The organism is Rhizobium sp. FY34 (genome assembly GCF_005222845.1).
In the GTDB taxonomy this organism is placed as follows: Bacteria; Pseudomonadota; Alphaproteobacteria; order Rhizobiales; family Rhizobiaceae; genus Neorhizobium.
This window is the reverse complement of the sequence record NZ_STFZ01000012.1, coordinates 1-115,343: the sequence shown is the minus strand read 5'-3', so window position 1 is coordinate 115,343 and position 115,343 is coordinate 1. Positions and strand designations below refer to the sequence as shown.

99 protein-coding genes and 1 tRNA gene (1 of these 100 running past the window's edge) are annotated in these 115,343 nt (G+C 59.5%); 51 read left to right on the top strand and 49 right to left on the bottom strand.

All coding sequences use genetic code 11. The features are described 5' to 3' along the window. Positions 1-1,692 carry the 3' portion of a type I restriction endonuclease subunit R gene (locus tag E8M77_RS10450; protein WP_137130574.1) on the top strand. It extends 1,512 nt beyond the left edge of the window, so only the last 1,692 of its 3,204 coding nucleotides appear in the window; its start codon lies off the left edge, out of view; it ends in the stop codon at positions 1,690-1,692. A gap of 25 nt (positions 1,693-1,717) precedes the next feature. Here the strand turns inward: E8M77_RS10450 and E8M77_RS10445 are convergent, their stop codons facing one another. Further along, positions 1,718-2,653, bottom strand: coding sequence for an HNH endonuclease (locus tag E8M77_RS10445; RefSeq protein ID WP_137130573.1), 936 nt, complete (start codon positions 2,651-2,653; stop codon positions 1,718-1,720). Between the two features lie 355 nt (positions 2,654-3,008). Between E8M77_RS10445 and E8M77_RS10440 the strand changes: the two genes are divergently transcribed. From E8M77_RS10440 to E8M77_RS10415, 6 genes are all read left to right on the top strand, one after another. Then, positions 3,009-4,253 (top strand): hypothetical protein, encoded by a 1,245-nt coding sequence (locus tag E8M77_RS10440; protein WP_137130572.1) that lies wholly within the window; start codon positions 3,009-3,011, stop codon positions 4,251-4,253. Between the two features lie 329 nt (positions 4,254-4,582). Further along, positions 4,583-5,650, top strand: coding sequence for a hypothetical protein (locus E8M77_RS10435; protein ID WP_137130571.1), 1,068 nt, complete (start codon positions 4,583-4,585; stop codon positions 5,648-5,650). 115 nt (positions 5,651-5,765) lie between these two features. Beyond that, on the top strand, positions 5,766-6,323 hold the full coding sequence (locus E8M77_RS10430) for a hypothetical protein (protein ID WP_170975818.1): 558 nt from the start codon (positions 5,766-5,768) through the stop codon (positions 6,321-6,323). After that, positions 6,316-8,295: an ATP-binding protein gene (locus E8M77_RS10425; RefSeq protein WP_137130569.1), complete on the top strand. Its 1,980-nt coding sequence runs from the start codon at positions 6,316-6,318 to the stop codon at positions 8,293-8,295. The genes E8M77_RS10430 and E8M77_RS10425 overlap by 8 nt, the downstream gene beginning before the upstream one ends. Then, positions 8,292-9,062, top strand: coding sequence for an ATP-dependent Zn protease (locus tag E8M77_RS10420; RefSeq protein ID WP_137130568.1), 771 nt, complete (start codon positions 8,292-8,294; stop codon positions 9,060-9,062). The genes E8M77_RS10425 and E8M77_RS10420 overlap by 4 nt, the downstream gene beginning before the upstream one ends. Before the next feature lie 431 nt (positions 9,063-9,493). Continuing rightward, complete coding sequence (locus E8M77_RS10415) at positions 9,494-9,808, top strand: hypothetical protein (protein ID WP_137130567.1); 315 nt, start codon at positions 9,494-9,496, stop codon at positions 9,806-9,808. A gap of 218 nt (positions 9,809-10,026) precedes the next feature. Here E8M77_RS10415 and E8M77_RS10410 read toward each other — a convergent pair whose 3' ends face one another. The 3 genes from E8M77_RS10410 to E8M77_RS10400 all read right to left on the bottom strand — a co-directional run bounded on the left by E8M77_RS10410 (position 10,027) and on the right by E8M77_RS10400 (position 13,234). Continuing rightward, complete coding sequence (locus tag E8M77_RS10410; RefSeq protein WP_137130566.1) at positions 10,027-11,052, bottom strand: hydroxyacid dehydrogenase; 1,026 nt, start codon at positions 11,050-11,052, stop codon at positions 10,027-10,029. Between the two features lie 118 nt (positions 11,053-11,170). Next, positions 11,171-12,760, bottom strand: a complete 1,590-nt coding sequence (locus tag E8M77_RS10405; RefSeq protein WP_137130565.1) for a hypothetical protein — start codon at positions 12,758-12,760, stop codon at positions 11,171-11,173. A gap of 384 nt (positions 12,761-13,144) precedes the next feature. Beyond that, a tRNA-Ser gene (locus E8M77_RS10400) sits at positions 13,145-13,234 on the bottom strand. A 310-nt stretch (positions 13,235-13,544) separates the two neighbouring features. Between E8M77_RS10400 and rplU the strand changes: the two genes are divergently transcribed. The 14 genes from rplU (at position 13,545) to E8M77_RS10330 (ending at position 25,609) form a co-directional block, all read left to right on the top strand. Continuing rightward, positions 13,545-13,856, top strand: coding sequence for a 50S ribosomal protein L21 (gene rplU / locus E8M77_RS10395; RefSeq protein WP_137130564.1), 312 nt, complete (start codon positions 13,545-13,547; stop codon positions 13,854-13,856). A 42-nt stretch (positions 13,857-13,898) separates the two neighbouring features. Further along, complete coding sequence (gene rpmA, locus E8M77_RS10390; RefSeq protein WP_137130563.1) at positions 13,899-14,168, top strand: 50S ribosomal protein L27; 270 nt, start codon at positions 13,899-13,901, stop codon at positions 14,166-14,168. Positions 14,169-14,305: 137 nt separating this feature from the next. Continuing rightward, positions 14,306-14,941: a GNAT family protein gene (locus E8M77_RS10385; RefSeq protein WP_137130562.1), complete on the top strand. Its 636-nt coding sequence runs from the start codon at positions 14,306-14,308 to the stop codon at positions 14,939-14,941. Beyond that, on the top strand, positions 14,938-15,525 hold the full coding sequence (locus E8M77_RS10380; protein WP_137130561.1) for a GNAT family N-acetyltransferase: 588 nt from the start codon (positions 14,938-14,940) through the stop codon (positions 15,523-15,525). Before E8M77_RS10385 ends, E8M77_RS10380 begins: the two co-directional genes overlap by 4 nt. 209 nt (positions 15,526-15,734) lie before the next feature. Next, positions 15,735-16,790 (top strand): GTPase ObgE, encoded by a 1,056-nt coding sequence (gene obgE, locus E8M77_RS10375; RefSeq protein ID WP_137130560.1) that lies wholly within the window; start codon positions 15,735-15,737, stop codon positions 16,788-16,790. Between the two features lies 1 nt (position 16,791). Next, on the top strand, positions 16,792-17,967 hold the full coding sequence (gene proB, locus E8M77_RS10370) for a glutamate 5-kinase (protein WP_137130559.1): 1,176 nt from the start codon (positions 16,792-16,794) through the stop codon (positions 17,965-17,967). Next, a complete protein-coding gene (locus E8M77_RS10365) occupies positions 17,957-19,237 on the top strand; it encodes a glutamate-5-semialdehyde dehydrogenase (RefSeq protein WP_170975817.1) in 1,281 nt (426 codons plus the stop codon). The genes proB and E8M77_RS10365 overlap by 11 nt, the downstream gene beginning before the upstream one ends. Continuing rightward, positions 19,212-19,895, top strand: a complete 684-nt coding sequence (locus E8M77_RS10360) for a nicotinate-nucleotide adenylyltransferase (RefSeq protein ID WP_137130558.1) — start codon at positions 19,212-19,214, stop codon at positions 19,893-19,895. The genes E8M77_RS10365 and E8M77_RS10360 overlap by 26 nt, the downstream gene beginning before the upstream one ends. Positions 19,896-19,913: 18 nt before the next feature. Continuing rightward, complete coding sequence (gene rsfS / locus E8M77_RS10355) at positions 19,914-20,390, top strand: ribosome silencing factor (RefSeq protein WP_170975816.1); 477 nt, start codon at positions 19,914-19,916, stop codon at positions 20,388-20,390. A gap of 105 nt (positions 20,391-20,495) precedes the next feature. Then, the gene (gene rlmH, locus E8M77_RS10350; protein WP_137130557.1) at positions 20,496-20,978 is read left to right on the top strand and encodes a 23S rRNA (pseudouridine(1915)-N(3))-methyltransferase RlmH; all 483 of its coding nucleotides are present in this window, start codon (positions 20,496-20,498) and stop codon (positions 20,976-20,978) included. Positions 20,979-21,153: 175 nt separating this feature from the next. Beyond that, positions 21,154-22,494: a murein hydrolase activator EnvC gene (locus E8M77_RS10345; RefSeq protein WP_246659214.1), complete on the top strand. Its 1,341-nt coding sequence runs from the start codon at positions 21,154-21,156 to the stop codon at positions 22,492-22,494. Further along, positions 22,484-23,812, top strand: coding sequence for a S41 family peptidase (locus E8M77_RS10340; protein ID WP_137130556.1), 1,329 nt, complete (start codon positions 22,484-22,486; stop codon positions 23,810-23,812). Before E8M77_RS10345 ends, E8M77_RS10340 begins: the two co-directional genes overlap by 11 nt. A gap of 75 nt (positions 23,813-23,887) precedes the next feature. Next, complete coding sequence (locus E8M77_RS10335) at positions 23,888-25,063, top strand: divergent polysaccharide deacetylase family protein (protein WP_137130555.1); 1,176 nt, start codon at positions 23,888-23,890, stop codon at positions 25,061-25,063. A 9-nt stretch (positions 25,064-25,072) separates the two neighbouring features. After that, a complete protein-coding gene (locus tag E8M77_RS10330; protein ID WP_137130554.1) occupies positions 25,073-25,609 on the top strand; it encodes an RNA pyrophosphohydrolase in 537 nt (178 codons plus the stop codon). Here the strand turns inward: E8M77_RS10330 and E8M77_RS10325 are convergent. Continuing rightward, positions 25,590-26,456 (bottom strand): LysR family transcriptional regulator, encoded by an 867-nt coding sequence (locus E8M77_RS10325; protein WP_137130553.1) that lies wholly within the window; start codon positions 26,454-26,456, stop codon positions 25,590-25,592. The genes E8M77_RS10330 and E8M77_RS10325 overlap by 20 nt on opposite strands. A gap of 87 nt (positions 26,457-26,543) precedes the next feature. Here E8M77_RS10325 and E8M77_RS10320 point away from each other — a divergent pair, with 87 nt between their 5' ends. Beyond that, positions 26,544-27,506 (top strand): quinone oxidoreductase, encoded by a 963-nt coding sequence (locus E8M77_RS10320; RefSeq protein WP_137130552.1) that lies wholly within the window; start codon positions 26,544-26,546, stop codon positions 27,504-27,506. 61 nt (positions 27,507-27,567) lie between these two features. On the opposite strand, the gene E8M77_RS10315 is transcribed toward E8M77_RS10320, so the two are convergent. The 3 genes from E8M77_RS10315 to E8M77_RS10305 form a co-directional block, all read right to left on the bottom strand. Continuing rightward, on the bottom strand, positions 27,568-29,001 hold the full coding sequence (locus tag E8M77_RS10315; RefSeq protein WP_137130551.1) for a mannose-1-phosphate guanylyltransferase/mannose-6-phosphate isomerase: 1,434 nt from the start codon (positions 28,999-29,001) through the stop codon (positions 27,568-27,570). A 60-nt stretch (positions 29,002-29,061) separates the two neighbouring features. Further along, a complete protein-coding gene (locus tag E8M77_RS10310; protein ID WP_137130550.1) occupies positions 29,062-30,483 on the bottom strand; it encodes a phosphomannomutase in 1,422 nt (473 codons plus the stop codon). A gap of 101 nt (positions 30,484-30,584) precedes the next feature. Then, positions 30,585-31,763 carry an AGE family epimerase/isomerase gene (locus E8M77_RS10305; protein WP_137130549.1) on the bottom strand — a complete coding sequence of 393 codons (1,179 nt, stop codon included), beginning with the start codon at positions 31,761-31,763 and terminating at the stop codon, positions 30,585-30,587. A 491-nt stretch (positions 31,764-32,254) separates the two neighbouring features. Between E8M77_RS10305 and E8M77_RS10300 the strand changes: the two genes are divergently transcribed. From E8M77_RS10300 to E8M77_RS10255, 10 genes are all read left to right on the top strand, one after another. Then, the gene (locus E8M77_RS10300) at positions 32,255-33,016 is read left to right on the top strand and encodes an ABC transporter permease (RefSeq protein WP_137130548.1); all 762 of its coding nucleotides are present in this window, start codon (positions 32,255-32,257) and stop codon (positions 33,014-33,016) included. Between the two features lie 29 nt (positions 33,017-33,045). Next, complete coding sequence (locus E8M77_RS10295; protein ID WP_170975815.1) at positions 33,046-33,882, top strand: FkbM family methyltransferase; 837 nt, start codon at positions 33,046-33,048, stop codon at positions 33,880-33,882. After that, complete coding sequence (locus E8M77_RS10290) at positions 33,879-35,300, top strand: ABC transporter ATP-binding protein (protein WP_137130546.1); 1,422 nt, start codon at positions 33,879-33,881, stop codon at positions 35,298-35,300. The genes E8M77_RS10295 and E8M77_RS10290 overlap by 4 nt, the downstream gene beginning before the upstream one ends. After that, positions 35,297-36,235, top strand: a complete 939-nt coding sequence (locus E8M77_RS10285; RefSeq protein WP_137130545.1) for an FkbM family methyltransferase — start codon at positions 35,297-35,299, stop codon at positions 36,233-36,235. The genes E8M77_RS10290 and E8M77_RS10285 overlap by 4 nt, the downstream gene beginning before the upstream one ends. Positions 36,236-36,241: 6 nt before the next feature. Beyond that, positions 36,242-37,195: a glycosyltransferase family 2 protein gene (locus E8M77_RS10280; RefSeq protein ID WP_137130544.1), complete on the top strand. Its 954-nt coding sequence runs from the start codon at positions 36,242-36,244 to the stop codon at positions 37,193-37,195. A 125-nt stretch (positions 37,196-37,320) separates the two neighbouring features. After that, positions 37,321-39,264, top strand: a complete 1,944-nt coding sequence (locus E8M77_RS10275) for a glycosyltransferase (protein ID WP_170975814.1) — start codon at positions 37,321-37,323, stop codon at positions 39,262-39,264. Positions 39,265-39,306: 42 nt separating this feature from the next. Beyond that, a complete protein-coding gene (locus E8M77_RS10270; protein WP_137130542.1) occupies positions 39,307-40,323 on the top strand; it encodes a GDP-mannose 4,6-dehydratase in 1,017 nt (338 codons plus the stop codon). 8 nt (positions 40,324-40,331) lie between these two features. Then, entirely contained in the window at positions 40,332-41,414 is a 1,083-nt protein-coding gene (gene gmd, locus E8M77_RS10265) for a GDP-mannose 4,6-dehydratase (RefSeq protein ID WP_137130541.1), read from the top strand. A gap of 3 nt (positions 41,415-41,417) precedes the next feature. Then, the gene (locus E8M77_RS10260) at positions 41,418-42,353 is read left to right on the top strand and encodes a GDP-L-fucose synthase (RefSeq protein ID WP_137130540.1); all 936 of its coding nucleotides are present in this window, start codon (positions 41,418-41,420) and stop codon (positions 42,351-42,353) included. Beyond that, positions 42,350-43,114, top strand: coding sequence for a glycosyltransferase family 2 protein (locus E8M77_RS10255; RefSeq protein WP_348639902.1), 765 nt, complete (start codon positions 42,350-42,352; stop codon positions 43,112-43,114). Before E8M77_RS10260 ends, E8M77_RS10255 begins: the two co-directional genes overlap by 4 nt. A gap of 63 nt (positions 43,115-43,177) precedes the next feature. On the opposite strand, the gene E8M77_RS10250 is transcribed toward E8M77_RS10255, so the two are convergent. The 11 genes from E8M77_RS10250 to E8M77_RS10200 form a co-directional block, all read right to left on the bottom strand. Then, a complete protein-coding gene (locus tag E8M77_RS10250) occupies positions 43,178-44,296 on the bottom strand; it encodes a glycosyltransferase (RefSeq protein ID WP_137130538.1) in 1,119 nt (372 codons plus the stop codon). Positions 44,297-44,378: 82 nt separating this feature from the next. Continuing rightward, complete coding sequence (locus E8M77_RS10245; RefSeq protein ID WP_246659209.1) at positions 44,379-45,317, bottom strand: NAD-dependent epimerase/dehydratase family protein; 939 nt, start codon at positions 45,315-45,317, stop codon at positions 44,379-44,381. Continuing rightward, positions 45,314-47,275, bottom strand: a complete 1,962-nt coding sequence (locus E8M77_RS10240; protein ID WP_246659208.1) for a nucleoside-diphosphate sugar epimerase/dehydratase — start codon at positions 47,273-47,275, stop codon at positions 45,314-45,316. Before E8M77_RS10240 ends, E8M77_RS10245 begins: the two co-directional genes overlap by 4 nt. Positions 47,276-47,452: 177 nt before the next feature. Then, positions 47,453-48,019: a sugar transferase gene (locus E8M77_RS10235; protein WP_137130537.1), complete on the bottom strand. Its 567-nt coding sequence runs from the start codon at positions 48,017-48,019 to the stop codon at positions 47,453-47,455. A gap of 64 nt (positions 48,020-48,083) precedes the next feature. Further along, the gene (locus tag E8M77_RS10230) at positions 48,084-49,373 is read right to left on the bottom strand and encodes an O-antigen ligase family protein (RefSeq protein ID WP_170975813.1); all 1,290 of its coding nucleotides are present in this window, start codon (positions 49,371-49,373) and stop codon (positions 48,084-48,086) included. A gap of 34 nt (positions 49,374-49,407) precedes the next feature. Beyond that, positions 49,408-50,295 (bottom strand): glycosyltransferase family 25 protein, encoded by an 888-nt coding sequence (locus E8M77_RS10225; protein ID WP_246659207.1) that lies wholly within the window; start codon positions 50,293-50,295, stop codon positions 49,408-49,410. A 77-nt stretch (positions 50,296-50,372) separates the two neighbouring features. After that, positions 50,373-50,858, bottom strand: coding sequence for a bacterioferritin (gene bfr / locus E8M77_RS10220; protein WP_137130589.1), 486 nt, complete (start codon positions 50,856-50,858; stop codon positions 50,373-50,375). Then, a complete protein-coding gene (locus tag E8M77_RS24170; protein WP_137130535.1) occupies positions 50,824-51,135 on the bottom strand; it encodes a (2Fe-2S)-binding protein in 312 nt (103 codons plus the stop codon). The genes bfr and E8M77_RS24170 overlap by 35 nt, the downstream gene beginning before the upstream one ends. A gap of 128 nt (positions 51,136-51,263) precedes the next feature. Continuing rightward, the gene (locus E8M77_RS10210) at positions 51,264-54,614 is read right to left on the bottom strand and encodes an error-prone DNA polymerase (RefSeq protein WP_137130534.1); all 3,351 of its coding nucleotides are present in this window, start codon (positions 54,612-54,614) and stop codon (positions 51,264-51,266) included. After that, entirely contained in the window at positions 54,611-56,215 is a 1,605-nt protein-coding gene (locus E8M77_RS10205; protein WP_281408186.1) for a DNA polymerase Y family protein, read from the bottom strand. The genes E8M77_RS10210 and E8M77_RS10205 overlap by 4 nt, the downstream gene beginning before the upstream one ends. Further along, positions 56,097-57,035: a hypothetical protein gene (locus tag E8M77_RS10200; protein WP_246659206.1), complete on the bottom strand. Its 939-nt coding sequence runs from the start codon at positions 57,033-57,035 to the stop codon at positions 56,097-56,099. Before E8M77_RS10200 ends, E8M77_RS10205 begins: the two co-directional genes overlap by 119 nt. Positions 57,036-57,238: 203 nt before the next feature. Here E8M77_RS10200 and E8M77_RS10195 point away from each other — a divergent pair, with 203 nt between their 5' ends. Beyond that, positions 57,239-57,682 carry a metallopeptidase family protein gene (locus E8M77_RS10195; RefSeq protein ID WP_137130532.1) on the top strand — a complete coding sequence of 148 codons (444 nt, stop codon included), beginning with the start codon at positions 57,239-57,241 and terminating at the stop codon, positions 57,680-57,682. 77 nt (positions 57,683-57,759) lie between these two features. On the opposite strand, the gene E8M77_RS10190 is transcribed toward E8M77_RS10195, so the two are convergent. Then, complete coding sequence (locus tag E8M77_RS10190; RefSeq protein WP_137130531.1) at positions 57,760-57,966, bottom strand: DUF1737 domain-containing protein; 207 nt, start codon at positions 57,964-57,966, stop codon at positions 57,760-57,762. Further along, a complete protein-coding gene (locus E8M77_RS10185; RefSeq protein ID WP_137130530.1) occupies positions 57,963-58,844 on the bottom strand; it encodes a CoA ester lyase in 882 nt (293 codons plus the stop codon). Before E8M77_RS10185 ends, E8M77_RS10190 begins: the two co-directional genes overlap by 4 nt. Before the next feature lie 135 nt (positions 58,845-58,979). On the opposite strand from E8M77_RS10185, the gene E8M77_RS10180 reads away from it, so the two are divergent. The 5 genes from E8M77_RS10180 to E8M77_RS10160 all read left to right on the top strand — a co-directional run bounded on the left by E8M77_RS10180 (position 58,980) and on the right by E8M77_RS10160 (position 63,643). Further along, positions 58,980-59,207: a hypothetical protein gene (locus E8M77_RS10180; RefSeq protein WP_137130529.1), complete on the top strand. Its 228-nt coding sequence runs from the start codon at positions 58,980-58,982 to the stop codon at positions 59,205-59,207. Positions 59,208-59,343: 136 nt separating this feature from the next. Beyond that, the gene (gene leuD / locus E8M77_RS10175) at positions 59,344-59,949 is read left to right on the top strand and encodes a 3-isopropylmalate dehydratase small subunit (RefSeq protein WP_137130528.1); all 606 of its coding nucleotides are present in this window, start codon (positions 59,344-59,346) and stop codon (positions 59,947-59,949) included. A gap of 162 nt (positions 59,950-60,111) precedes the next feature. Next, complete coding sequence (gene leuB / locus E8M77_RS10170) at positions 60,112-61,221, top strand: 3-isopropylmalate dehydrogenase (protein ID WP_137130527.1); 1,110 nt, start codon at positions 60,112-60,114, stop codon at positions 61,219-61,221. A gap of 389 nt (positions 61,222-61,610) precedes the next feature. After that, positions 61,611-62,645, top strand: coding sequence for an aspartate-semialdehyde dehydrogenase (locus E8M77_RS10165; protein WP_137130588.1), 1,035 nt, complete (start codon positions 61,611-61,613; stop codon positions 62,643-62,645). A gap of 221 nt (positions 62,646-62,866) precedes the next feature. Further along, entirely contained in the window at positions 62,867-63,643 is a 777-nt protein-coding gene (locus E8M77_RS10160) for a lytic transglycosylase domain-containing protein (RefSeq protein ID WP_246659212.1), read from the top strand. Between the two features lie 22 nt (positions 63,644-63,665). Here E8M77_RS10160 and E8M77_RS10155 read toward each other — a convergent pair whose 3' ends face one another. Together E8M77_RS10155 and pdxY are read right to left on the bottom strand one after the other, a co-directional pair. Beyond that, a complete protein-coding gene (locus E8M77_RS10155; protein WP_137130525.1) occupies positions 63,666-64,307 on the bottom strand; it encodes a carbonic anhydrase in 642 nt (213 codons plus the stop codon). 69 nt (positions 64,308-64,376) lie between these two features. Continuing rightward, positions 64,377-65,249 carry a pyridoxal kinase PdxY gene (gene pdxY / locus E8M77_RS10150; protein WP_137130524.1) on the bottom strand — a complete coding sequence of 291 codons (873 nt, stop codon included), beginning with the start codon at positions 65,247-65,249 and terminating at the stop codon, positions 64,377-64,379. Positions 65,250-65,422: 173 nt separating this feature from the next. Here pdxY and E8M77_RS10145 point away from each other — a divergent pair, with 173 nt between their 5' ends. Both E8M77_RS10145 and E8M77_RS10140 read left to right on the top strand, forming a co-directional pair. Then, complete coding sequence (locus E8M77_RS10145) at positions 65,423-70,171, top strand: NAD-glutamate dehydrogenase (protein ID WP_137130523.1); 4,749 nt, start codon at positions 65,423-65,425, stop codon at positions 70,169-70,171. Positions 70,172-70,203: 32 nt separating this feature from the next. Next, on the top strand, positions 70,204-71,592 hold the full coding sequence (locus tag E8M77_RS10140; protein WP_246659205.1) for an MFS transporter: 1,389 nt from the start codon (positions 70,204-70,206) through the stop codon (positions 71,590-71,592). Between the two features lie 230 nt (positions 71,593-71,822). Here E8M77_RS10140 and purH read toward each other — a convergent pair whose 3' ends face one another. The 4 genes from purH to htpX all read right to left on the bottom strand — a co-directional run bounded on the left by purH (position 71,823) and on the right by htpX (position 77,714). After that, the gene (purH, locus tag E8M77_RS10135) at positions 71,823-73,439 is read right to left on the bottom strand and encodes a bifunctional phosphoribosylaminoimidazolecarboxamide formyltransferase/IMP cyclohydrolase (RefSeq protein WP_137130522.1); all 1,617 of its coding nucleotides are present in this window, start codon (positions 73,437-73,439) and stop codon (positions 71,823-71,825) included. 112 nt (positions 73,440-73,551) lie between these two features. After that, positions 73,552-75,240, bottom strand: a complete 1,689-nt coding sequence (locus E8M77_RS10130; RefSeq protein WP_137130521.1) for a heparinase II/III family protein — start codon at positions 75,238-75,240, stop codon at positions 73,552-73,554. A gap of 105 nt (positions 75,241-75,345) precedes the next feature. Then, positions 75,346-76,764: an RsmB/NOP family class I SAM-dependent RNA methyltransferase gene (locus E8M77_RS10125; RefSeq protein WP_137130520.1), complete on the bottom strand. Its 1,419-nt coding sequence runs from the start codon at positions 76,762-76,764 to the stop codon at positions 75,346-75,348. Beyond that, the gene (gene htpX, locus E8M77_RS10120; protein ID WP_137130519.1) at positions 76,755-77,714 is read right to left on the bottom strand and encodes a zinc metalloprotease HtpX; all 960 of its coding nucleotides are present in this window, start codon (positions 77,712-77,714) and stop codon (positions 76,755-76,757) included. The genes E8M77_RS10125 and htpX overlap by 10 nt, the downstream gene beginning before the upstream one ends. A 117-nt stretch (positions 77,715-77,831) precedes the next feature. Between htpX and E8M77_RS10115 the strand changes: the two genes are divergently transcribed. Beyond that, positions 77,832-78,050 carry a DUF1674 domain-containing protein gene (locus E8M77_RS10115; RefSeq protein WP_137130518.1) on the top strand — a complete coding sequence of 73 codons (219 nt, stop codon included), beginning with the start codon at positions 77,832-77,834 and terminating at the stop codon, positions 78,048-78,050. A gap of 25 nt (positions 78,051-78,075) precedes the next feature. On the opposite strand, the gene E8M77_RS10110 is transcribed toward E8M77_RS10115, so the two are convergent. Together E8M77_RS10110 and E8M77_RS10105 are read right to left on the bottom strand one after the other, a co-directional pair. Beyond that, positions 78,076-78,465, bottom strand: a complete 390-nt coding sequence (locus E8M77_RS10110) for a hypothetical protein (RefSeq protein WP_137130517.1) — start codon at positions 78,463-78,465, stop codon at positions 78,076-78,078. Positions 78,466-78,545: 80 nt separating this feature from the next. Further along, complete coding sequence (locus E8M77_RS10105) at positions 78,546-78,761, bottom strand: hypothetical protein (RefSeq protein ID WP_137130516.1); 216 nt, start codon at positions 78,759-78,761, stop codon at positions 78,546-78,548. 297 nt (positions 78,762-79,058) lie between these two features. Here E8M77_RS10105 and E8M77_RS10100 point away from each other — a divergent pair, with 297 nt between their 5' ends. Further along, positions 79,059-81,209 carry an EAL domain-containing protein gene (locus E8M77_RS10100; protein ID WP_137130515.1) on the top strand — a complete coding sequence of 717 codons (2,151 nt, stop codon included), beginning with the start codon at positions 79,059-79,061 and terminating at the stop codon, positions 81,207-81,209. Further along, positions 81,206-83,710 carry an ATP-binding protein gene (locus tag E8M77_RS10095; RefSeq protein ID WP_137130514.1) on the top strand — a complete coding sequence of 835 codons (2,505 nt, stop codon included), beginning with the start codon at positions 81,206-81,208 and terminating at the stop codon, positions 83,708-83,710. The genes E8M77_RS10100 and E8M77_RS10095 overlap by 4 nt, the downstream gene beginning before the upstream one ends. A gap of 9 nt (positions 83,711-83,719) precedes the next feature. Here E8M77_RS10095 and E8M77_RS10090 read toward each other — a convergent pair whose 3' ends face one another. Beyond that, positions 83,720-84,724 (bottom strand): crotonase/enoyl-CoA hydratase family protein, encoded by a 1,005-nt coding sequence (locus tag E8M77_RS10090; RefSeq protein WP_170975812.1) that lies wholly within the window; start codon positions 84,722-84,724, stop codon positions 83,720-83,722. Between the two features lie 187 nt (positions 84,725-84,911). On the opposite strand from E8M77_RS10090, the gene E8M77_RS10085 reads away from it, so the two are divergent. From E8M77_RS10085 to arsK, 5 genes are all read left to right on the top strand, one after another. Next, positions 84,912-85,271, top strand: a complete 360-nt coding sequence (locus tag E8M77_RS10085; protein WP_137130512.1) for a helix-turn-helix transcriptional regulator — start codon at positions 84,912-84,914, stop codon at positions 85,269-85,271. 80 nt (positions 85,272-85,351) lie between these two features. Beyond that, entirely contained in the window at positions 85,352-86,407 is a 1,056-nt protein-coding gene (arsB, locus tag E8M77_RS10080; RefSeq protein WP_137130511.1) for an ACR3 family arsenite efflux transporter, read from the top strand. Between the two features lie 4 nt (positions 86,408-86,411). Further along, entirely contained in the window at positions 86,412-86,834 is a 423-nt protein-coding gene (gene arsC / locus E8M77_RS10075; protein ID WP_137130510.1) for an arsenate reductase (glutaredoxin), read from the top strand. Beyond that, positions 86,809-87,546 (top strand): arsenical resistance protein ArsH, encoded by a 738-nt coding sequence (gene arsH, locus E8M77_RS10070; RefSeq protein WP_170975819.1) that lies wholly within the window; start codon positions 86,809-86,811, stop codon positions 87,544-87,546. The genes arsC and arsH overlap by 26 nt, the downstream gene beginning before the upstream one ends. Further along, positions 87,543-88,745: an arsenite efflux MFS transporter ArsK gene (gene arsK, locus E8M77_RS10065; protein ID WP_137130509.1), complete on the top strand. Its 1,203-nt coding sequence runs from the start codon at positions 87,543-87,545 to the stop codon at positions 88,743-88,745. Before arsH ends, arsK begins: the two co-directional genes overlap by 4 nt. Before the next feature lie 25 nt (positions 88,746-88,770). Here the strand turns inward: arsK and E8M77_RS10060 are convergent, their stop codons facing one another. The 5 genes from E8M77_RS10060 to E8M77_RS10040 all read right to left on the bottom strand — a co-directional run bounded on the left by E8M77_RS10060 (position 88,771) and on the right by E8M77_RS10040 (position 93,469). Next, positions 88,771-89,766, bottom strand: a complete 996-nt coding sequence (locus E8M77_RS10060; protein WP_137130508.1) for a P1 family peptidase — start codon at positions 89,764-89,766, stop codon at positions 88,771-88,773. Between the two features lie 95 nt (positions 89,767-89,861). Continuing rightward, positions 89,862-90,197 (bottom strand): type II toxin-antitoxin system RelE/ParE family toxin, encoded by a 336-nt coding sequence (locus tag E8M77_RS10055; protein ID WP_137130507.1) that lies wholly within the window; start codon positions 90,195-90,197, stop codon positions 89,862-89,864. Next, positions 90,197-90,472, bottom strand: coding sequence for a ribbon-helix-helix domain-containing protein (locus E8M77_RS10050; RefSeq protein ID WP_246659204.1), 276 nt, complete (start codon positions 90,470-90,472; stop codon positions 90,197-90,199). The genes E8M77_RS10055 and E8M77_RS10050 overlap by 1 nt, the downstream gene beginning before the upstream one ends. Positions 90,473-90,598: 126 nt before the next feature. Beyond that, complete coding sequence (locus E8M77_RS10045) at positions 90,599-92,140, bottom strand: aldehyde dehydrogenase family protein (protein ID WP_137130506.1); 1,542 nt, start codon at positions 92,138-92,140, stop codon at positions 90,599-90,601. Positions 92,141-92,185: 45 nt separating this feature from the next. Further along, positions 92,186-93,469: an FAD-binding oxidoreductase gene (locus E8M77_RS10040; RefSeq protein ID WP_137130505.1), complete on the bottom strand. Its 1,284-nt coding sequence runs from the start codon at positions 93,467-93,469 to the stop codon at positions 92,186-92,188. A gap of 100 nt (positions 93,470-93,569) precedes the next feature. On the opposite strand from E8M77_RS10040, the gene E8M77_RS10035 reads away from it, so the two are divergent. Together E8M77_RS10035 and E8M77_RS10030 are read left to right on the top strand one after the other, a co-directional pair. Then, positions 93,570-94,493 (top strand): LysR family transcriptional regulator, encoded by a 924-nt coding sequence (locus tag E8M77_RS10035; protein WP_137130504.1) that lies wholly within the window; start codon positions 93,570-93,572, stop codon positions 94,491-94,493. A gap of 52 nt (positions 94,494-94,545) precedes the next feature. After that, positions 94,546-94,782 (top strand): Lrp/AsnC ligand binding domain-containing protein, encoded by a 237-nt coding sequence (locus E8M77_RS10030; protein ID WP_137130503.1) that lies wholly within the window; start codon positions 94,546-94,548, stop codon positions 94,780-94,782. A gap of 84 nt (positions 94,783-94,866) precedes the next feature. On the opposite strand, the gene E8M77_RS10025 is transcribed toward E8M77_RS10030, so the two are convergent. From E8M77_RS10025 to epmA, 9 genes are all read right to left on the bottom strand, one after another. Further along, on the bottom strand, positions 94,867-95,088 hold the full coding sequence (locus tag E8M77_RS10025; protein WP_137130502.1) for a hypothetical protein: 222 nt from the start codon (positions 95,086-95,088) through the stop codon (positions 94,867-94,869). 362 nt (positions 95,089-95,450) lie between these two features. Beyond that, entirely contained in the window at positions 95,451-98,063 is a 2,613-nt protein-coding gene (locus E8M77_RS10020) for an aminotransferase class III-fold pyridoxal phosphate-dependent enzyme (protein ID WP_170975811.1), read from the bottom strand. Positions 98,064-98,190: 127 nt separating this feature from the next. Then, positions 98,191-100,629: a glycoside hydrolase family 2 protein gene (locus tag E8M77_RS10015; protein ID WP_246659211.1), complete on the bottom strand. Its 2,439-nt coding sequence runs from the start codon at positions 100,627-100,629 to the stop codon at positions 98,191-98,193. A gap of 32 nt (positions 100,630-100,661) precedes the next feature. After that, positions 100,662-101,648, bottom strand: a complete 987-nt coding sequence (locus E8M77_RS10010) for a DUF1839 family protein (protein WP_137130499.1) — start codon at positions 101,646-101,648, stop codon at positions 100,662-100,664. 5 nt (positions 101,649-101,653) lie between these two features. Next, positions 101,654-102,562 (bottom strand): amino acid--[acyl-carrier-protein] ligase, encoded by a 909-nt coding sequence (locus E8M77_RS10005; protein ID WP_137130498.1) that lies wholly within the window; start codon positions 102,560-102,562, stop codon positions 101,654-101,656. Between the two features lie 3 nt (positions 102,563-102,565). Then, positions 102,566-103,753, bottom strand: coding sequence for an acyl-CoA dehydrogenase family protein (locus E8M77_RS10000; protein WP_137130497.1), 1,188 nt, complete (start codon positions 103,751-103,753; stop codon positions 102,566-102,568). Then, positions 103,753-104,004: an acyl carrier protein gene (locus E8M77_RS09995; protein WP_137130496.1), complete on the bottom strand. Its 252-nt coding sequence runs from the start codon at positions 104,002-104,004 to the stop codon at positions 103,753-103,755. Before E8M77_RS09995 ends, E8M77_RS10000 begins: the two co-directional genes overlap by 1 nt. A gap of 297 nt (positions 104,005-104,301) precedes the next feature. Next, positions 104,302-105,360, bottom strand: a complete 1,059-nt coding sequence (locus tag E8M77_RS09990; protein WP_137130495.1) for a lysine-2,3-aminomutase-like protein — start codon at positions 105,358-105,360, stop codon at positions 104,302-104,304. Beyond that, positions 105,357-106,403, bottom strand: a complete 1,047-nt coding sequence (gene epmA / locus E8M77_RS09985; protein WP_137130584.1) for an EF-P lysine aminoacylase EpmA — start codon at positions 106,401-106,403, stop codon at positions 105,357-105,359. Before epmA ends, E8M77_RS09990 begins: the two co-directional genes overlap by 4 nt. A gap of 231 nt (positions 106,404-106,634) precedes the next feature. Here epmA and efp point away from each other — a divergent pair, with 231 nt between their 5' ends. Continuing rightward, on the top strand, positions 106,635-107,204 hold the full coding sequence (gene efp, locus E8M77_RS09980; RefSeq protein ID WP_137130494.1) for an elongation factor P: 570 nt from the start codon (positions 106,635-106,637) through the stop codon (positions 107,202-107,204). 117 nt (positions 107,205-107,321) lie between these two features. On the opposite strand, the gene E8M77_RS09975 is transcribed toward efp, so the two are convergent. The 5 genes from E8M77_RS09975 to E8M77_RS09955 form a co-directional block, all read right to left on the bottom strand. Further along, positions 107,322-108,755, bottom strand: a complete 1,434-nt coding sequence (locus tag E8M77_RS09975) for an efflux transporter outer membrane subunit (RefSeq protein ID WP_137130493.1) — start codon at positions 108,753-108,755, stop codon at positions 107,322-107,324. A 117-nt stretch (positions 108,756-108,872) separates the two neighbouring features. Then, the gene (locus E8M77_RS09970; protein WP_137130492.1) at positions 108,873-111,977 is read right to left on the bottom strand and encodes an efflux RND transporter permease subunit; all 3,105 of its coding nucleotides are present in this window, start codon (positions 111,975-111,977) and stop codon (positions 108,873-108,875) included. A 41-nt stretch (positions 111,978-112,018) separates the two neighbouring features. Then, positions 112,019-113,230 carry an efflux RND transporter periplasmic adaptor subunit gene (locus E8M77_RS09965; RefSeq protein WP_137130491.1) on the bottom strand — a complete coding sequence of 404 codons (1,212 nt, stop codon included), beginning with the start codon at positions 113,228-113,230 and terminating at the stop codon, positions 112,019-112,021. A gap of 139 nt (positions 113,231-113,369) precedes the next feature. Next, positions 113,370-114,110, bottom strand: coding sequence for a TetR family transcriptional regulator (locus E8M77_RS24380; RefSeq protein WP_137130490.1), 741 nt, complete (start codon positions 114,108-114,110; stop codon positions 113,370-113,372). Then, complete coding sequence (locus tag E8M77_RS09955) at positions 114,010-114,954, bottom strand: phosphoribosylaminoimidazolesuccinocarboxamide synthase (protein WP_137130489.1); 945 nt, start codon at positions 114,952-114,954, stop codon at positions 114,010-114,012. Before E8M77_RS09955 ends, E8M77_RS24380 begins: the two co-directional genes overlap by 101 nt. Positions 114,955-115,343 lie beyond the last annotated feature (389 nt).

Genomic DNA, 115,343 nt, shown 5'->3' with positions numbered 1-115,343 from the left:
CGTCTTGCCCGGATCGAATTGAACGAAGATGAAAAGCCGAAGATCGATGCCGAAATCGAGGCCATGCTCGAAGACGAAACGCTGACCGAGCAGGAGAAACAGAAGGCGCAGTGGGCGACTGTTGAGCGGCTGGTCGGCTCCAAGAAGCGTTTGACTCAGATTGCCGCCGACCTGGTCGAGCATCTGGAAAAACGTATCGAAGGTCTGCCGGGCAAGACCATGGCGGTTTGCATGAGTCGCCGCATCTGCGTTGACCTCTACAAAGAAATCGTCGCACTCAGACCCGGTTGGCATTCCCTCGATGACGACAAGGGAGCAATCAAGATCGTCATGACCGGCTCGGCGTCCGATCCGCTCGAATGGCAGCCGCATATCGGAAACAAGAAGCGCCGCGACGATCTCGCCAAGCGAGCGCGAAAGGTCGATGATCCGCTGAAACTGGTCATCGTCCGCGACATGTGGCTGACGGGGTTCGATGCGCCCTGCATGCACACGATGTATATCGACAAGCCGATGCGCGGTCATGGGTTGATGCAGGCGATCGCCCGCGTCAACCGTGTCTTCAAGGAGAAGCCAGGCGGCCTCGTGGTCGATTACATCGGCATCGCCACCAACCTGAAGAAGGCACTCGCGCAGTATTCTCAATCCGACCGCGACAAGACGGGTATTGATGAGGAGGAAGCCGTCGCCGTCCTCCTGGAGAAATACGAGATCGTCCGGGGCATGTTCACCGGGCATGACTACAGCCCGGGTGTCACGGGCAAGCCGGTTGAACGGCTGAAGGCGCTGGCAGACGGCATCGACTGGATCTTGAAGTGGCAGCAGGCGGAAGCAGCAAAGGTCGAAAGCCCGGAGGCCAAGAAGCAGGCGCATCGCCGATACCAGGATGCGGTTCTGGAGTTGAGCAAGGCCTATGCACTTGCTTCCGCTAGCGATGCGGCAACCGAAATCCGCGATGAGGTCGGCTTTTTCCAGGCCGTTCGCGCCGCCCTTGTGAAGACGACGGCCACCGGCAAAATGTCTGACAAGGCGAAATCGCTGGCGGTAGAACAGCTCCTTAATCAGGCAGTCGCCAATGCCGAGATCGTGGACATCCTGAAGGCTGCGGGGCTGCAGTCACCCGACATCTCCATTCTCTCTGACCAGTTCCTGATGGACGTCCAGAAGATGGAAAAGAAGAACCTCGTGTTGGAAGCTCTGAAGAAGCTTCTGAACGGGGAGATCAAGAGCCGGTCCAAAACCAACGTCGTTCAGTCCAAGACCTTCTCACGCCGTCTGGAGGAAGCTGTCGCTCGGTATCACGCCAATGCGATTTCGACGGTCGAAATGATCCAGGAATTGATCGCGCTGGCCAAAGAGATGCAGGCGGCGGCGGCACGTGGTGATGAGCTCGGCCTCTCTCCGGAGGAGATCGCCTTCTATGACGCGCTGGCTGGCAATGAGACGGCTGTCGAGGTCATGGGCAGCGAACAGTTGCGTGTGATCGCCCACGAATTGGTCGAGAACATGCGGGGTTCAGTCACCGTTGATTGGCAGCATAAGGCAAGTGCCCGCGCCAGGATGCGCATCTTGGTGAAGCGCATCCTCAAGAAATTCGGATATCCGCCGGACCTGGAGCAGGAGGCCGTGCAGATGGTGCTCGCCCAGGCGGAGCTTCTGTTGAAGGAAATATCCTCCAGCCATAGCAGGTGAGGTTGCGGAAATGATTTCCGCCTCGTCACCCCTTGAACACCATCTCGCGGTGATATCGCAGAAACTGTGAATGGGGCCGCTCGTCCGGGCGTGAGGGCACAAGCAGGCGCCGCTCCGGATTGATGAGGCGCGTGATGGTATCAGGAACGCCGCCACTCGCGATCAGCAGGCTGTAATCGTCATCGACCGAGATCAGGCCGCGGTCGAACATCCAGTGGACCGTGCCGGAGAGTGCGAGGCCGTTGCGGACACTATCGGGGCCGCGGTCGGCTACCGGGCGGATGTGTGCGGCCTGGACCTCCGGGCGGCCGCCGCCATTGATCAGCTTCAGGCCGGTCACGGCGCAGGTGTCGTGATAGGCCGCCTTGATCGCTGCGGAAAACGCCCTATCCCGGAAAGGACGCTGCACGACCTGGGCGACGATCCGGCGGTCGATGCTGTCGATCTCGTATGGCATCTGCGGATTGTCACCAAAGCCGAGGCGCGCTTCTTCGGCTGGATCGGGCGCCGGGCGTTCGCGATTCCGTCGCCCGAGCACATGCGCGAAGCCGGCAGCGAGGATCAGATCATATTCCTCATCCGGGATGTTGCGCACGGCGCGCCCAAAGGCCCCCTTGTTCGTTGAGCCGTCCTCCTTGCGCAGACCGCTCTCGTAATAGTGGTCGGCCTCCTTGAACGGCACTGGATGATCGAAGTGCAGAAAGTCATCAATCAGCGCATAGAAATGGTCGGCCTTTGACGGATCCTTGATGATGTCGGTGATCCGGGCTGTCGCGAAATAAGCCTGCTTGCCACCCGTCTTCATCAGGTCGCCGCTTGGCCGCCGGGGCTCATAGTAGACGATCCAGTCTCCCCGCGCGGCCTCGACCTGACGCAGGTAGGTGCGCGGGAAATGGTACCGCTGTTCCGGGAGATCGTCGTAGGTCGGATCGATCTTCGTGGTGAGTATGGCCTTCGCCATGGGAGGGACCTGCTCTCACTCTGCAAATCAGGCTGCGGGACCCTGTTACCAGGTGGTAGGCCGACTTGAAAAGACCAGAACGTTCCAGCCGTTTCAGTCCTGCTGCAGAAGGGGAGTGCCCGTATTAAGTGTACTTACTACTTGCGTTGCCGGAAGTGGAAAATTTTTATTTTGAATCTTATGGTAAGTAAATTTGTGTATGCGTAGGTATTTTTGAGCGCACATATCGAATATTTGCTTGGTGACAATTTATTGCAAAACTTTGGATTGCTTTCATGTTTTTCGTCAATCGGAGATAATAGAGGGGTAAAGGCGGTTTCGCTTCTACGAATATCCCTCTTACATGGAGATGACCATGAACAAGACTTCCAAAGCTTCCGCTCTCTCGTCCGCCGCCTACACCTTCTACGAAACCAACGCTGTCGCAGAAGACATCAAGAACCAGCTCGAAGAGACGGCCATGTTCCTCATCGGCGTTTCTCGCCGTACGACGGAGGAGACCTTCAAGCTCGGCGAGCATCTTGAACGCGCCGCCGAACTGCTCCCGGAAGGAACGTTGGAAAAGTGGGCCGTCGAGCGCTGCGGCTATACTGCCCGCCACGTCCGGACACAGCGCGCAGTGTTTCGTAATCTCGATCGCTACAGGGAGATCCTGGTGGAGCTGGCCGTCGGCCCGACGGTTCTCGGAAAGCTTAGCGCTGCTGAGCCAGAGCATATCGAGCAGGCTATCGGCTTCGCTGCCCAGAACGGCAAACTCAGGGTGCAGGACGTCGCAGCGATTATGGCCGGCTCGAAAAACGAGACAGAGGCAGGACCTCAGATCGATCCATACGATGTAGGCGGCCTTGATGGGCTCAAGGCGATCATCGCGATGAAGATCCGGGATGGCATCAAATCCTTCATTGGGCACTTGGAGGAGATCCGCACGCATGTCAGTGAGGCGCTTCTGGAGAAGCGGTTGATCAAAAAGACGCTTGCGGCTCAAATCCATTTAACTGCCCGCCTTGCCCGCAAGGAGCTTGAAAGCCTTGCTCAGTTTGTCATGCCCAATCCGAACTATGACTACGTCATCTGGGAGACCAAGCTTCCGGCGAAAACCCGATGGAATGACGTCGGAAATCTGCTTCACAAGATCGGTGGCACGGACACCTGGCCGGAAAAGGGAGAACTCCGGACATGGCTTGAAAACGAAGTCCTGCCACTGTTGGAGTGGGCTTCGGCGAAAACCAAGGACCCTGTCTGGCCAAAGGCCGACAAGGCGTCAATCTCGCCAGCAGCCACACCGTTGGTCGACACAAGCTTGCTGGCTGCCAATCAGCGGCGGCGGCAAGATGACGAGGTCTCGGTCGTTGCCGGCTCCGAAAGGGACTCCGTCGAAGCGGAAGCTGTAAAGCGACTCGAAGCCATGCTTGCGCCATTTGGGGCCAAAGTCACGATGGAGCCGTCGGCTGCATCTAGGCAGGTTCCTCCAGAAGACTCGGTTCCGTCTCTGGCAGAAGCTTTGGCCGAGCCTCCGAAGGCCTTCAAACGTCCAGCCTTCCTTAACCGCGTGAAGCCGGACGTAAACAAAGCCGACGATGTAACTGCATCTGCCGCCTAGCGCTAGCGCGCACTTAGAGGCCGGAGTTAGCTTCGCCACCAAACTCGAAGGGGTCGCACGTCGGCCCTTTTCCTTTTGCCTGATGAGGTCGATCAGAATCACGCAGGCCGCCGTTGCGATCACCGGACGCGTTCCTCGGCCCGGACTTTGTGAGCCCGGCGTTAACCTTGTACCGGCTTTGTTCTTTTTTGCTCTCCCGGGTCCTTGAGCCCGGCTCCCGGTCCTGCCAGGGTAAGGCTGTTCGGAAGACCGGACACAAAACGGCCCAAGGCAGCGCGCCAACGCTACCAAGGGCCTGACCCTCAGCCTTCGTACAAAGGAATCGGGCTATGACCACGCATACTCTCTCTACCCCTGCCGGGGAAGTTCTTCGTTCGACTGTCGCCGCGGCATCGATGTTCTCCCACCGCTCATTCGGTATCGGTGCCTACAGCATCAGCGAACCGGTCGCTTTGCGCCGCCATCCGCATATCGTTCGCTTCGCCGAAGTCGAGGCCGATCTCGATCTGCTGATCGATCGCGCCATCGCTGCCATTGCCGACGGTGAACCGGTCCAAGACGACATCCTTGGACACTATGTTCACATCGCTTCGCTCGTTCGCGCCGTCTCGTTCCGGGAGGGCAAGCTTCTGGAGCAGGCGGTCGAGCGTCTGGCGAAGGCCAATCCCAACATTCTTGTCTTGACCCAGTCGCTGAAGTTGCCGCTCGTCAAGGCGGCGCTTGAAGCCGTCTCCGGAAACGACTGGTCAAGCCTCGACGGCGTGAAGCTTGACTGCGAGGCACCTGCGAAGGGCAGCTATACGCCGGACCTGATCCTTGTGAATCGCGCAAAGCACCTGGCCTACATCCTCGACTTGAAGCGTTCGCTGGCGTCGTATGGCGACACCAGCCGTCTGGAAGAATTGAAGCTGAAAATGATGGCCTCGGCGATGGTGCTGCCGGACTGGCTCTATAAAAACCACAAGCGCTTGATGGTCGATACGGTCGAAGTTGCCAACGTCGATGGCGCCAGCCGCCCGAGCGATCATGCCAACGGCATCTGGGCCTTGTCGGAGATCGACGACCTGCTGGAAATCGACGGTGTTGCGGCCTGTATGGCCGAATTGCGCCTGCGCTTCGGTCGACGCGTGCAGCAGCTTCTGGAAGTTGAAGCCCGTAAGGCTCTCGGTGTCGTGGCGGTGGCCGTGTCGGACGCGGCCACTACCTCGGCCGTATTTGCCAAGCCTCTGATCGCGCTGAACGGTCCCGCCCGCACTTACGAAGAAGAGCGGGTGATGGCCGCGCAGGACGAGGACAATGGTCACGACCATCTCGACTGCTTCGACGAGGATCATGACGACGAGCCGGAGCCCGTCCGTATCCGGGTCGGCTTTGCCCGCCGTCCGCGCCGGCACTGACGCCCCGCCAGCCTAACGACGCTGATCGTGGCCGCGCCTGAAGCGCGTTGCCGGCTTCCTTCATCTTCCATTCCATGAACGCCGGATGCCGATGCGCTCCGGCGAGGAGACAGTCATGTCCATCGATACCCACAGCCCGTCTGTGACCGGCTTCATCTGCGAAGCGGTCACGACCGATACCCTCGCGTTGCCCTGCCTTCACGGCACATTTGCGAAACTCTCTCATATGCAGTCCGCGGGCCTTAGCCATGGTCAGAGCGATCGCGACGACGCCGCCGTTCTGATCGGCCTGGCTCTCGCCTGCGTCCGGCAAGGTCCTCTGCTGGATGGCCATGTTCCTGAGCCTCTGATGCTGCGGTTGAGTGCGACTGCCGACGGCGGCAATGCGGCATGCCGCCTGCTGCTCGACTGGCTGCAGAACCGCAATCGGGATCTCGGTCGGTCCAGGAATGAACACCTGAGCCTGACTCTGGCGACTGGTTCGGCTTCGGTCTTTCCTCCGAGCGGCTCTCCGCCGCCACGCCGTTCGCCGCGCGAGCGTGTGTTGGCGCGTATCCCGAAGCCCGGTGGCATTGACGTGCGGCGGCGCGGTCGGACGCGTCGGCGCGATCCGGTACGAGAGGCCCACACGGCAATTAATGCCGCGCAGACGGGAGAGCGCACAGATGGATAAGCTCGCCCGACTGCTTGTTCGCCGTCTTCGGCATCTTGCGCGCCGCGAGGCACGCCGAATGGCACTCCGCCGTGGTTTGCTGGAAAGCAAGATCGTCGATGTCGATGGTCATCGCACCTGCCGTTACAGCCCGACGTTCGACACGACGCGGCTGAGCGGCGATCCGATCCGTGACGATATCTGGTTCCGGCGCAATTTTGGTGACTGGCTTGTCCCACCGAAGGAAACCGGCAATCCGACAACCGGCTCTGGTGGCGATAGTGTTGTGACCGCCGGGATCGTTCATCCGCCGCTCGCCGCGCAACTCGTGGTCCTGCCGCGGGCGCGCCGTGGCACAATCGCGAAAGACGCAGTGCTGGATGACGGAATCGATCGGCGCGCTTACGCCGTCGGCCTGGTGGATCGCGCAGCCGCTCAGCCACTGGTCAGTCACATCGTTGCAACCCTGGTTCTGGCGCGTGCGGTACGCAGCAGCGGCCGCTCGCTGCGGGAGATCGTTTATACGCTGACCCGCATGACACCGGTGATCACCCTCCATGCGCCGCTCGATGGCTTCGAGGGGCAAGTGCTGCGGCTGCTGGAGAAAACCCGGCTGGTGCCGGGCGGCCCGTTTGCAGTCATCGAGTCTGATCACATGTTCAACGACAATCAGTTCGACGTCGTGGAAGGCGAGACACGCAGGCGCTTGATGACTTTCTCGGGTGCCGGTGTGCATCGTGTCACAGGCAAGGCCCTGCGCCGGCGGATGCTCAGCGCTCTGTCCCACAACTTGGCCGTTCTCGCCATCGCGGAGAAGCGATCGGACATTCCCTCGCTGCTGCAAATCGCCGCCGACCTGCCTCTGGAAACGGGAAAGCTTGATCGCAGCTTCGTCGCCGATCTGGTCGAGGTGCTTTATCCGGACGTGGCAGTCGAGACGCTGGGCCTGCCGTCGGATTCCGATGCGCGCTGGTTGTCGCTCGAGGATCTGGTCCTTGCCTTCCGTCCAGGGCGGCATATCAGGGACGTACTGCATGTCCTTGCCATGCTCATCGAACGCTATCGCCGCGATTTTGACGAGGAAGACCGGGAGCGCGACGAAGGTGACGGCGACGCATCTGGGTCGGGATCGTCGAAGACCGCTACCGAGAAGGAAAAAGGGTCAGACGCCAAGCCGAAGCCGTCCAATACCGAAAACAGCGGCCGCTGGAAGAAGGACAAGCCTTCGGGCGCCGAGGTGATCCAGCCGGAGCCAATGCCGACGATGGGCGCGATCGGTCACAAGCCGCTAATGACCGTTGAGGCCCTCTCAGGTTATGGCAAGGCGAAAGACTGGGCGCTTGATCTCAAGGCGGACCTCGATGATTACCTGGCGAGTATCCTCGCTTGGTCGGAGATGAGCACCAAGCTCCTTCTGTCTGGCCCGCCCGGAACCGGCAAGACTACCTTTGCCCGTGCGCTGTGCAACAGCCTGCAAATCCCCCTGGTCGTCACATCCGTATCGACCTGGCTGCAGGGCGGACATCTGAACGACGTGATCGACAAGATGGCGAAGACGTTTGTCGAGGCGCGGGCCATGGCGCCGGCGATCCTGTTCATCGACGAGATCGACGGCATCGGCAAAAGGCAGCCCGCAGAGCGTGAACACGCCGACTACTGGAATACCATCGTCAACAAGGCACTGGAGCTGCTCGATGGCGCGGTCAAAAACGAAGGGTTGATCGTCGTTGGTGCCACCAACCGCCCCGATCATATCGACGAGGCGATCAAGCGCTCAGGGCGGCTGGAGACTCATATCGAAATTCCCAGGCCCGATATCCCGACGCTGGCCGAAATCCTGGCTCATCATCTCGGCGACGATGTGATGGCGCTGATCCGGGAGCCAGTACCAGAAACTCGGTCGGAAGCCGAGGACGGATTCTCGCTGAGGAAGATCGTTGCCGACTATCTGGAGGAAGACGCAGAAAGTGAATGGAAGGGAGCCCGCCGATGACTGAACCACAAAATAGCGTCCCGGCGGTAGCCACCGCACAGCCGGACCACTCCGTCGACGAAATCCTGAGGCGACTCGCCACGCGGGCGATGGGGCTAACGGGTGCGGATATCGAGCGCATCGTCCGGGAGGCGCGATTGAAGGCGCGCCGCGGTAAGCGGGCGATCCGCTATGAGGACATCGAAGACGGCATCCGCGGCCATCGTCCGCCGGTACCTTATAATCTGCGCTGGCGCTTCGCCTTCCACGAGGCAGGTCATGCCGTTGTCCATCATGCTCTCGATCTCGGACCTGTTCGCGGTCTCAACATCGATACGGCAGAGGGCGGCTATAATCTCGTCGGCTTCCACGCCTGGGCGACCGATACCCGTGATTGGTACGAAAACATGCTGACCATGCTGATGGCCGGAAGGGCTGCCGAGCAACTGGTGCTCAAACGTGTCTCGAGTGGTTCCGGAGGCAGTGACGACAGCGATCTGGCGCGGGCCACGCGCCTCGCCTTCGACATGGAGCGCACCCTTGGCTTCGGACCTGAGTATCCGCTGATCTATCGCCCGCATCGCTATCCGGGCACAGTGTTCGACCGTGATCCCGAACTGGCGGATAGGGTTCATGCCAGGCTGGAGGCGGCACTTGATCGGGCAGCGACGATCCTCAGGAGGCGCAGGCCGACCTTCCACGCCCTCGCAAAGGCGCTATTCGATGCCCAGGCGATGGATGAGATGGCGGTGCTGCGCATCCTGACGGACGGTGATCCACCGCCCTAAAGGTGATAGTCATGCGGCCGAGGAGCGGCGTGGTGAAGGCATCCCAGCACTTGATGCCCTTCGCAAATGGGAAGGCTGGAACCTCGGACACCATGGGGATGATGTGAGGTGATTTGAGATGGCGTGTGGCACGTTGTCGGCAACTCACATCAAGTCTCCGGCAACGTGAAACAAATTGCGCTCATTTGATTCCGAACACAGGATTTTTGATTCGGAATTCGAATACTTTGATTCATCAACGCCGTTCGCGGCCGAACAGGTCGTTTTGACGTGAGATAACGTGCCCGCAACTCGAAACAAATTGCGCTCATTTGATTCATTGTTCCGCGCTGTCGATTCAAAATTCGAAATTTCCGATTCAGCCGAACAAGGCTTGCGCCGGCAGGCCGGTCCCGTGACCATTGAAAAGGTCAAGGATCGGAAGGAACATCATGAACCAGAAGGCAGCAAGGCAGCGACAGAAGGCACTTCGTGATGCCAACAGAAGGGCGAAGCGGCCTGACAGAGATGACGTCGCGAGAGTTGCGCTGTTCTGGCTGATCCGGCGGGCGATCGACAAGGATCAGCAGATGGAACTCGAGAAGTTCCAGAATAAGATCGTCTCGATGCTGACGGATCAGGGGTTCGATGAGCGCGAATGCGATGCGGTGTTCGACGATCTTGTCGCCAAGTATCGGACAGGCGGCTCGCCGTTCCGTAGGAAAATCCACCTGATCTATCCCGACGGCGCCGACGATGAGGTTTGAGCGTCCGTTCTCCACTGGTCATTTGTTGCCGGAGCTGCTTGCTCGACGAGGCCGACCCAACGCCTAACGGGGTTTCATGGGATAACGACTTCTCCCCCCATTACTTCGTAAAACGCCGTTTGATTCTGAATCGGATTTGCAGAGTGCGACGCCCGGCTTGTCCGGTCAGCGGCGGGCGCATGTTTCCTTGGTCGTGCTTAGGCGGGCATCTCAAGCCCTCAGGACACAGTCACCGGCTTCGACCGCAGCATGCTGGCCGTCGCCGGATCGGCACGCCGACACAGTTGCGGCGGCAATCCCTTCATGATCAGCTCTGCATCGGCAACGGCCATGGATCCCAAGGCATAGAATGCGTCCCGCGTGCCGCCCGTTCTGTGGGCAGAAAGAAGAATGCCCGGGACTCTTCGAACAGGATCGTCTGCAGCGACAGGTTCCTCTGGGAAAACGTCCGTTGCGACCTTGATGTGCCCCGATTCGGCGGCCTCTATCATAGTCGGGAAGTCGACGAGAGCAGCACGGCTCATGAGGAGGAAAGCGGCCCCGGGTTTCATCATGGCGAACTCATTCTTTCCGATGAACCCTTGGTTCTGGAGAGTAACGCTCGCAAAGACAAACACCACCTGGCTTTCCCGCAGGACCTGTTCAAGCGTCGAGGGCTGACAATCCAGTCGTTTTACGATCTCATTGGGAAGCCATGGATCGAATACGCGGACCTTATTCTTGAACGGACGAATGAGTTCGCGCAGCTCTCGTCCGAGATCGCCAAAGCCGATGATCCCCACGGGCGCTCCGGCAAAGCGAAAGGTGTTCGCATTCCCCTCCAGGCCGTACCGCTCGGTGCCCCGACGAAAGTCCCGATCCGCTGCGGTAATACCGCGCGCGAGGTCAAGCGCCATCGCCAGAGACGCTTCCGCCACCGGGGACGCAAATGCCGAGGCAGGCGTAATCACCCATATCCCCCGCTCGACACACGCCTGATAGTCGATGTTCGGCAGAAAATTCGACTCGACATTGATGATGGCCTTCAGCTTGGGAGCCTTGTCGAGCCGTTTCTTTGGCATATCGGTCTGGCCGAGTATCAGCACCGTATCGGGAAGATACCGCTCCACCTCGTCTGCGGACATTGGACGATCTTCTGATACGATCACCTCTCCCAGCGCTTCGAGGCGAGCCCTCACGGAGGATTCCATAATCAGTTCAAGTGTCCTGGGGAGCGGATCGACCAGAATGATGCTACGGCTCATTGTTTCCTCCCTTGAGAATCGCAGTTTGCCAGAAGACTAGCCGGAAAAGGCCTTCGCGGGACCCTGGCCCGCGGGGTACCCGACACGATCATCGCTTTACCGTTCATTGAGGGGGAAATTATTTCCGCTTCGGCGGTCCCGCCACACGCTTCCGTTTGGCAATGTCATCGAAATCCAGTCCTCTGAAGATCGAGTAGTCGATCTCCGGATCGAGCGGCAAGGTCTTCAGCTTGCGCGCTTCCTTTTCTGTTGCGACGTCGAAGCCGTAGAGATCATGCTCGTCGGTACCGGCACTGTGTCCCGCTTGGACACGGCGTTCGCGCGGATCGACGCCCGAGTCACGCATATCCTGGATATTCCCGCCTCGAAGGGAGTGGAACACCTCGCGTCGGCCTACGCTTTCTTCGCCAGTCTTGGGCTTGATGCCCGCCTTCTTGAATAGCCGCTGCATATAGGATGAGCCGCTCTTGCTAGGGTCCACAAGCTTCATGATGTTGGGAAACAGAAAATTCGAACCCTGACGGCTCGCCCAGTCGATGAAGCCTATTTCCTTCAGGAAATCGTGCAGCACGAAGTAACGTTCGCTGTCCCGCGTCTTGACCGGGACTGTGGTCCAGACACCATTAATCTGCGAAAGGCGCGTCACCTGCCCCACCCAGACATCTGGGAACTGTTCACGGATGTCATTTCCACGCAAGTGAATTAGCAGCCCCAGGCGTCGAGACGTGAGATGACCGAGGAGCGGCAGCATGATGTCCTCCATCAGCCCGGACTCGGTACCTGTCCTGAACAGGGTATTCATCTTTGAGGTGCCGATTGGTGTTGCCTTGCGTGGGCTAGCCGCCGTCTTTGGAATTCTGATCTTTGCCCCCGCGAAAGGGTCCGTGAACCCGCCAGCGGTGATATGCGACCGGATCGCCGCCTTGATCACCGCAAGATAGCCTTCCTGCAGCGTTTTCTCAGCCAAGGGCTTCAGGTGCAGATCCTTGTTGTCCTCGATGACCTGCCAGGGCGTGAGCTCCGGATCCCGTTGATTATTGTCACCCGGCCAGTACTGCATGTAATTGACGAAGGCCTGAAGATCCGCTGGCACATACGTGTCGACAGGGTGGTCGCCAATCAGTTCGATAAATAGCGCGAGGCGACTCTGTGCTGTCGAAAGATCGCGTTCAATGTTAGCTCCGCCTCCGAGGCGTCGCGCGGCGATATATGTCGGGATCACATCGGTCAGTCTCGGCTGAGACGACCTCGGACGTTTAACTGTCCTGCGATCCAGCTCGAAGGCCGGAATGAGCCTCCCCTGAGCATCGCGACGGGTGCCGTCGTCATCCGGCAGGGGTTGAGGGGGTGCGTGTCCTCTATCCGTCTCCCGTTGTGACAACGACGATGCCGTAGACGGGGGAATGGTCGGAACCTGTTTCGACACACCGTCCGAGAGCGCGGACGAAGCCGAGAGTTTTGCGAGGGCGGACTGCTTCAGCATGTCCGCGTGGCCCACCACAAGTTCATTAAAGGGTTCGCCGCGGGCCTGCAGTTCCAGTTCCCGGTTCAGGCTGACGAGGTCACGGATGCCTGCGGTCTTCTGCAGTTCGGCAACCGGGATCGGAGCGTCCGAGCGGTCGATCATCCGGAGATAGGCCTTCAGTTCGCCCTTCATCTCGATGACGGTTTCAAGTGCCCCCATCTCGCTGTCGTCGTCGTCCTGCATGCCTCTGCCGTGCCTCATCTCATCGAACATTAATCTGGCCTTCGCCGCCAGAAGGTCGGCTAGGAGTCTCGCGCGCCGGTGAGAGCAGGCGCCGAGACTGAGCCGCAAGGGAGGGATGGCACGCGTGCCGCCGCTCGTCTTCGGCATCTTAATCTGGAAGATGTAAACGGACCCTGATTTGGCGAGGTAGGGACCAGGCCCCCTGCCCTTGGGCTTTGCAGACGGCGTCTGATTCGACGGCTCGGGCGATACCCCGACGTGTACCGGAAGGTGTACCGGGCGCGATACCTGCATGATCTTCACTCCTCAAGGGCCGCTGGCGAGCAGAGGTTTTGCGAGGAAATCCAAGGTCTTGCAGGTAATTGGCGGAGAGTGAACACAACCTGGCGGAGAGGGTGGGATTCGAACCCACGATACGGTTGCCCGTATGCCGCATTTCGAGTGCGGTGCTTTCGACCACTCAGCCACCTCTCCGGTCAATCTGGTCGGCGCTCTAGGCGCGGGCTGTCTCATAGCGATGAACGGGGCGGGTGGCAAGGGCGAAATCGTAGCAATTCCAGTCTTTTTCCTTGACACATGACAGGGGCTGAATTATCCCCCACGCGTTCCGGTATGGGGTAATCCGTCCGGACATGGAATTGCTAGGCCCTCATGGCCTGGTTTCACCGGCAGATCACCGGAAAGACACGTCTTTTGTGATCCTGCTCAAATGTGGACTGATAAAAAGACGGCCTCTTGCCCTGATTAGGCAGGAAGAGCCGGATCGAACATGAAAGGATAAAAGATGTTCGCAGTCATCAAGACCGGCGGTAAGCAGTACCGCGTAGCGGCAAACGACGTTCTCACCATCGAGAAGCTCGATGTTGCAGCTGGCGATGTGGTCGAGTTCAACGAAGTTCTCGTCATTGGCGAAGGCGCCGATGCCAAGTTCGGCGCGCCCTTCGTGGCTGGCGCCACCGTCAAGGCCGAAGTGGTCGAGCATAACCGTGGCAAGAAGGTTCTCTCCTTCAAGAAGCGTCGTCGTCAGAATTCCAAGCGGATTCGCGGCCATCGCCAGCACCACACGGTCGTTCGCATCACCGACATCGTCGCCTGATCCGGTTTCACTAGGTTTTCGAAGGTTTAAAGGAGAACTCCAATGGCACATAAAAAAGCTGGCGGTTCCTCGCGCAACGGTCGCGATTCTGAATCCAAGCGCCTTGGCGTGAAGAAGTTCGGTGGCGAGACCGTCATCGCCGGCAACATCATTCTGCGCCAGCGTGGCACGCAGTGGCATCCGGGCGCCAATGTCGGCCTCGGCAAGGACCACACCATTTTCGCACTCACCGCCGGCAATGTGAACTACCGTACGAAGGCTAACGGCCGCGTATTCGTGTCCGTCATGCCGAAAGCGGAAGCCGCGGAATAATCTTGCCGGAGCGCGTAAAACAGCCGGCGTCACATCGACCCGGCTGACGACCCGCACAAGGTTCAGTCTGAAAAAAGGGGAGATGGGGCGCCACCCAACTCCCCTTTTTTCTTACCCCCCGATCAGGAGGACTGAACATGCAAGGCGAATTATTACGGAGTGACCGGAGCCGGTCGCCCGAAGAGCGGCTGAGGCCGCAGCGGTTACGGAGCGATTGCCCTGTCTTATTGTCGCAGAGACTGGTTCTGCGCGCCCCCCATGAAGAAGACATCGACGCCCTTTCCCATCTCGCCAACAATGCCAATATTGCGACCATGGTGTCGCGTATGCCGCATCCCTATACGGTGACGGATGCAGCCGATTTTGTGCGACGCACAAAAGCCGGCGAGATTGGCAAGTGCGTCTATGCCATTACGCGAGGTGATAACGGCGCCTTTCTCGGTTGCTGCGCGCTCGAGCCGCATCACGAAGATCATCAGACGCTGGAACTCGGTTACTGGCTGGGCGAACCCCACTGGAACCAGGGCTTTGCCACGGAAGCGGCACATGCGCTGATCGACATGGCGTTTCGCACGCGTGACATTGACCAGATCGACGCCCGCTGCCGGGTCACCAACATTGCCTCGCGGCGCGTCATCCAGAAGTGCGGCTTCCAGTTTCAGGGGTCGGGCATGGTCGCCTCGCTGGCGCTGGGCGGCATGGTGGCGGTCGAGTGGTTCCGTCTGGATCGCAAGACCTGGATGTCGCTGAAGAGCTGGGGGGAAATGCGATGAGTGCTGCCGTTCTTAACCGCTTGACGGATACCGTGCGCCGGCTCGGCCCCTGCCCTGTGGTCAGGACCGCTCGCTTGTTGCTGCGGCCCCACACAATGGACGATGCGGATGCCATTGCCCAGTCGCTCAACGATTGGCAGGTGACGCGCATGCTCTCACGCGTGCCGCTTCCCTATAGTCGTGATGATGCGCGCGACTGGTTGAACAGTCAGATATCCGGCGTCATGCCGGATTGGAACCTGGCCATCACGCAAGGCGACGGGGTGCATATCGGCTGCGTCGGCCTGGAATTGCGCAATGGTCACTGGCATCTCGGCTATTGGTTGAACCGCTTCTATTGGGGGCAGGGGCTGATGAGCGAAGCAGCCTTTGCCGCAATCGAACGCTTTGTGCGGCGCATGCCGGATGTGGATCTGTATTCCGGTGCCTTTGCCGATAATGCGGCATCTTTATGCATTCAGGCAAAGCTGGGTTTTCAGGTGGTCGGTAGCGGTGAGGTGTTTTCGCTGGCGCGCAACCGCATGGGGGCGCATATCGAAACACGCTTGAAGCCGGGTGGTTTGTGCAACCCGGTGTCCGGGTGAAAAACCGGCGGAAGAATAGGCAGGCCGGGGCGATCCGGCTTGCCGCTTCGCCTCCAATGCGTCCGGATGACGCGTTCTGGATACGTCAAAGGGTCGGGACGAAGGAAAATGTCGATAATCTTTGACCTTGACGGCAAGCGGCGATATCGAAAAACCCGGTCACCATCCGGGTATCGGCCCGATTACACTCACGACGAACGGCAAAACCCATGAAATTCCTCGACGAGGCAAAAGTCTATATCCGATCCGGTGACGGTGGCGCAGGTGCGGTCTCCTTCCGCCGCGAAAAATTCATCGAATTCGGCGGACCGGATGGCGGCGATGGTGGGCGCGGCGGCGATGTCTGGGTCGAGGCCGTGAACGGTCTCAACACGCTGATCGATTTCCGCTTCCAGCAGCATTTCAAGGGTGCGACGGGCGTGCATGGCATGGGCCGCAACCGCACCGGCGCCAATGGCGCGGGCGTGACGCTGAAAGTGCCGGTCGGCACGCAGATCTTCGAGGAAGACAATGAGTCGCTCATCTGCGACCTGACGAAGGAAGGCCAGCGCTTTCGGCTGGCGGCCGGCGGCAATGGCGGCTTCGGCAATGCCTATTTCAAATCGTCCACCAATCAGGCGCCGGATTGGGCCAATCCCGGTCTCGAGGGCGAGGAAAAGACCATCTGGCTGCGGTTGAAGCTGATCGCCGATGCCGGTCTCGTCGGCCTGCCGAATGCCGGAAAATCCACGTTTCTGGCAACCGTCACGCGTGCGCGGCCGAAAATCGCCAATTATCCGTTCACCACGCTGCATCCCAATCTGGGCGTCGCTACCATCGATGGCCGCGAATTCGTGCTTGCCGATATTCCCGGCCTGATCGAGGGCGCGCATGAAGGTGTAGGCATCGGCGACCGCTTCCTCGGCCATGTGGAGCGCACCCGCGTGCTGCTGCATCTGGTTTCTGCCCAGGAAGAGCATGTGGGTAAGGCCTACAAGACGGTGAAGCACGAGCTGGAAGCCTATGGCGGCGGTCTTATCGACAAGCCGGAGATCGTTGCCTTGTCTCAGATCGATGTGCTGGACGAGAAAGAACTCAAGAAGAAGGCCAAGGAACTGGAAAAGGCCTGCGGGCGCCCACCCATGCTGATTTCGGCAGCCATCAACAAGGGCATGCTGGAGGTGCAGCGGGCCCTGCGGGACATTATCGTTGCGTCCAAGGGCGATACGGCGCTGCCGGATCGCAGCGCCGGCGAGGTGCAAGACGACGCGCAAGACGAGGACTGACATGCCGCGCAAATCGCTTGCAAAACACCGCCGTATTGTCATCAAGATCGGCTCGGCGCTTCTGGTGGATCGCAAGACAGGCCTCAAATCGGCCTGGCTCGATTCCGTCTGTGCTGATATCGCAGACCTTCGCGCTCAGAAGATCGATGTGCTGGTCGTATCGTCCGGTGCTATTGCCCTTGGCCGAACGGTGCTTGGTCTGCCGGCCGGTGCCTTGAAGCTCGAGGAAAGCCAGGCGGCGGCAGCCGTTGGCCAGATTGCACTGGCACGTGCCTGGTCGGAAAGCCTGTCGCGCGACGAGATCGTCGCTGGCCAGATCCTGCTGACGCTTGGCGATACGGAAGAGCGACGCCGCTATCTCAATGCGCGCGCCACCATCAACCAGTTGCTGAAGCTGGGTGCGGTGCCGATCATCAATGAGAATGATACGGTGGCGACCTCCGAGATCCGCTATGGCGACAATGACCGGCTGGCGGCGCGCGTCGCCACCATGACCGGCGCCGATCTTCTGGTTCTGCTCTCGGATATCGACGGGCTTTACACGGCACCGCCGCATCTTGATCCTGATGCAAACTTCCTCGACACAATCCACTCCATCACGCCGGAAATTGAGGCGATGGCTGGAGGTGCTGCGTCTGAGCTGTCACGCGGCGGCATGCGCACCAAGATCGATGCGGGCAAGATCGCAACCGGTGCCGGTTGTGCCATGATCATCGCCTCCGGCAAGCCGGATCATCCGCTGAAGGCCATCGAGGAGGGGGCGCGGTCTTCCTGGTTTGCGCCGTCCGGCACGCCTGTCACGGCCCGCAAGACCTGGATTGCCGGCCAATTGCAGCCGGCTGGCGAACTCATGGTGGATGAAGGCGCCGAACAGGCGCTTTCCGGCGGCAAGAGCCTGCTGCCGGCCGGAGTGCGCACGGTATCGGGACAGTTCAGCCGCGGCGATACGGTGGCGATCATCGGCGGGCAGGGGCGCGAGATTGCCCGTGGACTGGTCAGCTATGATGCGGAGGAGGCGCGCCAGATCACCGGGCGCAAATCGAGCGAGATCGAGGCGATCCTTGGTTATCCGGGGCGTGCGGCGATGGTGCATCGCGATGATCTGGTGATGACCGGGCCGAACCTCACGAAGACGACGAAGAGCAAGATTGAAAAGGGGGCGGCCCATGCTGGATAAAGTCACCGTATCGGATGTCGAAACGCTGATGCTGGAGATCGGTGTCCAGGCAAAGCAGGCTGCCCGCCATCTGGCGATTGCGACATCAGAAGCGAAGAATCGTGCGCTGCTGGCCGCCGCCGATGCCATTATTTCTGCAAAGGACGAGATCCTTGCCGCCAATGCGCGGGATCTTCAATCCGTTTCCGACAAGGGCCTGCAGCCGTCCTTCATCGACCGCCTGACGCTCAACGAAACGCGGGTTGACGACATGGCCGAGGGCCTGCGCGCCATTGCCGCTTTGCCCGATCCGGTCGGTGGCGTGATTGCCGCCTGGGAGCGCCCCAACGGCTTGAAGATCGAGCGCGTGCGCACACCGCTTGGCGTGATCGGCGTCATCTACGAGAGCCGCCCCAATGTGACGGCCGATGCTGGCGCACTTTGCCTGAAGGCCGGCAATGCCGTCATCCTGCGCGGCGGTTCGGATTCGCTCCATTCATCGCAGGCGATCCATCGCTGCCTGGTGGAAGGCCTGACATTGGCCGGCCTGCCGGAACACGCCATACAGATCGTGCCTATTGCCGATCGCGCGGCTGTCGGCGCCATGCTGTCTGGCCTGCAGGGGGCAATCGACGTGATCGTTCCGCGTGGGGGCAAAAGCCTGGTGGCGCGCGTGCAATCGGAAGCGCGCGTTCCCGTCTTTGCGCATCTGGAAGGGCTTTGCCATATCTATGTCGATGGTTCCGCAGATCTTGATATGGCCGTTTCGGTGGTCGTGAATGCCAAGATGCGCCGCACCGGCATTTGCGGTGCAGCCGAAACCCTGCTGATCGATCGCAAGGTGGCATCGACGCATCTTGCCCCCATCCTTCAGGCGCTGATCGCCAAGGGGTGCGAAATCCGTGCCTCGCAGGATGTGCAGGCCCTGGTGCCTGGCCTCAAGGCTGCGACGGAAGAGGATTGGCGCACCGAATATCTGGAGGCCATTCTCTCGGTCACGCTGGTGGACGGTATTGACGGGGCGATTGCCCATATCAACACCTATTCTTCCAACCATACCGAAGCGGTGCTGGCGGAAGATCCGCAGGTTGTTGCGCGCTTCTTCAACGAGATTGATTCGGCAATCCTCTTGCACAATGCCTCGACCCAGTTTGCCGATGGCGGCGAGTTCGGCATGGGGGGCGAAATCGGCATTGCCACCGGCAAGATGCATGCGCGTGGCCCGGTCGGCGTCGAGCAGCTGACCTCGTTCAAATACCGCGTGCATGGCACCGGCCAGACGCGGCCCTGACGGCGTGGGGGCAGGGGGGGCTCACGATCGCTATCTTGCCATGCCGCATGTGGAAAAGGGCATGGCGGTCGGCCTGTTCGGCGGTTCCTTCAACCCGCCGCATCCGGGGCATCTTTTGGTGGCGGAAATCGCCCTGAAGCGGCTGGGCCTTGACCAGTTGTGGTGGATGGTGACGCCCGGCAATCCCTTGAAAAGCCGCTCTATGCTGCTGCCGCTTGGCGAAAGGATCGCGCTCAGCGAAAATCTGGCGCGTGATCCGCGCATCAAGGTGACTGCCTTCGAAGAACGCCTGCAGACAAGCTTTACCGCCTCGACGCTTGCGCATGTGGTGGCCGCCAATCCGGGTATCCGTTTCGTGTGGATCATGGGGGCCGATAGCCTGCAGACCTTTCACCGCTGGCAGAAGTGGCGCGATATTGCCGATACGGTGCCGATTGCCGTCATCGACCGGCCGGGTGCAACGCTGTCCTTCCTGTCATCGCCGGCGGCACGGGCGCTGTCCTTTGCTCGTGTCGATGAGAACGCCGCCCGAGCGCTTGTCCGGCGCAAGGCGCCGGCATGGACCTTCATTCACGGGCCGCGCTCGCCACTCAGTTCGACCGCCATCCGATTGGCGGGGATGCGGCTTCCGGCAAGAGCTGATGCCTTGAAAGATTAACCATTCAGTGCCACCTTGATGATGTGGATTCGCCGAGCGGATTCGCGATCGTGCCTGTTCTGTTCTTGGAAGAAAGGAACAACCCTGACAACAGTTCACGCCAAGGGAAGAGCGCATGTCGTTCTCCCAAAGAGCCTGGAACGTGGCGTCGATGCCGCTGCCCGCGCTCTCGACCTGGTCCTTGCAAGTCTCGAGGACTCGAAAGCAGAAGATATCGTCACCATCAACATTGCGGGCAAGTCCGCGCTGGGAGACTACATGCTTGTGGTCTCCGGGCGATCGACCCGGCATGTGTCGGCAATCGCCGATCACCTTCTTTCCGACCTGAAGGACGAGGGGCTTGGCAGCGCTCGCGTCGAGGGGCTGGAAACCGGTGATTGGGTGCTGATTGACACGGGTGACATCATCATCCATGTGTTCCGGCCTGAAATCCGGGAGTTCTACAACCTTGAAAGGATGTGGGCGGCTCCCGACGAAGAAGGAACGCTGCACTAGCGGATCAGGCAATCCTGATGGCCGCCCGTGCCATGGCCGCAGTGGACTGCTGAGCCTGTCTCAGCCGCCTGAACCCTATGCGGTCCGAACCTGGCGGTGATGGATATGCGGATTGGCCTCTTTGCTGTCGGACGGTTGAAAACCGGACCGGAAAAGGAACTTGCGTCGCGTTACATGGACCGCTTCGCCAAGGCGGGTCCGGCAATCGGGCTTGAATTTTCACGCGTGTCCGAAGTCAACGAAAGCCGGGCCTCCAGTTCCGATACCCGCAAGCGCGAGGAAGCCGGACAGCTGGAAAAGGTGCTGGGCGAGGGCACGGTGCTCATTCTTCTCGATGAGCGCGGCAAGGCGCTGGATAGCCCCGGCTTCGCCCACCTGCTCGGTCGTTACCGAGACCAGGGCAAACGCGAGATGATGCTGGCCATCGGCGGCGCCGACGGGCTTGATCCGCAGCTTTATGAGCGCGCCGATGCTGTCGTCAATCTCGGCTCCATGACATGGCCGCACCAGCTTGTGCGCATCCTGATTGCCGAACAGCTCTACCGCGCCGTCACCATCCTCTCCGGTCACCCCTATCATCGGGTTTGATCGTCGCGGTTTGTCGATCGGCAACACGATCTTGTTTCTGGTGCTTTTGGGTAAATCAGCTTAGACTTTATCCTTTGGCGGGTGACGTGGTTTAAGAATGCGCAAGCGCAACAAAAGCATGCAGTATGCGGGGTCCTTGCTGACCGTGCTTCTGCTTGCTGGCGTGCCTGCCGCCATGGCGCAGGCGCAGACCGCGCCGACAGAAATGCCGCCTCCGGCCAATCCTTCTCAGCCCGCCGCGCCGTCCCAACCTGCCAGTGCCGTCGATGCGCTGGAAAGCAAGCGCGACCAGAGCCGCGTCGAGCTTGAAGAACTGTCCAAGACCCTCAGCCTTTCGTCCGAAAAGGCGAAATCGATCGAAGCCGCAATTGCAGACCTCGACAAAAGCAGCACCAGCCTACGCCAGGCCTTGATCGAATCGGCTGCCCGTCGCCGGACGCTGGAAGCGGCAATCAAGGGCAGCGAAGAGCGTTTGGCAGGATTGCGCCTGAAGGAGGATGGCATCCGCGCCTCCCTTCGCGAGCGGCGCGGCGTGCTGGCCGAAGTTCTGGCCGCCTTGCAGCGCATGGGCCGCAACCCGCCGCCGGCGCTTCTGGTCACACCGGATGATGCGCTGGCTTCGGTGCGCAGTGCCATTCTTCTCGGTGCCGTCGTGCCCGGTATGCGTGCGGAAGCGGTCCGCCTGATGGGAGACCTCACATCGCTTGCCGACCTTCAGACGCAGGTGCTGGCGGAAAAGACCAAAGCCTCCGAGGCCATGACGTCGAGCCTTGAAGAAGACCGGCGCATGGATTTGCTGCTGGCCGAGAATGACAAGCAGAGCCGCATGAGTGCCAGCCAACTTGCGGCTGAGCGCCGACGCTCCGAGGAATTGGCGGGTCGCGCGACTAGCCTTGAAGGGCTGATCCAGTCTCTGCAAAGTGATATTTCCTCCGTGCGCGAGGCGATGGAGCGTGCGCGCCGCGAAGAAGATCGGCGCCAGCAGCTAACGGTCGAGGAGCGCGAGAAGGCCCGCGAACTGGCCGAGAGCGGCGTGCCCGACAAAAACCGTATTGCCCCGGCATATGCATTTTCCAGTCTGCGGCAGAAACTGGGCTATCCGGTGGAAGGTGACGTATTGCGCGCCTTTGGAGAACCTGATGGTACGGACCATCCTGCCCGAGGGCTGACGCTGGCGGCAAGTGCCGGTGCCGTGGTCACTGCCCCTGCCGATGGGCTGGTGGTTTTTGCTGGCGCCTTCCGCAGTTATGGGCAAATGATTATTCTCAATGTTGGCGACGGCTATCATGTTGTGCTGACGGGCATGGACAAGGTAAGCGTGCGGCAGGGCAAATTCGTCTTTTCAGGCGAACCGATTGCTGCCATGGGCGAGAAAAGAGTGGCGAGCGCGACAGCCTTGGCGCTGGAAACCGATCGTCCAACGCTTTACATTGAATTCAGGAAGGACGGCACTCCGGTCGATTCGAAACCGTGGTGGGTCACAAAGGAAACTGGAAGGGCACGAAATGATTCGTAGGGCTTCACTTGTTATTGTTGGGGCGCTGCTCGGGGCTACGGCCATGAGCGTCGTCTATTCCGCTGGTGTGCCTGCCCAGGCAGCCGGATCCTCCACCTATCGTGAACTGTCCATCTTTGGTGACGTGTTTGAACGGGTGCGCGCGCAATATGTGACGCCGCCGGACGAAGACAAGCTGGTCGAAAATGCGATCAACGGCATGCTCACCTCACTCGATCCGCATTCTAGCTACATGAATGCCAAGGATGCGCAGGATATGCGCACCCAGACCAAGGGTGAATTCGGCGGTCTCGGCATCGAAGTGACGATGGAAAACGAACTGGTCAAGGTGATCACACCGATCGATGACACGCCTGCTGCCCGCGCCGGCGTTCTTTCCGGTGACTTCATTTCCGAAATCGACGGCACGCCGGTGCGCGGATTGAAGCTGCAGGATGCGGTCGAAAAGATGCGCGGCGCCGTCAACACGCCGATCAAGCTGACCATCCTGCGCCAAGGCGCGGACAAGCCGATCGAGCTGACCGTCGTTCGTGATGTCATTGCCGTTCGCGCCGTGAAGTCGCGTGTCGAAGGCGATGTCGGTTACCTGCGCGTGATTTCCTTCACGGAAAAGACCTATACCGACCTCGAAGCCGCCATCAAGAAGATCAAGGCCGAAGTGCCGGCCGATAAGCTGAAGGGCTATGTGCTCGATCTGCGCCTCAATCCAGGCGGCCTGCTCGACCAGGCGATCAACGTGTCCGATGCCTTCCTGCAGCGCGGCGAAGTGGTCTCCACCCGTGGCCGCAATCCGGAAGAAACCCGCCGCTTCAATGCCGGTCCGGGCGATCTGACGGATGGCAAGCCGGTCATTGTTCTGGTGAATGGCGGTTCGGCTTCCGCATCGGAAATCGTTGCCGGTGCGCTGCAGGATCTGAAGCGCGCCACCGTTGTGGGAACGCGCTCCTTCGGTAAGGGCTCGGTACAGACCATCATCCCCATGGGTGATGCCGGTGCGTTGCGCCTTACCACGGCGCTCTATTACACGCCGTCGGGCAAGTCGATCCAGGGCACGGGTATCCAGCCCGATATCAAGGTCGAACAGCCGCTCCCGCCGGAACTTCAGGGCAAGGTGCGCGCCGAAGGCGAATCCAGCCTGCCTGGCCATATCCAGGGGCAGAGCGAGACCGAAGAGGGTTCTGGTTCCACAGCCTATGTGCCGCCGGAAGCCAAGGACGATGTGCAGTTGAACTACGCGCTCGACCTGTTGCGCGGCAACAAGACTGATCCGTCTTTCCCGCCGACTCCGGAAAAGGCAGAGGCTGCCGTCAAGCCATAAGCGATTTCGAAACCCGCAGCCACCTGTTGGCGGGCGGGTTTCGTCCGTTGAACTTTTCGAAGGCGGACCGATCCATTGGGGACAGATCTTCGCGCTCCGCTCGGACAGAACAGAAAATCGAAGAACCGGACATCGCGCCGGCCTTCCTTTGCCGTGCTTGCGGGTGTTCTGGCCGGGGGAGGGCTGCTTGGCCTATCCTTTTACGCTATGCGATCGGAAAAGCTTGAGCAGGCGGAGCCTGTTGCCGTCACGCTCGCCGTTCCACCTGTCCCAACCGAAGCTCCCGCTAAGCCGCAACAGCCCCCTCCGCCCGTAGCCGGTGCTGGCAGCGCCAATGTCGAGCGCACGCTGCTCGATGATGGCAGCGTCATCACCAAGTATTCGCCGCGTACGGGCAATGGTCAGGGCCCTTTAATGATTGATGTCCAGCGCGTCGGGCAGGATCCGCGCATGGCAACCACCCCCAATGAGGCACTGTTGGAAGACACTGCTTTCGGCCGGCTGCCGGTGCGTGGTCCGGATGGTCTGCGGCCGATGGACCAGTATGCGCGGCCCTGGTCTGGGGCGCGGGGAAACCGCATCGCCATCGTGCTCGGCGGGCTGGGCCTCAGCCAGACCGGTACCCAGAAGGCCTTGAAGATCCTGCCCCCCAGTATCACGCTGGCCTTTGCTGCCAGTGGCAATAGCCTGCAGCGCTGGATGCAGGAGGCGCGGCGCAACGGCCATGAAATCCTCATGCAGATCCCCATGGAGCCATTTGATTACCCGGATAATGATCCTGGCCCGCTGACGCTGACGACTGCCCAGTCGAAGGCGGAAAACCTCAAGCGCCTGCACGAGGCCATGGGCCGCATCACCAATTACACGGGCATCGTCAACTATCTCGGCGGCCGTTACCTATCGGATGCGCAGGCTCTGGAGCCTGTGCTGCGCGATATCTCGGATCGTGGACTTCTTTTTCTCGATGATGGATCATCCGCCCAGACCCTGACTGGCACGGTGGCAAAGGCGCTCGATGCGCCGCATGGCTTTGCTGATCTGACGCTCGATGCCCAGGTGCAGCGCGAGGCTATCCTTAAGAAGCTGGATGATCTGGAGCGTATCGCCCAACGCAAGGGCACGGCGATCGGTGTCGGGTCAGTCTTTGATGAAACCGTGGATGCGGTTGCAGAATGGGTCCGCGAGGCGCAAGGACGGGGCGTGGAAATCGTCGGCGTCTCAGCCCTTGTATCGCAACCGGCCGAACCTTGAGGATACCGCATGAGCAAGAAAACCAAACTTTCCGCACAGGACCTGCCCTATCGCCCTTGCGTCGGTGTCATGGTGCTGAACCGCGACGGCCTTGTCTGGGTCGGGCGCCGGATGTCGGAAGGCAATAGCGAATCGGATGGCTCGCCCCAGCTTTGGCAAATGCCACAGGGCGGCATCGACAAGGGCGAGGATCCGCGCGTAGCGGCCTATCGCGAACTGTTTGAGGAGACGGGCATGAAGTCCGTATCTCTGCTCGCCGAAGCGCCGGATTGGATCAATTACGACCTGCCGGAACATCTGATCGGCATCGGCCTCAAGGGCAAGTATCGTGGCCAGACGCAGCGCTGGTTTGCCTTCCGCTTCGAAGGCGATGAAAGCGAAATCAATATCACCCACCCGCCGGCCGGCCAGCACCAGGAATTCGATACCTGGGAATGGAAGTCGATGGAATTGTTGCCCTCGCTGATCGTGGACTTCAAACGCCCGGCCTATGAACAGGTGGTCGCAGCCTTTGCTCACCTGTCGCTCAAGAAGGCTGGTGGTTGATGCCCGATCCATTGGCGTTTCGAATATGGTCGATGACTGCACGTACTTTTGGGGCCTGTCGCATGTCATCGTGCATTACCAGCCAGACACCGCGGATCAGCGGCGTATAGTCCGGCAAAGCCACCACGAGCCTTTCCTCTCCTGCTGCCAGAAAATCGGGCAGCATGGCAATGCCGGCGCCTTGGACAGCCAGCGCAGCCTGGATCGTGACATCGCCCGATCGATAGGCGATACGGTTGGCACCGGCAAGATCCTGCAAAGCCTGTTGCTGGGGTGAATTGCGGATCTCTCCATCCGAACCGATGAAGCACCAGTTCTCGCGTGAATGGTGCTCCAGATAGTGGGCACTGGCATAGGCGCGAAAACTGATTTCCATCAGTTTCAGCTGTACGAGGCTGTCATCTGTGGGGCGGCTCAGCCTGACCGCGATATCGGCCTCGCGCCGATCGAGAGAGGCTTGCCTGGCCTCGCCCAACAGCCTTACCGCAAGGTCAGGGTATCTGTCTGCGAAACCCGCAAGTCTGGGTGCGATGATGTGCGCGGCAAAGGCTGGCGGTGCCGTGATGGTGACCTCGCCGACAAGATCACCGCGTGATCCCTCGGCGATCCGCAGGGCAGCGTTCGCCTGGGCCTGCATGGTCTGGGCAATGACGAGGATGCGTTCACCCTCGAGCGTGAGGGTCAATCGTCGCCCGCGTCGGTCCAGCAGTTTCAGGCCCAGTTCCGCTTCCAGTTGTTCGAGATGCCGCCCGACCGTTGCGTGTTCGGTGCCCAATGCGCGTGCTGCACCCAGCAGGCTGCCATATTCGGCAAAGGCCGCCAGATAGCGCAGATTGTCCCATTGCATTGGGTATTCCTTCACATCGAATGGGCGTTGATGGGGAGTTTTTCACAATGTCGGGCCGGCGTATAGATCTGTGCGAAGGAGAAAACCATGTCCCTTGCGATGCAGTTTGAACGCCCTGGCCTGCCTGATTGTCTTCAACCCGTCGAGATGGAAATCGGGCCACCTGGTCCCGGAGAGATAAGGATTCGCCAGCACGCCATCGGGCTCAATTTCATCGATATCTATCATCGGACCGGTCTTTATCCGCTGCCGCTGCCAGCTGTTCCCGGTGTCGAAGCCGCCGGTATCGTTGAGGCAATCGGTGATGGTGTCGACGATCTGGCAGTCGGCCAGCGCGTTGTCTACGCCTGCGTTCCGGGTGCCTATGCGCAAACCCGTTTGCTGCCGGCCTGGCGTGCGATATCGCTGCCCGATCACATTTCCTTTGAAAGGGCAGGCGCCAATCTCTTGCGCGGTCTTACCGCGCATATGCTGTTGACGCGGGTTTATCCCGTGGCGCCTGGCACGATCATGCTTGTGCATGCGGCCGCCGGCGGCCTTGGGTCGATCGTCACGCGCTGGGCAAAGCGGCTCGGCGCGACGGTGATCGGCACAGTCAGCGCAGAGGAGAAGGTTGAGGCGGTCCTTGGCCATGGTGCCGATCATGTCATTGTCGGTCGTGATGCCGATTATGCGACGCAGGTGGCAGCGTTGACGAGCGGCAAAGGGGTCCATTTTGCGGTGGACGGAATTGGCGGCACGACGCTTGGCAGGACGCTTGCCTGCATTCGCCCTTTCGGCCTCTTGGCCAGCGTCGGGCAGGCATCCGGACCTCCGCCACCGGTCAGCGTTGATCAGTTGCGCTCGATTGCCTTGGCGCGCCCAAGCGTCATGGCCTATGGCAGCGATCCGGCCGCCTATCGCCAGGCTGCGACCGATGTTCTGGCAGTGGCAGATGAAAAGTTGTTCGGGGCGCCGGAAACGCGCTATGCGCTTGCGGATGCCGCGACTGCGCATACCGATCTTGAAGCTGGCCGCATCATCGGGCATGCGGTGCTCATCCCCGGATGAGGCCTATCGGTTGAAGGGTCGGCCGCAGATGCAGCCGACCTTTTCACCGTGCGGTTCTTTGTCAGCTCTTCTCGCGGCCGAATTCGTCGGAGATGCGCACGATATCATCCTCGCCCAGATAGGAACCGGTCTGCACCTCGATCATTTCCAGCATGATCCTGCCGGGGTTGAACAGGCGATGCAGTTCACCCTGGGGGATATAGAGAGATTCGTTTTCCCGCAGATAGGTGACGGTGTCGCCGATGGTGACTTCTGCCGTTCCCTTGACGCAGACCCAGTGTTCCGAGCGATGAAAGTGCTTTTGCAGCGAAAGTTTCTTGCCAGGGAGCACGAACAGCCGCTTGACCTGGAAACGGTCGCCCTGCAGCAGCGATGTATAGCCGCCCCAGGGACGATAGGCCGTCTTGTGGGTCTCGGTCAGGCTTAAGGTCGCTTTCGATGCCGCCAGCTGCTTGACGAGCCGGCCAACTTGCTGTGCCTCGTCCAATCGCCCGACATAGACGGCATCCTCGCTGGCAATTACCGCCACATCCTTCAGTCCCTGGACGGCGAGATGCGTGGAGCGTGACAGGATGAGCGAGTTTTCAGTGTTGACCACGGTGGCATTGCCGAGCACGACATTGCCGCCTTCATCCTTTTCGCCAAGCTTCCACACGGCATCCCAGCTGCCGAGATCCGACCAGGGGAAGGTGGAGGGAACGACCGCAGCATTGGCCGTCTTTTCCATCACGGCATAGTCGATGGAAATATCCGGGCTGCGGGCAAAGCTATCATAATCGAGGCGGGCGAAATCCAGATCCGTTTTTGCCTTTGCCACTGCCTCCTTCGCCGCCTGATAGACGTCCGGCGCAAATTCCAGCAATTCGCTCAAAAGCAGGCTGGCGCTGCACATGAAAATGCCGGAATTCCAATAGAAGCCGCCTGCCGCCAGCATTTGTTCGGCTTTATCCTGCGGCGGCTTTTCCACGAAACGCTTGACCCGGAAAGCGCCGCTGGGCAAAGCGTCGCCCTGTTCAATATAACCGTAGCCTGTGGCCGGTTCCGTGGGCGTGATGCCAAAGGTGACGATCTTGCCAGTCTCGGCCGTCTTGCGGGCAAGTTCAATCGCCTGGCGATAGCTCTCTCCTGCATCGATCTCATGATCGGAAGCCAGAAGCTGCAGAATGGCATCTTCACCGAAGCGCTCTGTCAGGAAGAAGGCGGCGGCTGCAATCGCGGCAGCGGTGTTGCGGGCGACCGGTTCCAGCAGGATGCCGGACAGGGATAGGCCTACTTCTCGAGCCTGCTCCGCCACCAGAAAGCGGAAATCCTGATTGGTGATGACGATCGGGGCTTCATACAGTGCCGGATCGGCAACGCGCTCCAGCGTTTCCTGAAACAGCGTCCGGTCTCCCATCATGTGAATGAACTGTTTTGGGGCGCTGGAGCGCGACAGCGGCCAAAGGCGGGTACCCTTGCCGCCGGCCATGATGACGGGAATGATCTTGAGGCTCACAATGGTCTCCCATGACGTTGGCGAAGGCGGTAGCGAAGCGCCGCCGCATGATCTTGATTTTCAGGTTCGGTCAGCCGCCCATTGGCGGATGAGATCCAGACCCTGAGCGAGAAGCAGGTGAGATGCCGCCTCATCGGCAGCCTCCACATAGCAGCGCATTTCCGGCGCATTGCCCGACGGGCGCAAATGAATGATGCGTCCATCGGTCAGCGTCACGCGCAAGCCGTCGATATCGCTGAACTTGGCGACAGATCCGATGGGCGCCAGAAAACCGGCGAGGTTTTCCTCAGAAGCGCGCAAATGCGCCATCAATGCCGCGCTGGTTTCGACGGGAAAGTTTTCCAGCCGATCAGCACCGGCAAACGGCAGTGCGAATGCCGAAGCGATGACGGAAAGTGGCTTGCCTTCCTGACGAGCAAGCGACAGCGTTGCGAGCACCGGCAGGAAACTGTCGCGGGTGGGCAGTGGCACAAGCCGGGTGCCGGAAAGGTCAAAGCCAGTCGCAGTTAAGACGCCGCCATTGGCCTCAAAGCCCATGACCGCCGTTTCGCCGTTCTCGACCGCGCCATTCATGCCGTCGATGACAAAGGGCGAACCAACGCGGGTGCGCAGCACGCGGAAATCGCCAGCCGCCTCGATGCCGGAATTGGAGGTGATCGGTGTGACCACCACCTCGGCATCCAGCATGCGGGCGACGATCAGGCCGAGCAGGTCGCCGCGCAGCGGCATGCCGGTCTCATCCGTCACCAGCGGCCGGTCACCATCGCCATCGGCAGAGACGATCGCATCCAGATGGTATTCTGTCGCCCAGGTCTGCGTCAGGTGGATGGTTTCTTGCGAAACCGCTTCCGTATCGACGGGAATGAAATCGTCAGACCAGCCCAGCGCAATCACCGTGGCGCCGTAACCGGACAGCGTATCGACGAGGCCTTGGCGTGCAACAGTGCTGTGCTGGTAAACGCCGATCTTCAGGCCAGACAGGGCACCTTCGGGCAGAAGCGCTGTATTGCGGGCCATGAACAGAGCTGTTGCTTCTTTCTCCTCGTGCGGCACGTCGACGGTCGAGAGATCAAAATCCTGTCCCTCAAGGTCTCCAGCGATTGCTGTGATGCGCAGTTCATCTCCCTTGTCGATTTCGCCGTCGGGCCGATAGAACTTGATACCGTTGCGGTCGGCTGGAATATGCGAGCCGGTCACCATCAGCGAGGCGCAGCCCTTGGACATGGCATAAAGCGCCAGTGCAGGCGTGGGGATTGCGCCGCAATTGATGGGCGACAGTCCGGCGCGGGAAAGTGCGGCAATACAGGTGGCAGCAATTCCAGGGCTTGAGGGGCGAAAATCGCCGGCCACATACACCGGGTCGCCGGCCTTGGCCTGACCCGATTGCAAAAGGTGATGGGCAAAGGCCGTGGCATAGAGTGCAGAAGCCCGACCCTCCAGTTCCGTGACAAGTCCGCGCAGGCCGCTGGTTCCGAATTTCATTGAAGGTTCCTCAGTCTTTCACCGGAGCCGCCACAGACACTTGGCCTGCAGCGCCACTCGCACCTTTGAACGTTTCTGGGTTATGCGCTTGGCCGCGTATGTCAGGAAAGACGGGCCAGGCAATCTTCCACTTCATAAATTGCGCACAGAATATGATAAAAAGAGCTAGCCGGTGCTGGTTCTTCGACAAACCGCCCATCGGCCGAAAGCTTGTCGCGCCAGAGGCCTGCAACCGTCACATTCATGAACTGACCCAACGCGTCCGCCGCCACGAGCGCTGAGGCAAGGTAGTGATTCCGTTCCTCACCGGTTGAAAGAGCAGCGAGCCGCACGGCACTTTTCAGCCATTCTGTTTGCGGCCAGAGCCGCGCAAGCGGATCGTGGACAGAAAAATCGTCGAGAAGTGCCATCACAGCCACCCGGCGCTGCGGGCAGATGCCATGATCCTCGCCGATCGCAAACAAGCGGCGGGCTTTCTCAAGGGCCTGAGGATTTGCGCGGCGCTCTGCCCAGCGCGCCAGAAGCCAGGCCCATTCGAACTGGTGACCGGGCTCCATAATCCTTCCCTTGATCCCCCCATAGGGTGTCCAGTCGGCTGCGAAAAACTCGCGTAGTCCGCCTGTGTCGGCGTCGATGAACCGACGCATGCACAATTGCGCGATTTCATCGCTCAAACTCGCCCATGCCTTTTCGTCAAAGCCGGACTGCGCCTCGCAGGCCAATGCTGCTTCGAAGAGATGCATATGCGGGTTGGAACAGAGCGGCAGGCGCGATGGTATCGCTTCCTCGAAGCCCGCCTCGGCGTGGGCGTAACCGGCCTTCAAGGCCGATAGCATATCGCTGGCATTCTTCGCCATCTCTTGTGCCCGCTCAGGCATGGCGCGAGCGGTGTGAGCATAGGCCAGAAGCGCAAAGGCTTGATTGTAAAGGTCAAAGCTGTCGTCCAGAAGGACGCCGTCAACGCTTGCTAGCGCTCCATAAAAGCCGTTTGGCAGCCTGTAGACCCGCTCGTAATAGGTAAATCCCTGCGAAACCGCCGTCTGCCAGTCACCAGCCCAGCCGCGCGCGCCGGCTTCGGCAAAGCAGAAGATCTGGCGTGGGGGAACGCGCGATCGCCGAGGCGCAAGGCTTGGCTCGCCGCTCAACTCCATCGTCTCGCAGAAGCCTCCAGTTTCCCCTAGAAAGCCACGTGTGCGCCACAGCGGTAGCGCCTCTTCGTTCAGCCATGTGGAGAGCCTTGCACTTACATCGATAAGTTTGTTCTGCAACTCTTGGGTCATCTGGCTTCAATGGTTATGCGCAAGGCACAGGCTACGACAAAGGTCTTGTCGCGGCACCCGTTGAGATGCAAATGCCTCGACATCATGAGGCTTTGGGCGGGGTCGCTTCTCACTTGCGTCCGTTAGGCTTAAAACACACCTGATCTCTACAGGCCGAATATGGTATTGGGAAGTGCATTGAATGTCATTAAATCTCTTCTTTTCAATAGAAGTTAATGCGCTTGGGCGATCTTCTTCCAGGACACATGGGATCACGCTTCAGCTCGGCACTGATGAAACGGCCCGTATGGGGCCAGGTTGCACAGCGGCTGCCCTGATGGTGCCTCATTAGCCTTGCACGTAATATGGCCATTTGTTAAGAGGCACGCGTCCAGCTTTACGCTTGGCGGCATCATTTGTAGTCAGCTATCACTTGCTCGCTAATTCAGAAGCTATCTCCACGCCTAGCTTCCAGTGAGTTTTCAGATGTTCGAGCATAGAATCCAATATCGATGAAAAAAAACATTTGGTTGATATCTCAGCTGACCAAGCGGGATTTTATGCAGCGTTACAAGGGAACCTTTTTGGGTATCCTTTGGCCAGTGCTCTATTCATTGCTGTTTCTGGCCATTTTCTCGTATGTGTTCACAGTTGTACTCAGTGTCCGGTGGGGAGCTGACACTGGCAGTGGCGCGCTGATGATCTTTTGCGGTCTTGTGCCGCATCTCTTCATTTCGGAGGTGATGGGCAGAAGTCCTGTTGTCATTCTCGGCGCAGCCAACTTCGTCAAAAAGGTGCGATTTCCAATCGCTCTTCTGCCGGTCGTTGCTGTGAATTCAGCATTTATCATATGCCTGATCAATATCGTACTTTTGCTGGTGTTTGGCTTTCTGTCGCAGCAAGCCAGCGTTTCGACAATTGCTATCTTGGCGCTGATCGTCATTCCGCTTTACCTGTTTGCGATGAGCGTTGGTTGGGTCCTATCGGCAGTGGGGGTGTATTTTCGGGATATTTCCCAAATCTCTCCGGTTGTCGTGCAGTTGATGATGTTCATGGCTCCGGTATTCTATCCAATTCAGAACATACCAGAAAACATGAGGGCCGTTTTCTACCTCAATCCTCTGACCTATTTCGTTGAGGCATTTCGCGCGGCTCTTGCCGGCAATTTCGATGTTCAGGCCTGGGCTCTGGTGACGGCGATGTATGCAGCCTTTGCCGTGGTTGCCGCAATCGTGTTTCGCCGTCTGCGTCCGGCATTCGGAGATCTGCTATGACGAGTGCCTTGTTTTCGGCTGGTCAGACAATGATGGATGCGGTTTCACACCTGGTCGGTCCGGTGCGTATCATCGACATTGGTGCCACCGAATATGATGGCGGAGCGCCACCGTCCTATGCTCCCATTGAAGCCTCTTCCGCCTCGACGGTTGTGGCCTTCGATCCATCTCTCGATCTGGAAGAGACGTCCAGTCGGCGCACTGTCCTGCCCTTCGCCCTTGGTGATGGTGAGGACCATGTTCTGCACGAATGCGCGGCGCCGATGACGTCATCGCTCTTGTTGCCCAATGATGACGTCATATCTCGCTTCGAGAACCTCGCTGAATTGTGCCGCGTCGTGACACGTTCCACGATCGCGACCGTCCGGCTGGATGCGTTACCAGAGGTGGAGAATGCCGATTTCCTTAAGATCGACGTTCAGGGTGCAACGCTGCTTGTGCTGGGTCATGGAGTGAGGACGTTGGAAAGCGTTCTTGTGGTGCACACGGAGGTCGAGTTCGTGCCCATCTACAAGGGTCAGCCCCTGTTCGGCGAGGTATCGGCCTTTCTTTCCCAGTGCGGCTTTGAATTCCACCATTTCCGGGATTTCGGTGCTGCCCGTCAGCTTGCCGTTTCGCGGGAATTTGCGTTCGGGCACAGCACGTCGCGTCATCTGTGGGCCGATGCTGTCTTCGTTCCCAGCGAAGAGCGTTTGAAAATGATGAGTGACCGGCAATTGCTGCTGACGGCTGCCATTATGCATGATTGTTACGGTGCGCAGGATTTTGCTCATGCATGCTTGACCCGTGTTGACCAAAAGTCCGAAACGGGTTTTGCCGAAGCCTATCGCAGTGCGGTTCTCGCAATAGAAGCAAGAGTTCAATGACGGCAGAAAAACCAGCAGTTCTCTCTGTCCGCAATGTGTCTAAGGACTACGAGATCCACAGTTCAAATGGGGCTCGTTTCCTGCGCCAATTGCTTGGCCGTTTTTCTCCGGCAAAGCCTAAGGTTTTCCCTGCAGTGCGCAATGTGTCCTTCGATCTCTATCCGGGAGAAGCGATCGCCATTCTGGGACGCAATGGCGCTGGAAAGAGCACGCTGCTCCAGCTTGTCTCCAATCTCCTGCGGCCCTCGAGCGGTGAAATCAACGGGCCTTCGAAGATCATCAGCCTGCTTGAACTGGGAAGCGGGTTCAGCCCCGATTTCACCGGCCGTGAAAACATCATGATCAATGGTGCCATTCTGGGGCTTGATCGCAATACGATCAGCAGCAAGATTGATGAGATCGTCGAATTTGCCGATATCGGCGACTATATCGATCAGCCGGTCCGTACCTATTCGAGCGGGATGTTCCTGCGGCTTGCATTTGCAATTGCAACGACAGCTGCGCCGGAACTGTTGATGGTCGATGAGGTTCTGGCTGTCGGAGACATTTTCTTTCGCCAGAAATGCTATGATCGGCTCAACGCCATGCGCAAGCAGGGAACGGCGATTGTGCTTGTGACGCATTCCCTGTCCGATGCATCGGAATTCTGCGACAGGGGGCTTGTTCTATCCGAGGGGCGTGTTGCCTATTATGGTCATGCCGTCGGTGCCGTTCAGCATTTCATTCATCACGAACATGGCGCGCGAACCGGCCAGCGCTCGGTCGAGGCGGGACCGGTCTTTGGCGAAACCTCAGTGCTTGCACTGGAAATGGCCAAGCCTGGCGCTTGGCTCGACAGTTCGCATGCGCTGGACATGTCTCACATCACCCAGATTGCGGACCGAGACCATGTTTACCTTGAAAAGATCCTGTTGACCGATCTTTCGGACAATCCGCAGACGTCCTTTCATCAGGGGGGCTGGCTGCGGATCAGGGCTGCCTTTCGCTTCAATGCTGGCGCCGAGCGCGTCATTGCAGGGATCGGTCTGCGCAACGAGAAGAATATTCTCGTTCATGGCAAGCACGGTATCAACGTGTCGGACGAATACAGCCCCAAGCAGGTGGCCGCTGGCACACGGCTGGAGCTGACCTACGACGTCAAGCTTGATCTCGATTTTGGCCAGTACACTTTTGATTTTGGTGTGGCCGAAGTCGATGAGGCCGCGTTTCTGGGGCGCAATGAACTCAGCGCAGGCCAGATCGCGGCACAGGTGGGAATGCTCTGTTCTGTGCACGGCGCCGGTGCAATATCCATCGTCAGCGCTCCGATCGGACAGTTTGCCACCTATTCTCATCTTGGGGTCGCAGATCTGCCCAATGATTTCACAACGGTATTGACGCAAATGGCTGCCGTCGAGAACAGGACGACCGTCCCATGATTACCTATGCTCAGAACTATGAAGATGTCATGCTGGAGCGCCTGTTCGGCGAGGTCGAGCGTGGATTCTATATCGATGTCGGCGCCTGGGATCCGAAGATCCACTCGGTGACCCAGCATTTCTACGACAAGGGCTGGCGCGGCGTGAATGTCGAGCCGATACCCTATCGCCACAAGCTGTTCGTGGATGCGCGCCCTGAAGATGTCAATCTGAACAACGCGGTCGGCCTTGAGGAAGGTCTCCTGCGTTTCTTCGAATGTCCCGCCGATTCAGCGCTGTCCACATTGGACGAGCACACCGCGGCCAGTATGCGCGAGCGAGGCCTGACGATCGAAGAGTATGATGTTCATACGTTGACACTGGCCAGCATCTTTGATCGGTTCGCACCATCTGGTGTCGAGTTTCTCAAGATCGATATCGAAGGATTTGAAGACCGTATCCTGAACAACTTTGATCTGAGAACCTATAGGCCAAGGGCGCTTGTGGTCGAATCAACCATACCTGCCGCGCAACCCGCCGGATTCGACCGGTTTGACGAGCTTGATGCCTGGAGCTCCTGGGAGCCCAACGTTTTGTCTCAAGGATATGTGTTTGCGCATTTCGATGGATTGAATCGCTTCTACGTACGGGAAGAGGATCGGCATCTTGCGGACCGCCTGAAGCTTCCTCCTGGTATCTTTGATCACTTCACACCCTATACAGAACTTCAGAAGCTGGCAGAGCGCGATGCTGACCGAAAGGCAAAAGATGAAGTCATCGAACGACTTCAGTTGGAAATTCTTGCGATTGATGGTGATCGCCGAGCAAAGGATGAGGTTATTGCCCGGCTTGCGTCCGAGATTGAACTTATCAACCACAATCGTGGCGAACTTCTCTCGCAGATCACGACGCTGACCGGAATGATCCACAGCTTGCAGCGCTCAGGTAAGGTTTGAAACTCTATGACGTCCAATCCTCTACCCAAGATTTCGATCGTCACGCCGTCCTTGAACCAGGGGCGCTTCCTGCAGGATTGCATTGATTCGATCCGTTCGCAGAACTGGCCGAATGTCGAGCATTTCATCATCGACGGCGGCTCATCCGACAAGACGATGGACGTCATCCGTCAAAACCAGGATTGGTTGTCTGGCTACGTCAGCGAACCCGACAAGGGTGCTGCGGATGCCATCAACAAAGGTCTTGAGAAATGCACGGGCGATATCATCGCCTGGCTCAATGCGGATGATTTTTACCTGCCGGGTGCGCTTGCCGAAGTGGCAAAGGCCTATGGCGAAGATCCAGATGCCAGTTTTTGGTTCGGCAACGGCATCAGAGCACATGAGGATGGCAGCGAAATCTCAATCTTCAACAGGAACGGGATCGTCTACAATCATGACGCGCTTGTGCGCGGTTTGGACTATATTCTGCAGCCCTCTACCTTCATGAACCCAAAGGTCCTGCACCAGGTGGGCGGGCTCAACATGGAACTCAAGTGGAGTTTTGACTGGGATCTCTGGATTAGAATGGCGCAATTGGCCGCGCCGTTTCCCATCGATGCGCGGCTTTCAGCTTCACGCGAGTGGGGATCAACGCTGACGGCGAGCGGCGGTTTCAAGCGGGTGGAGGAGCTTCGCAAACTTGCGGAAAGCCATTGCGGCGATGCCATGACGCCTGGTGCCTTGTGCTATTGGCTCGATACTTTGAGCAAGCATGTGGCGCAATCGGAAGATGCAGGCAAGGCAGCGAAGTCGAACGCCGTCACGCATTTGTGGTTGGCGGCTCAGGAAAGCCTGCGGGCGCTGGGGGTTAGTGACGAGGGTTTCCCGTTGAAGGCCAACACGGTCAATACGGCTGCCACTCTTGCCGGCCAGATAAAAAAAAAATTAAAGAGGGCAGTATGCAGCCTCAAGAGTTAGAACAGACGACAGTTATTGCGATCGATCTGTTTCCTTTGACAGCAGGTGTCTCGGGTGGGATCGTGCCTTGGGTGCACGGTGTTGTGCGCGAAATGGTGCGACTTTACCCTGCAGACCGTCTTGTCATGTTCCATCGTCCGGGCAAGCCACCGATCATGATCGAGGGTGACAATGTCGAGTATGTTGAACTCGATGAGCATCCGGTCGTTTTCTATGAGGCCATGGGGCGACATTGCGAAACGATAGGTGCTGATGCCATCATCCGTACCTACCCGCAGGAACAGCACCCGGCTTTTCCGATGACGCGGCAAATTTTCGTCATCCCTGACATTCAACATGAGTTCTATCCGAATTTCTTCTCGGATCGTGTGCTGAGTGCGCGCCGGCGTGCGTTTGCCTATGCGCTCTCCTGTGGCGGAGCCATTGCGACCATGACCGGCCATTCGCGTGCGACCATGGTCGAAAACGGCTGGACCCGCACTGATGATGTCTTCCTCATGCCGGCGGCCTTGCCGGAAGAGCTGCGTGAGACGCCGGAGCCAGGTGATCTTCCAGCCGAAGCGGCGAAATTCGACCGCTTCTTCTACATGCCGGCCAATATGTGGGCGCATAAGAATCATCGCCGGCTGTTTGAGGCCTTCAAGCGTGCCTATCCCGATCTTCCGCCGAATACCGGCCTGATCCTGTCCGGCAATCCCGAAGGATTTGCGGATTTTATCAAGGGTTATGAGGACCTGCCGATCCTGCATCTCGGCTTTGTTCCCCATCGGCAGGTTGCAGCACTTTTTGCAAATGCCACTGCGCTTGTCTATTTCTCGTTGTTCGAGGGCTTTGGGATGCCTCTGCTGGAGGCCTTCCATCACGGTACGCCCGTCCTATGCAGCAATACCACGTCCTTGCCTGAAGTTGGTGGGGATGCTGTTCTGGCCTGTGACCCAACCGATGAAGCGGCGATGGCAGCGCTGATGAAACGGATCACGACCGAGGCCGGCCTGCGGGACATGCTGTCCGAAAAGGCAAAGCTTCGGGTGCTTGCCTATGACTGGGAAGGTCCGGCTAGAGCGTTGCGGGCGGCTGTGACGCGGGTTGCGGGCAATCCTGCGGAATATCCGCAGCGTCAGCCGCTGGTGAGCATCGTGATGCCGACGCGCAACCATGCCCGCTTCATTCGTGAAGCGATCGACAGTGTTCTCAATCAAAGCTACCCGAATATAGAACTCCTGGTGATGGATGGCGTTTCGACCGACAATACGGTCGAGATTCTCAAGAGCTATGGCGATCGGATTCGCTGGATCTCCGAGCCGGACAAGGGACAGACAGACGCGATCAACAAAGGTACGGCCCTTCTGAAAGGTGACGTTCTCGCCTACCTCAATTCTGATGACGTGCTTCTGCCCGGCGCCATCGAAACGGTGGTGCGCTATTTCAACGATCATCCTGAATGCGACATGATGTATGGCAATGCCGATTACATCGATGTCGATGGCCATGTGACGGGCACCTATAACACTGCCGAATACAGCTTTGATCGATTGATGGCGGATTGTTGCATTTGCCAGCCGGCGGCCTTCTGGCAGCGTCGTATCGTAGACAGGATCGGTCCGTTTGACGTTTCGATGCAGACGGCCATGGATTATGAATACTGGCTGAGAATGGCCAGGTCCGGCGCTATCATTCATCATGTCGGCGACAAGCTGGCCCAGTCTCGTCTTCACGAAGATGCAAAGACGCTGGCTATGCGCGGTAAGATCTATGAGGAAGTCTTCGAGATCTGCGAGCGTCACGGTGGCTATGTCAGCTTCAGCTACTATCTGGGAATGTGGTCCTACCGTCTCTACGAAAGCTGGAGCGGCGGGGATCGGTTGCGTCGGATAGCGCCTGGCATATACACACTTCCTGCGCTCGTTCATTTCGCCAGTCAGTTGTCCAAGATCGGCGCTGACCCGGAAAAGGCCAACTATGTCGCTCACACCGTTTTTGGTGTTGTCGACCGAAAATCTCCTTTTCTCGGTCGCGCTGTTCGCAAAGCATGGACCCTGTCTCCAGCCTTGCGCAGGCGCTTCAGGTAATTCTAGTTTCGGTTGCATATATTGACCCAGAAGGACGCTCATATGAAGCGGGCGCTTATCACAGGGATTACGGGCCAGGATGGATCCTACCTGGCAGAGCTTTTGCTTGAGAAGGGGTATGAAGTTTTCGGCTTTGCCCGGCAGGAAAGCTGGTACAAGCCCAATTGTGGCAGCCATCTGAAAGGTAAGGTCAAGATTCTGCTGGGTGATCTGACGGAAGGCGTCGATATTGCCAATGCGGTTCAGGATTCGCAGGCCGATGAAATCTATCATCTGGCATCGCAATCGCGACCGGGTGAATCCTGGGCGCGGGCGGCAGAGACATTGACCGTTAACGGCATGGCTGCCGTGCGGCTTTTCGAGGCTGTCCGGCATCACCGGCCCGACGCCAGGGTCTACAATGCCTCATCCTCTGAAATGTTTGGGCAGTCGAGGGAAAATCGGCAAAACGAAAGCACTTTGTTTCACCCGGTCAATCCTTATGCCGCCGCAAAGGCCTATGCTCATCAGATGGCTCTGATCTATCGCAACAGCTACGGCCTCTATATTGCCAATGGTATCTTGTTCAATCACGAGAGCGAACGCCGGCCATTGCATTTCCTCACGCAGAAAGTGGCCTATGGTGCTGCCTGCGCGTCCCTTGGCATTATGAACTCCCCGGATCTGAATGAACGTGGTCGTCCGATTGTCGAAAATGGGCAACTGGCGCTTGGAAATCTCGCAATTGCCCGCGATTGGGGCTATGCACCAGATTTCGTTCGCGCAATGTGGATGATCTTGCAGCAAGATGCGCCGGGTGACTTTGTCATCGGCACGGGTGAACAGCATACGTTGAGCGAATTATGCGAGGTCGCATACCAAAGTGTTGGATGCGATTGGAAAAAGTGTGTATTCAGCGATCCGGTGTTGGTACGTCCGCTTGAGCCAGGCTGCATTCTTGCTGATCCAACAAAAGCCAAGAAAATGCTGGACTGGCAACCAACAGTAAATTTTGAAAACATGGTGACGCTCATGGTTCAGTCACAGATTGAGCGTTTGAAGCCCCTTGTAGATAGCTGAGAGGTAGCGTGAAAAAAGCTCTTATTACCGGTGTAACAGGCCAAGACGGATCATATCTGGCAGAACTTCTGCTGGATAAGGGATATGAAGTGCATGGCATCAAGCGTCGTACTTCGCTGTTCAATACGGATCGTATCGATCATCTCTACGTCGATCCCCATGAGGGCGACCGCAAGTTTGTATTGCATCATGGTGACTTGACCGATTCCACGAGCCTTATCCGGATCATCCAGCAGGTGCAGCCGGACGAGATCTACAATCTTGCTGCTCAGTCACACGTTGCTGTGTCTTTCGAAGAGCCGGAATATACGGCCAATTCGGATGGACTTGGCGCTTTGCGTATTCTGGAAGCCATGCGTATTCTCGGTCTTGAGAAGAAAACGCGCTTCTATCAGGCATCGACGTCGGAACTTTACGGTCTCGTGCAGGAAATCCCGCAGCGCGAAACAACGCCGTTTTATCCCCGTTCGCCTTACGCCGTTGCCAAGCTCTATGCCTACTGGATTACGGTCAACTACCGCGAAGCTTACGGCATGTATGCCTGCAACGGCATCCTGTTCAACCATGAGAGCCCCGTTCGCGGTGAAACCTTCGTCACCCGCAAGATCACGCGTGCGCTCGCTCGTATCAAGCTTGGCCTGCAGGATTGCCTCTATCTTGGTAATCTCGACGCCAAGCGCGACTGGGGTCATGCCAAGGACTATGTTGAAATGCAGTGGATGATGCTGCAGCAGGAACAGCCCGAAGATTTCGTGATTGCCACGGGCGTTCAGTTCAGCGTTCGTGATTTCGTCAACGCTGCCGCGGACGAAGCAAAGATGACCATCACCTGGTCCGGCACCGGTGTCGATGAAAAGGGCTATGACGAAAACGGCAAGTGCATCGTTGCAGTTGATCCCCGCTATTTCCGTCCGGCTGAAGTCGAAACCCTGTTGGGCGATGCATCGAAGGCTCGGGAAAAGCTGGGCTGGACCCCGAAGATTACCTTCGAGGAACTGGTTTCCGAAATGATGCGCGAAGACCTCAGATCCGCAGAGCGGGACGAGGTTGTCAAGAACCACGGTTACACGACCTTCAGCTATCACGAGTAAGTCATGAATACGGATGCCAAGATTTACGTAGCCGGCCATCGCGGCATGGTTGGCTCAGCCATCGTTCGCAGGCTCAGGTCGGCGGGATATTCCAACCTGGTGATGAGGACGAGTTCAGAGCTTGATCTCACGCAGCAGGCCTCGGTTACGGAGTTCTTGGCATCCGAAAAACCTGATTATATTTTCATGGCGGCTGCTAGGGTCGGAGGGATATACGCCAACAACACCTATCGCGCCGACTTCATCTACCAGAACTTGATTATCGAGGCGAACATCACGCATGCGGCCGCAATGGCCGGTGTGGAGCGGATGTTGTTCCTCGGTTCCAGTTGCATTTATCCGCGCGACTGTCCGCAGCCGATCCGGGAGGATTACCTCCTGACGGGTCCGCTGGAACTGACAAACGAACCCTATGCGATTGCCAAGATCGCCGGCATCAAGCTGTGCGAAAGCTATAACCGCCAGTATGGGACGCAGTATGTGTCGGCCATGCCGACGAATCTTTACGGCCCCAACGACAACTACGATCTGGCCACCAGCCACGTTCTTCCGGCTCTGATCCGCAAGGCACACGAAGCCAAACTGCGTGGCGATTCTGTCTATGAAGTCTGGGGTTCGGGAAAGCCGATGCGCGAATTTCTCTATGTCGATGACATGGCGGAGGCCTGCGTTTTCCTGATGGAAAAAGATGAGATCCGCGACGGCCTCTTCAATGTCGGAACGGGTGTCGATGTGACGATCAAGGAGCTTGCGGAAACGGTCATGGATGTTGTCGGCTTTACCGGTGATATCGTGTTTGATGCGTCCAAGCCGGATGGCACGCCGCGCAAGCTGCTTGATGTCGACAAGATAAAATCGATCGGCTGGAAGGCAAAGACCGATCTGCGCCAAGGCATTGCGCTTGCCTATGCCGATTTCCTCCAGAACGTCGGGAGCTGACGCTGACGGACCCGCTCGTCACTGTCGCCGTACCGTCGTTCAATCAGGGGCGCTATCTCGAACAGGCACTGGCGTCCTTGCTGGATCAGAACACTGTGCCTGTCGAGGTCTTCGTCCTGGATGGCGGTTCGACAGACCAGTCGCTGGATGTGATTGCACGCTTTGAGGACCGTCTCACTGGTTTTCGCAGCTACCCGGATGATGGCCAGGCTGCTGCCATCAATGAAGGGATAGCCAAGGGCCGGGCCAAGTATGTCTGCTGGCTGAACAGCGATGACTGGTTTCTGCCTGGAGGGCTCTCGCGGCTTGTTGCCTATGCCGAAGCACATCCGTCTGCCCCTATGGTGTATGGCCGTTGCCTCAACCATTTCGACAAGACGGGGCTGGACAAGGAAGTCTGGGTTCAGCCCTTTAGCGCACGCCAGATGGCACTCCGCTGCATCATCTCTCAACCGGCTACCCTGATCAGGCGCAGCGCCTGGGAAGCGGTTGAAGGTGTTGATCCGAGCCTGCATATGGCGATGGACTATGATTTGTGGTGGCGTCTCTTCAAGAATGTTGCACCGCCTGTTTTCCTGAATGACGTGGTTGCGGTCAATCGGGTTCACGCCGATACGAAGACGAAGACACAGCGCGCCCGTCACTACAGGGAGGCGATCCGTGTTGTGCGAAAGCACTATGGCAGCGTCCCCCTGAAGTGGTGGATCGCACAACCCTATGCGGTCTGGTATCAGGCGCTGATGGCAAAGCTCGGCCGGTAAAAGACCTTGTCTGCCAAAGTCATTGCGGCCCAGATCATCGTTTTGTCTTGCATTTCAGGACCCTTACCTAGAGGAGGCGGCAAGCTTTCTGTAGAGGGTGTTGTAACGTTCAACCATCAAAGATGATCTAAGTTTGTCCGTATAATGCTGCCGGGCATTATGGCCATAGGCGTGTGTTCGACCCGAATCGGTGAGCAAGGCCTGCATAGCCTGGTGAAGGGCCTTGGCGTCGCCCGGAGGTACGACGATGCCTGTTATTCCATGCCGGTTGACAAAACTCGTGCCCGTGCCGATCTCGCAGCTGATCATGGGTTTGCCGAACATGGCTGCTTCGACCAGCGAGAGGCCGAAAGCCTCTGATCGCAGATGCGAGGGAAAAACTAGTGCCGTGCAGAGTTCCAGCAAGGCAGCCTTGTCCAGGTCGGACCTTTTTCCCAGAAAGTGAATGTTTTGCAGGCCCAGTTCGCTGACCTGTGCCTTCAGTTGCACCTCCATCGGACCCTCGCCGAGGATGACGATATCCGCAGCCAGGCCTTTTGCCGCCTCCACCAGGAACTGGATGCCTTTATAGTACCGCAGCACCCCGACAAACAGGAAGAAGGGGCGCTTGAACTGTGATTGCCACTGCTCTGCAAGAGCTTTTGGTGCGCGGGGATAGTCGGCCTCGTCCAGACCAATCGGTATAATGTCCAGCTTGTTTTCGTAGCGTTGCAACACAGCGCTGGTCTTCACATAGTTATCGGATGTGGCCACCACCCGATCGACGCTCGACAGGAAACGGTGCATCAGTGGTGTGTAGGCCCGCAAGAGCGTTTTCTGCTTCACGATGTCGGAATGATACGTGACGAGTGTCGGCTTTCCCGGCGGTTTCAGTAGATGCACGAGGTCCATGAATGGCCATGGGAAATGATAGTGAACGATGTCGGCCTGACGCGACAAGTCGGAGAAGGCTTTGAAGGCATCTCGTGAAAAGCCTGTGGAGGCAAACTCGAAATCGAGCTTCGCCTTCTGAGCCCTATGGCCATCTAAGATCTGGCTGTTGGCAACTGGATCACTGCTCAACGACAGCACGTCGGTCTCGATACCATGCGCAATGCTGCCCTTGGCAATCGCATGGATGGTACGCTCGACGCCGCCGAAGGTGTCGGGATAGTAGGTCTTGAAGAAATGAAGAACGCGCATTGATCCTACCATTTTTGTCCCTGCACCGGTTTGCAAGGCAAAGGCGATGATATGTGAAGGTCTTGAGCCCCTGCGCTATGCCTCAGCGATCAAGCACTCCGTCGCCCAGAAGTGTTGCCTTAAGCCCCTGCGCAATCGAGTAAGGTGGTGTCCAGGATAGCCGGTCACGGGTTGCCGTGATATCAACCTGTAGAGTGCCGAGCAAGCGTTCAAGGACGGCACTGAACCCAGGCAGCGTGGCAAGAGTGTGCAGCAGCGCCGGTGGCACCGGCAGGCTTGGAGACGCCTTGCCCATGGCCCTTCGCATGTCGCATATCAGCCCATGTGTCGAAAGGTCGTGTCCGTCGCTGACCAGAAACACCTGACCGGCAGCCTTGCTGTTGATGAGGCACTGGATGATGAGGTCACAGAGATTGCCGATAAAGACGAGCGAGCGCCTATTGTCTATCCGCGAGAAGACCGAAGGAAGCGGACTTGCTGCCAGCGTCATTAATTTGCGGAAGTTGGCCCCAACGCCGGGGCCATAGACCAGCGGCGGCCGTATGATCGCAATCTCCATGCCGGTCTGGCGCCCGACCTCCCTCAGACCCGCCTCCGCTTCGGCCTTTGAAAGACCATAGTTATCTTCGGGGGCTGATGGATCATCGGCGCAAAACGGTTTTCCCGGTACTGTGCGCTCGCCATTCACCTTGATGGAACTGAGGAAAACGAAACGGCGGACACCGGAAGCGGCCGCCAGGCGCGCCAGATTTATGGTCGTTTCGACATTGGCTTGGCGAAAGGCAGTCAGCGGGTCCTTCGAGGTTTCCTGCATGACATGGACACGGGCCGCTAGGTGCACGAGGCTTGTCACACCGGCCAAATGCTGGGCCAGTTCGTCCGGCGCATCATAGGAGGGCACAGAGATGAGGCCTGCTGTGTCTCCGCGTGTGAGACCTCGGGCTTTCAGGCCAAGCCGCTCCAGGTCCCGCATCAGGGCGGAGCCAATGAAGCCGGAAGCTCCGGTGACGAGTACGGTCAAGACGGACAGCCCGAATCGACACACTGCGATCGATCTTGCGATTCCAGCGGATCACCGCACTTTTCGGTGGTGATCAGTTCAAACAGCAGTTGCCGTGCGCGTACCTCATCATCCGCATTCACGGCCTGCTCGAGATTTCCCAATGCCTGTGCCATGTCGTAGCGGGCTATGGCCGCAGAATCGGCCCGCAGGATCTTGGGATGCCGTGTCGGTTTGGCGTTGTTTCGATCGTAAAACAGTTCCTCGAACAGTTTTTCTCCCGGCCGCTTGCCGATGACCTCTATGGCAATGCCACCGTCCATGTGGCGTCCATCGCTGACCTGGAAACCGGCCAAGCGTATCATGTTTTCAGCCAGGTCGCCGATGCGCACGGGCTCGCCCATGTCCAGAAGGAAAACATCTCCACCACCGGAGAGCGCGCCGGCCTGGACGATCAGTTCTGCAGCCTCGGGAATGGCCATGAAGTAGCGGGTCATGTCCGGGTCGGTCACCGTCACGGGCCCGCCCTTGGCGATCTGCTGCTTGAAAAGCGGCACGACAGAGCCATTAGAACCGATAACATTGCCAAAGCGCACGGCACAGAAAATCTGCGCGCGCGCGCGCGCGTCGGCTTCCACAGCCATTTGCCTGACAATCAGTTCCGCCCAGCGCTTCGTCGCGCCCATGACATTCGTTGGCCGTACGGCCTTATCCGACGAAATCAGAACGAAATTCGAGACATTTTCTTCCGCAGACACCGTTGCGACCGTCAAGGTTCCAAACACATTGTTGCGGATACCCTCGAGGATATTGGCCTCCACCAGCGGCACATGCTTGTGTGCGGCTGCATGGTAAAGCACCTCCACGCCATGGTGGCGGATGGCGCGCCGCACAGTGCTTGCATTGGTCACCGATCCCAGCACCGGGATGATCATGTCCGGATCTGCCATTCGCAGTTCCTGCTCTATCCGGTAGAGGGCAAATTCGCTTGCCTCGAGAAGGACGAGTTTTCTTGGCTTCCAGCGAATGATCAATCGACACAGTTCCGAGCCGATGGAGCCGCCGGCGCCTGTGACCATGACCACCTTGTCTGTAAGAGAATGGCTGAGAAGGCTCTTGTCGGCTGGAACGAAAGATCGTCCCAGAAGTTCGTCTATTTCGATTTCCCGGATCTGGCTGACCACATAGCGTCCATCGACAAGATCCGAGATATCCGGGAGGGTGCGGATCTTCACGCCCAGTCCCGAGATATTGGTAATGACCGATTGTTTTGCATCAGCCGGGATCGAGGACATGCTGAGGACAATTTCCTTGATCCCGTAGCGGTCGATCAGGGACGGCAGGTCGCGGGAAGGGTAGACGCGATAACCGGCGATATCCCGGCCATGATTGGCGGGCTCATCGTCGATCAGGCCCACCACATAGCGCTTCCCATGCCCGTTCAGGGCGCGTGCCAGTTGGACGGCCGCAGGGCCGGCTCCATAGATGAATATCGGCTCCTCATCCCGCCGCAGGCCGGTTCCGGTGTTGAGAACCCATTTCGCTGTAAAGCGCATGCCACCAATCAGAAGCGTGCCCAGGATGAAGTAAAGAAACGGAACGGAGCGGGGCACGATACCCTGGCCGGCCATTTCCATCAGGAAGATGAGAATGACCCAACTCATCGTGGCAATGACCATCGCCTTCAGAATGGTCCAGATGGCCGCTTCCGGCAGATAGCGGATAACGGCCCGGTACAATCCCAGGCGAATGAAAACGGGAATGGCGACAACGGGCGCCAGAGCCGTCAGCGTCAGTCGTTCTGCCGTCACCTCCGGCAGCCATTGCGACAAGCGGATCGCATAGCTTGCCCACAGCGCCACCAGGAGGGCACCGGTATCGAAACTGATCATCAGCAGCCGCTTCCAGACGCGCGGCGTCCGGATAATCTGCTCCCGTAGTTTCAAAAGCCAGCCGCTGTCGGTGATACTTGAAGCCATTTTTGTCCTGCGTTGACCCCGGACGTGATACTGAGAAAGCCCGGCATGCTGCTCGTGGTTCGATTCCGACATTTGATCTGCGCGCGTTTCGAAAGCAGGTCTCAACTGTCCATTTCATTTCACCGGTCTTTGAGCGTCGATCTGGCGCGTGTTGCGCCGGATCGGTCGCTCAAGGATTTAGTGTTTGACACCTGAAGCGCCAGCCACTTTCAGGACTGTCAGAAACAGGATGCGCATATCGAATGTAAAGCTCTTACGCGTCATATACTCTTCATCCAAGGCGACTTTTTGAGGAATGGCCAATTCATCTCGTCCGTTGATCTGTGCCCAGCCCGTCAGGCCCGGCAAAAGCCTGTGGATGTTGCACTGGGTGCGGGCGGCGATCAGATCATCTTGATTGAACAGAGCAGGGCGCGGTCCGACCAAGCTCATCTCGCCTCTCAGCACGCACCAGAGCTGGGGAAGCTCATCAAGGCTGGTGCGCCGCAGAAAACCTCCTATGGAGGTGAGGTGGCTCTCAGGGTTCTGCAGCAGATGTGTAGCCACCACGGGTGCATTGAGCTGCATGGTGCGAAACTTGGGCATGGAGAACAGGCCGTTGTCGCGCCCGACCCGCCGCGACCAGTAAAGCGCCGGCCCATTCGAGGTCAGCCGCACGGCCAGTGCGATACAGGCCATCGGAATAGCGAGCACAAGAAGGGCAATAGCCGCAACGCTGGTATCGAAGATCCGTTTTACTGACATCGTCTGGCACGCCTGTGTTGAGGAAATTGCGCTTGGGCGCCGTATATCCGTTTGCGTCAAGGCTTTACCCTGAGACCGCCGGATGTGTCGCGGGTTTTGCGTGAGGTGTTGACGCCTGCATTGCGAGTGTTATGGCAAACACTGCCGCAGCCGCCAGACACATGAAGCTTTCGCCCAGGGCCAGCCGATTGTTGGAATTGGTCAAGATGGTGCAAAAGAAGAAGAAGCTGATGCAATAAAGATAGGCTGCAAGGCTTGGGGCAATGACACCGCTGCGACAGGCTTGGCTGATCCGCCATATGGAGGCGGCAATGAATGTTGCAAGGAAGAGGAGGCCAAACAGGCCGTGGCGCACCATGATCTCCAGATATCCGTTGTGCATCAGCGTGTAGCCAATATCAGCGTAGGTGGTCTTGCGCCATTCACGCAACCAAAGATTGCCCCAGCCGAACCATGGTTCTGCACTGATGAGTTCGAAGGAATTGGACCAGAGCATTAATCGCTCCTTCATCGCGAAGGGCGTGGCAGGATCGTTGATGGCATGCTGCATGGCACCCATGATGTTCTGACCGGTGACCGCCTGGCTGGACAATTGCGACCCGGCACTGACCGTGGTGCCGGCAATTTCACGCACATAGGTGGCCACCAGGGTTGTGACGACAAGAACCAGCGCCGACACGATCAGGATGAAATAGAGCCGATTGCGACCGGCATACTGGAAGAAGGCCAAAAGGATCATGAAGCCGAGTGTTGCACACAGGGCAAGCCAGGCGCCTTTTGATTGTGAGCCCAGCACGCCAATCAGGCTGAGCAGGATGACCGCAACGCCAAAGGGTGCGCAGGACCATTTCCGGCGGCTGAACAGGCCGCTTTCAAAGCCGAATATCAGCCAGAAGATGGCCGTGATCAGGATCATGCAGCAGCCAATCGCCGCATGAATGGGGTTGTGATGGAAAAGCGGGGCGGCGCGCATGCCGTCGGCCGTCGTTTGGTAGTTGAGGGTCAGCAACAATGCGCCAAGGCTTGCGATGAGCAATATCGTTGCAGCAGCAAGGATATGGCGTCTGGTGGCATAGAGCGCCGCACCGAGAACCGGAAACAGGAGCGGGAAAATATAGAGCCATTCGGATGCTCCCTTTTCTCCGTAGACCAGCAATCCGATGAGGAAGCGGCTGAATGCATAGAGAGACCAGCCATAGCAAAGCAATGCCAGCCAGTCCCGCGAGATGCTGCGCACCAGCGGCATCTCGCGTGTCAGGGTAAATATAACGAAGATGATGCAGCTGTAGCGATAAACATCGCTTTCAACAATGACCGCAGATGCGGTGACGGCCCAAAGGACAGGGAATATCAACCAAGGATTGATCGCCCTGCCTGTGCGCGCTATATTAGCCAATGAGAGCATAGAAGATCCTGCGTGCACTTTCGATGGTGCGCATGGCATAGGTGCTCATCCGCTTCCACCAGCGAAACTTCGAAGCTCTATAGGCGGAGCCTGTGGCAATTGTTGTGCGGGCATGCGTGGACTGGACAACCGGCTCGCGTGTCGCATAGGTGCGGGCGCCCGTGACCCAGGCTCTTTCCAGGGCCACATCCCAAGGATAGTGCATTACCTTCAGCGATTTTAGAAGCTTCAGTGCGCCTGAGCGGGTGACAAGGTAACAGGCCGCGGACCCCTGTGGACCGTGGGCTGCTCGTCCGATTTCGTCGCCATGTGACGAGGTGGCGAAATGCCTGAACCAGACGATCCGGTGATTATAGAGCTTGATGAGTTCGGCCTCCGGCCGTGCGGTCATCAGCGCTTGAATCCGCTCGGCCAGATCGGTTGTCAGCCGTACGTCATCTTCCACAATTACGGCGGCCGGATCTCCCGATGCAATAAAGGCGGCCAGCGCTTTCAGGTGGCTTTTATAGCAGCCATATTCTCCAGGCAGGACGAGCCTGCCATTGCGGCGTTGAAATTCCCTATCATCGCAGTCGTGCCAGTCATGGGGCGAGAGTTTGGCTCCGTCGATGGCGGGCACCCGAATAAGTTGAAGGTCAAGAGTCTCGGCCTGCTGATGAAGTTCCGACCATCGATCTGCTGATCGATCAAGATTGATCGCGTAGACACTTATTTTCATGAGCAGAGTACTATCGACTTGAGCAGAATGACGTGACTGGATCGCGGATATTCGGGTATCATTGAATACGCCCGCTTTGCAAGCCGTCAGGCCGTGCTGCTTGGCGGTCTCTGTCCTGGTTTTCGGCTCTGGCGGCGGCTGCCTTTCCCGCATGCGTTGCGCGATCCGATCGCATAGAAAAGCCGGCACCGCGAAAACGCGGGCCGGCTCCGGACTGTTCTGGTTCGCTGTTATTCAGCGGCGTCGGCTGATTCGGCGTTCAGCAGGCCGTAGCGTTCATCGCCCAGCTTGCCGAGCAATTCGAGTTGCGTCTCGAGAAAGTCGATATGGCCTTCTTCGTCTATCAGCAACTGTTCGAACAGTTTCATGGTCACGTAGTCGCCGGCTTCCGAACAGATATCACGCGAGGCCTTGTAGGATGTGCGTGCATCATATTCGCCAGCAAGATCCGCCTCCAGAACTTCGCGAACGTTCTGGCCGATGCGCAAGGGCGCCAGTGTCTGCAGGTTGGGGTGGCCTTCGAGGAAGATGATGCGCGCGACGATCTTGTCGGCATGCTGCATTTCTTCGATCGATTCGGCGCGCTCTTTTTTCGCGAGCTTTGTGTAACCCCAATCCTCAAGCAGGCGGTAATGCAGCCAATACTGGTTTACTGCGCCGAGTTCGAGAAAAAGGGCTTCGTTAAGCCGCTCGATGACTCTTGTGTCGCCTTTCAATGTCCGCTCTCCTGTTGTCGTCATGAAACTTCTTCAGGCGAGACATATAATCGACAACCTCTGCCTCCGTCGAGTGCCGGCAGGCATGATACTCTTCCGTTGTGCGGATAATGATGTCGACGACATTGGGAAAGCAGCCGCAGCAGCGACCACGCTTCTGCATGGCATGATAGACCTTGGACGGCACGATCAGCTGCCAACAGTCCTCATCGAGGAGGCCATTGATGACGTCCTTGATTTCATGATCGGTGATGTAATTGCAACTACAGACCAGCATGCGTATTAGCCATCAAACATGATGAGTGATGTCTTGTTTTGATAAATTGGATCGCATCTGTCAAGAATGAATCCGTCGCGCGGCCTTCAAACGCGGCAAATCCGGGCATTTGCAGGCAGGAGCGGCTTTCACATCTGCGTGTCGCCCGCGACTCGGTATCCCGTACGGGGACTTACTTTAATGGAAATTGCGGCCTCTCGGCAGCACCTGCGCCGTTTCGTGGCCCGCAGCACCTCGTCGGCCCGCTCGCAAAGCCCGAAGCGGTGCTTTTCCTCGTGAAGGAGGCCGAGCATGGGCGTCAGGTCCTCGATCACGTCGGCGATCACATGGATCACCTCATTTTCCCGTTGCAGCAGGCCGCGGATACGCACGAGCCTGGCAGCCATGACCACTGAACGGTAAAGCGCAAAGATCTTTGGCTTGATAATGGCATTGGCAATGCCGGTTTCATCTTCCAGCGTCATGAAGATGACCTTGGCCGTTCCCGGTCGCTGGCGGATCAGCACCAGTCCGGCGATATCCACGCGGCGGTTTTTCGGCGCAGTGCGCAAGGTGCTGGCGAGGACAATGGCTCGGGATGCAAGTTCTCTGCGCAGGAAGGTGACGGGATGTGCCTTCAGCGACAGGGTCAGGCTGCGATAATCCTCGATGACCTGTTCGCCCGGTGGCATTTCCGGCAATTCCATCTCCGGCTCGATCTGCAGATCTTCATGGCCTGCCTGCGCAAACAATGGCAGGCTTTCACTGGCATTGCGCGCATCAAGGGCCCTTACCTCCCAGAGGGCACGCCGTCGGTCCAGTCCCATGGAGCGGAAGCAGTCGGCCTCTGCCAGCCGTTCGATGGTGGCGCGGGTCAGGCCGGAGCGCAGCCAGAGATCGCGGATGGAGTGATAGCCGCTGCCGCGATGGAAAACGAGCCTGTCGCGGATATCTCTCTCCTCCAGGCCCTTGACCAGCCGCAATCCAAGCCGCACCGAGTGGCTGGACCTGATCACGCCGCGCATGCTGCGATGCTGGTCTGCCATGCGGCACGGATCAAAGCCTTGACCTGCCTCCAGCGCTGCATCCCAATCGGAAAAATTCACATCCACCGGCAAAACCTCGATGCCGTGTTCGCGTGCATCCCGCACCAGTTGCGCCGGGGCATAGAAACCCATGGGCTGCGCGTTGAGGATGGCTGTCAGAAAGACATCCGGATAGAGCGCCTTGAACCAGCAGGACACATAGACAAGAAGCGCAAAGGAAGCCGCATGGCTTTCGGGGAAGCCATATTCGCCAAAACCTTCGATCTGGCTGAAGCAGCGCGTGGCAAATTCCGGCGCATAACCGCGGCGGATCATATTGCTTACCATTTTATCGCGGAAATGATGGATCGTGCCGGTACGGCGGAAGGTGGCCATGGCGCGCCGCAGCAGGTCGGCCTCGCTGGGGGAAAATTCGGCAGCGGTAATTGCGATTTGCATTGCCTGTTCCTGAAACAGCGGAACCCCAAGCGTGCGCTCCAGCACCAGTTTCAATTCCTCGCTTGGATAGGAAAAGGGGCGGTTGTTGCGCTGGTCCTCGCGGCGTTTGAGATAGGGGTGGACCATGTCCCCCTGGATCGGGCCGGGCCGCACGATCGCCACCTCGATGACCAGATCGTAGAATTCGCGCGGTCTGAGACGCGGCAGCATGCTCATCTGGGCCCGGCTTTCGATCTGGAAGACGCCCAGCGTATCGGCACGGCAGATCATGTCATAGACGTCCGACCTGTGATCGGCCAGAATGCCGGCCAGGTCCTTCTCCAGGCCATAGTGCTGTTTCAGCAGCCGAAAGGCTTTGGCAAGGCAGGTCAGCATGCCCAGCGCCAGGATATCCACCTTCAGGATGCCCAGCGTATCGAGATCGTCCTTGTTCCATTCAATCATGAAACGGCCTGCCATGGCCGTTGGCATGATCGGCACGACTTCATCCAGCCGGTCGCGGGTGATGACGAAACCGCCGACATGCTGGGTCAGGTGACGCGGGAAATCCATCAGCTGCCTGGCATAGGCAAGCACCCGTTTCGTTGTCGGGTCATCGGTATCGAGCCCGGCATTCTTGGCCTCGCGCTCGGAAAGTCCGTCTGCCGACCAGCCCCAGATCGTGGCCGACAGGGCCGTCTGCACATCTTCCGACAGGCCAAATGCCTTTGCCACCTCACGGCCGGCCGAGCGGGTGCGATAGCTGGTAACGGCAGCGGCAAGGCCTGCATGTTCACGCCCATAGGTTCTGTAAATGAACTGGATCACCTCCTCGCGTCGCTCATGTTCGAAATCCACATCGATATCCGGCGGCTCATCGCGCTCGGTCGACAGGAAGCGGGCAAACAGCAGCGAGGATTTTCGCGGATCCACATCCGTGATGCGCAGACAATAGCAGACGGTGGAATTGGCCGCCGAGCCGCGTCCCTGGCAGAGGATCTCCTGGCTGCGGGCAAATTCCATGATGTTGCGCACCGTGAGAAAGTAGCGCGCATAGTCCTTCTCGCGGATGAGTTGCAATTCCTCGTCGATCTGCAGGCGCAACTTTTGCGGGATCTCGCCGCCGAACCGCGCGCGGGCGCCCTCATAGGTCAGTCGTTCCAGCGTCTCGGATGGCGTTTCGCCATTCACTTTCTCTTCCGGATAATGGTGGCGCAGTTCATGCAGGGAAAAGTCCAGCTGATCGAAGAAGCGCGTAGAATTGGCGATGGCATCCGGATAGCGCCGGAAGATCGCCGCCATGCGCGACGCCGGCTTCAAGTAACGTTCGCCATTGGCGGCAAAGCGGAAGCCTGCCTCCTGCACGCTCTGATGCGTGCGGATGGCCGTCACCACATCGGCCAGCGGTCGCCGGTCCGGATGGTGGTAGAGCGGCTGATTGGTGGCTAGAAGCGGTATGCGCGCGCGCGATGCCCATTGGGCAAAGGCGGCAAAGGCAAAGCTATCGCGTCCGTCGTAATCCGGCGACAGCGCCAAGTGCAATGTTGGGCCAAAACGCCTGCGCAGCCGCGGCAGCAGGATTTCAAACGCCTGGGCGCCGGCTTTGTCCTCCAGCAGGCTGCGATGCGGCAGGAGGGCAAGCATCATATCGTCGCCCCATTCCAGAAGATCGTTCAGACCGAGAAGACAGCTGCCCTTTTCGGCCCGCAGATTGCCGGCACTCAAGAGCCGACAGAGATTGCCCCAGCCCTTGCGGTTGCGCGGATAGGCCAGAATATCCGGTGTCGCATCCTCGAAAACCAGGCGAGCGCCCGGCTGCACTTTCAGCTTTCCATCCTCCTTCATGTCGCGCAATTGAGCATGCGCGCGCACCACGCCGGCCACCGTATTGCGATCGGCAATGCCGAGCCCTGCCAGTTCGCCCTGCCGGTTCAGCGCAGCGGCTGCCTGCACCATTTCTTCCGCATGCGAGGCACCTTCCAGGAAGGAGAAGTTGGTGCGCGCGCCGATTTCGTAAAATTCTGGAGGCACCGTCATGCAAAGACCCCGTGCATGAACCAGCGCGGATTGGCCAGCTGGTCGTAGAGCCCCTGACGGTAGACCCAGAAGCGCTGCCCGTTTTCCGATTCCAGGCGAAAATAATCCCGTGTCGGTGCCGTCTCGCCGTCCAGCCACCATTCGGCGGCCAGCCGCTCCGGTCCTTCCGCCCGGCGCACCTGATGGGTGAGGCGGCGCCAGCGAAAGCGGATCGGCGGCCCGTCCGGCACTTCCACGGCAAAGGCTTCCAGCGGTTCCGGATGTGTGAAAAGCCGCAAAGGCCGCTCCCTGCTGTCTGACCCTACAGCTTGGAGGGGGGCTGCTTCCGGCATGCGGCTTGGTTTCACGGCAATCGCTGCCGACAGATGATCGAGTGCGGCAACGGGCAGCACCGCACGTTCGGGAATATGGCTTTCGCGCAACTGATAGGTCTGCAGGCAATCCGGCCCGAGGCGGGCCGATACCTGGTCGACAAAATCACCCAGCGACAGATGCCGGCGATCGTCGCCTTCAAAATCGCCCTGTTCTGTGTCGAAATCCTCGTGGCGCAGCACGTTCAGGCGCAAGATCTCGAAACCGAAACCGGCGTCAAGCTCGTCATGCAGGCCCTTCAGCCGCTCTTGGAACAGGCGGGCGATCCGGCCTGCATCGCGCAAGGGACGCGAGGCCCCGGCGCTGATGCGAAAAACCTTGCCATCGACGCGAAATAGCACGAGTTCGAAGACGCGCCCGCCGGCGCCGCGCGCCTCAAGGCTCGGCTTCAAGGCTTCGGCCACCTGGCCGGCAAGCATCAGGATATCCTCCTCTGCCTGCACCGGCTCGGCAAGACGCCGCTCCGCCGAAAGGCTCGCCACGGGTCGGCGTGGCGAAATCGCTTCCTCGTCCAGGCCAAGCGCCTGGTCGAGCCGCATCAGGAGATGGCTGCCGAAACGGCGCGCCAATGGTGCGCGTGGGGCGCCCAGAAGGTCTCCTACCTGTTTCAGCCCCAGTTTGTTGAGCGCGCGCACCAGGCTTTCCTCGATCCGCAAAGCCGAAAGCGGCAGCGGTGCAATTGCAGTCTCGCAATCCTCGTCGGCCACGATCCGGTTTCCGGCATAACGCGCAAGGGCGGAAGAAAGGCCAGGCGCCTTGGAAATGGCGCCCTGCACCTGCAGGCCCATTTCCAGAAGCCGGGTCAGCATTTCCTGCAGCAAGGCCTCCTCGCCGCCAAACAGATGTGCGGAGCCGGTGATATCGAGAAACAGCCCGTCATCGCCCTCCAGCGCTACCAGCGGGGTATAGCGGTCGCACCAGTCAGCCAGCGCCTCGTGAAACCGTCGGTCGGCGGCTTTGTCCTCCTCGCTGACGATCAGGGCTGGACAGATGGCGCGCGCCTCCGCTAGCCCCTGGCCGCGCTTCAAGCCCGCAGCGTCTGCCCCCTCATCCAGCGCGACGAGGCGCATGGCATTGTCTCGCCGCCCGGCAATGCCAAGCGGGCCGTCTTCAGGATGCCCGGTCAAACGCCAGGACAGACCCCGGCGACGGCGCAGGATCCGGTCCGTTGACAGTTTTGGAAAATGCAGCGCCAGGATGCGTTGCTGGCTGTTCTGGAAGGAGAGCATGTTTTGACGGGTCGAGGGCGAGGAATTGGCGGTCATGGGGGGTCCATTCCAGATAAAGGGAGAGCGGAGCCGGATTGCGGCTCTTCTCCAAAGTGAGACGGAAAACCGGATGGCCGATGCTGCCGCCAAGCATCGCCCCATCGGGCAGGCGTCGCTCGCAAGCTAGTGCCGGTTGCACAAGAAAACGGAAGAGGGCGCTTGAAGCCTCCTCCTCCCCGGCCTGCCTCAGGATCAGAAGCGGCCGCCCCGCCGCCTTGGCCCTTAGGCTTAGCCGTCGGCTTTCGGTGAGCCCAAAAGCCTTTGGATTGCCGCGTATTTCCAGAATGGTCATGCAGAAGACGCCGCTGCCAAGGGCTGCCTCCGCCAGCCAGAGGGCATCCTCCAGCGAGGTGGGAAGCGCATGAAACAGCCGCTCGATGGCAAGCCCGAACCGCCGCAGGCCGAGCGGGTAGATCTTGCCGGCCTCCTGCGCTGCCATGCGGTCGGCGATCCAGAGTACCGCATTGTCCGGGCCTCTCGATGCTGCATGCTGCATTTGCATTCTGGCGCAGAGCGCCAGCGCAAAGCCGCTTGCGGTGCCGGCATGGCGAAAGCCCTCGCTGCGGATCTCGGTCAAGGTATCACAGGCCAGGCCGCCCTCCAGTGCCTCATCAAGCATGTCGATGCCGGTTGTAAGAAGGTTGCCGGGCGCGCGCTCTATGCCGTTTCCAACATCTTGTGCCTTGGCCGCTGCCTGTGCGGGCAGCGGCTTGCCTTCCAGTCGGGCAATCGTTTCGCGCAGGGCAAAAACCGTCTCCTGCGCCAAGGCAGATCGTGCCATGACGTCAGCTCCATCTGTTGTCGGGCCAGGCAAAATGCGTGGCCTCATTAAATGTTCCTGTTATGTTCCTATGGATTCCAGAGCTGTCCGCAAGAGTCAACAGGCGGTCGTCAGAGATTCGTTCACCGCCTTCACCTGTGGATTGAATCCGCACTCGAAATATTTTTTCAGAAACCTTATATGCTGGTGGAAAAGGAGCACGTATGGCCCGTATCGACCAGACCGATGAATGGCAGGATCGCCATGCACCGACCATCAGCACGTTTGAATCGCTGGCAATCGTGGCCTATGGGAACCTGCCGGAAGAGTTCCGCGCGCTGACCGGAAACCTCATCATCGAGATCGAGGACTTTCCGGATGACGAAGTGTTTGATGACATGGCGCTCGAAACGCCCTTCGATCTGCTCGGCCTTTTCGAGGGGCGGGGCATTTCAGAGCGTTTCACCATGGAAACCGGCGAGCTGCCGAACCGCATCCGGCTTTATCGCCGGCCTATCCTCGACTATTGGGCGGAAAATGACGAGACGCTCGGTGATATCATCACCCATGTGCTGATCCATGAGATCGGCCATCATTTCGGCCTTTCCGATGATGACATGGAGCGTATCGAGGAAAGCGCAGAAGAAGCCGCAGATCGGACGGGGTGAAAAGCCTTGCCTTCTCAGGCAGAGTGTCACTGGAAAATGCACCGGAAGCCGCGGTCTGGCGGCTCCCGGTTTTCTGCTTACTGCTCGCCGAGTTTCATGTCGGGATGGTATTCCTTGCCCTCGACGGTCTTCACCACAGCCTGGCCGCAATAGAGCTTGTTTTCAGCCGCATTGAAGGTGTGGCTGGGCGCGCCGTGCAGTTCCCAGCCTTTGTTGAGAGCATCCGTCACCCGGTGACAGAAGGAGGCGTCGTCGGGGCCGGTGAGGAAACGGTAGACTTTCATGGATCTGTCTTTCTGCTTTCGATGAACTTTACCTGGGCAAGGAGTTTTTCGGCCCCTTCCAGATGTAGCCGCTCAATCATGCGGCCATCAAGATTGATGACATTGAGCTTTTCCGCCTCCGGCTGGGCAAAGGCTGTAACAACAGCCTGCGCCTCGGCTATCTCCTCGGGCCAGGGGCCGAATGCCCGGTTGGCAGGAGCGATTTGGGCAGGGTGGATCAGCATCTTGCCATCGAACCCCATCTCGCGGCCTTGCAGGCATTCGCTGGCAAAACCGTCCAGATCGCGAAAGTCATTGGAGACGCTGTCGATCACGCAAAGCCCGTAGGCGCGGGCGGCGAGCACCACCTGCATGAGGTAGGGTACGAGATAGGTGCGGCCAGGGCGTGGTAGAACGCGGGTTTCCTTGCGCAGATCATTGAGTCCAACCACGAAACCATCGAGGCGGTGTGCTCCCGTCTCGCGCGTGGCGGCAATCTGCACGGTGTTCGCCACGCCCCTTGCGCTTTCCATCATGGCCCAGATCTTCAGCTCTGAAGGCGCAAGGTCCGCATCCAGACGCGCCTGGAGAGCTTCGATATCGGTAGCGTCATTCACCTTCGGCAGCAGAACGGCATCGGGCTTGAGTTCAAGCACCAGTGCCAGATCTGCCTCGAAGAAGGGCGAGGCAATCTCGTTTACGCGGATGATGGCGATATGGTCGCTGCGTGGCTCTTGCGAGAAAAACCGCCTGAGGTTGTCGCGGGCTTGCACCTTTTTCTCCGGCGCCACCGAATCTTCCAGATCGAAGATCACGCCATCGCATTCCAGCGTCGGAACCTTGTCCAGAGCGCGCTGGTTGATGGCGGGTACGCTGAGAAACGAACGTTGGATGCGCATGAAAAAGGGCCCAGCCAGTGACATCGCGGCTTTGTGACAAGCTTTGTGATGAGGCGCAATAGCGCAGTCCGGCAAAAGCCCTTGCAAGTGCCAATGGAAAGGACCACATTTCGGGAAGAAGAAAGGTTCTAAATCATGCAGAATATTCGTACCCTCTTCCTTGGCCTCGTGGGTATCGCCGCCATCACCGCGCTTGTCGTGCTGACGGCATCGATCACGATCGCCTTTGCCGGCATGCTCGCCGTGTTTACCGCCGTGAAAGCCCTGTCCATGCGCGCCAAACCGGTGCCCGTGCGCGCCAAGGCCGCAAAACGCGACATGCGCGTCTGGAACGACGGACGCGGCACGATCATCGATCAATAGGGTCGGCAGCCTCAGCGGCGGCCCACAAGCGCCGGCCGAAAGGGTCGGCGTACCGTTTGCGTGTAAACTGGCCTTCAAATTCCCCGCAATATGGTCTATTGCAGCCTCCGCATAACCAGTCTCGCGGAGGCAGATCATGGATAAATTCGTCAAGCTTACCGGCGTTGCAGCGCCGCTTCCCGTCGTCAACATCGACACGGACATGATCATTCCGAAGGATTACCTGAAGACGATCAAGCGCACCGGTCTCGGAAAAGGCCTTTTCGCTGAAGCCCGTTACTTTGAAGACGGCACGCTGAATACCGATTTCGTGCTGAATAAGCCCGCCTATCAGGACGCCAAGATCCTGGTTGCCGGTGATAATTTCGGCTGCGGCTCCTCGCGCGAGCACGCGCCTTGGGCGCTTCTCGATTTCGGCATTCGCTGCGTGATCTCCACCTCGTTTGCCGACATCTTCTACAATAACTGTTTCAAGAACGGCATCCTGCCGATCGTCGTGTCCCAGGATGATCTCGACAAGCTGATGGACGATGCGTCGCGCGGCTCGAATGCCGTCTTGACCATTGATCTGGAAGCCCAGGAAATTTCCGGCCCCGATGGCGGCAAGATCACCTTCGACATCGATCCGGCGCGCAAGCACATCATGCTGGAAGGGCTGGATGACATTGCCACCACGCTGAAAAGCGATGGTGCAATCGCATCGTTCGAAAACAAGATGCAGACCGAGCGCCCCTGGCTTTGATGGGCGCCGGCAGCAGGGTCTGCGGCGGCTTCCGACAAGGTTTAAGACTCTGGGAACACTCTGCTGCCCGTCCTGCGGCAGGCACGGACGGGATTGGGAGGAGACGCGCGGCGCATGTGCCGTGCAGATGGACGCCTGCCGAACATTTTAAGGACACGCAACATGTCTCATTCACTTTTCCTTCTGCCTGGTGATGGTATCGGCCCCGAGGCCATGGCCGAGGTCGTGAAGATCATCGACCATATGAACAGCGCCATGGGCGCCGATTTCGTCACCGATACCGGTCTTGTTGGCGGCTGCGCCTACGATGCGCATGGCGCAGCCATTTCCGAAGGCGACATGGCCAAGGCCATGAATGCCGATGCCGTGCTGTTTGGCGCCGTCGGCGGCCCGAAATGGGATGCCGTACCCTATGACGTGCGCCCGGAAGCCGGTCTTCTGCGCCTGCGCAAGGACCTGCAGCTGTTTGCCAATCTGCGCCCGGCCATCTGCTATCCGGCACTTGCCGACGCTTCCTCGCTGAAAGCCGAACTGGTCGAAGGCCTTGATATCCTCATCGTGCGCGAACTCACCGGCGGCGTCTATTTCGGCGAACCGAAGACGATCACCGATCTGGGCAATGGCCAGAAGCGCGCCGTCGATACGCAGGTCTATGATACCTACGAGATCGAGCGCATTGCCGGCGTTGCCTTCGAACTGGCGCGCACCCGCAAGAATGCTGTCTGCTCCATGGAAAAGCGCAATGTCATGAAGTCGGGCGTTTTGTGGAACCAGGTCGTTACCGAGATCCACAAGGCGAAATATTCCGATGTGAAGCTCGACCACATGCTGGCAGATGCCGGCGGCATGCAGCTCGTGCGGGCGCCCAAGCAGTTCGACGTCATCGTCACCGACAATCTGTTCGGCGACATGCTGTCGGATGTGGCGGCCATGCTCACCGGATCGCTCGGCATGCTGCCGTCTGCCTCGCTTGGTGCACCGGATGCCAAGACCGGAAAGCGCAAGGCGCTCTATGAACCCGTGCATGGCTCGGCGCCGGATATTGCCGGCCAGGGGATTGCCAATCCGATCGCCATGATCGCCTCCTTTGCCATGTGCCTGCGCTACTCGTTCAACATGGTTACGGAAGCCGATCGTCTGGAAAAGGCGATTGCCAATGTGCTCGATAAGGGCATCCGCACTGGCGATATCATGAGCGAGGGGTCAACCCGCGTCGGCACAACGGCAATGGGCGATGCGATCCTTGCCGAATTCAAGGCGCTTTCTGCCTGAAAGCAATGCGCCTGATCGGCTAAGAACTCCATGCCCCGCCCTGGTGCGGGGCATTTTCTTGTCCATCCGGTGCCGGTGCTTTGCGCCAAGTTTCAGCCTCGGAGCTTGACTTGCGCACGAAATCTTCTAAGGACTTGCGCCGAAGGGAAGCAACAATGTATCGCAGCGACTTTTCCAGCGCAGCTCCATTGGGTCCGGCATTCAGTGCTGGAGCGTTTTCCCCTGCACGTGTATCTTCCAAAACCAAGGCCAAAACGACGACGAAAACCGTCTGACGTCTCTGGCCTACCGCTCTCTCCCCGGTTCGGCCGGGGACCAGGAACAGCGCGGCTGCAAAGTCGCTGTTCCCCCTCACAGCCCGAGGAGAGAAGAGAAAGAGAGCAGTAATTATGGGTTTCAAGATTGCAGTCGTCGGCGCGACCGGTAATGTCGGCCGGGAAATGCTGAATATCCTCTCGGAGCGTGGTTTCCCGGCAAGCGAAGTCGTGGCCCTTGCTTCGGCCCGTTCGCAGGGCACCGAAGTCTCCTTCGGCGACAAGGTTCTGAAGGTCTCCAACCTCGAGAATTACGATTTTTCCGACACCGATATCTGCCTGATGTCGGCCGGCGGCACGATTTCTCAGAAGTGGTCGCCGAAGATCGGCGCGCAGGGCTGCGTCGTCATCGATAATTCTTCGGCCTGGCGCTACGATCAGGACGTTCCGCTGATCGTTCCGGAAGTCAATGCCGATGCGATCACCGGCTTTTCCAAGCGCAACATCATTGCCAACCCGAATTGCTCGACCGCACAGCTGGTCGTGGCGCTGAAGCCGCTGCATGATTTTGCCAAGATCAAGCGCGTCGTCGTATCGACCTATCAGTCGGTTTCCGGTGCGGGCAAGGAAGGCATGGACGAGTTGTTCACCCAGACGCGTGCCGTCTTCGTCGCCGATCCGGTCGAATCGAAGAAGTTCACCAAGCGCATCGCCTTCAACGTCATTCCGCATATCGATAGCTTCATGGAAGACGGCTATACGAAGGAAGAGTGGAAGGTTCTGGCCGAAACCAAGAAGATGCTCGATCCGAAGATCAAGGTAACCTGCACGGCCGTGCGCGTTCCCGTCTTCATCGGCCATTCGGAATCGGTCAATATCGAGTTCGAAAACGAGATCACTGCCGACCAGGCTCGCGACATCCTGCGTGAGGCTCCCGGTTGCCTCGTCATCGACAAGCATGAGAACGGCGGCTACATCACCCCGCTCGAATGCGCCGGCGAAGATGCCACCTTCATCTCGCGCATCCGCGAAGACGCAACGGTCGAAAACGGTCTCAATATCTGGGTCGTTTCCGACAATCTGCGCAAGGGCGCTGCCCTCAATGCGATCCAGATTGCCGAGCTTCTCGTCAATCGCGGTCTCATCAAGCCGCGCAGCCAGGCTGCCTGATACCATTTGGTAAACATGATCTTGTAAAAGCCTCGTCCCAAGGACGGGGCTTTTTCCGTGGCAGTTCACGATCTTTTCATAAACGGAAAGGTTGTCGGCATGGGCAAGCGTCGCCATAACCAACAGGCAAACAGAAGTGCGCTTCAATATGCGCCTTCTTAAAAAGGCATGGGATCCGACGAATGTTGAAAACGATACTGGGTGGCGTTGCCGCTGCAGCCATGATGCTCACTGTTAACGTGGCGCACGCTGCCTCTTGCGGCAATGATGCGTCCGGCTTTGAAAACTGGGTTCAGGACTTCAAGCGTCAGGCTCCAGCCAATGGCGTGTCGGCCTCCGTGGTGCAGTCCGCCTTTTCCGGTGTCAGCTATAACCGCCCCACCATCCGCGCCGATCGCGGCCAGAAAAGCTTCAAACTTTCCTTTGACGAATTCATGCAGAAGCGCGGTGGCCCTGCCATCATTTCGCGCGGCAAAAGCATGAAGGCCGCCAATGCGGCGCTGTTCTCTGCCATCGAGCGTCGCTATGGCGTGCCGGCCGGCCCGTTGCTGGCCATCTGGGGCATGGAAACCGGCTTTGGCAGCTTCCTTGGCGATCAGCACACGCTGTCGGCCGTGGCAACGCTTGCCTATGATTGCCGCCGCTCGGCCTTCTTTACCGAGCAGCTTTATGCGGCGCTCCAGCTTGTCGCACGCGGCGATCTCAGCACGTCAGCCAAGGGTGCAGCACATGGCGAAATCGGCCAGACGCAGTTCCTGCCCTTGAACGTTATCCGCTACGGCGCCGATGGCGATGGCGATGGCCATATCGACATGGTGCGCTCGCGCGCCGATGCGCTGGCTTCTACTGCCAATTTTCTCGTCGGCCACGGCTGGCAGCGTGGCGCCGGCTATCAGCCCGGCCAGCCGAATTTCGTGGCCATCCAGGGCTGGAATGCGGCAAGCGTTTATCAGCAGGCGATTGCCTATATCGGCGCGCAGATCGATGGCGCCCGCTGAAGCGGTTCAGATGTAATTGAGGCTATACGGACGGGCGGATGAAATCGCCCGTCTTGCTGTCCATGATCCACAATTCGCCGGTGGAAATATCGAACCAGGCGCCGTGGACATGCATGCGGCCTTTGGATTCAAGGATCTGCACGCAAGGAAATGTGCGCAGGTTGGCGATTGAATTTCGGATCGATACCCGCTCGAGAGCTGTCTGTCGCTCCGACTGAGTCATGATGTCGAGACCGGGGATTTGCTCGGCCGTCGGGCGTAACAGGCCCATCCACTTGCCGATGAAATCGCCAGGCGACAGGGGCTCGTCCATGGGGTCGAGCGCTGCCTGTATGCCGCCGCAGCGACCGTGGCCCATTACCACGATATCGCGAACCTTCAGAACCTGTACCGCATATTCCAATGCTGCAGACGTGGCATGATACTGGCCGTCCGGCTCATAAGGCGGCACGAGATTGGCCACATTACGCACGACAAACAGTTCACCCGGTCCTGAATCGAAGATCGTCTCGGGTGCAGCGCGGCTGTCGCAGCAGGCAACCAGCAGAGTGTGCGGCTTCTGGCCGGTTTCGGCCAGCGTCTTGTAGCGCTCACGCTCACCTGTGTAACGGCCGCTCATGAAATTGTCGTAGCCGGCGAGAAGGGAAAGCGGAAAATCTGTCATAGGCTTTGCTTAGCCCCGTCCTTGCCGAAGATCAACTCCTCCCCACGGTTGCGTGATCATCGCGATTGCTCATCGCCGCTTGGCGCGGGAGGGATGCATCAGATGGCGCAATTGCACCATGGCCATGGGTGTGGAAAGGCTTGATGCATCGGTTTCGAGCGTCAACTCGTCACCGCCGCGCTTGGATGTGCGCGCCAGAACCTCAAAAACGCTGGCAGTGGAAAGTTGCAGCGCCTTTTCCTCCTCCATGCCCGACAGGAGCCTCGCAAGAAACACGGCCGACAGGAGATCGCCAAGCCCGTTCGGGGCATTTTCGATCAGCCGGTGTTCGGCCAGAAGCGCATGGCTGCCGGTGAGATAGAGATTGCCGGTGCCGCCGGCCATCATCGGCACGGCAGAGGTGACCAGCATGCGCGGCGGTCCGAGCGAAAGAGCCGCATCCATCACCGCAGCATTGGTCTCAAGGTCCGCCCCGCATAGCCAGGCAAGCTCGAAGCGGTTCGGCGTTGCCAGTGATGCCAGCGGAATGAGCTCCTCACGGATGGCTTCCGCCGTCTCGAGTGGCACATAGAGCCCGCCTTTGTCGCCCATCACCGGGTCGCAGACATAGAGAAGATCGGGCTTTTGGACCCGCAGCGCAGTGACGAGCCGCGCCACCGACCGTGCCTGCGCCGGGTGGCCGAAATAGCCGCTGAGCACGGCCTTCACTTCGCCGATCCAGGGCGCACGAATAAGATCGTCGATGACGCTGTCGAACTGATCCTGGGGAATGACCACGCGCGTGGACGGCCCGTGTCCGGGATGCCAGGGCAGGATGACGGTGGGCAGCGCCCAGACCGGCAGGCCCAGCGTTTCCAGTGCAAAGACCGCGGCCCGGTTACCTACGGAACCGCGCACCACGTGGCTGGAGATGACGATGACGGCAGTTTGGCTTTCAGACATGGCAAGAACCCGTTTTGGAGTTCTTGAATCGATTTTAAACGCTCCGCTGTCAACAAACCTTATTGATATCTTCAAAAACTTGGCGGAAGGCTTCGAATTAGCCCAGATATCTGGGCAGATTATCAAGAATTCAAATTGATAGTGATGTCCATAACGACGCACGGGAGGGTGGCATGTCCGGTAAGGGTAATCCGAAACGGGAAAAGCAGATCGAACTGGCGCAGGCCGCAATTGCGGAGCGGGGCGGGCCGAAACTGGACCCTGCCATCCTTTTCGGACGTGCCAGCAGCGATGACGTTGCTGCCTATACGCCGGAAATGCTCGCCCTATCAGCCGTACATGCCGGGCTGGAACTGCAGGCCTGGACGGGCGATACGGCGCGCATCAGCATCACTTCCGTAGACGGTGTCGCGCCCAATGACCTGCCGGTCTGCGTGCTCACCGTCATCGACCGCGACATGCCTTTCCTCTTCGATTCAGTCATGGGCGAGGTAACGAGCACCTACCGCGATATATCGCTTGCGGTTCATCCAATCCTGGCCGTGCAGCCGGACAAGACCGCCAGCCTCTATTCTTATGAGCGCAGCCAGGCTGGCGGCCAGCATGTCAGCCTCATCCAGGTGCATATGGCACCGCTGAGCGAGGGCCAGGTGAGCGAACTGATCGAGCGGCTACGCCAGTTGCTCGACCGGGTGCATTCGGTGATCAATGACTGGAAGCCGATGCTCGGCCTGCTTGAATCGGCTATGGCCGAACTGCCGGCCTCCGGTGGCGGCCGGCGCAAAGCAGACCGGGAGGAGGCGCTGGATTTCCTCTCCTGGCTGCGCGACGGCAATTTCATCTTCCTTGGCATGCGCGAATATGTCTATTCCGGCGAAGGCGCCGGTGCGACGGTGGAGCGCGGTCGTGGAACCGGACTTGGCATTCTGTCGGATCCGAATGTGCTGGTGCTGCGCCAGGGCAAGGATGCGGTGACCACCACGCCGGAAATCCTGCAATTCCTGCAGGGGCCGGAATTCCTCATCGTCACCAAGGCCAATGTCAAATCCGTGGTGCATCGCCGCACCTATATGGATTATGTCGGCGTCAAGCGTTTCGGGGCCGATGGCAAGGTCACCGGCGAACTGCGTATCGTCGGCCTGTTTACCGCCACGGCCTATACGCATTCGGTTGCCGATATTCCGCTGCTGCGGGCCAAGGCCGGGCGGGTGGAGGAGCAGTTTGGCTTTGATCCCTTGAGCCATTCCGGCCGAATGCTGAAGAACACGCTGGAATCCTATCCGCGTGATGACCTGTTCCAGATCGACCCGGAACTGCTTGGCCGCTATTGCGAACAGATCATGGAACTGGCGGAACGGCCGCGCGTGCGGGCGCTGGCGCGTATCGACCATTTCGACCGCTTTGTGTCGATCCTCGTCTATGTTCCGCGCGAAAACTACAATTCGGCGGTGCGCGAAAAGATCGGCGCCTATCTCGCCTCAGCCTATCAGGGACATGTCTCGGCCTATTACCCGGCCTTTCCTGAAGGTGGCACGGCACGTGTCCATTTCATCATCGGTCGCCGTGTTGGCAAGACCCCGCGCATTGTGCAATCCAAGCTGGAAGACACGATCCGTGAAATTGCCACACCCTGGCAGGAGCGTTTCGCCGGTCTGGCCGGTCCCGATAGCCCTGCGATCGAAACCAATTTCGCCTTCCAGGAAGCCTTTTCGCCGCAGGACACATTTGCCGATTTGGCCAATATCCTCGCCTGCGCCAAGGGTGATCCCTTGCGCATCTCGCTCTATCAGAGGGCAGTCGAGGGCCGCACAATCCTGGCGCTGAAGATTTTCCATGCGGACGAGCATCTGGCGCTATCGCGCCGCGTGCCGCTTCTGGAAAACCTGGGTTTCCAGGTGGTCAGCGAACGCACCTTCGATCTCGTGCTGACTGCGACCGACAAGCGGATCGTCTTGCACGACATGGAACTTGAACTGCAAGATGGCCGGACGATCGACATGGCGCGCGAGGCGCCGCTGGTGGAACAGGCCTTTCTTTCCGCCTTTGCCGGTTCGGTCGACAATGACAGTTTCAACCGTCTTGTCCTCCTGACGGGCCTGTCGGTGCGCGAAGTCACCGTTCTGCGCGCCTATGCGCGCTATCTGCGCCAGACAGGTATCGTCTATTCGCAGGCCCATATCGCCGATACGCTGGCGCGCTATCCAGACATTAGCCGGCGTATCTTCACGCTGTTCCGCGATGGTTTCGATCCCAAGCTGGGTGATAAGCTGCGCGAGCGCAAGCTGACGGAACACCATCTGGCGCTGGAAGAAGCGCTGACGGCGGTGCCGAACCTCGATGATGACCGCACCTTCCGCCGGTACATCAATGCAGTGGATTCGACCCTGCGCACCAACTATTTCCAGACCGGTGCCGATGGTCAGCCTAAGCCCATGCTAGCCTTCAAGTTCGATCCCAAGCAGTTGGACGGCCTGCCGCAGCCGCGTCCTTTCCGCGAAATCTTCGTCTATGGCACCGAGGTGGAGGGCGTTCACCTGCGCTTCGGCAAGGTGGCGCGTGGCGGCCTTCGCTGGTCGGATCGCGGTGAGGATTACCGAACCGAAGTGCTGGGCCTCGTCAAGGCGCAGCAGGTGAAGAACGCCGTTATAGTGCCCGTTGGTGCCAAGGGCGGCTTCTTCCCGAAGAAGCTTCCTTCGCCTGCCCAGCGCGACGCTTTCTTCAATGCCGGCAAGGATGCCTACAAGGTCTTCATCCGCACGCTTTTGTCGATTACCGATAATATCGTCGCAGGCAAAGTTGTGGGGCCTGCCGATACGCTGCGGCTGGATGGCGATGATCCGTATTTTGTCGTGGCCGCCGACAAGGGCACGGCGACATTTTCCGATACGGCCAATGGGCTGGCGCAGGAGGCAGGCTTCTGGCTGGACGACGCGTTTGCCTCCGGCGGTTCGGCCGGCTACGACCACAAGAAGATGGGCATTACCGCACGCGGCGCCTGGGAGGCGGTCAAGCGCCACTTCCGCGAAATGAATGTGGACATCCAATCGACGCCGTTTAGCGTGGCGGGTGTTGGTGACATGTCCGGTGACGTCTTCGGCAATGGCATGCTTCTGTCGAAGCATATCCGCCTGATTGCCGCCTTCGACCACCGCGATATCATCATCGATCCCAACCCCGACACGAAGAAGACGTTTGCCGAGCGCAATCGGATGTTCAAGTTGGCACGCTCCAGCTGGCAGGATTTCGATCGCTCGATCCTGTCCGATGGCGGCATGATCATTTCACGCACCGAAAAGCTGGTGAAGCTGACACCCCAGGCCAAGGCTGCCATTGCCATCGACAAGGATGTCGCGACCCCCTTCGAGATCATGACGGCGATCCTGAAAAGCCCGGTCGATCTGATGTGGTTCGGCGGCATCGGCACCTATATCAAGGCCAATTCCGAAACCGATGCGGAGGTGGGCGACCGCGCCAATGATCCGATCCGCGTCACGGCTGGCGAAGTGCGCGCCAAGGTGATCGGCGAGGGCGCCAATCTTGGCGTCACCCAGAAGGGCCGCATTGCCTATGCGCTCAATGGCGGCCGCTGCAATTCCGATGCGATCGACAATTCGGCCGGCGTCAATTCGTCCGACGTCGAGGTCAACATCAAGATTGCGCTTAGCCCTGCAATGCTGGATGGCCGCCTGCCGCGTGACAAGCGCGATAAGCTGCTCGCCTCGATGACGGAGGATGTCGGTACGCTCGTTCTTCGCAACAACTATCTGCAATCGCTGGCGATTTCGCTCACCGCCCGGCGCGGACAGCGCAATCGCGAGGATCTGTCACGGCTGATGTCGGCGCTGGAAGCCCGCGGCGAGTTGAACCGCAAGGTGGAAACGCTGCCGGACGATGCGGAACTGGCCGAGCGTTATGCCGGCGGAAAGCCGCTGACACGGCCGGAAGTGGGCGTTCTTCTCTCCTATGCCAAGCTCGTGCTGTTTGATGGGGTGGTGGCAAGCGACCTGCCGGATGATCCCTATTTCGGCCAGGTGCTGACGGCCTATTTCCCGAAATCCATGCAGAAGCCCTATGCCAGTGATATCGCGCATCATCGCCTGCACCGTGAAATCATCGCGACGGTGCTGGTCAATGAGGTGATCAACCGTGGTGGGCCGGGCTTTGCCCAGATGCTGAGCGATATCAGCGGTCGCGGACAGGTGGATGTGGTGAAAGCCGCCTTCATTGCCCGTGATGCCTATGACCTGCCAAAACTCTGGGCCGCCGTCGATGCGCTGGATGGCGAACTGGATGGCGAGGTGCAGAACGATCTCTATGCGCAGATCGGCGAGATCTTTGTCGGTGCAACCATCTTCATCCTGCAGACCGGCATGACCAATGGTCCTGTGCAGGATGCGGTCAGCCGCATCCGCACCGGTATTCGCAGCCTGCGCGCAACCATCGCCAAATCCTCCGTCTCCGAGGATGATCTTCCCGAAGGCGTCTCGGTGGAGCTTGCGGGCGAGTTGGATATCCTGCCCAACCTGGTTCTGGTGCCGGAAATCATGCGGATTTCGGAGCGCAGCGGCGCACCGTTGGCGCGCGCGACGGAGGTTTACTTCCACGCCACCGAGACGTTCCGCATCAACCGTTTCCTGGAAGCGGGCGAACGCTACAGCGCTGCTGATCACTATGAGAACCTGGCGATCATCCGTGGCCTGCAGCAGATTGCGGCGGCGCGGCGCGACCTTGTCACCCATGCCCTGGCCAATCACGGCAAGGACCGCAAGCCGCTGGAAGCCTGGCTTGCCAGCGACCGTCTCCGCCTCAACCGCATCAGCAGCGAACTTCTGGCTCTGAGCGAAGGGGGCGAAACGACGCTTGCCAAGATGATGGTGGCGGCCAGCCTGTTTGCCGACCTTGCCCAGGCCGACATTCGGTGATCCTATAGCCTCCGATCAAAGGGAGGTCTGCCGTGGCAGAGACACACGAGGGGACGGCGCAAAAGGTGCCGTCCCGCGGCATATGGGGCTGGATGCTGTTCGACTGGGCAGCCCAGCCTTTCTTTACGGTGGTCACCACCTTTGTCTTCGGCCCCTATTTCGTGGCGCGCCTGACGCAGGACCCCGTATCGGCCCAGGCCATGTGGAGCAATATGGCGACGGTCTCGTCGATCGTCATTGCGCTTCTGTCGCCAGTGCTCGGTTCGATTGCCGATCAGTCCGGGCCGCGCAAGCCCTGGATCGCCTTCTTTGCCACGATCAAGATCGCATCGCTGGCGATGCTCTGGTTTGCGGCCCCAGGCTCTGCCCTGCTGTGGCCCGTCACCTTCATGATCCTTGCCTCGATTGCGGCGGAATTTTCCATCGTCTTCAATGATTCGATGATGCCGCGCCTTGTGCCGGCGAAAGAGGTGGGCAAGGTGTCGAACACCGCCTGGGGGCTTGGCTATCTCGGCGGCATGATCGTGCTGATCCTGGTTGTCGGCTTCCTGGCCGCCGATCCGAAGACGGGCGTCACGCTACTCGGCCTGCCACCCCTGTTCGGGCTCGATCCGGCGCTTGGCGAAGACGCGCGCATCACCGGTCCGCTGGCGGCAGTCTGGTATTTCATCTTTGTCCTGCCGATGTTCCTCTTCACGCCGGATGCCAAGCGTGGCGAACCCCTCAAGACAGCTGTCGTCTCGGGTGTCCAGCAATTGCGCCATACGCTTGCCGAACTGACAAGCCGGCGCCGGGCGGTGCTGCGGTTTCTGATCGCCCGCATGCTTTACCAGGATGGCGTCAACGGTCTTCTGATCCTTGGCGGTGCTTTTGCCGCCGGCATGTTCGGCTGGGCGACGCTGGAAATGGGCCTGTTCGGCATTCTCATCAATATCGTTGCCATTTTCGGCTGCCTCACCGCCGGGCGCATCGATCGGCTGGCCGGCTCCAAGGTCGTTGTGGTGTTTAGCCTCATCATTCTGCTCATCGCAACCGTCGGCATCGTCTCGACCGGTCCTGGCTATACGCTGTTTGGCGTTTTGCCCTTGTCGCTGGAGGATGGGGGAGGATTGTTCGGCACGGCGGCTGAAAAGGTCTATCTTCTGTTTGGCGCTCTCATCGGCCTTGCCTTCGGGCCGGTGCAGGCCTCGTCGCGGTCTTATCTCGCCCGCAGCGTTCCCCCGGAAGAGGCCGGGCGCTATTTCGGCATCTATGCGCTGTCGGGCCGCGCCACCAGTTTCATGGCGACGCTGTCCTTTTCGGTGGTCACCTATGCGTCTGGTTCGGCGCGGCTTGGTATGGCGGTGCTGATTGTCTTTCTGATGGTCGGCTTCCTGATGCTTTTGAAGACGCCCTATCCGGCGCGTGATCTGGCACGCTGAGGATTCGGTCTGGAGATGGATGAAGACCCCTCCCCACAAGGGGGAGGGGCTACCCCTGCCGCGCCGTTTGCGGCTCATTCTCTACCATCGTTGGAGCGAAGGCCTTTGAGGTTTGCATGGTGACGGTGCCACAGGTCTTCTCCCCCCTTGTGGGGGAGATGGTCGGCAGGCCAGAGGGGGCTTCTTCCGGATGGATGTCCCCTCATGCAAGGTGATAGGCTATGCCCGTCTTAATGGCGGAAGTGCCGCATGCCGGTAAACACCATGGCCACGCCATGTTCATCGGCTGCCGCAATCACCTCTTCGTCGCGCATCGAGCCGCCCGGCTGGATGACGGCGGTGGCGCCGGCGGCAATCATTGACAGAAGCCCGTCGGCAAAGGGCAGGAAGGCTTCCGAGGCAACCGCCGAGCCGTAGGTCATCGGCTGTGCCCAGCCCATGACCTTGGCGGCCTCTTCGGCTTTGAGGCCTGCAATGCGGGCGGAATCGACGCGGCTCATCTGGCCGGCGCCAATGCCGGCGGTCTGGCCATCCTTGGCATAGACTACGGCATTGGATTTCACATGCTTTGCCACCTTGTAGGCAAATTTCATGTCGATCAGTTCCTGCTCGGTCGGCGCACGCTTTGTGACCACCCTGAGGTCAAGATCCTCGACCATGGCATTGTCGCGGGTCTGCACCAGAAGCCCGCCGGACACGGTCTTGGCGGTGAGGCCGCGCGAACGCGGATCGGGCAGAGCGCCAGTGACCAGCAGGCGCAGGTTCTTCTTGGCGGCAATGATCGCCTGTGCCTCGTCGGTGACGGCGGGAGCAATGATGACTTCTGTGAAGACCTTGACGATTTCAGCGGCTGTTTCAGCATCCAGTAGCGTATTGAGCGCCACGATGCCGCCAAAGGCAGAGGTGCTGTCGCAGGCCAGCGCTCGCTTGTAGGCATCCGTCAGCGTCAGGCCGGTAGCCACGCCGCAAGGATTGGCATGCTTGATGATGGCGCAGGCCGGCGCCTTGTCGATGTCGAATTCCGCGACAAGCTCGAAGGCAGCGTCCGTGTCATTGATATTGTTGTAGGAAAGCTGCTTGCCCTGCAGGAGCGTGGCCGTTGCCACGCCCGGACGCTTTTCGCTCGTCAGGTAGAAGCCGGCCGATTGGTGCGGGTTTTCCCCATAGCGCATTTCCTGCAGCAGCGGGCCGCCCAGCGTGCGGTAGCGTGGCATTTCGATATCAAGCGCCTCGGCAAACCAGTTGGAAATCATCGTGTCATAGGCGGCAGTGCGTGCATAGGCGCGCCCGGCAAGCTTCTGGCGGAAGGCGTAAGCCGTCTGGCCCTCGCCGGAACGCAGGGCTTCGATCAGTTGTGGATAGTCCTGCGGATCGGTGACGATCGTCACATAGGCATGGTTTTTGGCGGCAGCGCGGATCATGGCCGGGCCACCGATATCGATGTTCTCGACGGTCGTCGGATAGTCGCCGCCGGCGGCGCGAACCTGCTCGAACGGGTAGAGATTGATGACGGCAAGATCGATGGCGCCGATATTGTGGTCGGCCATGGCCTTCACGTGGTCGGCATCGTCGCGGATGGCCAGCAGGCCGCCATGCACGCCCGGATGCAGGGTCTTTACCCGACCGTCCATGATCTCGGGAAAGCCGGTGACGTCCGAGACGTCGGTGACAGCAAGGCCCGCCTCGTGGATGGCCTTGAACGTGCCGCCGGTGGATAGAAGCTTGACGCCATGTTCGCTGAGCGCGCGCGCCAGTTCGATGATCCCGGTCTTGTCGGAGACGGACAGGAGCGCCGTGCGGATCTTCACTTTGTCGGGGGCGGGGATCATCTTGGAAACGATGGCCATCGGGAACACTCCGTGCGGGTGATGCGCCCTCAACAAGCGGCGGGCGCCTTGGATGCGGGCGCGTTAGCACAGCTTTACGCCGGAGGGAACGGTTCCCGCGCGCCGATTGGTCCTAAACCTGCTGCTTCAGCATCCAGCGCAGGTCGCTCGTCTCGGGAAGCGAGAACTCGATGACCAGTTGTTCGCTGGGGCGGATGCCAGAAACATCGGCAAAGAACACGTCTTCGTCGATCTCCACCACCTGTCCGGGCGCTGAAAACAGCCAGGCTTCGCCATCCGGCGCTTCCATGGAAACCGTCTCATCATCGACGCGCGTCAGGATGATCGAAGGATGGATGTGGAAGCGGGCCGTCGCCTGTACGGTGGCCTGCAGCTTGCCGGGTTCGATATCCGGAGACAGGAAGAAATGGTCGTGTCCCCGGATCTTGTTGCCCTTGGCGGCAAGGCCGATTTCGCGCTGGTGCAGATAGCCGAACGGTTTTGCATAGCCATCATGCGAGGCCTTCAGCCAGTCGTTCCCATAGGCATCGTCCCAGCGCTCCGTTGTCACCGTGGTTACGCCGTCAAGCATCAGCGGGCCGAGAAAGGCGGATTGCTGCACGCGTGCCGAGGATGTTTCACCGAGCGTTACGGTCGAATGCGCGGCCGTTGCGCGCGACAGAAGCCGATAGCTGCGCCCGGAAAATTTCGGCGCACCGGCATTGATGATGAAGCGGCTGCGCCCTGCCGACATCTCGAAGGACAGGCATCCGGCATGGGCATTGCGCGACAGATTGGCGGTTGGTGGCTTGCCGGCATCGACGATGATGGTTGTCTCGCCGGCGGCCAACCGATGGTAATGGCTATGCGGCAGGGCCTTGAACGGCTTTCCGCCGGTTTCGTCATAGCGCAGCACCGACATCAGTTCGGTTGCCGGTGTGGCGCTTGCCCCATTGAACAGCGCAAGGTCGCCATCCTGGTGGCGAAAGAAGCGCAAGGCCGGATAGATGCGGTCGATGGTCGGGATCAGCTTGCCCGGCACGTCATGGCCAAGGTTGATATAGGTCTGGCGCAGCGGCAGCAGATCAAGCAGCAGGTTGAGTGCTGCGCGCGGATTGCGCGATACATGCCCGCCATCGGAGAGGATCTGCGCTTCCAGCTCGCGATCGAGCCTTTGCCCCTCGCGGCGGATCAGCTTGTCGCTCGACGGCATGGCAAGCGAGGCGATGGCAAGAGCGATATGGAGGCGAAGCCTTGCCTCGCCGACCGGCAGGCAGGAGATGGTCTTGCGCAGGTAATGGCGCTGGAAGGCCAGGCATTTCATGAAGCGGCGATAAAAGCCTGCCTCTGCCCCTTGCAGCAGCACCGGCGAATGCGAGAGCCAGGCAATCATCCGCTCGGCCGCCACATGCGGCTCCCAGGCCGGGCCGGATGTCTTGTGCCCATGCAGTTGTATCCAGGAACTGACAATGAAGCGGGCCTGGTTGCGTGCTGCATTCGTGCGCAAAGCCCGCATGTGGCGCAGCCATGCAAAGGAATGCAGGCGCTCGGCAAAGGCACGCGATGGCAAGGAGAGCGCAAAGGGTGATTCGTCGCCAGCCTCGAACAGCCGGCCGGCGAGCGGAAAACGTCCGGCCAGGATTTCTTCTGCAATGAACGGATCGACGGCACGCAGGTCTGTCGGCGCCACGATCAACCGTTCGGGCACGTCCATCGAGATCCGGCAGCGCAGCATGCCAAGGGCCGTCAGCCGGCGGCAGAGGCGCAGCCGCGCCTCCGTCAGTCCCAGAGCCAGTCGTCTTCGGCGCTCAGCGAGCATCATGATAGCGGAAATCCTTAGATCGACCCCTCAAGCGCTGCCCTTCTCCTGAAGGGATGCGCAGTCCATCCTTGATCCCGAATCTGCCTGCTTATGGTGAATAAACTCTTACCCTGCTTCGCTGCGACGCAACACACACGCGAAAAAGCCATCCATGCCGCCGGCGTAGCCGTCCTGTGGTTGCAGCATGGCCGGTGTGGTGCGGAATTCGCCTGCTGCATTGATGGCGTCTTCCAATCCCGGCCAGTCCTGCTTTGCCACCGGCATGCGCTCGATCATGGGGTTCTCGGAAAGAAGCTTTGCCACCAGTTCCTCGCCTTCCAGCGGATCGAGCGAGCAGTTGGAGAAGACGACAATCCCGCTCGGTTTCACCAGAGTTAGGGCATGGCGCAGCATGCGACCCTGAAGCTCTGCCAGTTTTTCGATGTCCTTGGCGCTTTTCGTCCACAAGACATCCGGGTGGCGGCGTGTGGTGCCGGTTGACGAGCAGGGGGCATCGAGAAGAACGCCGTCGAGAAGCTCTTCCGGCTGATAGTCAAACAGGTCACATTGGACGATGTCTGCCGATAGATCGAGCCGCGCGAGGTTTTCCTGAAGCCGCACGGAGCGGTTTGCCGATTGTTCGACGGCAATCACGTCGGCACCGAGCGCGGCAAGCTGGGCGGTCTTGCCACCCGGTGCCGCACAGAGGTCGGCAATGCGCTTGCCTTTCAGGTCGCCAAACAGCTGGGCCGGCAGGCAGGCGGCGGCATCCTGCACCCACCAGGCGCCTTCGTTGAAGCCATCGACGCTCGGGATTGAACCTTCAAAGGAGGCGAGCCGCAGGCTGCCGGTCGGCAGCAGCCTGGCATTCAGCCGTTCCGCCCAAACTGCTGCATCCGCCTTGACGGTGAGGTCGATCGGGGCCGGCGACAATTGGGCCTCGGCAATGCGACGTGCCTCGTCTTCGCCATAGGATTTGACCAGCCGGCTGTAGAACCAGCCTGGCACGGGCGAAATCGCCTCGCTTGCTGCAAGTATCTCCTCGCGCTCGCGCACCATGCGGCGCAAAAGCGCGTTGACGAGCTTGGCAAAACGGCGATTGCGCGGGTCACGATGCGCCTGCTCGACGGCAAGGTCAACAGCGGCATGGGCTGGAATATCTAGATAGAGGATCTGGGCCGCCGCCGTGGTCAACACATGTTGCAGCGCGCGCGCACCTTCCGGCAGCGGCGTATCCAGCATCATCGACAGGCTTTTCTCAATGCGCGGCAGGTGGCGCAGCGTCGTGTTCAAAATGGCGCGCAGGAGGCCGCGATCGGCATCACTCAGTGCCCGATAGGCAGGGTTGCCATGGCCGGCGTCCAGCATGCCATCCAGCGGGGTCTTCTTGTCCACCACGGCGGCCAGGATCTTGGTGGCGGCAATGCGCACGTCAAGGCCCGGCTTGTCGGCAAATGGTGTCGCCTGCGGCTTGCCGTCACTTGCGGGGTGGCGATGCGGGGGCTGTTTCGGGTTCTTCTTGCTGTCGGCTGCCGTCAAGACCATGGACCTTTGCGCGGTTCGTCGTTTCCGCGCGCCGGACCGGTGGTCGGCACGGAACGCGATGTGCGCGTGGGTCTAGCAGCCGGGGAGGGACGCGTCGAGGTCGCGGCGAACTCGGATGCCATGGAATGCAGGGCATCGATGCGGTTTTGCGTGTTCGGATGCGTCGAAAACAGATTGTCCATGCGCTCGCCCGACAAAGGGTTGATGATGAACATGTGCGCGGTTGCCGGGTTGCGCTCGGCATCGCTGTTGTGGATCACCCGTGCGGCGCCGGCAATTTTGCCGAGAGCGGAGGCCAGCCAGATCGGATTGCCGCAGATTTCCGCACCCCGGCGGTCGGCGGAATATTCGCGCGTGCGGCTGATGGCCATCTGCACGATCATGGCGGCGAAGGGCGCCACGATCATGGCGAGCAGTATGCCGATAAAGCCGAGCGGATTGTTGTTCTCGCGATTTCCGCCAAAGAAGAAGGCGAAATTTCCGAGCATGGAAATGGCGCCGGCAAGCGTTGCGGTAATCGTCATGGTCAGCGTGTCGCGGTTCTGGATATGCGCCAGTTCATGGGCCATCACGCCGGCCACTTCCTCGGGCGTCAACCGTTCCAGAAGTCCGGTCGAGGCGGCAACGGCGGCATTTTGCGGATTGCGGCCCGTGGCAAAGGCATTGGGTTGCGGGTTGTCATAGATATAGACGCGCGGCATGGGGAGGCCGGCATTGGCAGACAGATCGCGGATCATGTGGAAGAATTCCGGCGCATTGTGTGCATCCACCTCTTGCGCGCGATAGGCCGACAACACCATCTTGTCGGAATTCCAGTAGGAGAACAGGTTCATGCCTGCTGCGACAAGGAATGCGATCATCATGCCGCCGCTCCCGCCGATCATAAAGCCGATACCCATGAACAGGGCGGTCATGAAGGCCAGCAGCATGGCGGTGCGGATCATGTTCATCGTCGCTTCTCCCAGGGAAAACGGCAGCGGTACTTCATGAGCACCGCATATTGCCCTAGGATGTGGTTATTCGGGAATTGTTTTCAATATTCCCGCAGAGGCAGGACTTCGAAGACCATGCAGATGCCGGACAACGACAATACGGAAACCGAGACCGCAGCAGCGCCCGCGCCGAATGTGCTTTCGCCGGCTGCAGCGCGTGCGTTGCAGGAGGCCGAAGAGCGCCGCAAGGCGGAAAAGCCGCTTGATAGGCCAGCCGAGGTTGGCGGTCGTGGCGGTGCCGATCCCGCCCGTTTCGGCGACTGGGAAATCAACGGTCGCGCCATCGATTTCTAGCCGCATCAGGGAATTTCGTCAGCGGTTACCTTTGGGGGGTGGCACTGCTGTCGAGGATCCAGGCGCGAAGTGCGGCGATGATGGCAAGCCTGAGGCTTGCCTGACGGACCAGAGCACGGGTGAGGGCATGACCCTCGCCGGCAAAGCCGATTTCCTGTGCTATCGTCTCTGGTGTGATGCGCCGTGCAATCATGATGCGTTCGATCCGCCTGACTGTGTCTGGCAGCAGATAGCGGCCATTGGCGATGAGGATTGGAAGATCCGGCGCATCGACCGGCGTTGACGCTTCCGGAAAACCCGGTGTTGCGCCCTCTCCCAGCGTCGTGGCGAGAAATTGCCGGCGGTCCTCTGCGCTCGCCCGCTCCCAGTGTTTCAAGAGCTTTTCCAGTGGGCTACGCTTGATCTTCTTGGGCATGCGGCATCCGACATTCATCATCTGCGTCCTGCTGTAATACATCCAGAGGCCGGGCGCGACTCATGCCGGTGTCGTTCACGTCACAGCTCGAGGTAGGAGGGCAGGGGCGCCAGCATCTGCTTCAACTGGTCGGGATGCTTGACGCCAAACAGAAACCAATCGACGAGCGCCCGCGCAATGGCTTGGCCCTCTTCGCTCGCGAGCGATATCGCGCGCTCGCGACACACGTCCTCCAGTACCTGCCGCAGGAAGGACAGATCCTTGCTATCCAGCGTATCGTAGGATGGAAACGACATCACCCTTCTCTCCATGCCCATCGAGCAAAGCCTAGGGTGTATATTAGCAATGGTCAAAGCAAAGCTCTTTACCCAAAGCGGTCTGTTTCAAGGTGTGGTTGTGTTGCAACGGCTCAGTTGAACGCAAGGCCTACCGAGTACATGTCGTGTTTTGATTCGCTACGGAACAGAAGTAGCGAATTGTTAAGACCTGAACAGCTAATTTAAGTGAGCTTTTCTCGGGTTACCGCTCAAGTTTTAAGGGCGCCTGCTGGTGCCGCGCCAAATGTCATCGCCGAAATGATATCGGAAACATGAATGCCGCTCATAGCGATCGTTGACGATCAGGAGACAAACAGACGCATATTCGAGAGGCTCGCTTCCTCTGTAGAGGAAGGCGCTTCCATTCGTGTGTTTGCCGATCCGTCAAGCGCACTCGCGGCCTTCGAGCAGGGGGCTGTCCCTGACCTCATCCTGACTGACTACAAGATGCCGGTGATGGATGGCGAGGGGTTCATTCGTGCCTTGCGTGCGCTTCCCGGCTTTTCCGAAATCCCGGTCATCGTCATCACGGTCTATGAAGAACGCAGCTTCCGCATGCGGGCGCTGGAAGCCGGTGCCACGGATTTCCTGCAAAGCCCTGTCGATCATCAGGAATTTGTCGTGCGGGCCCGCAATCTTCTGAAGATGCGCAAACAGCAGCTTCTGCTGGAAAGCCGCGCCGCCGTTCTGGCCCGCGAACTGGAAACCAGCGAGCAGCATCGGGAAGCAGCACTTCGTGATTCCAGCGAGCGCCTGGCCCAGGTCATCGATACGCTTCCGGCCATGATCAGCGCCAGTGACAATTTCGGCCGCGTGCTGTTTGCCAATGCCTTTACCGGTGCCTTTCTTGGTTCTGATCCCGCCGATCTGGTGGGCAAGGGGAGCGAGGTGCTTGTCGATGCGGATCTGGCCGGCCCCAATCGCACACTGGATCGCAAGGTGATCCGCACCGGTCATGCGCTGAAAAGCTTCGAGCGGGAACTCACCAATACCTTTGGCGAAAAGCGCGTGCTGCTGACGACAAAAAGCCCGCTGCGCGATGGTGCGGATGCGATTGTTGGCGTTCTGACCAGCGCGCTTGACATTACGGAGCGCAAGCGTGCGGAAGAGCATCTTCTGCATGCAGCCCGCCATGACATGCTGACCAACCTGCCGAATCGGAGCTTTCTCTATGACCGGTTGCGCCGGGAGCTTGCCCGCGCCCGCCGCGGTGATCGCTCCTTTGCACTGCATTTCATCGATATCGATGAGTTCAAGAGCATCAATGAACTGCTGGGCCATGATGCTGGCGATGCTTTCCTGATCGAAGTTGCAACGCGGCTTGTCGCGCTTGTCGGGCCGGACGACATGGTGGCGCGGGTGGGTGCGGACGAATTCGGCATTCTACAGGCACTGGGTCCCAACCATATCGAGGCCGGTGAACTGGGTGAAAAGATCATTGCCTCTGTCGGGCTTCCCTTTTTCCACCTTGGCAAGCATGTCTCCTGCGGCGCAAGCGTCGGGGCGACGCTCTATCCGATCGATGGAACGGATGTGTCTAAACTGGCGAAGAACGCTGACCTCGCCGTGCGTCAGGCCAAGGAGTCCGGTGGCAACCAGTTCCGTCTCTACGAGACGAATATGGCCGATCGCATTCGCAACAATGCGGTGTTGGACAGCAAGTTGCGCATGGCAATCGACCAGAAGCAGTTTGTCCTGCACTATCAGCCGCAGATTTCTGCCATCACGGGCTCGATCATCGGTGCCGAGGCGCTGCTACGCTGGAACCATCCCGAGCGGGGAATGGTGGCGCCGGGTGAGTTCCTCATGCGGGCGGAAGAAAACGGGCTTATCGTGCCGATCAATGAGTGGGTGCTGCATGAGGCCTGCCGTGAGGCCAGAAATTGGCATCGTATGGGTCTTGGCCATCTGCGCATCGGTGTCAACCTGTCGCCCGTGCAGTTCCACCGCATCAGCGTTGCGGGGCTCGTCAGGCATGCGCTGGATGTCTCGGGTCTCGATCCCAATTGTCTCGATCTGGAAATTACCGAAAACATCGTGATGGAGAACACCGCCTCCGTTGTGTCCGAACTGCGCCAGATCGCCGATCTCGGCGTTGGCATCTCGCTCGATGATTTCGGCACAGGCTATTCGTCGCTGAATTACATCAAGCAGTTTCCCATTGATCGCATCAAGATTGACCAGACCTTCGTGCGTAATATGGTCGAGGATCCGAGCGATCATACGATTGTGCGCACGGTTGCCAATCTTGGCCACAGTCTTGGTCTGACCGTGGTCGCCGAAGGCGTGGAAACGGAGGAACAGGCCAATCTTCTGAAGGTGGATGGTTGCGACGTGATGCAGGGCTACCTCTATGGACGCCCGATGCCGGCAGACCAGTTTGTTGCTTTGGTGCACTCCTGCCGCAAGCTCGAGCTGAGCGCATGACCATGCTGCGGCCGTTTGCTTTCAGCCGTCTGTGGAAGCGTCCGCCATTGGCTTCCGTCAAGGATATCCGCACGCTCCTGCGCGAGCGGCCCGATACCGAGCATGAGCTGACACTCAACCGTCTGCTGATTTCCTCGGCCATCCTCATCTATCTCAGTGTCTCGATGCTGCTGGGTTCTGAAGCCGCCGCTTCAGCGCTCAGCGTGGCACTTCTTCCGGTCTTCCTGTTCGAAATATTCGTGGCCGGCCTCTTTATCCATATCCTGATGTGTCCAGGTGTATCTCCGATGCGCCGGCTGGCCGGTATCATAGCCGATACGAGCATGTTCTCCTATGGTCTGCATGCCAGCGGCGAAGCCGGTGCCGCCCTTTTTCTTGTTTATCTCTGGGCCGTGCTGGGCAATGGTTTCCGCTTTGGCGTTGTCTATCTGTCGGTTGCCGCCGCCGCGTCCCTCTGCGGTTTCTGGGTGGTCTTCCAGACGACCCCCTACTGGCAGCAGCAGCCCACCGTGGCGCTCGGCCTTGTCGGCGCGCTCATCGTCATTCCCGCCTATTCAGCCAAGCTGATCCGAAAGCTGTCGCAGGCCAAGCGCGAGGCGGAGGAGGCAAGCCAGGCAAAAAGCCTGTTTCTGGCCAGCATGAGCCATGAGCTGCGCACACCGCTCAACGCCATTATTGCGCTTAGCGATATCCTGACGCAAAAGAACCTGCATCCGGAGCACCATGACATGGTGCGCACCATTGCACGCTCGGGCCGCTCGCTTCTGTCGCTGATCGAGGCGGTGCTGGATCTGTCACGCATCGAGGCGGGGCAGACAAAGGTTGTCGCGCAAAAAGTCGATCTGCCGCTTCTCCTCAACGATGTGCGTTCAATCATCGGTGTCAATGCCCTGCACAAGGGCTTGCGCATTGCGCTGCATATGGAAAGCGGAACCCCACGCTTTGTCAGCACGGACCGCCGCCATCTGGAAGAAATCCTGCTCAATCTGGCCAGCAATGCCGTGAAATTCACAGAGGCCGGGCATGTGCGGATCGGCGTCTCCTTCGAGCATACCGAAAGCGGCGATGTGCTGCGCTTCGAAGTCGCCGATACCGGCATCGGGATCGATACATCCGCTCATGCGCTGATCTTCGATCGCTTTACCCAGGCCGATGGCACGATCATGGACCGCTTCGGCGGCACCGGCCTCGGGCTTGCCATTGTCAAGCAGTTGGTGCGGGTCATGGGCGGCGATATCGGCGTTCGAAGCGCTCCGGGCGACGGCAGTACCTTCTATTTCAACCTGCCGACTGAGGCCCTCGGGGAAGAGGTCTGTACCGAGGCGAGCCTGCCGCCCTTTGTATTCATGGGCGATGTGGCCATTCTGCCTGCAGAATTGCGCCGCCTCGCCCTGCCTGCGCCATCGATTCAGGAGGCCATTCGGTGCGCCAGGACCTTGAATGTCGAAACCGGCTGCCGGCCACTCGTCGTCATCGATGCGGCTATTCCGGGACTGTCGCCCCGTGAGATCGGCGTCACGCTTTTGCGGTCCCGTGGTCTCAGCGATGAGCCGGTGTTGGCCCTGTTCAGCCCGGACCATGATCTCCTGCGCTACAGTTCCAGCCTGCGAGACCTGTTCTTCTGCACCATTGGCGGTGCAGAGGCCGCAGATCTTGCCAATGTCTCGGCGCTTCTGCGCCTGGAGGACGGCGTTGCCGAAAACCGAATCACCCCGGCCGAGGCTGGCGATAGCCTTCGGATCCTGATTGCCGACGATAACAAGACGAACCAGATGGTGCTGGGCAAGGTGCTGGAAATGGCCGGCCACCACCACGAATTTGTTGGGAATGGCGAAGACGCTGTCGAGCGCATGATGAAGGGCGATCTTGATCTGGTGCTGATGGACGTCAATATGCCGGTGATGAACGGCATCGAAGCGACGAAGTTCTATCGTTTTGCCGGTCTCGGCACCGCGCTCATTCCGATTATTGGCGTGACGGCTGATGCGACGGAAGATGCGCGCCAGCGCTGCCTGGATGCAGGCATGGTGGAATGCCTGACAAAGCCCATCGAGCCGCGCCATCTTGTCGAGGTGATCGCCGCAACCATTGCGTCACGACCGGCGGAGCGCAAGCCCGTGATGTCGCCCTCGCAGATCGAGGAGGAGCTGGCAAAGGACCATCCGGTCATCGATCCGGTGACCTTCAATGCCCTTGAAAAGCTGGGCGGGGCAGAGTTTGTCGAGACCTTGCTCAACCAGTTTGTCGAGGAATCCATCACCGCACTCAGCACGCTGGCGGACGCCGTTGCCGAGGAGAATATCCACGGGTTCCGCAATTCGGCGCATGCGCTGCGCAGCGCTGCTGCCAATGTCGGTGCCGCCCGGATCTACCAGATGTGCCTGGAATGGCGGGAAATCAATGATCCCGAGCTTGCCAGCGAAGGCGAACGGCATCTGCATCATCTGCGCGACGAATTCCAGCGGTTCCGCGTGGAAGTCGCTCAGCGCCGCGCATCCTGATACCTGGTATCAGCTAGCCTTCTCGCGCATTTGTGTGCGGGCAACCTCCAGCCGCTTGGTCTGCGCCATCCGCAGCCGATCGATCTTGCGCAAGTCGGCATCTTCCAACTGCATGGCAGCCTCCACCCAGAGATCCACCACGTCGATCAGTTCCTGGTGCGTGAGCGGGTTGACGCGGCGCTTCACCTCCCGCAACGTCCGGTAGATCATGTGCTTGCGCGTATGGCGGGCAATGAATTCGCGCACTGCCGCTTCACCCTGGCCATCCTCGACCACCAAATCGACCAGGCCCATTTCGAAGAGCGCATCGGCGGTATAGATCTGGCCGCCCATGATCATCTTCGTTGCCCGCGTCGGGTCCAGCCGCCGCGACAGGAAGCTGTAGGCGCCCATGCCGGGAAACAGATTGAACAGGATTTCCGGCAGGCCGAATTTGGCGCTGCGTTCGGCAATGATCATATCCGATGCCATGGCCGCTTCGAAACCACCGCCAAGCGCATCGCCGCGCACCAGCGAGATGAGGACGATGGGAAGATCAAGACTCATCGAGGAGGAGTAGACCAGATCGACGCAATCGAGCGCATAGCGGCGCAGGCCCTCGCGGTCCTTCTCGCGGATGTGCTGGCCGAAGTAGCCCAGATCGCCGCCGAGGTTGAAAATGCCCGGCACCTTGGAGCCGTTCACCAGGTAAAGCAGTGGCTGCTCGCCCTCGTCCCGTCCAAACAGGGACTGGATATGGCCGCGCAGGCGGCTGAGATCGGCCAACAGGCCGGGGGTGTAGCTCGGCGCCTCGACCGGGTCCATGTAGTACCAGAGTGTGCGCAAAGCCGGATCCACCCGCACATCCAGATTGTCATAATGTGTCGTTGCAAATCTCAGCTCGAGAGGCAGCGGCATTGTCTGGAGCTTCGCGTCGGCGATACGCGCCACGGCGCCCCGCTCATCACCGTGCAAGGGCTGGTCCGGCTTCATTGTCGTGTGAGCCAGCCGTTCCTGTTCCGACACATCTGCCATCATCGATACCTCACTGCCTGATTGCCGACAGCTTATCAGAGAAGTGTGCACTGCAAAGTGTCCGGTTAATCATTTGTTAATGATAGTTTATGGGCATGGTTAACCGGCCAAAGATCGACGAGCGCCTCTTGTCTGTGACAGGGTTTTGTTTTATTCGCCTCTTCAATATTTCAAGGAATATAGAAATATGGACGAGAAACAGGCTGTCGCAATGTTTGGTGCGCTGTCGCAGGATACCCGGCTCAGCATCATTCGCATGCTGGTTGTGGCGGGACCGACAGGCATGGCCGCCGGCGCCATTGCGGAGGCGGCGGGCGTCTCTCCCTCCAATATCTCCTTTCACCTGAAAGAGTTGGAGCGGGCAGGTCTTGTGACTGCCGAACGGGAATCCCGCTCCATCATCTACGCAGCCGCCTATGACCAATTGTCCGGCCTCATTCGCTTCCTGATGGAGGATTGCTGCGCCGGGCGTCCGGAAATCTGCGAACCCGCCACGGCCCTTGCTGCCGCCTGCTGCGTTCCATCCGCCAAGGAGAGCTTGCAATGACTGACCGTGTCTGTCGCTGGCCGCTGTCCGCTAGTGGCCAGAGTGAAGGCTCATCCAATCCAACCCCGAGGTGACTGGCCATGTCGATGTTCGAACGTTACCTGACCCTCTGGGTGTTTCTGTGCATCCTTGTCGGCGTTGCCCTCGGCTATGTCCTTCCCGGTTTCTTCCATGCGGTTGCCGCAGTGGAACTGGCCAAGGTCAATCTGCCGGTCGCGGTCCTGATCTGGCTGTTGGTCATCCCCATGCTGATCAAGATCGATTTTGCCGCCTTGGGGCAGGTTGGCCGCCACTGGCGCGGCATTGGCGTCACTCTCTTCATCAACTGGGCTGTCAAACCCTTTTCCATGGCGCTCCTCGGCTGGCTGTTCATTGGCTGGCTGTTTCGCCCGCTTCTGCCGGCCGCCCAGATCGACAGCTATATTGCCGGTCTCATCATTCTGGCGGCGGCCCCCTGCACGGCCATGGTGTTTGTCTGGTCCAACCTGACCAAAGGCGAGCCGCACTTCACGCTGTCGCAGGTGGCATTGAACGATGCCATCATGGTCATCGCATTTGCGCCCATCGTCGGGCTTCTTCTGGGGCTGTCCGCAATTACCGTGCCATGGGACACGCTGATCCTGTCGGTCGTGCTCTATATCGTGCTGCCGGTGATTGCAGCACAGATTCTGCGCCGGTACCTGTTGTCTCAAGGCTCTCCGGCACGTCTCGATGCGCTTTTGAAGGTGCTGCAGCCGCTGTCCTTGGTGGCACTTCTTGCCACGCTCGTGCTGCTCTTCGGCTTTCAGGGAGAACAGATCATTGCCCAGCCCCTGGTGATAGCGCTCCTTGCCGTGCCGATCCTGATCCAGGTCTATCTCAATTCCGGCCTGGCCTATCTGCTTAACCGCGCCACCGGCGAAGCGCATTGCGTTGCTGGTCCCTCCGCCCTCATCGGCGCCTCCAATTTCTTCGAGCTTGCGGTTGCCGCTGCCATTAGCCTCTTTGGCTTCCAGTCCGGGGCAGCGCTTGCGACTGTCGTGGGCGTGTTGATCGAAGTGCCGGTCATGCTGTCCGTCGTCTGGATCGTCAATCGCAGTAAGCCCTGGTATGAACGCGGCGCATCCGTGCAGGCCGCCGCCCTTGAAAGGACCTGACCTCATGGATGTGACCATCTATCATAATCCTGAATGCGGCACTTCGCGCAACACGCTCGCCATGATCCGCAATGCCGGCATCGAGCCGACCGTGATCGAGTATCTCGACACGCCGCCCGCCCGCGACGTGCTGGCCCGCATGATTGCCGATGCCGGGCTTTCCGTACGCGAGGCTATCCGCGAGAAGGGCACGCCCTATGGCGAGCTTGGCCTCGACAATCCGTCACTCGGTGAGGAACAGTTGCTGGATGCGATGCTGGCGCATCCGATCCTCATCAACCGGCCTTTCGTCGTCACCCCGCTTGGCACGCGCCTGTCGCGCCCCTCGGAAGTGGTGCTGGAAATTCTACCCGATACCCACAAGGGTGCCTTTGCCAAGGAAGATGGCGAACAGGTTCTCGATGCCGGGGGCAAGCGCATTGGCTGACATTCTGACCGATCTGCCGGCCGTAGCCACCGATCACCTGCGGCTGCCGGATCTTGAAGCGTTGCGGCCTGCCTTTTCCACGCATAAGCCGCGCATTCTGATCCTTTACGGCTCGCTGCGCACCATCTCCTATAGCCGGCTTCTGGCCGAGGAGGTGGGCCGGATTCTGACGCATTTCGGCTGCGAGGTGCGCGTCTTTGATCCGACCGGCCTGCCGCTTCCGGATGCAGAGCCGGTCAGCCACCCGAAGGTGCAGGAATTGCGCGATCTCGTCCAATGGTCGGAAGGCCAGCTTTGGGTGAGCCCCGAGCGCCACGGCGCCATGACCGGCATCATGAAGGCGCAGATCGACTGGATTCCATTGTCGGTCGGCTCCATCCGCCCAACACAGGGCAAGACGCTCGGTCTCTGCCAGGTCTCCGGCGGCTCGCAATCTTTCAACGCCCTGAACCAGATGCGCATTCTCGGGCGCTGGATGCGGATGATCACCATTCCCAACCAGTCCTCGGTCGCCAAGGCCTTTCAGGAATTCGACGAGAAGGGTCGCATGAAGCCTTCCTCCTATTATGATCGTGTGGTCGATGTCTGCGAGGAATTGGTGAAATTCACCATCCTGACCCGCGATGCATCGAACCACTTGACCGATCGCTATAGCGAGCGGAAGGAAGATGCCGAAAAGCTCGAGCAACGTGTGAAGCTGACGTCGATATGAGTGAACGCCTGCCGGTTTCTGCCATCGTTTCGCTCGGCGCCACGCAGATCATTGGCTATGGCACGCTCTATTACAGTTTCAGCATTCTGGCGCCGGATATGGCGCTGGAATTTAACTGGCCTGTCGAGTGGGTCTTCGGCCTCCTCTCGGCCTCGCTTTTTCTGTCTGGTCTGGCGGCTCCGCTTGCCGGGCGCTGGATGGATCGCTTCGGTGCCGGTCGTGTCATGGCACTTGGTTCCCTGGCCGCCGCCCTTTCATTGGTCGTCTGTGCAGTTGCTCCCAATCCGGCAGTTTTCGTGGCGGGCATCCTGTGCGTCGAGCTTGCGGCCAATCTTGTGCAATATGGTGCGGCCTTTTCGCTTCTGGTGCAGATCAGACCGCGCGAGGCCTCGCGCAGCATCACATACCTGACGCTGATTGCAGGCTTTGCCTCGACCATATTCTGGCCCATTACCACTTTTCTGCATGGGCAAATGGATTGGCGCGAGGTCTATCTCGTCTTTGCCGCGCTTAATCTTCTCCTCTGCCTGCCGCTGCATGGCTGGCTCGGCATTCAGGGCAAGGTTGGAACCCGCAATACCGCCGCTCTCGGTCGCGGAGAGCCGGTGGTCGGAATTCTTCCCGCTTCTGTGCGTGATAGCGGCTTCCGGCTGATGCTGGCCGGCATGGGGTTGCTGTCCTTCGTCAATTCGGCGCTTCTGTTTCATCTGGTGCCGGTGCTGACGGGGCTTGGTCTTGGCCAGACCGCTGTTCTGGTGGCAACCGTGTTCGGCCCTGCCCAGGTGCTCAGCCGCTTCACGAATATGATCTTCGGCCAGAACCTCAAGCCACTGCATCTTGCCGTCTTGACCGCGCTTCTGGCGCCTTCGGCTATTTTCATTCTGTCGGTCAGCTATCCGGCCATACCCGGCGCCCTGCTGTTTGCCACAGTTTTCGGCTTCGGTTCGGGGCTCGCAAGCATTGTCTTTGGCACATTGCCGCTTGTTCTGTTTGGCAGCGAAGGCTACGGCGCACGCCAGGGGCAGATGACGCTGGTCAGGCTTGTCGCATCGGCAATTTCCCCATTCGGCCTTGCCTTCCTCTTGGAAACAAGTGGCGCGGATGTGGTGCTCTGGTCACTGGTTGTGCTGGGGCTTGTGGCTGGCGCTCTGTTTGTCGCGCTGGCACGGCTTGGACGCCACGCGGTGCAGCCGGCCTGAAAAGCATATCGGCGGCTTTTCGCCTTCAGGCGAAACGGTCGCGCCAGGCCATTTGCGCGCCGGGGACCGGCAAAGCCGTCGCCTCATAGACGCCGCGCGCCACGGCACGCGCAAAGGTCAGCGTGGCCAGATGGCAAAGCTCCATGAAATCCGCCGGGTTATCGAGTGCCATCTTTCCCGTCGCGGCAGCAAACACCGTATCGCCATCGGCTGGCAGATGGGCGGGAAGAATGGCGCGCGCCAGTCCGTCATGGGCCATGATTGACAGCCGATGCGCCTGCGCCTTGGTGAGTATGGCATCCGTCACGACCATGCCGATCGTGGTGGCCGTAAGGTTCATGCCCTTCAGGCGCAAGGATAGATCGCTGTTGGAAAATTGCGCCGGCAGGCCGAGGCCGCCAAACTCTCCCTCCCGTTCGAAAGGGGCGGCCCAGAAATGCGCGCTGTCGCCAATGGTCGCCGTACCCAGTGCGTTGACGGCAACAAGCGCTGCAATGCGGTGACCCTTGGAGGAAATGGCACTTGCCGAGCCCAGTCCGCCCTTGAAGGTGGCTGTGGTGGCGCCGGTGCCGGCACCGACGCTTCCAAGCGCAAATGGGCCTTTGGCCGCTGCCTTGAAAGCCTCATAGCCGAGGTCCCGATACGGAGAATGCAGGCCCCAATCCTTATTAGCGCCGTTCAAAAGGTCCATCAGGATCGCTTGCGGCACGATCGGAACGCGGGTCGAGCCCACCTGCAGGCCACGCCCGATCTCGCGAAGCCCGGCCTGTACGCCACCGCCGGCATCCAGTCCGAAGGCGGAACCACCCGAGAGCACCAGCGCATCGACCTTTTCGACGCTCATTGCCGGATCAAGCAGAGCCGTGTCGCGTCCGCCCGGTGCCCCGCCCAGCACAATACCGGAGGCGGTTGCCGGTTCATCGAACACCACGACAGTGACGCCGGAACCCAGCTTGAGATCCGTGGCATGACCAAGGCTCAGGCCTTCGATATCGGTCAACAGGTTGAGCATGGCAGTCATGGGGGTGTCCTTGCAGCAGTTGTGATTCGCGCATGGGAGACTATCGGTTCGTCATGGCCCTGTCCTGCGTGCGCTTGTCTGGCAATGTGTCTTGCCTATCGATCGTCAGCCGGCTCATCGTCGTCGGTGGTTTGCGAGAATTGCAGCTCGGTCGGAGCCAGCGCGTCCTTCTGACGTCCATCGCGAATGGCGGCAATTTCGATCACGCCGTCCTTTTGACGGATCGTCAGTACCAAGGGTGGCATGCTGACCTTGCGGGTTCCGGCAATCAAACCCTGTTCCGTCATGGATGGAAAGGAAGCGAGAAGTGCCTTCTGCCGCTCCAGTCTCTTGATGAGACGTCGTGCCGCCTGCGGATCAAGCTGCGCCAGTTCGGCAATCTTTGCCAGAAACCAGCGTTCAGCAGATCTGGAAAGGCGAACGGTTGGCATTATCCCGCCCGACGGCGGCGCGTTTCTGCGGCATCGACGATGAGCTGGGCCTTTTCAAGCACCATATCCAGATCGATGCTTTCACCCCGGTCAAGTTCATCGAGACCTTGGGCATCCTGAAAAATGTCGTTGCCATGGGTTTGCAGATAGAGTTCCAGCGCCTGCTGGACAATCCAATCCGGATTTTGTCCAAGCACACGCGAAGCGCTCTCCAGATTGGTCGCCATCTTTGCAGATATATTGAAGGAAAGCTGCGTCTTGTCGCTGTCTGCCATCGAGCGCACTCCGTCATTCTTCGAGACACAATCTAGCTTGGTGCAAGGTGTGAGTCAAAAAGCATGCGGAAAGGCGAATAGTTTGTGAGAGGGGCAGCAGCCTTGCCACTGCCCCTCACTTTCACATCATGCGATGTCGAACTTCACGCCCTGTGCTAAGGGCAGGGTGCGGCCATAGTTCAGCGTGTTGGTGGCGCGGCGCATATAGGCCTTCCAGGAATCGGAGCCGGATTCGCGGCCGCCGCCGGTTTCCTTTTCGCCGCCGAAGGCACCACCAATTTCAGCCCCTGACGGGCCGATATTGACATTGGCAATGCCGCAATCGGAGCCGATGGCCGAGATGAAGGTTTCAGCCTCGCGCATGTCATTGGTGAAGATCGATGAGGAAAGCCCTTGCGGCACGCCATTGTGCAGGGCCAGAACCTCGCTGAAATCTGAATATTTCATCACATAGAGGATCGGTGCGAAGGTTTCCTCGATGACCGGGCCGCATTGCGACGGCATTTCGACAATGGCCGGGCGTACATAATAGGCGTCTGCGGCGGCATCGGCATGCACGCGTTCGCCCCCGGTCACGCTGCCGCCTTCAGCCTTTGCCGCCTCCAGCGATGCCTGCATCTTGTCGAAGGCGGCCTTGTCGATCAGCGGGCCGACGAGATTGCCATCCACCATGGGATTGCCGATGGTGACCGACTGATAGGCTTTTTGCAGGCGCGGCACGAGACTGTCATAGACGCTGTCATGCACGAAGAGGCGGCGAAGCGATGTGCAGCGCTGGCCAGCCGTGCCCATGGCGGCAAAGGCAACGCCACGCAGCGTCAGATCAAGATCGGCGGTGGGCGCAACGATGGCGGCATTGTTACCGCCCAGTTCCAGGATGGCTCGGGCAAAGCGCTTGGCAAGCCGCGGGCCGACGGCACGCCCCATCACGGTCGAGCCGGTCGCGGAGACGAGTGGCACCTTGGCGTGATCGACCAGAACTTCGCCGATCTCGCGGCCGCCAATCAGAAGCGTCGAGAGATTGGCGGGCGCCTTGCCGCCTTCGGCGACGAAGCGGGCCAGTGCCTTTTCGAAGATTGCCTGCGTAGCAAGCGCCGTCATCGGTGTCTTTTCCGATGGCTTCCAGACGGTGGAATTGCCGCAGACCATAGCCAGAGCTGCATTCCAGGCCCAGACGGCCACGGGGAAGTTGAAGGCCGAGATGATGCCGGTGACGCCGAGCGGATGCCAGGTTTCCATCATGCGGTGGTCGGCGCGTTCGGTGGCGATGGTCAGGCCATAGAGCTGGCGGGAAAGACCGACGGCGAAATCGCAGATGTCGATCATCTCCTGCACTTCGCCGAGACCCTCGGATGTGATCTTGCCCACCTCGATCGAGACGAGACGGCCGAGATCAGCCTTTGCGGCGCGCAGTTCTTCACCCAGTAGGCGGATCAGTTCGCCGCGCTTGGGCGCTGGCACCTGTCGCCATTCGAGAAAGGCCTCGTGGGCTGCATCCAGTGCCGTCGTGGTGCCGGCAGCCGAGATTTCCGGCAGCTTGCCAATCTCCAGCCCGCTGATGGGGGAGCGGACGGCGAGCGTTCCACCCTGATAGGCGGATTTTTCCACGCCGAGCTTAGAAAGGATGGCATCCGCTTCGGCGGCAAGGTTCAAGGTGGCAAGGCTCATCGTGGTTCTTCTCGTCTTTCTTGTGTTGATGTCCCGGCGGGTTCGTCAGAACCGGTCGCCGGCCAGATGGGCGATCTGCGCGCCTGTCTCATAATAGGCTTCCTTCAGCACCCGCAGGGCAGGCTCTGCCGGAACTGTCAGGGGTAGCGGAAGCTCCTCTTCCGGCATCTCGCCGAGGATATGCTGTGCCAGTACTTTGCCGAAGACGGTGCCGGGTGAAATTCCGCGCCCGTTATAGCCGGAAAACCCGAGGACGCGATCGGCGAATTTATGGAAACGCGGCAGCGCATTGTCGGTCATGCCGATCTGGCCATACCATTCGGCCTCGAACTCGATCTCCGGCAATTGCGGAAAGAGTTTGCGCAGGGCTCGTTTCGCCCAGGCCCGATGAATGTCGGTACCGGTGCCACGAAGCGCGCCGACGGACCCGAATACCAGCCGCCCCCTGGCATCCATGCGGAAGGAGGACAGGATTTCCTTGGTATCCCAGCAGCCTTCGCGTTCAGGCAGGATGGATCGGCGCAGATTGTCGGAAAGCGGCGTGGTTGCCAGATTGAAATAGGGAAGGCGGACCTGTTCGCGACGCACGGCCGAAAAGGGGCCGGTCGAATAGGCATCGGTTGCAACGACGACCCAGTCAGAGGTTACGCTGCCGGCACCGGTTGAAATCACATGCCGGCCCTGTCTTTGCTGCCAGGCGATGGCAGGCGTCGATGTGTGGATCGTGGCGCCGGTCTTGACGGCGGCATGAGCAAGCCCGCGCACATAGGCAAGCGGCTGCAGCGTGCCGGCCCGATGGTCCAGAAGGGCTCCGCGATAGGCGCCTGTGCCGATCCGCCGCTCGGTTTGCGCAGCGTCCAGAACCTCGACAGGCGCGCCGCGCTTCTGCCACTGGCGGGCGCGTTCCTCGATTTCTGCAAGACCCTTGTCACCCACCGCGCAATGCAGCGTTCCGGTTCGGGTGAGTTCGCAAGCGATCGCGTGGCGCTCGATCAGCGCCATCACCACCTGCGGCCCGTTGCCGAGAAGGTCAAGCAGGCGTTCGCCATGCACCGCGCCCAGTTCCCCCGGCAGGTCGTCGGGCATCACCCACATGCCGGCATTGATGAGGCCGACATTGCGACCGGCGCCACCAAAGCCGATCTCCCTGGCCTCGAGCACCACCACAGAGCGGCCGGCTTCGGCCAGATGCAGGGCAGCGGAGAGGCCGGTATAGCCGCCACCGATCACAACCACATCCGCCATCCTGTCGCCAAGAAGCGCAGAGGTTTCCGGCGCGGATGGCGCCGTCTTTTGCCAAAGACCGTGGGAGCGTGGATCGTCGAGCATGGCCATTGTTCCGCAAGCTTAAGGCGTCCATCTTTACAGGCGGGTTGCGGCAGTGGATATCGAATTCTTCTCAATAGTTCATTCTGGGAAGGAATGATCCATGCTGCCGCCCCGGCGCTTCCTGCCGTCCTTTTCGCTGTTGTCTGCATTTGAAGCCGCCGCCCGCACCGGCAGCGTCACGGCCGCCGCCAATGAACTGGGGCTCACTCAATCGGCCGTCAGCCGGCAGATTTCTGCACTGGAAAAGCAGCTCGGGGTGGCGCTTTTCTTGCGCGAGCGCCAGACGATCCGGCTGACGATTGCCGGTGATACCTATGCCCGCGAAGTGCGCGAGGCGCTGCGGCGTATCTCCAGCGCCTCGCTCAATCTGCGCGCCAATCCGTCGGGCGGCACGCTGAACCTCGCCATCCTGCCGTTTTTCGGCATGCGCTGGCTTACCCCGCGCCTGCCGCGTTTTCTGGAAAGCCATCCGGGCATCGTCGTCAATCTCATCACGCGGCTCGAACCCTTCGATTTCCGCTTCGATACGCTGGATGCTGCCATTCATTTTGGAGAGCCGCGCTGGCCGGGAGCGGCGCTGACCCTATTGATGGACGAGGAGGTTATTCCCGCCTGCAGCCCGGTATGCCTCGAACGCCATCCGGTGCGGGGGCCTGGCGATGTGCTGGAGATGCCACTTCTCCATCTCAATACACGGCCGGATGCCTGGGAAAGCTGGTTTGCCGCGCAGAATGTGGGCTTTGATGCCCTGCATGGCATGCTGTTTGATCAGTTCATGACCATGGTCGAGGCAGCCTCAGCCGGTCTTGGCGTGGCGCTTCTGCCGCGCTTCCTGATTGCCCGCGAACTGGAGCTTGGCCTTCTGGTTCCGGCAATCGGGGACCGCGCTATGGCGACTGGTCAGTATCACCTGGCCTTCCCGCCGGATCGCGGATCCTATCCGCCGCTTATGGCATTTCGGAATTGGATCCTGGCGGAGATCGACCGCGACCGGCTTGCGCCGAACCGCGCCATCGGCCAATAGTCGGGTGTCACATGCGGTTGATGGACCGCGATCCAAGCAACGGGAACATGCCATGAAGCCGATTTTCGTCCAGTTGCGGTGCGCGCCGGGCAAGACCTATGAGGTGGCGGACGCAATCTATAAAACCGAACTCGTCTCCGAACTCTATTCGACCAGTGGCGACTGGGATCTGCTCTTGAAGATCTATCTCCCGGAGGGCGAGGAGATTGGCAAATTCGTCAATGAGAAGATCGCCGCCATTGCCGGGATTGAGCGGTCGCTGACAACGCTTACCTTCACGGCGTTCTGATTTCTAAGGCATTGATAATTTTAACGAAAAACTCCGCCCATGCCGTTTTGCGGCAGGGCGGTCGTGTCATGTCGCGTCGGGCTGTCAGGCCACTGCGGCGCGGATTGGGGCAGATGCTGTCAAGGCCTGTGCCTGCTGAGCGCGCACGTGATTGCGAATGGCCAGACGCACCTCGTCCGCCGAGGCGAAACGCTGGTCGTCCAGATCGATCACGTGAAACTTGACCGCGATGAACCGCAACCGGTCCTGATCGGGTACGACGATGCCTACGGGCTCGCCGCCATATTCGATAACCTGCTTTTGCATGGCCATACTCCTGCTGTGGCTGCGCGAAGCAGCAAGACGAATTCGACTTTTCAAAACCTTGGAAGGTGAAGCGTCACATTCGACAGCACGGGAGGGAGCGTGAGCCCGTGCATTTCACATGATGCGCCACACCGTGAAGGGCAGCAATGCGGACTAGTTTCGACATGTCACTCTCCTTCATGGTGTTGCGCTCTTCCGGTCAAAGTTGCCTACGCCACGTCAACCGTCATGGTGGAACATATGCGAGTCGGCAGATATCTTCAACTGGAAACCTGTTTACCTAGAATTTTTTTCTGTTTGATGACAAGACTGGGGCGGTTTCGTGAAAACCTGTTCGCATTGACGCCTAGGTTCAATTTCGCTTATATAGGATGGTCGCTGCTGTCGGGCAGTGAGGTCTCTGAGGCCTCTTGCTGCGGCGCTTCAGGCTGCGCAACCGAAGGATGAGCCAACGGAAGCGCAAGGTCAAGCGCCCGCACCAGCCGGTCTACGGCGGTTATGGACAGGCAAAGCGGCGCCGTCAGCGCCACGCGGTCGCCTCCGGTCGCATGCAGGAGAACGCCGTGGCCGGCAACGGTGCGGGCAAGCTCCATCGGTTCCATTCCCTCCAGCACCAGGTCGATGGCAAGCCCCTCGCCTTCGATGGCGGCGAGCGCCGGGCGATCCTTGAGCAGGCTTTGCAAGTGGTGATGAAGTGCTTCGCCCACCTCCCGCGCCTGTTCTCGCAAAGGTTCATCGTCCAGCGTCTCCAGCACGGCGGTTCCGATGCGGCAGGCGACGGCGCCGGCGGTTGGTGCCGGCAGCGTTTCAAGCAGAGCCGGTGGCAGGCGGTCGCTCGAAACAATCACGGCGGCAAGCGCCTCACCCGGCACTGGCGAGCCTGTTACGATAATGTCCGGCATGTCTTCGTCGCGTTCGAACTGCCAGAACACGTCGCCCAGCCGGCCGAAGCCGGTGCGGCGCTCGTCGGCAATGCGAAGCGGCTTGTCATCGCCTGAATGCGCGCGCGCAAGCTCATGGGCAAATTCCATCGCCTGCATTCCGTCGCTCAAGGCAAGTACCCGATCGAAACGCTTGGGCATATGCGCCAGAAGCGCCGTGCGGAAATCAGCCTGCGCCTTGGTGCCGGCAAGCCCGTTCAAAAGCAGCCACTGGCTATAGGCCGCCTCTGCCATGACCGGATGTCCATAGCCCAGAAGACCGGCGGCCCCCGACAGATCGACGAAGCAGCGACCGTGGCTATCATAGAGGCGATCGCGCCAGCCGCGAACGGGGGAGGCGGCACGGCTTGCCGGTGCATCAAGGTTGGTGCCGAGAATGAGGGAGGGCGACAGCGCCAGCCTTTTCCAGGCGCCGGCCATGCGTTCGGTGGCAAACAGCGGCGGCGTCAGGTCAGGCTCTCGGCAAAGCCGGATGCGCAAGCCGCCGACCGAGCCTTCCCGTCCAGCGACGATACCCATGCGGTCGCCGGCAAAAAGCGCGGTTTCATCCGCCAATATGCAATCCAGCCCCTCAAGTTGCAGGGTCGCTTCCTTGCCGGACAGCACAAGCCTGCCGTCCAGCTGTTTCAGCATGCCGCCGATGGGCGCATGCACCTGTGCACCCGCCGGCAGGCAGAAATCCACATGCAGGGCAAAATTTTGATTTTCGGCACGGTCCTGCTGCAGGCTGCGTGACAGGCGAAATTCACCAAACCGGGTGGCCCCCATCTGGGTCTCCCAGGCGGCGCGGGCGAGAAGCCGCCAATCAATGTCCGGATCTTCGAAATTGCCGGCGACAAACAGCGGGCTTTCGACCGATAGGTCCACCAGGCGGATCTGCGTAGCGTCGATCTCCGGCAGCAGCAGTTCCAACTCCGGCGTCTCGGGCAGCGGCCAGCCAAGTGCATCGAACAGTGCTGCTTCCATCACTGCCGGATGCACGGAGCTTGCCACATCGAAACGCCTGCGGGCCTCTTCCAGTACGCTGTCCACGGCAGCCGTCGCCGTCCCATGGGCAGCTTGCCGCTCGGCTGTGGAGCGTAAAAGGCCGATCCGCACGACGGTCAGCGGCCAGAGCGCCTTCACCTCTTCGGCAAGCAGCGGATAATGGGCATGGAAGGCCATTACGGCGGGAAGAATGTCGAGGGCGCCGTCGGTGCCCATGCCGACCAGCTCGGCGCAGCTTGCGGCAAGCAATGCCACCACCCAGCCTTGGCCAAGCGGAGAGGGGTCGACAAATCCGCTTGGCTGCCAATTACCATCCACGATTTGACCGAGTAGATCGATCCCGATCGGATGATGGTGTATCAATTGCGTTCGCAGATGCGGGCCAAGCGGCTGAACGCGGCGAAGCGCCGAGACCATTACCTTGGCAATCGGATCGCGGATATCGGCGTCGCTCACATCGCGGAGCAGCTTGACGATCGCCGGTCCCGCCTGGCGCAGATCGCTTGTCGCGCGCAGCAGAGGCATGTCGTCATCGCTTTCGCCAGGCTGCGCGGCTTCAAGATCGCGGATGAGATGCGCGAGATATGTACCGATACGCGCAGAAGCGTCTGATGATGGCCTGAGGCTTTTGGTGGATGGTTCCGCCTGCGGCAAGGTCAGCAGCCGCGCTGAAAGCGGCAGTTCCACGTCGGTGCCATCCGGCTCCACCACCCATGTGCCATCGGCAGCGGCAAGCGGCTCTGGAACATCGACCTGCCCGCTTGCCAGGCGTAAATGCAGGAGGATCGCCGCTTCAGCGTGAAACCGTTCCGCTTCGACTGGGTCTCGCGTGAAATCCAGTCGGCAGGTCAATTCCGCCTGCTTCAGCAGAAACGAGGGCGGATTCTTTTGCAACACCCCGATTTCCCCGGAAAGGCCATAATACGCCTCCAGAAATGCTGCCGGATCCGGCCAAGCGGCCTGCCATTCGGGCGGACCCTGCGGGTGATCCGCCTTGAAAAGTTCGGTCTCCTGCTCAGTCTCATGGTGCGGCTGGGCGTCGTCCATTTGTGTCTCCGCGCAAGGAGTATTTGTCGCAAGAGTAGCGCGATGTGGGCGCACGTCCATAGTTTTCGATGATTCGGATGATGCTTGTGGCGCAAATGGCGAGGTATCACGGTCGAAGGCGCGGCGCTCAGAATGCGCTGATCTGCCGCCCGCCGAGACTGGTGACCGACCCTGAGGCCAGTGTGGTAAGGTCGGTGCCGTCCAATGGCGACAAGATGACGCTTTTTGCGGCGCCGGGCGCCAGATGAAAGCCATTTTCTTTGGCCCGATATCCATCGCAGGCGATGTTTACGCTCTGCGCCAGCCGGTCTGTCGTGATGGAGAGCGCCCAGGCGCCCTCATCCTTGCGCTGCAGCACCAGTTCCAGCGTCGCATCGTGAAATGCCGCGCTGTGCCCCTGCGGGAAATGAAAGGCCTCCGCCAGGATCTCCTGGGTTTGCCTGTCTTTCAGGCGTGCTACACTCACGTCATGCGCGGGCGGACCAAAGCGATAGGCATAGGTCGTGTCGAAGAAGGCGCCAAACAGATCTGTTGCGGCAAGGCTTGCCGTGCGGCGCGGCTCCAGCGTCAGTTCACGCCTGCCGGACACGACAGTCTGCTGGCCGTGGCGCAGGCAGGCAAGCTCGACGACAAGCTCCTGCCGGTGTGGCGTTTCGTTGAGAACATGCACATCCAGCCCATTGGTACCCTCGTCGGACAGCAGGATCTGGATCGGCCGGAAGGCGCGCTTCAGCGCATGCCATGCGGATTTCGGGTTGGCGTCCGAATCGACTACGCCCCAACCCGCACCGGGCAGAAGATCCTGCAGCGTCCAGACCAGCGCGCCATTGCAGCTGGCGCCGGGCCTTCGCCATTCGGCAAAGCTTGCCTCCATCACTTCTGCCGTCGCGGCACGTGAAAGCGTGAGGTAGCGCTCCGCGTCCTCGCGCCGCAGGCGCGCCGGATCGACACCAAAGAGCAGGCCGAGATAGTGCTCGCGGACATCCTCGAAATCCCAGCTGGCGCCCAGATCGCGCGGCACGCGGTCCTTCCAGCGCGGATCATGCACCGGCGACACCGGCAGATGCTGGTCCAGCATGGCGGCATCCGGAACCTGCGAGAAGGCGAGGCATTCGGCCGCAAAGCGCAGATTGGCACGCCGTGCGTCCTCCAAGGGCCGCATATAGGCGCCAACGCCATAGTAATGTCCCACCCCCTCGTTGACAAAGAAGGGCTGCGCGCCGCCGCTTGGCGAATTTTCCACGTAAGGCAGGTGCGGCATGAGATCAGCACAGAGCTTGGGTAGAATCTCGGTGGTCAGCGTCGTTTTCCAGATGCGCTCGGGCAGACCGAGCATGGCGCCCTGCTGGTGCATTTCGCTTCCGCCGCAGAGTATCGCCAGCGATGGCGATGCCGAATGGCGTGCCAGACACTGCGTTAACTCTGTTTTCACGTGAATCATCAGTGATTCATCGCCTGCCGGATAATCAAAATTGGCCAGCATCATGTCCTGCCAGACCATCAGCCCCAATTCGTCGCAGAGATGGAGGAAGTCTGTCGTCTCATAGGCCATGGTGCCGCCAATGCGGATCATGTTCATGCCGGCCTCAGCCGCCAGCCGTAAAAACGGCTCATAGGCGGCCCGCTTGCATGGCAGATCGACAATGTCGGCGCTGGTCCACACGGCGCCGCGGCAGAAGATTGTCTCGCCATTGACCACAAGCGCAAAGTCACGCCCGTCCGTGCCGCGGTCGATTGCGATGCGGCGAAAGCCGGTGCGGCCCAGATGATGCGAAACGCCGGCGATCGTCAGCGTCACGTCATGCAGAATGGGCTTGCCATGGCTTGCCGGCCACCAGGGTTCAACTCCCGGAATGGCAAGCTCTGCGATGTAAAGCCCGTCCTCCTGCCGTTTCACGGGCATATCAGCACCGGCGCAGGAAAGCGTGGCCCCCTCGATCTGCGCATCGCAGCCAAACCGCAGCGACAGATGGCCAGTGCCCTCGGTATCGAGACGGCTGGACAGCAAGAGGTCGAAGAGGGCGATACGCGCAGGCCGGATTAACAAGATCGGTCGGAACGGACCGACTGCCACCACATCCGGGCACCAGCCGGGCATGAAACCCAGCGCCGTGGTGCGTAAAAGACGAAGGCCCTGGGTTCGCATCATCCGCGGGCGCCAGCGCGCGCGCGCGCCCTTGCGTTCCAGATACGGGCCCATCGCCCGAAAACAGATTGCCAGCGCATCCCGGCCCGTCAGCACCACCGGCACATCATGGCTCTCGAACATGCTGTCGCTGTCCAGTATTTTTTGTCCGTTGAGAAACACCTCGGAGATGGTGGCGAGGCCCTCGAAACGCAGCACGGCAGGTCCTGCCGGTTCAGACAGGTTCAACCTGTACCAGGCATCGAGGTTCTCGAGTGAGGTGGGGCTCGTGCGGTCGAAGCGTCCCGCCCGTTCCAGCGCGCCGGCCAGCGTTCCGGGGACCGGAGCCGGCAAGGCCTCCAGCGTCTCGGGGAGATCGCTTGCCACGGCGAAGAGGCCGGGCGTGGTTGTCACCACCGTCCAGCCGGTCTCCAGGCGCAGAACCTCTGCGCCGATGCTTGAGATCACGCCCGTCACGCCGCCTCGCGAAGATCTTGCAACTCGCCTGCAAGACTTGTCATCAACTGGTCCCAGGCAAGCGCTGCCGGATCAAGCGCGGTTTCCAGTGCCTCGAATTTCTTGCGCGTCAGCGCGCGGGCCAGCTGGAACTGTACGCTCTTGGCCGATTCGGCAATCTTCAGCGCCTCACTGGACGCCGTTGTGAAATCTCGGCCTTCGCCCAGCCAATCCAGATGTGCCGACAGAAGCTCGAAATTCGCGCCCACTTGCCGCAGCGTGTTGAAGGCGAACTTGTGGAAGAAGGAGAAGTCGCGCTCGGCCAGCTTTTGCGCTTGCGTTGGAAACACGGTCGCAAAGGTGCGGATGGGATTTTCCGCCGGGCGTCGTGCAAAATGGCGCAACAGCAGCGCTTGCGCAGTTTGCCGCTGGTGTTCGGTGCTCGCTGGTTTTGCCGGGAACTTGGCAAATTCCGTATAGGGCAGGAAAGGTAGGGCGCCGGGGCCAGCGTTTTTCTGGAACAGCCCGTCGAAATCATCGCCGGACAGGTGGAAGAACCCGCCATTGTGGAAATAGTCGAGTTCCCGCTGCTCCATGTCCAGCCGGTTGATCGCCACCGTGGTCTTGCCGTGCTCGAGTGCATAGGCCACGCCGCGCGTGTCTGGCATGTAGAAACTGTCCATTTCGACAAGGCAGAGACGCCCGCGCGCGATTTGCGTTGCCAGATGGCTTTCCACCGCATCGAAGATCGCCAGTTCGGTCACCTGGATGCCATAGAGGCTTTCCAGATCCTCCAGCGGCACCTTGAAGAAGGTGAACTGGTCGCCCTCGAAATCCTGAGTCAGCGTGAAGCCCAGCATGGAGACGGGCTCCACGCCATGGCTTTTCAGTACCTCGATCCACAGATCGACATAGCAATTGGTTTCCGGCCAGATCCGCGTCGCCGCATGCAGCGCATGCGGCTGATAGGTAGCCGGCTCAAGATCGGCAAAGACCTGTACCATCCCGTTCAGCCCCAGAGGATCTTGCGGATGTCTTCCTGCCAGTCCGAAGTGGACAGGCCATGGGTGTGGAAGAGGGCAAGCGCGATGCGTTCCAGGCCAAAACCGACGCAGGCTGTGTGTGCCACAGCGCCATCTTCCAGGTTGAGGCCCCATTTGGTGCCGAATGCATCCTGATGGTAATTGAAGCTCATGCAGGCGGTGGGCTTGGCCACGGAGGTGATGGGGATCAGCAGCTCGAATTTCAGGTTCTGGTCGCGCTGGTTGTTTGCCATCATCTTGCCGGCACGGCCGAAGAAGGGGTCGTTTGCCACGTCGATCTCGACGGTGAGGCCGAGCAGCTTCATCATCTCCACGCCGCGGTCCATCCAGCTCTGGCGGAAGTCCGTCACATGTTGCTCGGTGCCCATGCAGACATATTCGCGCATGCGAAACAGCTGCTGGCGAGCCGGATCCTTGGAAGGTTCGTGGCGGAAGCAGTAGCTCTGAAGGTCAAACAGTTTGCCGGTCATCGGCAGGGCGCCACGGCGAGCGACCGTCGGATAGAGCGGATAGCAGGCAGCCGGCGTCAGCACGATATCGGTGGCTTCCTGCTCCTTGGTCCAGTCCTCGCCCACTTCCATGCATTTCAAGAGGCTCATATGGTCATGGTCATTGCCGCAGAAGGAATGCACGGTGCCGGCCAGTTGCGGAAAGCTCTTCATATAGCCGCTGGTTTCGAAATAGGCGCGGTTCATGCCCGGCGGAAAGCGCATGGCTTCCGCGCCGTCCTGGCCGCCAAACCGGTCGATCAGCCGTTCGAAGGCAGCAATCACGTCTTCGAATTCGCCGCTGCGGCCATAAAGCCCGTCCACGCCGGTTTCAATCAGAAGACCCGCATCAAACAGGCGATCGAGAAAATTGGTCTGCATGTCCATCGGTTATCCCCCCAGAAGGCTCAGATCGGGCTTCTGCACCAGAAGCATTGTGGCGGTATTGCCAAGAATGCGGTCATTGGAAATCATCAGCCGTGCCGAATGGGCATCGCGCAGGTGCCGGCCAAGGCTATAGGGCGTGCCGTTCTTGTAGCCCATGATGCCGCAGATCAGCAGCGCCCGGTTGATGATCTCGAGGATCGTTTCGGACGATGCGATCTTCACATTGTTCATGGCGATGGCAAAGCTCATGGAAGATAGCTTGTCGGGGTTCGCCCGCGCCTCGTCATAGGTCTTCAGGCCGGTCAGCAGGTTGGATTTTACCAGTTGCAGCAGGTTGACGGCCTCTGCCAGATGCGAGGCACCTGGCGGAATGACACCGGCGGATTTGCGGGCGGCGGCCCGCACGAAGCTCTGTGCTCTGGCCACCGCATCGGCGGCGATGCCATACCAGACACCGCTCCATAAGAGATGCGAAGTGGCCAGCATGCTTTGCGCGGCAATCTCGGCAAAGGGTTTAGGGAAGATCTGTTCGGCGGGCGCTTGCCCCCGAAAGACAAAGCCTTCCGAACAGGTGCCGCGCATGCCGAGCGTATCCCAGTCGGTGGTCTTTTCCAGCGTGTATTGGTGCTTCAGGAATGCCGTCATCACCTGGTCGCTCGGTGCCGCATCGGCATGGGCGCGCGAGGTGATCAGGATGGCATCGGCTTGGGTGGCATAGGAAATGACGGTGGCGTTCTTCTCCAGCCGGCAGATCTGGCCATCCACCTCGATGGCGCAGATGGAATTGCGCAAATTGCCGCCAATGCCGCCCTCCGTCGTTGCAGAAGCGATCAGATACTGGTGCTTGGCAACATCGCGCATGAAAGCACTGTGCCAGCCGGTGTCGTCGCTATGCTCCACAAGGCTCGACGCCTTGATATGGTGCATGGCAAAGACCATGGCGGATGCGGCGCAGGCCTGGCCGAGGATCACGCATATTTCAGCAATTTCCGTCAGCGATGCCGCTTCGCCACCGTGGCTTGCGGGCACCTGGATACCCAGCAGCCGCTCGGCCTTCATTGCCTCCACCGCCTCGCTGGGAAAACGTCCGGCCTGGTCCACGTCATCTGCATGGCGTGCGGCAATGGCTGCCACGCGCTGGGCTCTCACGCAGAGGCTCAAGGCCTGGGGGGCGAAGGCAACAACGCTCATCAGGCGGCCTCTTGTGCCTTGAGGATCTGCGAAACGGTCACTTCGATCGCTGCAATGCTGGCAAACGACTTGCGGTTCAGCAGATTGTCCGGAAATTCGATATCGAAGGCTTCCTCAATGCCGAGCATCACCTGCACGGATGCAAAGGAGGAAAGTCCTGCCGCGTAAAGGTCCGCGTCCTGCGCCAGATCTGCTGCCGGTACCGGCAGGTTGCCGACCTTGGCCAGAATATCGCGTATCGTCTCGTTCATCTCGACTGCTCCCAACGTGAAATGTGTTGATGAGCAGATCCTTAAGTCGGAAAGCATAAGGAAGCGCTAAGCAGAAAGGTGAACAACGGGCAGAGAGACTCCATCAAATTCGATAGAAACATTGTTCATATTCGACACAAGCGCTGGTTTTTGAAAATAATATCAAATATTTGCTTGAGGGAACGGTGACGTTAGGGCGGTTTTGGGGTCATCCTATCTGTTTACCTTTATGGTGCTTCAGCCTTTTCAAACTTGTTGTAAGGTCGCGTTGACACCAAAAGCCATGGCTGCCTGCCGTTACTCCAGCTCCTCTGGCGGATAGGTGTGGCTCTGGCCGCGGTAATCGCTGATGGTGTAGCAACCGTCATCGATCTGTCGCACAGCGCTGCGGCCGATCAGTGCCTTGCCATAGCCGCCCGGAATATCCAGCACATAGGTCGGCTGGCAAAGGCCGGAGACCCGGCCGCGCAGGGCCTCGACGATCCGCTGTCCCTCGGCGATATCCAGCCGGAAATGGCTGGTGCCGGGCGCCAGATCCGGATGATGCAGGTAATAGGGCTTTACTCGCGCCTCGACAAAGGCGCGCATCAACTCGGCCAGTATGGCCGGATCGTCGTTTACGCCTTTGAGAAGCACTGTCTGGCTGACCATGGAAATGCCGGCATCCACCAGAAGCGCACAGGCGGCGCGGGCGTCTTCCGTCATTTCCCGCGGATGATTGGCGTGCAGCGCGACATAGACCGTCTTGCCGCTTGCCTTTAGTGCCGCGATCAGAGCCTCGTCGATGGCGGCTGGATCTACCACCGGCACCCGGCTGTGGAACCGAATGATCTTCACATGTGCGATGTCGCGCAGGCCGCGCATGATCTCGGTAAGCCGACGCGGGGAGAGCACCAGCGGATCGCCGCCGGTGAGGATCACTTCCCAGATCTCGGGCTTTGCGCGGATATAGGAAAATGCGTCCTCCAGTTCGCTGGCAGATAGCGTGCCATCGCCGGAAGGGCCGACCATTTCGCGGCGAAAACAGAAGCGGCAATAGACCGGACAGATATGTAGCGCCTTCAGGAGAACACGGTCCGGATAGCGATGCACGATGCCCTTGACGGGCGAATGCGCGCCATCGCCAATCGGGTCGGCCCGCTCCTGCGGCGTTGTGTCGAGTTCGCGCAGGTCCGGCACGAATTGCAAGGCAATCGGGTCGTGAGCATCGTCCGGGTCGATCAGTGCAGCCATGGCGGGCGTCACAGCAATCGCATAACGCTGCCCGACCCGGCTGGCTGCATCAAGGCCGTCCTCGCCTACCAGACCGGCGCCATGAAGGTCTGCGACCGATTTCAGCGCGCGTGGTGCTGTCATACGTTTGAATCCGCCACCGGCGCCCACATGACCTGGTCGATGCGGGCCGCACCGGTTGCCAGCATCACCAAGCGATCAAAGCCCAGTGCAATGCCGCTTGCCTCCGGCATGATGGAGAGTGCTGCGAGAAACTCCTCATCGAGCGGATAGGTTTCGCCGTAGACGCGCTGCTTTTCCGCCATTTCCGCTTCAAAGCGCAGGCGCTGTTCGTCTGCATCCGTCAATTCGCCAAAGGCATTGGCCAGTTCCACGCCGCAGGCATAAAGCTCGAAGCGTTCGGCCACGCGCGGATCGTCGCCTGCGGGTCGTGCAAGGGCTGCTTCGCAGATCGGATAGCGCTCAAGAATGGTAGCCCGGCCCTTTCCCAGATGCGGCTCGATCTTTTCCAGCAGAACGCGGCTGAAGAGATCGGTCCAGGTGTCGTCATCGGCGACACGGATACCGGCGCCGATCACCTGCACCCGAAGCTCGTCGCGGTTCGTTTCGCCATTGCTGGCGAGGGATGCCAGAAGATCGATGCCGGCAAACTGTGCAAAGGCATCGGCAACGCTCAGCCGCTCCGGTTCGGCAAAGGGATTGCAGGTCAGGCCGCGATAGGAAAACCTGGTCGTGCCGGTGGTTTCGGCGGCAAGCCGCAACAGGGCTGCGCAATCTTCCATCAGGGCGGTATAGCCTTCGCCCACCCGGTACCATTCCAGCATGGTGAATTCCGGGTGATGCAGTGCCCCACGCTCGCGGTTGCGATAGACATGCGCAAAGCAGGCTATGCGCTGCTCGCCGGCTGACAGAAGCTTCTTGCAGGCAAATTCCGGCGAGGTGTGCAGATGCATGCGGCTGGCACGCCCGTCGGTGGTCAGCATATCGGTGGAAAAGGCGTGCAGATGTGCTTCATTGCCAGGGGATACCTGTAAAGTTGCGGTATCCACCTCGATAAAATCCTGGTCTGCGAGATAGCCACGAAAGGCCTGCTGGATGCGATTGCGGCCGATCAGGAAGGGGCGACGATCAGCATGGATATCCGGTCGCCACCATGTTCTGGGCAATGGAACAGATTTCGGCTGCAAGAGGGGCTCCAATACCACGCTCCAAATCCTGAATGTCGATCGGTCCTAGGCCTTTCTTCCGGGCCTTGACCTTCGAAGACTTCCACTTTCCGCCGAATTGAGGTAGGTGCGCGTGGAAAACAGATAAAGCGTCCAGAACGCCGGCAGATGGCTGGTCCTCTACGACGCATTCACGGTACTGACAAGCCAAGCCAGGCACAAGGAAATCCCATGGTCAAGGTAATCGCCTCATCCGTCCGCAAGGGCAATGTTATCGACGTCGACGGCAAGCTCTATGTGGTGCTGACGGCAGAGAACTTTCACCCCGGCAAGGGCACGCCCGTGACGCAGGTCAACATGCGCCGCATCGTTGACGGCGTAAAGGTGTCGGAGCGCTGGCGCACGACCGAACAGGTCGAGCGCGCCTTCGTTGAGGACGTCAACCATCAGTTCCTCTATGAAGATGGCGAGGGCTTCCACTTCATGAACCCGGAAAACTACGACCAGGTCGTGGTGGACGTGGAAACCATGGGTGACCAGAAGGCCTATCTTCAGGAAGGCATGACCTGCATTCTCTCCATGCATGAAGGTATTGCGCTGGCGCTGCAACTGCCGCGCCATGTGACGCTGGAAATCACCGAGACCGAACCGGTCGTCAAGGGTCAAACGGCGTCGTCGTCCTACAAGCCGGCTATGCTGTCGAACGGTATCCGCACCATGGTGCCGCCGCATGTGGATGCCGGCATCCGTGTCGTTATCGCAACGGAAGACAATTCCTACGTCGAACGCGCCAAGAACTGATGGCCCGAAAAACGGGGTGGCCTGTGTGCAGGCTGCCCCGACTGGGTTTCCCACAAAAGAAAAGCCCCGGATCCATTGAGATCCGGGGCTTTTCTTTTGTGGTGATGACGGGCTGTCTCAGCGCTGGGTGGCCGCTGCGGCAACCACCGTCGGGCCCTTGCCCCAGGCATAGCCGCCGCCGATGGCAACGCTCAAAGTTACGTAGTCCTGCGCCTGCTGCTGGATGGCAGTGGCAAGATTGGCCTGTGCGCTTGATACCTGGCGTTGCGCATCCAGAACGTCGAGCAGCGAGGAGGCGCCGTCGCGGTAGCTGGCTGTCGCCAGTTGCAGCGCTTCCTGGTAGGAGCTGACCGTGGCGCGCTGGGCGGCCACCGCACGGCCATCACGGGTGATGGCGGCTAGAGCATTCTCGACTTCCTCGACAGCGCCGAGAACCGTCTTCTTCCAGGCAAGATAGGCTTCGCGTGCCTGCGATTCGGATGAGCTGAGATTGGCGCGAAGCTGACCACCGTCGAAGATCGGCAAGTTCAGGCTGGGGCCGAAGGACCAGGACAGGCGTCCGGATTCCGATCCACCGGCGACTCGCGTATAGCCGGGGGTGATTGAACCACCCAGGCTGATGCTGGGATAGAGCTGGGCTTCGGCAACGCCGATCGATGCCACGGCTGCTGCCAACTGGCGTTCGGCAGCGCGGATGTCCGGCCGGTTGCGGATAAGATCGGCCGGAACGCCTGCCTTCGGGTTGATTCGCGCCACCGGCTGACCGGAACCGCGTTGCAGATCGCTGATCAGCGACGAGGCGGGCAGGGCAAGCAGGGTGGCGACACGGTGGGCGGCGCGGCGGAAGGATGTTTCAAGGCCCGGAATATCGGCAAGCGTCGAGTTTACCAGACCTTCGGACTGCACGACGTCAAGCCTTGATGCGGCGCCGGCTTCCAGCTGCAGCTTGGTCAGGTCCAGCGTTTCGCGGCGGGACTTGAGGTTCTGCTGCGCCACCGAAATGCGCTCCTGATAGTAGCGCACGTCGATATAGGCAGAGGCAACCGAGGACAGGAGCGTCAGGCGCGCCGTATCGACATTGGAATAGGCAGCGTCGAGGGATGCCAGCGCGCTTTCCTTGGATCGCTTGTAGCGACCGAAGAGATCGAGGAGCCAGGAGACGTCGAGCGAGCCGGATGCTGCAGTCGCTGCCGGTGTATCGGTCCCGCCGCTCCAGCCACGTACGCCACTGCGGCCAGCCTGGGAAGACAGGGTGAGCGACGGAAGGCCATTTGCGCCTGCCGATACCACGTTGGCTTCCGCCTGGTTGATTCGCTCCATGGCCTCAAGGATGTCGAGATTCTGGTCGAGGCCCTTGGCGATAAAGCCATTCAAACGCGTGTCGTTGAATGCCGTCCACCAGGCTTGCTGCGAAAGGTCGCCGTTGCTCGCCACGCCGCCCTCGGCAAATTTCGTGGGCAAGGTCATCTCGGGAGCCTTGTGATCGGGACCGAGCACGCAGCTGGAAAGCAGGAGCATGACAAGAGGAGCTGCTGCGCGAATGGAGGTCATGAGTTCATCCTGGTTAAGCGACGATCGATTCATCGGTTTGAGCACCAAGGCACATCCGGTCTGCGGATGTGCCTTCTGTGATCTCATCAAGAAATTAACGTTCAGGCCAATCAAAGGTTAATTTGAAGGTTTTCTACCTCGGGAAAGCCGGCGCACCACCACAAAAAACGAGGGTACGAAGAAAATTCCGAGGACTGTTGCAGAAAGCATACCCCCCAGCACGCCGATGCCGATCGAGTTTTGTGCCGCAGAGCCTGCACCGGTTGCAATGGCCAGCGGAACGACACCCAGAATGAAGGCGAGCGAGGTCATGATAATCGGTCGAAGACGCAGTTTTGCAGCCTCCAGCGTTGCCTCGATGAGGCCGACACCCGCCGCCTGACGGTCTTTTGCGAATTCCACGATCAGGATCGCATTCTTGGCCGCCAGGCCGATCGTCGTCAGCAGACCGACCTTGAAGTAGACGTCATTCGACTGTCCAAACAGCGTGGCCGCGGCGACGGCGCCGAGAACGCCGATGGGAACCGCCATGATGACCGAAAAGGGGATAGACCAGCTCTCATAGAGTGCGGCAAGGCACAGGAACACGATGAGGACCGAGAGCGCATAAAGCAGAGGCGCCTGCGAGCCAGACAATCTCTCCTGATAGGAGATACCCTGCCAGGCGACGGAATAGCCGCCGTCCAGCTGCGATGTCAGCTGTTCCATCGTGTTCATCGCCGTGCCGGAGCTTACGCCCGGACCTGCTGAACCTTCCATGGAAATCGCGCTGACGCCGTTGAAGCGGCTGAGTGTCGGCGCGCCGCTGACCCATTCGGATCGAGTAAACGATGAGAAGGGCACCATTTCGCCCGTGCTATTGCGGGCAAACCAGCTGTTGATGGCATCTGCCTGCATGCGGTAGGGCGCATCGCCCTGCACATAGACAGGCTTTAGCTCATTGTTGAGAGTAAAGTCATTGACGTCACGTCCGGCAAAGATCGTTGTCAGCATGGAATTGACGGTGGCGATGTCGAGGCCCATGGCGCCCATCTTTTCCTGGTCGAGCAGGAAACGCAGTTGGGTTTCACTGGGCGGACTGTTGGAGCGCAAGGCCGTGACAGTGGGATTGCCGCCGCCTGCCTGAAGCAGTTGCTGTGATGCCCCCGTGAGCGCCTGCGTCCCTGTCTTGCCGCTATCGACGAGATACATGGAGAAGCCGCTGGAATTGCCGAGGCCCGGAATGGCCGGAGGCTGCAACGGGAAGACGGTCGCGTCGCGTAGCGTGAAGAAATAGCCCATGGCGCGCCCGACAACTGCCGATGCCGCCAGTTTGGGATCGCTGCGGAGGTCAAAGTCCTTCAGCTTGGTGAAGACCATGGCATAGTTCTGCCCGGAGCCGGTGAAGGAGAAACCGGCCACGGCAAACACGTCCTCAACCGCATCTTTTTCCTTGTCGAGGAAATAATCCTCGATCTTTTTCACCACTTCTTCCGTGCGGGCCGTGGTGGCGCCATTCGGCAACTGAACGATGGTGAATAGCACGCCCTGGTCTTCCTGCGGAAGGAAGGAGCTTGGCATGCGCAGGAAAAGCCAGCCGCAACTGCCCAGAATGACGACGAACATCAGCATGACCCGCAGCGGACGCTTGAGCAGAAAGCCGATAGTCGAGGTATAGCCATTGGTGGTTCGGTCGAAATTTCGGTTGAACCAGCCGGCCAATCCTTTGCGTTCGCCGTGGTGCTTGGCGGGCTTCAGCATGGTGGCGCACAGCGCCGGCGTCAGCACAATGGCAACCAGCGCAGAAAGCAGCATGGCCGAGACGATGGTGATGGAGAACTGCCGGTAGATGATGCCGGTGGAACCACCGAAAAATGCCATCGGGATGAAGACTGCGGTCAGCACGAGCGCAATGCCGACGATCGCGCCGGTGATCTCGCCCATCGACTTTTCCGTCGCCTCTAGCGGAGACAGGCCCTCCTCGGTCATGATTCGCTCGACGTTTTCCACGACAACGATCGCATCATCGACGAGCAGGCCGATCGCCAGAACCATGGCGAACATGGTCAGCGTATTGATCGAGTAACCGGCGACGGCCAGGATGCCGAATGTGCCGAGCAGTACCACGGGCACCGCGATCATGGGAATGAGCGTGGCACGCAGGTTCTGCAGAAAGATGAGAAGAACGACGAAGACCAAGATGATGGCTTCGATCAGCGTATGCACCACCTTCTCGATCGACAGTTGCACGAAGGGCGTCGTGTCATAGGGATAGGTGATGGCGACATTCGCAGGCAGTGTTGGCGCAATCGCGTTGAGAGCGGTTTTCACCCGTGCGGCGGTGTCCAGCGCATTGGCGCCGGTTGCCAGATTGACGGCAAAACCGGTTGCTGGCTTGCGGTTCGATCGCGAATTGGTCGAATAGCTTTCCTGGCCGATCTCGATGCGCGCAACATCGCTCAGGCGAACGGTTGCACCATCGGTTTCGGTTTTGAGAATGATGGACTGGAAATCCGCGACCGACTGCAACTGGCTCTGGGCTGTCACGGTGACGCTGATCTGCTGGCCTTCCATGATGGGCTGGGCACCGATCGAGCCGACAGAGACCTGCGTGTTCTGGGCCTCGATGGCCGAAGTCACGTCATTGGGCGTGATCTGGAACTTGTTCAGCTTGAACGGATCAAGCCAAACGCGCATCGCGTAGCCCGTGCCGAAGACCTGAATACTGCCGACGCCTTCTAGGCGCTTGATCTGGTCTTCGATCTGCGTCGAGAAAATGTCGCCAAGCTCCACCGGACGCAGCTTGGAATCCGTGGAGACGAGCGCACCGACCAGCAGGATACTGGAGGTGGATCGCGTCACTTCGATGCCGGCGGTTTGAACGACGTCGGGCAACTGCGATTGAACCAGTTGCAGCTTGTTCTGCACCTGTACCTGGGCAATATCCGGATCGATGGAATTGCCGAAGGTCAGCGTCACGGTTGCTGAACCGGTGCTGGATGATGACGTCATATAGGTCAGGTCATCAAGTCCGGTCATGCCGTCTTCAATAATGGTCGTGACGGATTTTTCCACCGTCTCCGCACTTGCGCCATTGTAGCTGGCCTGAATGCGCACGGTCGTCGGCGCGATTTCAGGATATTGTGCGATCGACAGGCTGAAGATTGCCATGCCCCCGCCGAGCATGATGATGATTGCAATCACCCAGGCAAAGATCGGGCGATGAATGAAGAAAGTAGCCATTGTTTACCCCTTGACGCCTGTTTGTCCGTGCCAGCGGCCGATCATGGTTTCGCTGCAGGGGTTGCGGCATTGGCCGCGGGAGCTTCGACGACGAAGCCCTTGTCATTGATGGTGGCTTCCACGGGTGAGACAGGCGCACCATCGGCAATCCGCTGGAGACCGTCGACGACCAGTCGATCACCATCCTTCACATTGCTTGTGACAATCCAGCTGTTTCCGGAAAGCTCGCTGCCTTCGAAGGTCCGCGTTTCGACTTTATTGTCGGCGGTCAGGAATTTTGCCGAAAGAACGCCGGCCGGGCTGCGCGTTGCAGCACGCTGCGGAATGAGGAAGCCGTTTTCATAGCCGACGATGACGGTTGCGCGCACATAGGTGCCGGGCAGGATGATATCATCCGGATTGGCGAATACGGCGCGGATCTGGTATGTTCCGGTCGTCTGGCTGACGGCCATTTCAGCCATATCGACCTTGCCGGTCTTGTCATACTTGGTGCCGTCTTCGAGCGTCAGCGTGATGTCGGCTTCCGTCTGGTTTCCCTTCAGGCGACCGGCAGCGATGGCTGAGCGCAGTTCCAGAAGATTGGCACTCGAATCGGTCAGATCGACATAGATCGGATCGAGGCGACGCAAGGTGGTGAGCGCCGTCGTCTGGTTTGCTGTCACGATATTGCCGATGCTGACGGTCGAAATCGTGGTCAGGCCGTCAAAGGGGGCCTTGATTTCCGTATAGCCCAGATTGATCTGCGCCGATTGCAGGGCAGCCTTTGCCTGGGCGACATCGGCCTGCGCCTGCAAGAGTGTCACGCGTGCATTTTCATATTCAATCTGCGTTGCGCCGCTATTGACCAGCCGCTCGTAGCGGGCAAGGTTTGCTTGGGCGCTTGGAATGCTGGCTTCGGCCTTGGCAAGAGTGGCCTTTGCCTCCTCGAGAAGGGCCGAATAGGTGTCGTCATCGATTTTGTAGAGCAGGTCGCCGGCTTTGACCTCGCTGCCTTCCTTGAAGGCGATCTGTTCGATCATGCCATTGACGCGCGGGCGAACCTCAGCGGTCTGGTAGGCCACGGCGCGGCCCGGCAAGACACGCGTCAATGGCTGTTCGCCCTGCTTCATCACCACCACGCTTACCTTGGCAGGCGGCCGCTCTCCACCGGCGGCTCCTGGCTTGCCGGCGCTTGCGCCGGAATTTCCCTGGTCACTGCAGCTCGCCAGAGCAAGAACAAGCGTGAGCGGAATAATAAGACGGCGTGCGGTCATGGTGCTATCCAATTGAAGGGCAGTCGAACCTGTAAAGGCAGGTGGAAATAGTGGAGCGCAAGGGCCGCCGCGGCAAGACAAAATATGTCTATGTCGGGCATGGCTTGCCAAACTACAAAGTGACGTATGTTACAAATCGTCACTTAGCAAGGGGGTTTTGCAATCCGCAGTTCACGAGATCGACAATTTCATCGCATCTCTGGCGCAGTTCTTCGACTGGCGTATGGGCCAGAAACACCGGGTGCAGCACGCTTGCGAAGGCGCCCGCCAGCGCGCGGCTTGAGCGTTGGGGGTCACGGCTGAAATAGACCCCGGTGGCGATGCCGTATTGAATGAGATCCAGGAACAGGCCATCCAGAATATCTTTGTAGCGCTGTCCGCTGTTCATCGCCGTTTCCGTCAACAGGAAAATCATCTCCAGCATATAAGGGCTGTCCTCGAGTGAGGCGAGATGCGCATCCATGAGCCGATGAGCCATGCAGTGCAGGCGCTGCGGTGCCGGCCCCGCCATGTCTAAATCCTGCAGCCGCTCGATCATGCGATCAATGTGCCGATCACAGATGGCATTTGCCAGCGCCACCTTGGAATGGAAATGCTTGAACACATTGGCTGGAGACATGGACAGTGCCTGCGCAATATGGGCAATCGAGCAGCCGGCAATGCCATTCTCGCCGAACAAGCGTTCGGCTGTCGTTAGAATTTCCTCGCGGGTGTCTTCTGCCCGCCTCCTTGGTCTTCGCACTGTCTCTGTCCCCTCCCGTTTCGACCGGCTCAAACCATTACGGAAAATAGGCCGCAAGGTTACTGCGAATGCGCTCGAGGATATCGGTATCCGGCGAAATCGGCGCGAGCGGCATGCCGGTAATGCTCTCAAAGGCATGACGATAGACGCCAGCCGTGGCTTCGATGAGATCGGCGGGGATCGGCGGGATCTCATCGTGATAGGGATCGCAGCGTTCCGATACCCAGGCGCGCACGAAGTCCTTGTCAAAGCTTTCCGGCCGCTGGCCTTGCTCAAATCGCGCCGGATAGCTGCCGGCGATCCAGTAGCGGCTGCTGTCTGGCGTGTGGATCTCATCGGCGAGAATAATGGTGCCAGCCTCATCCACGCCGAACTCGTATTTCGTATCGACGAGAATTAGGCCACGCTCTGCCGCAAGCGCCTGCCCGCGGGCAAACAGCGCCAGCGCATAGGCGCTGACGGTTTCCCATTGTGCGGCGGTCAGCAGTTTGCTCTCCAGGATGTCGCTTGGTGAAAGCGGTTCATCATGACCGCCGTCAAAGGCCTTGCTGGTCGGCGTGATCACTGGATGGGGCAGGATTTCATTGTCGCGCAACCCGTCTGGAAGGTGAAGACCATAGAGATGGCGCGCGCCCTTCTTATAGAGTGTCAAAAGCGAGGTGCCGGTGGAGCCAGCCAGATAGGCCCGAACGACGATCTCGACCGGCAGGATATCGAGCCGCTTGCCGATCACTACATTCGGGTCCGGATAGGACAGGACGTGATTTGGGCAGATATCTGCGGTCTTCTCAAACCAGTAGCGTGCCGTTTGCGTCAGCACGCGGCCCTTGTCCGGAATAACAGCAAGATTCCTGTCAAAGGCGCTCAGGCGATCGCTGGCGATGATGATCCGCCGCCCATCTGCCAGATCGTAATTGTCACGGACCTTGCCCCGATAATAATGCGGCAGTTCGGCAATGAAGGCTTCGGCGAGAAGATGCACGGCGTTTGACTTTCTGCTGGAGGCCGCCGGCTGCGGCGGAGATGAACATTCAAACCACTATTCTATCGCATGCGCTGTTGGCCAAGGACAAGCGGCAAGGTCTGCTCCTCCCTTTATGCAATAGGTCCTCAGATGTGCCGAACGGCAGGTCTCCCATCTCGCAGACAGAACGCTCCATCCTCGAGAAAAACCGGGCCATTTTGCCTGAAATGGCGCCATGACCTGCCTATTTTCCCATCGACAACAAAATAAACTGATATTTTTCAATTACTTACGTTTTTTATCCGGTTTCAGAAAAAATGCAGTTGACGTATGAAATTGCTGGATCTATAACCCCGATCACTGACGAGGGCGGCGGCGCTGCTAGCGACGAAGTCCTTCGTTCTGGA

Excerpts from the sequence above, each read along its gene's own strand:
- E8M77_RS10105 (WP_137130516.1), bottom strand. The coding sequence starts at position 78,761 with ATGTCGTTTCCATCCTACGATACGCTGGATAGCAAGGATCTGTCCTTC.
- E8M77_RS10260 (WP_137130540.1), top strand. The coding sequence starts at position 41,418 with ATGAATACGGATGCCAAGATTTACGTAGCCGGCCATCGCGGCATGGTT.
- E8M77_RS10340 (WP_137130556.1), top strand. The coding sequence starts at position 22,484 with ATGATTCGTAGGGCTTCACTTGTTATTGTTGGGGCGCTGCTCGGGGCT.
- E8M77_RS10365 (WP_170975817.1), top strand. The coding sequence starts at position 17,957 with ATGCTGGATAAAGTCACCGTATCGGATGTCGAAACGCTGATGCTGGAG.
- E8M77_RS10035 (WP_137130504.1), top strand. The coding sequence starts at position 93,570 with ATGCTGCCGCCCCGGCGCTTCCTGCCGTCCTTTTCGCTGTTGTCTGCA.
- E8M77_RS10305 (WP_137130549.1), bottom strand. The coding sequence starts at position 31,763 with ATGACCCAAGAGTTGCAGAACAAACTTATCGATGTAAGTGCAAGGCTC.
- E8M77_RS24170 (WP_137130535.1), bottom strand. The coding sequence starts at position 51,135 with ATGCTGGTCTGTAGTTGCAATTACATCACCGATCATGAAATCAAGGAC.
- E8M77_RS10200 (WP_246659206.1), bottom strand. The coding sequence starts at position 57,035 with ATGGCACGATCTGCCTTGGCGCAGGAGACGGTTTTTGCCCTGCGCGAA.
- E8M77_RS09990 (WP_137130495.1), bottom strand. The coding sequence starts at position 105,360 with ATGACAGCACCACGCGCGCTGAAATCGGTCGCAGACCTTCATGGCGCC.
- purH (WP_137130522.1), bottom strand. The coding sequence starts at position 73,439 with ATGGCCATCGTTTCCAAGATGATCCCCGCCCCCGACAAAGTGAAGATC.
- E8M77_RS10275 (WP_170975814.1), top strand. The coding sequence starts at position 37,321 with ATGTTCCATCGTCCGGGCAAGCCACCGATCATGATCGAGGGTGACAAT.
- proB (WP_137130559.1), top strand. The coding sequence starts at position 16,792 with ATGCCGCGCAAATCGCTTGCAAAACACCGCCGTATTGTCATCAAGATC.
- E8M77_RS10360 (WP_137130558.1), top strand. The coding sequence starts at position 19,212 with ATGGCACCGGCCAGACGCGGCCCTGACGGCGTGGGGGCAGGGGGGGCT.
- E8M77_RS10410 (WP_137130566.1), bottom strand. The coding sequence starts at position 11,052 with ATGAGCCGTAGCATCATTCTGGTCGATCCGCTCCCCAGGACACTTGAA.
- E8M77_RS10110 (WP_137130517.1), bottom strand. The coding sequence starts at position 78,465 with ATGCCCAAGAAGATCAAGCGTAGCCCACTGGAAAAGCTCTTGAAACAC.
- E8M77_RS10095 (WP_137130514.1), top strand. The coding sequence starts at position 81,206 with ATGACCATGCTGCGGCCGTTTGCTTTCAGCCGTCTGTGGAAGCGTCCG.
- E8M77_RS10180 (WP_137130529.1), top strand. The coding sequence starts at position 58,980 with ATGCAGAATATTCGTACCCTCTTCCTTGGCCTCGTGGGTATCGCCGCC.
- E8M77_RS10430 (WP_170975818.1), top strand. The coding sequence starts at position 5,766 with ATGTCCATCGATACCCACAGCCCGTCTGTGACCGGCTTCATCTGCGAA.
- E8M77_RS10115 (WP_137130518.1), top strand. The coding sequence starts at position 77,832 with ATGCAGATGCCGGACAACGACAATACGGAAACCGAGACCGCAGCAGCG.
- E8M77_RS09965 (WP_137130491.1), bottom strand. The coding sequence starts at position 113,230 with ATGACCGCACGCCGTCTTATTATTCCGCTCACGCTTGTTCTTGCTCTG.
- E8M77_RS10290 (WP_137130546.1), top strand. The coding sequence starts at position 33,879 with ATGACGGCAGAAAAACCAGCAGTTCTCTCTGTCCGCAATGTGTCTAAG.
- E8M77_RS10270 (WP_137130542.1), top strand. The coding sequence starts at position 39,307 with ATGAAGCGGGCGCTTATCACAGGGATTACGGGCCAGGATGGATCCTAC.
- E8M77_RS10445 (WP_137130573.1), bottom strand. The coding sequence starts at position 2,653 with ATGGCGAAGGCCATACTCACCACGAAGATCGATCCGACCTACGACGAT.
- pdxY (WP_137130524.1), bottom strand. The coding sequence starts at position 65,249 with ATGTCTGAAAGCCAAACTGCCGTCATCGTCATCTCCAGCCACGTGGTG.
- obgE (WP_137130560.1), top strand. The coding sequence starts at position 15,735 with ATGAAATTCCTCGACGAGGCAAAAGTCTATATCCGATCCGGTGACGGT.
- E8M77_RS10320 (WP_137130552.1), top strand. The coding sequence starts at position 26,544 with ATGTCCCTTGCGATGCAGTTTGAACGCCCTGGCCTGCCTGATTGTCTT.
- E8M77_RS10085 (WP_137130512.1), top strand. The coding sequence starts at position 84,912 with ATGGACGAGAAACAGGCTGTCGCAATGTTTGGTGCGCTGTCGCAGGAT.
- E8M77_RS10145 (WP_137130523.1), top strand. The coding sequence starts at position 65,423 with ATGTCCGGTAAGGGTAATCCGAAACGGGAAAAGCAGATCGAACTGGCG.
- E8M77_RS10295 (WP_170975815.1), top strand. The coding sequence starts at position 33,046 with ATGATGGATGCGGTTTCACACCTGGTCGGTCCGGTGCGTATCATCGAC.
- E8M77_RS10325 (WP_137130553.1), bottom strand. The coding sequence starts at position 26,456 with ATGCAATGGGACAATCTGCGCTATCTGGCGGCCTTTGCCGAATATGGC.
- E8M77_RS10190 (WP_137130531.1), bottom strand. The coding sequence starts at position 57,966 with ATGAAAGTCTACCGTTTCCTCACCGGCCCCGACGACGCCTCCTTCTGT.
- E8M77_RS10250 (WP_137130538.1), bottom strand. The coding sequence starts at position 44,296 with ATGCGCGTTCTTCATTTCTTCAAGACCTACTATCCCGACACCTTCGGC.
- E8M77_RS10280 (WP_137130544.1), top strand. The coding sequence starts at position 36,242 with ATGACGTCCAATCCTCTACCCAAGATTTCGATCGTCACGCCGTCCTTG.
- E8M77_RS10005 (WP_137130498.1), bottom strand. The coding sequence starts at position 102,562 with ATGGACATGCAGACCAATTTTCTCGATCGCCTGTTTGATGCGGGTCTT.
- E8M77_RS10240 (WP_246659208.1), bottom strand. The coding sequence starts at position 47,275 with ATGGCTTCAAGTATCACCGACAGCGGCTGGCTTTTGAAACTACGGGAG.
- E8M77_RS10330 (WP_137130554.1), top strand. The coding sequence starts at position 25,073 with ATGAGCAAGAAAACCAAACTTTCCGCACAGGACCTGCCCTATCGCCCT.
- E8M77_RS10000 (WP_137130497.1), bottom strand. The coding sequence starts at position 103,753 with ATGAGCGTTGTTGCCTTCGCCCCCCAGGCCTTGAGCCTCTGCGTGAGA.
- E8M77_RS10385 (WP_137130562.1), top strand. The coding sequence starts at position 14,306 with ATGCAAGGCGAATTATTACGGAGTGACCGGAGCCGGTCGCCCGAAGAG.
- E8M77_RS10040 (WP_137130505.1), bottom strand. The coding sequence starts at position 93,469 with ATGCTCGACGATCCACGCTCCCACGGTCTTTGGCAAAAGACGGCGCCA.
- E8M77_RS10420 (WP_137130568.1), top strand. The coding sequence starts at position 8,292 with ATGACTGAACCACAAAATAGCGTCCCGGCGGTAGCCACCGCACAGCCG.
- leuB (WP_137130527.1), top strand. The coding sequence starts at position 60,112 with ATGTCTCATTCACTTTTCCTTCTGCCTGGTGATGGTATCGGCCCCGAG.
- E8M77_RS10130 (WP_137130521.1), bottom strand. The coding sequence starts at position 75,240 with ATGATGCTCGCTGAGCGCCGAAGACGACTGGCTCTGGGACTGACGGAG.
- E8M77_RS10300 (WP_137130548.1), top strand. The coding sequence starts at position 32,255 with ATGAAAAAAAACATTTGGTTGATATCTCAGCTGACCAAGCGGGATTTT.
- E8M77_RS10440 (WP_137130572.1), top strand. The coding sequence starts at position 3,009 with ATGAACAAGACTTCCAAAGCTTCCGCTCTCTCGTCCGCCGCCTACACC.
- E8M77_RS10415 (WP_137130567.1), top strand. The coding sequence starts at position 9,494 with ATGAACCAGAAGGCAGCAAGGCAGCGACAGAAGGCACTTCGTGATGCC.
- E8M77_RS10195 (WP_137130532.1), top strand. The coding sequence starts at position 57,239 with ATGGCCCGTATCGACCAGACCGATGAATGGCAGGATCGCCATGCACCG.
- E8M77_RS24380 (WP_137130490.1), bottom strand. The coding sequence starts at position 114,110 with ATGCCTTTGAGAGCATTACCGGCATGCCGCTCGCGCCGATTTCGCCGG.
- E8M77_RS10165 (WP_137130588.1), top strand. The coding sequence starts at position 61,611 with ATGGGTTTCAAGATTGCAGTCGTCGGCGCGACCGGTAATGTCGGCCGG.
- efp (WP_137130494.1), top strand. The coding sequence starts at position 106,635 with ATGGTCAAGGTAATCGCCTCATCCGTCCGCAAGGGCAATGTTATCGAC.
- rplU (WP_137130564.1), top strand. The coding sequence starts at position 13,545 with ATGTTCGCAGTCATCAAGACCGGCGGTAAGCAGTACCGCGTAGCGGCA.
- E8M77_RS10025 (WP_137130502.1), bottom strand. The coding sequence starts at position 95,088 with ATGCAAAAGCAGGTTATCGAATATGGCGGCGAGCCCGTAGGCATCGTC.
- E8M77_RS10125 (WP_137130520.1), bottom strand. The coding sequence starts at position 76,764 with ATGGTCTTGACGGCAGCCGACAGCAAGAAGAACCCGAAACAGCCCCCG.
- E8M77_RS10435 (WP_137130571.1), top strand. The coding sequence starts at position 4,583 with ATGACCACGCATACTCTCTCTACCCCTGCCGGGGAAGTTCTTCGTTCG.
- htpX (WP_137130519.1), bottom strand. The coding sequence starts at position 77,714 with ATGAACATGATCCGCACCGCCATGCTGCTGGCCTTCATGACCGCCCTG.
- E8M77_RS09975 (WP_137130493.1), bottom strand. The coding sequence starts at position 108,755 with ATGACCTCCATTCGCGCAGCAGCTCCTCTTGTCATGCTCCTGCTTTCC.
- leuD (WP_137130528.1), top strand. The coding sequence starts at position 59,344 with ATGGATAAATTCGTCAAGCTTACCGGCGTTGCAGCGCCGCTTCCCGTC.
- E8M77_RS10210 (WP_137130534.1), bottom strand. The coding sequence starts at position 54,614 with ATGACGGTGCCTCCAGAATTTTACGAAATCGGCGCGCGCACCAACTTC.
- E8M77_RS09995 (WP_137130496.1), bottom strand. The coding sequence starts at position 104,004 with ATGAACGAGACGATACGCGATATTCTGGCCAAGGTCGGCAACCTGCCG.
- E8M77_RS10060 (WP_137130508.1), bottom strand. The coding sequence starts at position 89,766 with ATGACTGCCATGCTCAACCTGTTGACCGATATCGAAGGCCTGAGCCTT.
- E8M77_RS10030 (WP_137130503.1), top strand. The coding sequence starts at position 94,546 with ATGAAGCCGATTTTCGTCCAGTTGCGGTGCGCGCCGGGCAAGACCTAT.
- arsB (WP_137130511.1), top strand. The coding sequence starts at position 85,352 with ATGTCGATGTTCGAACGTTACCTGACCCTCTGGGTGTTTCTGTGCATC.
- E8M77_RS10090 (WP_170975812.1), bottom strand. The coding sequence starts at position 84,724 with ATGGCAGATGTGTCGGAACAGGAACGGCTGGCTCACACGACAATGAAG.
- rpmA (WP_137130563.1), top strand. The coding sequence starts at position 13,899 with ATGGCACATAAAAAAGCTGGCGGTTCCTCGCGCAACGGTCGCGATTCT.
- rsfS (WP_170975816.1), top strand. The coding sequence starts at position 19,914 with ATGATGTGGATTCGCCGAGCGGATTCGCGATCGTGCCTGTTCTGTTCT.
- E8M77_RS10160 (WP_246659212.1), top strand. The coding sequence starts at position 62,867 with ATGATGCTCACTGTTAACGTGGCGCACGCTGCCTCTTGCGGCAATGAT.
- E8M77_RS10045 (WP_137130506.1), bottom strand. The coding sequence starts at position 92,140 with ATGAGCCTTGCCACCTTGAACCTTGCCGCCGAAGCGGATGCCATCCTT.
- E8M77_RS09970 (WP_137130492.1), bottom strand. The coding sequence starts at position 111,977 with ATGGCTACTTTCTTCATTCATCGCCCGATCTTTGCCTGGGTGATTGCA.
- arsC (WP_137130510.1), top strand. The coding sequence starts at position 86,412 with ATGGATGTGACCATCTATCATAATCCTGAATGCGGCACTTCGCGCAAC.
- E8M77_RS10380 (WP_137130561.1), top strand. The coding sequence starts at position 14,938 with ATGAGTGCTGCCGTTCTTAACCGCTTGACGGATACCGTGCGCCGGCTC.
- E8M77_RS10425 (WP_137130569.1), top strand. The coding sequence starts at position 6,316 with ATGGATAAGCTCGCCCGACTGCTTGTTCGCCGTCTTCGGCATCTTGCG.
- E8M77_RS10055 (WP_137130507.1), bottom strand. The coding sequence starts at position 90,197 with ATGCCAACCGTTCGCCTTTCCAGATCTGCTGAACGCTGGTTTCTGGCA.
- E8M77_RS10050 (WP_246659204.1), bottom strand. The coding sequence starts at position 90,472 with ATGGCAGACAGCGACAAGACGCAGCTTTCCTTCAATATATCTGCAAAG.
- E8M77_RS10155 (WP_137130525.1), bottom strand. The coding sequence starts at position 64,307 with ATGACAGATTTTCCGCTTTCCCTTCTCGCCGGCTACGACAATTTCATG.
- E8M77_RS10310 (WP_137130550.1), bottom strand. The coding sequence starts at position 30,483 with ATGAAATTCGGAACCAGCGGCCTGCGCGGACTTGTCACGGAACTGGAG.
- E8M77_RS10345 (WP_246659214.1), top strand. The coding sequence starts at position 21,154 with ATGGCGCAGGCGCAGACCGCGCCGACAGAAATGCCGCCTCCGGCCAAT.
- E8M77_RS10100 (WP_137130515.1), top strand. The coding sequence starts at position 79,059 with ATGCCGCTCATAGCGATCGTTGACGATCAGGAGACAAACAGACGCATA.
- arsK (WP_137130509.1), top strand. The coding sequence starts at position 87,543 with ATGAGTGAACGCCTGCCGGTTTCTGCCATCGTTTCGCTCGGCGCCACG.
- E8M77_RS10405 (WP_137130565.1), bottom strand. The coding sequence starts at position 12,760 with ATGCAGGACGACGACGACAGCGAGATGGGGGCACTTGAAACCGTCATC.
- E8M77_RS10185 (WP_137130530.1), bottom strand. The coding sequence starts at position 58,844 with ATGCGCATCCAACGTTCGTTTCTCAGCGTACCCGCCATCAACCAGCGC.
- E8M77_RS10225 (WP_246659207.1), bottom strand. The coding sequence starts at position 50,295 with ATGCGGGAAAGGCAGCCGCCGCCAGAGCCGAAAACCAGGACAGAGACC.
- E8M77_RS10285 (WP_137130545.1), top strand. The coding sequence starts at position 35,297 with ATGATTACCTATGCTCAGAACTATGAAGATGTCATGCTGGAGCGCCTG.
- arsH (WP_170975819.1), top strand. The coding sequence starts at position 86,809 with ATGCCGGGGGCAAGCGCATTGGCTGACATTCTGACCGATCTGCCGGCC.
- rlmH (WP_137130557.1), top strand. The coding sequence starts at position 20,496 with ATGCGGATTGGCCTCTTTGCTGTCGGACGGTTGAAAACCGGACCGGAA.
- E8M77_RS10010 (WP_137130499.1), bottom strand. The coding sequence starts at position 101,648 with ATGGTACAGGTCTTTGCCGATCTTGAGCCGGCTACCTATCAGCCGCAT.
- E8M77_RS10020 (WP_170975811.1), bottom strand. The coding sequence starts at position 98,063 with ATGGACGACGCCCAGCCGCACCATGAGACTGAGCAGGAGACCGAACTT.
- E8M77_RS10235 (WP_137130537.1), bottom strand. The coding sequence starts at position 48,019 with ATGTCAGTAAAACGGATCTTCGATACCAGCGTTGCGGCTATTGCCCTT.
- E8M77_RS10205 (WP_281408186.1), bottom strand. The coding sequence starts at position 56,215 with ATGCTCTCCTTCCAGAACAGCCAGCAACGCATCCTGGCGCTGCATTTT.